We start from the raw sequence: 112035 nt of genomic DNA on the forward strand, positions 1-112035 counted from the left end.
GTCGGCAGCGGTCTTCGACGCGGCCGTCTTTGGTGCCGCAGCCTTTGCAGAGGCCTTCGTTGCCGAGGCCTTTTCGGTAACGGCGGCTTCCACGGGCTTCTTTACGGCCACCTTGCGCGGTGCTCGCGGCTTGGCACTTGCTGCTGCCGATTCGACAGGAGCTGCCGCCGTTGTCACGGCCGGTGCGGCGCTGACAGAAGGCGCGGCGGCCGTCGCCGTCGCCGTTGAAGCCACGACCGGAGCTGCCGAGACAGGTGCGCTCGCGGCTGACGGCTTGGCGGCGGCAGGTTCGACACTTGCTGGAACTTCAGGCTCGATCGATGCCGGTTCGGCACCTTCCACGGCCTGCTGCGCCTCACTGTCGACCGGCGTAAGGTCCGTGGCGTTGCCGGTCAGGCCGGCAGGCGCCTGGGTCGCCTTCTGCAGATCGGCCTTGAGATCCTCGCCCATCTGCCGGAGCGGGTTCATCGCATCGCGCAGGGCATTGGTAGGATTAAGCCGCTGGGCTTCGGAGATCGTCTTGCGGACGTCGTCCATCTCGCTTTCCCGCAGCGCTTCATCGAACTGCGCCCGGAAATCACCAGCCATCTTGCGAAAATTCGCCGTCATCTTGCCAAACGCGCGCAGCATCGGCGGCAGGTCCTTCGGACCAACCACGACGATGAGCACGACCGCAATGACGAGCAGCTCGGTCCAACCAATATCCAACATGCAATGAGGCTCCTGAAACCCCTACCCGTCCGTTAGGAACGGGTGGTTTCCTTGACCTCGTCAGTCTTGTGGTCGACGGTCTTGCCGGTCGCGGCCGTCGTATCGGTCGGCGCAGCTTCGTCGTCGGTCATGCCCTTCTTGAAGCTCTTGATGCCCTTGGCTACGTCGCCCATCAATTCCGGAATCTTGCCGCGCCCGAACAAGACGAGCACGATGACCAGAACGATCAGCCAATGCCACACACTAAAAGAACCCATCAGTCCAACTCCAATTCGAATTCGGCTCCGATGTAAGCCCTTTGTGCCGCTTTTTCAAACACCAAAATAGCATGATGCATCGGTAATCACGCGGACTTTAAGTATTCGGTTGTTTTTCAATTTCCGTACAACAACTTGGCGGTTGCGATCCGAGCGCTAATCCTCGTCGCCGCCGCTGGGTGCGAGAAGGCCGAGCTCCTCCAGATCGAGCTGGGTAATCGGATCTTCCTCGTCGGCAAGCTCGTCGCCCAGGCCGGGGATTGGAATATGGAAACCGGGCGGAATTCGGCCGCTGAGCAGGCCGGCCCCCTTCAATTCTTCGAGACCCGGCAGGTCACGCAGTTCCTCAATACCGAAATGATCGAGGAAGTCGGGCGTCGTGCCGAGCGTGACCGGGCGCCCCGGCGAGCGGCGACGCCCGCGGAACCGGACCCAACCCGCTTCCATCAGCACATCGAGCGTCCCTCTCGACGTCTGCACGCCACGGATATCCTCGATCTCGGCGCGGGTGACCGGCTGGTGGTAAGCTATGATCGCAAGCACCTCGAGCGCGGCACGAGAGAGCTTCTTGACCTCGTTGTCGTCGTTGCGGATGACGAAGGAGAGATCGGCAGCGGTGCGAAAAGCCCAACGGTCTGCGGTGCGCACCAGATTGACGCCGCGACTGGCATAGACCTCAGCGAGCCTCGCCATCAATGCGGGTATATCCGTGCCCTTGGGCAACCGGTCGGCCAGAAAGCTTTCAGGCACCGGTTCCGCGGAGGCGAAGACCAGCGCCTCCGCGATCCGCTCCGCCTCCAGATCGGAAAACGGTTCCGGTTGACCTTCCCGCGCCTCAATCATGTCGGTCGCCTCGGCCGTGTCGGCATGCGGCTCCCTCTCGTCGGCTGCGGAATTCATTCGGTGTCTCCGGCGGATTGAAATGTCGGCGCCTTGCGCTCCCGGTCACCCTTGCGCAGGTAGATCGGCCGGAATGCGCCGTCCTGGCGGATTTCGAGTTTTCCTTCCCGCACCAGTTCCAGCGAGGCGGCAAAGGCACTTGCCGTCGCCGTCACCCTGTCTTCCGGCGGCAGATAGGGAAGCAGATAGGATTGCAGCGAGGTCCAGTCGACGGTCTCACCCAGCATGCGGGTCAAAAGCTCGCGGGCATCGACGAGCGACCAGACCTTGCGCCTTTCGATCGTCACCTGGGTGATCGCTGTGCGCTGCCGCAGATTGGCATAGGCGGACAGGAGATCGTAGAGGCTGGCATCATAGGCCGACTGCACCCGGTGCGGGATATGTTCCGGCGCACCGCGGGCAAAGACATCACGGCCCAGCCGGTTGCGGTTGACGAGCCGGCTGGCGACATCGCGCATGGCTTCAAGGCGGCGGAGACGAAAGGCAAGCGTTGCCGCCATTTCCTCACCGCTCGGCCCGTCGTCGACCTTCACCTGCTGCGGGATGAGCAAGCGGGATTTCAGGTAGGCGAGCCATGCCGCCATGACCAGATAATCAGCCGCGAGTTCTATGCGGACACGCCGGGCGCTATCGACGAAAATCAGATATTGCTCGGCCAGCGCCAGGACGGAGATGCGCGACAGATCGACCTTCTGGCTGCGCGCCAGGTGCAGGAGAAGATCGAGCGGACCTTCGAAACCGGCGACATCGATCACCAGCGACGGGTCATCGGCAGAACGCTCGGTCACGTCCTGCCAGAGCTTGTCCATCGGAATGGCGCCCTGCCCCGAATTACCCGCCAACCCCGTCGCCCTTCTCGCTCGCGGCCCGCCTTTTACGCGACCGCCATCATGTCATGGAATTCCGCACGCAGTTCCGCCTCGTCGGCACCGTCCGGTGCCGTGAAACCGCGCTCAACGGCCTCGGCACGCTCCAGCGGCTTGCCGGCAAGCGGCACGACTTCGCTGACCACGGCCTTCATTTCGTCCATCACGCCGTTGCAATGCAAGACTATATCGCACCCGCCCCCCATGATTCGTGCCGCACGCTCACCGATCGTGCCTTTCAACGCGTTCATGGAGGTATCGTCCGAGACAAGCAGCCCGTCGAAGCCGATATGGCCGCGGATGATCCTGTCGATCACGACGGGCGAGATCGTGGCCGGGTCCTTGTCGTCAACGGCGGTGAAGACGATGTGGGCACTCATCGCCATCAGCTCGTCCTTCATCGCGACGAAGGGCAGGAAGTCGTGGGTTTCCAGTTCGGCAAGCGATGCGGTGACGACCGGCAATTCATGGTGGCTGTCGGCCATGCCGCGGCCATGACCCGGCATGTGCTTCATGATCGGCAGCATGCCGCCTGCCTTGAGCCCCTCGGCGGCAGCCTTGCCCATGTCCGCCACCGTCTTGGGCAGGAAACCATAGGCGCGGTCACCGATGACGTTGCTTGCCCCTTCAACCGGCACGTCGAGAACCGGAAGCGCATCGACGGTAATGCCAAGCTTCATCAGGTCGAACGCGTGCAGGCGCGACATCAGCCAGGCGGCGCGCAGGCCCTTCTCCTCGTCCTGGCGGTAAAGCTCGCCGAGGGCTGCGGCCGACGGATAACGCTCGATCATCGGCGGGCGGATGCGCTGGACGCGGCCACCTTCCTGGTCGATCAGCACCGGAGCATCCGGCCGTCCGACGCTGTCGCGCATCTGCGCGACGAGGTCCCTGATCTGCGGCAGCTCGATGCAGTTACGGGCGAACAGGATGAAGCCCCAGGGGCGTTCGTCGCGATAGAGGGAAATCTCGTCCGGGGTAAGCGAAGCGCCGCTGGCGCCGAGGATCATGGCCTTCGATGCACTCATGTCAATTTTTCCGATGGTTGGGCATTGCAATGTCGATCAACGAAAAACGGGGCGCCTCGCGCCCCGTCTCTCCTGTTGGTTCAAAGCGCCTCAGCGTGCCACGAGGCAGCTGCCGCCAGCGGAGCGGTAGCGTTCGCAGAGCGCCACGGCTTCGGCCCGGTTGGCACCGGCCGGGATGCGGACGCGGTAGAACGTGCCCTTGCCGGCAATTTCAGCCGCCTTGATGTCGACGCCACGACCACCGATGACGTTTCCATAGCGGCTCGACAGGTTCTGATAAGAACGCTGCGCGTCCGCTTCGGAGGGAAGCGAGGCGATCTGGATCACGTAGCCGCCGGCTGCGGCAGCCGCCGGGGTAGCTGCTGCGGGAGCGGAAGCCACCTGCGTATTCTGAGCAGCGGGTGCTGCGGCCGGGCGGACATTGCCCTGATCGCTGACCGAGGCGACGACGTTGACCGGCTGTTGCGACGGACGCGAGGTCGGCACGGGTGCACGGGTGGCCGTGGCCGGAGCCGGATTTGCGAGCTGTTCGATCGCGGCCGGCGCCTGCGCCGCTTCCGGCAAGGTCGAGGCCGATGCCACATCGGCCGGAGCCGAGACCGGCACGATGCCGGCGGACTGCTGGGCGGAAGCCTGAGCAGTCGGGAACGGTGCTGCCGACTGCGGCGCCGTGGCGGCGGCTGCATCGGCGCGGGCCGGTGCGGCGGCGACCTTGTCGGCTGTCGCGGCGGCGGCCGGTACTTCGATCTCCTGCTCGACGAGCGTACCGTCGGCGCGGACGATCATCGTCTTGACCCGGCGCGGCATGACCATGACCTGCTGCGGATCGCCGGACTGTGCGTCCGCCTGACCATCCTGCGGCAGAAGACGTGCGTCCGATGTATCGGCGGCATCCGTCAGCTGCATGTCGTTCTCGCCCTCGAGCGGCATCGTCTCGGGCATCAGCGTCCGCTGGACGACGTCTACGGGTTCTTCGCTGCTGGAGATCAGCTGCTGTTGGCGCGGCGCTTCGGCAGCACCGCCGGCAACGCGATCATAAACAGCCTTGTCCTGGTTCGGAACCGTCTTGCCGCCTGGGTTGGCGGGGGCGACCTTGACCGGATCGCTATCGGCCGCGATGACGACCGGCTCGCCATTGGCGCCGGCACCAGGTCCCGTAGCGCTCAACCAAGCATAGGCACCGCCGCCAACGATGGCGACGAGGCCGACTGCGGCAAGCGACGCGATCCAGCGCTTGGGCGAGGCACGCCCTTCGTCCTCGATCTGCTGGTAGTCCTGCTCTCCGGCATAGGTTTCATTGGCCGCAAGCGGTGTTGCGAGGCTGCGACGGAAATCCTCTTCGAGCGCACGCTCGAAGTCGTCGAGATCGGCGTAGACGTTCTGGCCTGCGGGCTGACCGGCAGGCGCCTGAGCGATCGCCGCCGGTGCAGCGGCGGCAACGGCGATCTGCGGCGCAGTAGCTGCCCGCGATTGTGGCGCGGCAGGTTCTGGCGCTTCGAGCAGCGACGCAAGTTCGGCATCGATATCGAGGTCGAAATCGCTGCGATAGAGCGGCGCCTCTTCCTTTTCCTCGACGGTCAGAACCGGCACGTCGAGTTCGGCGATCGCTTCCGGCTGCTCGTCCGATTCGGCGATCAGCGCCGGATCGAAGGGAACGTCATCATCAAGATCGGCGACAACCGGTTGGGGCTGCGGCTGCACGGCAGAAGCATAGGCCGGCGCGGCCGACATGCCCGCGGCAACCGGTGCTGCGGCATAGGCGGCCGCGATTGGCGTGGCGGCGACGGAGACCGCGGGCTGCGGCACCGGTGCGACAACAGGTGTCGGCGCGAAAGACTGGTTAGAGACAAACGACTGAACAGGGGCAGCCGACGGCTGGCTGGCGACCGAGACCGGCGTCACACCCTTGCGGTTTTCCTCGCCGACCATATCGGCCAGATCGAGTTCGAGGTCGTCGAGCGCCAGTTCGAATTCGACATCGGCGAAAGGATCAGCGACGTCTTCCACGAGCGGAGCGGCAGGCTTTGCCACGACGGGAGCCACGGCCGGCGCTGCAACGGCTGCATCGACCTTGGGTTTCGACGAGTAACGGTCGACGTCATAGAGAAGTTCGTCGAGTTCGGAGAACTGCGCCTTTGCCTGAACCGGCTCGGCGGTCGGCAAGGACTTGACGGCGATCGGCTCTGCCGGACCGGCCATCGGGATACCCATGGTCGGCATGGAAAGACCGGAGGCGATCGGGGCGGACGCAGCGACCGATACTGAGGGCGCGGTCCAACCTTCGAACGAAAGGGCTTCGGTCTTTGCGGGCGCGACGGCTACAGGTTCGACCTTCGGCTCGACACGCGGCTGCGAGACGACACCCGCACCCGACTGGAAGTTGGCGAGCGGCATGCGGAAGCTTGGCGTGAAGGCCGCGGCCTTGCGCTTGAACTCCTGCACCGGAAGCGGTTCGGCGGGCACGGCGACAGAGGTCTCAAGCTCGCTTGCAAGATCCAGAGGTTCCGCTGCCAGTTGCGGCTCCTCGTAGGCAACCGGGGCGATCGGCTCGGCCTCAACCTGCGGCAGATCCGCCGGGAACTCAATATGCGTATCCGCCGCGTCAGCGACGCCTTCCGGCGATACGGGCACAAAGCCCTGATCGACGACGGTATCGATATACTGCTGTTCGGACGCGGCGTACTGGTCACTCCAGGCCTCATCGCCATCGACGAATGCCTGCTGCGACTGCCCATCGAGAGCACCGAGATCGGCCTCGAACTGCGCCGCATCGAAAAGCGGCTCCTCAGCGACAGGCGCGGCAACGGACGGCTCCACCGGCGTTTCGTGGACCGGCAGCGCGAAGTCAGGCTCCTGCGGGACCGGGGCGGACTGGAAGACACGTGGCTCGTGCAACGGCGCAGCGAATGCCTCGGCCGGACCGAGGTCGTCGGCGGGATCGAGGCGAGGCGCATCGTAGCGCTCGAACTCCCTGAGGAGCTCGTCTTCGAGGTTGAACACAGGCTCGCGACGCTCCGCCACAACGGACGGAGAGACGAGAGGTTCGGGCTTAGCGATTACTCGCTCTTCATAGCCGACGATACGGGCCAGCTCTGCCAACGGGTCTCCGTCGGCGAAGAAATCCGGACCATCATTCCGACTACGCGCAAGGTTGTTATCCGCCATTACCTAGTCCACTCACCTACATTACTACGCTTGTGCCAGAGCAATGTGGGTAAATGAGGGCGTTTAGCGCATCTCATCCGGTGCGGCAGTGCCCGTAATCGCGAGGCCAGACCTCAGTACGGAAGCGACTGCACGCACAAGCCCAAGCCTGGCGATGCTCAATTCTCGGTTTTTATCGTTAACAAACCGTAATTCAGGTTGTTCTTTACCTTTATTCCAGTGCGCATGGAAGAAGCTGGCCAGATCGTAAAGGTAAAATGCGATGCGGTGCGGCTCCTGCGAAAGCGCTGCACTCTCGACGATCCGTGGGAATTCCGCCAGCTTGGCAACGAGCTGCAACTCGTTCGGATCGGTGATTTCGCCGACAGTAGCGGCAAGATCAAGCGAATCGATATCGAGATCCGGGAAAGCATCCCTGCCCTGCCGGAAGACAGACATGCAGCGGGCATGCGCGTACTGCACGTAGAAGACCGGATTGTCCTTCGACTGTTCGGTGACCTTGGCGAAGTCGAAGTCGAGCGGTTCGGAATTCTTACGGTAAAGCATCATGAAGCGGACGGAATCACGGCCGACCTCATCCACGACCTCTCGCAAGGTCACGAAGTCGCCAGAGCGCTTCGACATCTTCACCGGCTCACCCTCACGGTAAAGCTTGACCAGCTGGCAGAGCAGCACGGTCAGCTTCGCCTTGCCGTCGGACACGGCGCGGGCGACGGCCTCGAGCCGCTTGACATAGCCGCCATGGTCGGCGCCGAGAACATAGATCATCTCGTCGAAGCCGCGGTCGTACTTTTCCTTGAAGTAGGCGACGTCGGCGGCGAAATAGGTATAGGCGCCATCCGACTTGATCAGCGGACGGTCGATGTCGTCCCCCACTTCGGTCGAGCGGAACAGCGTTTGGTCGCGGTCTTCCCAGTCTTCCGGCAGCTGGCCCTTCGGCGGCGGCAGCTTGCCCTTGTAGACATGGCCCTTGAACGTCAGGTCGTTGATCGCCGCACGGATAGGCTGCGCGCCGTTCTCGTGCAGGGTGCGCTCGGAGAAGAAGACGTCGTGGTGGACGTTGAGCGCCTGCAGGTCCTCGCGGATCATCACCATCATGGCGGCAACGGCGCGATCCTTGACGATCGGCATCCATTCCTCTTCCGGCATGTTGTGCAGGCGCGGGCCGAATTCATCGGCCAGCTCCTTGCCGACCGGCACGAGGTAATCGCCCGGATAGAGACCGGCCGGGATCTCGCCGATCGACTCACCCAGCGCCTCGCGGTAACGCAGGAAGACGGAGCGCGCCAGAACGTCGATCTGGCCGCCGGCGTCGTTGATGTAATATTCCTTCGTCACGTCATAGCCGGCAAAGGCCATGAGGTTGGCGAGCGCATCGCCGACGACGGCGCCACGGCAATGGCCGACATGCATCGGGCCGGTCGGGTTGGCCGAGACATATTCGACATTGGTCCTGTGACCCGCGCCGACCGTCGAGCGGCCGTAATCGGTGCCGGCGACGATCATCGAGGCCAGCAGGCGCTGCCAGTAACCGGTGGAAAGACGGATGTTGATGAAGCCTGGACCTGCGACGGAAACCTCGCTGACATCCGGATCATTCTTTAGCGCGGCGCAGATCAGGTCGGCGAGCGCACGCGGATTGGTACCGAGCGGCTTTGCCAGCACCATTGCGGCATTAGTAGCGACGTCGCCATGGCTCTGGTCGCGCGGCGGCTCTACCGTCAGTCGGCCGAAATCGACTTCGCTGCGCTTTTCCTTCACGATCTCAATCGTTTCCAGCGCGTTCTTAATTCTCGTGTCGAAATCAGCAAACAGATTCATGTCACTTACCCGAGCCTTGTCAGCGCGGGCCCTTGGAAAGCCGTTGGTCTTGAAGTGAGGGGCCTAGCGCAAATCGGGAGTCTGGTCAAACAGCTCCCCATGCACGCGCACGGCATAGGTATCGGTCATGCCGGCCAGATAATCGGCGACGTGGCGTGCACGCGCGGCTTCCTCAAGGCCGGACATGTGGTCGACCCAGTAATGACTGCGCATCAGCGCCGGGTCGTTCATATAGGCTTCGAACAGGTCTGTGACGATCTTCGCCGCGCCCTCGCGGATGCGCATGATGTGCGGGTGGCGGTAGATGCGCGAGAACAGCAGTTTCTTGATGCATCGGTCCGTCTCGGCCATGTGGGGCGAGAAAGTCGCGATCACGCGACCGGCGGCCCGCACGTCGGCGGCGCTCTGCGGCAGTACTGCGGCGAGGTTCGCCTGCGCCACGCCGATCACGTCCTCGACCATATGGGTAATCTGCCGACGGGTGACCTCGTAGGCGAAGCGGCTTGGATCGAGGTTCGGGTAGCGATCCCTCACCTCCTTCATCAGACCACCGAGGAACGGCACCTCCTCCAGCATCTCGAAGGTCAGGAGGCCGGACCGCAAACCGTCGTCGATATCGTGGGTGTTATAGGCGATGTCATCGGAAATCGCCGCGACCTGGGCCTCGAGGCTGGCAAAGCTCGCCAGTTCCAGATCGTGCAGCTCGCAGTAATCGCGGATCGGCTGCGGCACCGGGCCTTGTGTCCCCTCACCCTTCAGCGTCATCAGCGGGCCATTGTGCTTGACCAGACCTTCGAGACTTTCCCATGTGAGATTGATGCCGTCGAATTCCGCATAGCGGCGTTCCAACTTGGTGACGACGCGCAGAGACTGGGCGTTGTGGTCGAAACCTCCATAGGGCTTCATCACCTCGTCCAGCGCATCCTCGCCCGTGTGGCCAAACGGCGTGTGGCCGAAATCGTGGACCAGCGCCACGCCTTCCGCCAGATCCTCGTCGAGTTTCAAGGCACGGGCCAGCGCACGGGCGATCTGCGCCACCTCGATCGTGTGGGTCAGCCGGGTCCTATAGTGATCGCCATCAGGACTGATGAAGACCTGCGTCTTGTGCTTCAGGCGACGAAATGCGGTCGTATGAACGATGCGGTCGCGGTCGCGCTGGAATTCCGAGCGCGTCAGGCTGGAGCCTTCGGGGAACATCCGGCCGCGCGACGACCATGGGTCGGACGCGTAAATGGCGCGCTCGCCGCTGCCGAAACCGAGCGTCCTGGTATCGATTGTCATGCCTTCACCTGCATTTCACACCCTGCGGGACCATTGACGTGCCGTTCACGTCTTCATACCTATAGTAAGACCGTGCGCAAAGCCGGTGACAATCATCTGAGAGTTAATCGGGCCAGTCACCCGAAAACTCACCGGGCCTTGAACCCGGCAGGAGACCCTAGAAATGACCGAGAACGTAACCCTCTCCAATGCCGCGGCAAAGCGGATCTCCGAAATCGTCGCCGCCGATACCGGCAAGCAGGCGCTGCGCGTGACCGTCGAGGGCGGCGGCTGTTCCGGCTTTTCCTACAAGTTCGACCTGGCCGAATCGGCCGATGCCGACGATGTGGTAATCGAGAACGGCAGCGCCAAGGTGCTGATCGACAGCATGTCGCTGATCTACATGGCCGGCTCCGAGATCGATTTCGTCGACAACCTGCTCGGCCAGTCGTTCCAGATCAAGAACCCCAATGCGGTCGCCAGCTGCGGTTGCGGCACCAGCTTCTCCATCTGAAAACGCCATCTTTCCCTTTCCTCGCACGCGCTATCGTCTAAAAGAGACCGATAGACTGCGAGGGTGAAGGCATGAAGATCGCGACCTGGAACATCAACGGCGTCAAGGCACGCATCGACAACCTGCGCCAGTGGCTGAGTGACGCCTCGCCGGACATCGTCTGCCTGCAGGAAATCAAGTCGGTCGACGAGGGCTTTCCGCGGCTGGAAATCGAGACGCTCGGCTATCACGTCGAAACCCACGGCCAGAAGGGCTTTAACGGTGTCGCGATCCTGTCGAAGTTGAGGCCCGACGAAGTGATGCGCGGCCTGCCGGGCGGCGAGAACCCGGATGGCACGGTGGACGAGCAGTCGCGCTATATCGAATGCGTGTTCTCGGTCCCCGGCGGCGTCATCCGCGTCGCCTCGATCTACCTGCCGAACGGCAACCCGTCGGACGATCCGGTCAAATATCCTTACAAGCTCGCCTGGATGGAGCGCCTGCGCCGGCACGCGGAAAACTGCCTGGCACTGGAGGAACCGCTCATTCTGGCCGGCGACTACAATGTCATTCCCGAGCCGCATGATTGCTACGACCCGGCCGCCTGGGCGACCGATGCGCTGTTTTTGCCGCAGACGCGCGAAGCGTTTCGCCGGTTGGAAAATCTCGGCCTCATCGATGCCGTTCGCGCCACGACGGACGCGACAAAGCTCTATTCCTTCTGGGACTATCAGGCCGGCGCCTGGCAGAAGAACAACGGTATCCGCATCGATCACCTGCTGCTGTCACCGGAAGCGGCAGATCGCCTCAAGGCGACGTCGATCGAAAAGCAGGTGCGCGCGTGGGAAAAGCCGTCCGACCACGTACCGGTGATCGGCATCTTCGACTTCGCTGCATAATTTCAACGAGAGTTGCGGCCCGCTTACGAGCGGGCCTTTCCACGATCAGTCGTCTGTCGCAACCATCTGATGCGACATGGCGACGGCGTCGCGGCGATCGCGCTCGGCGGCCATCGAGAAGGCCTGTTCCTGCAACTGCTCCATCCAGCCGCAATCCTTGGCGGCGCAGCGGTCGAGCGCCGCCGTCAGGAATGCGAGTCCCCGGACCGACTGGCCTTCCTGGAACAGGATATTGCCGAATACGGCCATGGCGCCCGGATGGCCGCTCTTGCGGGCCTGGTTCAGCCACTTCTTGGCCTGTTGGGTGCTGACACCACCGCCCTCGCCCGACAGCATCATGCGGGCAAGCTGGTACTGCGCCTCGGCGACACCGAAGGTGGAGGCGACCTGGAAATAGATCTGGCGGGCCTGATAGGGATCGGCCTTGACCGGGCTTCCGGTGATGCCGTGGCTGTAATAGCTCGCCAGCGACAGGAGCGCGTTGACGAAGAAGCCGGTATCGTCCGAACCCGGTTCGACACCCTGGGCGGCAATCTCGTTATAGATCTTGAAGGCGGCGTAATCGTCCTTGGTCACACCGTCGCCATAGGCGTACATGTTGGCAAGCGCCCAGCGCGAGCCGGTATGACCCTTCTCGGCGGCATAACGGTAAGCCTCGACCGCATCTTCCTTCTGGCCGTTCTTGTAGGCCTTGAAGCCGAACTTGAAGAGATCGAAGGGGCCGGATTCCTTCGTCACCCCGGCCTGAATGTCAAAGGCCAAGGCATTTGCGGCACAACACGCCGCCAGCGATATTCCAAGAAGCAGTACTCTCATGGACCCGGTGCCAGACTTCCGCATGGTTCAGTTTCTTTCGAGCCGCGACGGGGTTTTCCCCGACACGTAGATTATTGGCCTTGCGGACAGAACATCCGGACCAGACGGACCGAACATTCCACCTCCCTGCAGGCGAGAGAAACTGTAGATGCCATTTTCGGCAAGACTAGGACCCCGCAACAAAGCTTTGCCAACCTTTGCAAATGGATCCGAAATCCACATGCCGGCAACGCCAAAGCCCCGTCTCTCTTCGAAAAACCCGCCCATGTTACTCCAACTTGCACGGCGAGCCCCCGCAGGCCGCGCTCTTTACTTCACTACCGCTGCGCTTCGTTTGTGGCGGGAAATGGACAAAAGTCCCAGCCTTGAAGCGCGGCGCGATCGTCCCAAAAAAGTGTTGCCAAATCGTCACGGTATTTTAGCTGAGGAACATGCAGCTGTGACAAACAAAAGCCCGGCTGAGGCCGGGCTTTTGTCTTTTCCTATCAATGAATCAGAAGCGGACCTTCAACGAGGTGGATAGCGCTGCCACGAGATCGTCATCGAATTCGTAGCTTGCCTCATCGCCGGAGGCCTGACCTTCGATGATAGTACCGCTCGACGAACCACCGGTGAGAATGCCTAGAACACCACCGAAACGGATTTCGACGCTTTCCGTCGGCGCATAAGCCACACCGGCACCGAATAGCCATGTATCCGTCTGGGTACCGAAATCCTGCGACGTGCCGCGATCCCAGGTCACGCTGACCGCACCGCTCCACTGATCGTTGAACTTGTGTCCGATACCGCCGGTCACCGTCCAACCATCACGATAGCCGAGATCGAGCGAGGTAACCTCCTGCCCGCCGGCATAGAACGGGATGCGCTGCAGCTGGCTCCAGTCGGTCCACTTGACGGAACCGAAGGCCAGCCAGCCAGGCGCAATGCCGGACTGCAGCTTGAGTTCAAGGGCATCGGGCATTGCCGTCTCGCCTGTCACGGGAATGACTGTGCCCGCACCGGGAACAAGGCCCAGTCCACCGGTGCCGAGTGCCGCCGGAACGCCCGTCAGATCGACAGTACCGCTGACGTCGTCCAGCTTGACCTGGCTGTAATACATCAGGCTCGCCCGGAAGGCATACTCGGTGATTTCATAGGCGACACCTGCGCGCCAGCCCCAACCGTCGCCCTCCAGATCGAGACGTCCAACACCGGAGCCGGACAGACCAGAAAGCGCGAGCGCCTCAGGTGCCACGATCAGGCGCTCCTTGAAACCATCCATGTCGAGATAATTAGTGCCACCAATGACACGAAACTGACCGGGACCGACGTCGAACTTGTAGGAGCAGGTGAACGCATAGTTGTCGCTGTTGACCTTGGTCTCGATATTGTCGTTGGCACCCGCCCAGTTGGAACCCGGCTTGGTATGCGCGCCATAAGGCTGCGAATAGTCGAACATACAGTCAAGAGCATCGCCAAGGCCGGCCTTGATGCCGATTCGCGGAGACCAGTAGCTCTCACTGTCATCGGCCGTATTTTTGTAGCCCAGCGTAGTGCCGAGATTGGGGTTGGTTGGCGAAGAAATCGAATCCTCGACATTCTTCAGCTTGCGCTGCGGCATTACATACGTAGCCGTCGCTTCGGTCGTAAAGCGCCCTGTATCGAACAGAAGATCGATATTGTAACCACCGCGCTCAAGCCCTCCCGCCAGCGCCGGCGATTGCAGTGCGCCGACGGCCGCCACCGCCAGAACTCCGCGTGAAATGATCCGTCTTACCATGTCTTCTCCCACTCCCGGCAAGTTACCGGAGCCACATTAGAGGGCTGAACCTAAACAACAACTTTCGGCTGTCGGGACGACTGCAGTGCACAATCGTTCAAAATTTACGTAAGCCCCCAAAGGAAGGGATTGGAATCGGCCGACACGAGATGAAAATACCTTCAGACTTGGCAAATCGCAGCCAGGGCTAGAATTATATCTTGTGGTAACACGCCGTTGTGTCATCCGCGCAACAGCACCCTTTTCTCGCCTTTTTGCACCTGCGCAAAGCAATGACGCATTCCGGCGCACGTAAAAATGCCGCATCCGGAAGCCGGATGCGGCATGAAACGAACCATCGGGACGAGTCGAGGATCAGCCGGCTTCGGCAATCCGTGTCAACGCGACTTTAAGGTTGGCAAGCTGGACTTCCAGCTCCGCGTAACGCTCGCGATCGGCAGCAACGACGTCCGGGTCGGCATTGGCGATGAACTTCTCGTTGGAAAGCTTCTTGTTCAAGCGTTCCATTTCCTGTTCGGTCTTTGCCACCGCCTTTTCGATGCGGGCCTTTTCGGCGGCCAGATCGATCAGGTTGCCGAGCGGCAGGCAGACTGTCGCCTCGCCGACGACGATCTGGGCGGCCCCCTTCGGCGCGACACCGGCCGGCTCGATGCTTTCGGCACGGGCCAGACGCTTGATCGCCGCTTCATGACGGCCGAGACGCGCAGTCGTGACCTCATTGGCGCCAACGACAATCAGCGGCGCGGTCGCGGACGGCGGAACGTTCATTTCAGAGCGCGCCGAACGCAGGCCGGAAACGATGTCGATCAACCAGTTGATCTCGTCGGCCGCGCTGTCATCGGCAAAGTCGGCCACCGGCCATTCGCCATGCACGAGCAGACCATCGCGCTCCGCCGTATGCGCCCACAGTTCTTCCGTCATGAACGGCATGAACGGGTGCAACAGCGCGTAGGCCTTTTCCATGACATAGGCCATGCAGGCCTGAGCTTCCGCCTTGGCTGCCTCGTCCTCTCCCATGAAGACAGGCTTGAGCAGTTCGACATACCAGTCGCAGACCTGGTTCCAGACGAAGCGATAGAGACCGCCAGCCGCCTCGTTGAAGCGGTAGGTCTCGATCGCCGTCGTCACCTCGTCGATCGTCTTCGACAGTTCGGTGAGGATCCAGCGGTTGACGGTCAGCTTCGCGTCTTCCGGCTTGAAGCCGGCATTGCGGGCAACGCCGTTCATCTCGCCGAAGCGGGTGGCGTTCCACAGCTTGGTGCCGAAATTGCGATAGCCGGCGATGCGGGCCGGATCGAGCTTCACGTCCCTGCCCTGCGCCGCCATGACGGCCAGCGTGAAGCGCAGCGCGTCGGCGCCGTATTCGTCGATCAGCTCCAGCGGGTCGATGACGTTGCCCTTGGACTTCGACATCTTCTGGCCGTTCTTGTCGCGAACCAGCGCATGGACATAGACGGTGTTGAACGGCTCGACCGGATTGCCTTCCTCGTCCTTCATGAAGTGCATGCCCATCATCATCATGCGGGCGACCCAGAAGAAGATGATGTCGAAACCGGTGACGAGAACATTGGTCGGATAATAGCGAGCAACCTCCGGCGTCTTGTCCGGCCAACCGAGCGTCGAGAACGGCCAGAGCGCAGACGAGAACCAGGTGTCGAGAACGTCTTCGTCGCGGGTCAGGATGTCGCCGGGCGCAAAGTTTTCAAGCTTCTCCTGAACCCAGGCCTTCCACGGACCTTCATGGGCCAGATAGTGCTGAATGGCCGCATCGAGCGCCTCTTCCTCGGTCTTTTCGACGAAGCACTGGCCATCCGGCCCGTACCAGGCCGGGATCTGATGGCCCCACCAGAGCTGACGCGAAATGCACCAGGGCTCGATGTTTTCCATCCAGTCGAAATAGGTCTTGTCCCAGTTCTTCGGAACGAAGTTAGTGCGCCCCTCGCGAACAGACGCGATCGCGGGCTCCGCCAGCGTCTTTGCGTCGGCAAACCACTGGTCGGTCAGCATCGGCTCGATGACGACGCCGGAGCGGTCACCGAACGGCTGCATGATCTTCTTCTTCTCGACATAGGGAATGTCGTTACCTTCGGCATCCCTGATCGTGACGGCAAGCCCCTCGGCATTGATCGTCTCGATGATCTTGGCACGGGCCACCATGCGGTCCAGGCCACGATATTCTTCCGGTACGAGGTTGATCTCGTCGACTTCGGCCTCGCTCGGCAGTTCGCCGGTCCGGGTGATTTCGGCAGCCCTTGCCGCGCATTCGGCATAGGTCTCGCCGTCGGCGCGCATGGCCGCAACCGTATCCATCAGGCGATAGAGCGGGATCCGATTGCGCTTGGCGACCTGATAGTCGTTGAAATCATGCGCGCCGGTGATCTTGACCGCGCCGGAGCCGAAATCCTTTTCCGGATATTCGTCGGTGATGATCGGGATCAGGCGGCGATGTTCCTTCGGGCCGACCGGGATTTCGCACAGCTTGCCGACGATCGGCGCATACCGCTCGTCGGTCGGGTGAACGGCGACCGCGCCATCGCCCAGCATTGTCTCAGGGCGCGTCGTCGCGATCGAGATATAGTCACGCTCTTCCGACAGGATGACGTTACCGTCGGCATCCTTCTCGACATAGGTATAGGTTTCGCCGCCGGCCAGCGGGTACTTGAAGTGCCACATATGGCCGTCGACTTCCTTGCTCTCAACTTCGAGATCGGAAATGGCCGTTTCGAACTTCGGGTCCCAGTTGACCAGTCGCTTGCCGCGGTAGATCAGGCCTTCCTTGTAGAGCGTAACGAAAACTTCGAGGACGGCCTTCGAAAGCCCTTCATCCATGGTGAAGCGCTCACGCGACCAGTCGCAGGAGGCACCGAGGCGCTTCAGCTGGTTGAAGATCAACCCGCCGGATTCGTCCTTCCATTCCCAGACCTTGTCGATGAAGGCCTCGCGGCCCATCTCGCGGCGGCCGGGGAGCTTTTCGGCAGCCAGCTTGCGCTCGACGACCATCTGCGTGGCGATGCCGGCATGGTCCATGCCCGGCTGCCACAGCACGTCCTTGCCGCGCATGCGCTCGAAGCGGACCATGATGTCCTGCAACGTATTATTGAGCGCATGGCCCATGTGCAGCGAACCGGTGACATTCGGCGGCGGGATCACGATGGTGAACGTCTCCGCACCCGGCTTGGCATTGGCACCGGCGCGGAAAGCATCCGCATCGTCCCAGGCCTTTGCGATCTTCGGTTCGACAGCGGCGGAATCGTAGGTCTTCTCGAGCATTTCCTGACCCGTTTTTCTTATGAATGAGATGGTCGGTTGTTAAAGAGATGGGGCGTGATGAGTCAATAAAAAAGCCGCCCCGTCGCCGGAGCGGCCATATTCGATGACGCAAGCGGCGCTCTCAGCGATCCATTAACGACGCGGGCCGCGGGCCACGCGTTCGATTTCCTCGCGCACGAGACGCTCCACCAGCGTCGGCAGATTGTCGTCCAGCCATTCCTGCAGCATCGGCCGCAGCATGTCCTGCGCAATATCCTCCACCGAGCGGCGATCGAGACCATCGAAAACATCGGCAAGCTCACCGAAGGATTTTGCCACCTGCGCACCGGCGGCATCCGAAATCAGTCCGGCGAAGGCGTCGAGCGAGGACGGCTGCTCCACCTTGACCGCAGATTGCGGGGCCGGAAACTGTTCGGCGGCAACCGGCTGGGCGACCAACGGCTGAGTTTCGATGGCATCGGCCTTCTCGACGTCTGCCTTGGGGCTTTCGTCCCTCACCATACTGGCAATATCTACGACGGGTGCGGAACGCGGGCTTTCTTCGGAACCGGCAAAAGACGGACGCAGTTCCGGCATCGGCAAGGAGGCGAGCGGTGCGCTGAATGTAGGCTCCCTGAAGGAAGGTTCCTTGTACGAAGGTATTGCCGCAACCTCCTCCGACTGGCGGAAGTCAACAGAAGACGGCTCGTCAACCCGTGCGACCGGACGCTGCATCGCGATATCCTGATGTCGCGCGGATGCGGCGCGGACACGCGCAGCAACATCGGCGAGCGACAGGGAGCGCTCGGCAGGCACCGCCGTCGGGTCAGGCTCCTGCCTGCTGGAGACCGGCTCCGGCGCGAAGCGGCGCTCCGGCTGCGGCGGCAGGCCTATATCATTGGCAACAAGCTCGGGCGTAAAGCCAACCGCCTCGACGTCGTCCTGATCATCGGCATAGGCCTCGGAGGCGCCATGCAATCCCGCCGCATCGGATGCCGGATCGTTGCTTTCGATGATCCGGCGGATAGAGGCCAGGATCTCCTCCATGGAGGGTTCGCGCGCTACATTTGGCTGAGCCATTTCGTCCTCGTATTCGGCGAGTGCCAGAGACCCCACCACCGGGAGTCGAACTAGCCCTAGTGTAAGGGCTCAGGCGACAGACACAATGAGTGGAAGTCGCCCGACTTTGACCATACACAGATTTTGATTCGATCTGAGTCCCGCGTGCCACAGGGGAGAGCCCACAAGACAAGGTGTCTCGAAGGCTTTCAGGCAGCCCCCATAGAAAAAGGGCGCAGACTGCGCCCTCCCCTGAACCTCAAATCAAAAATCGGCTGCGCTGATTACGATCAGAACACGAATTCCTTGGCCTTGCGGAACCCCGGAAGCGGCTTGACCGACAGGTTGAAGCGTGAGCTTTCGGACATCACGCCGCGCTCTTTCAGCAGCAGCTTTGCCTGGGCGGCATTGCCATAGCCGACAACAGCCACGAGACGGCCACCCTCGGCCATCTGATCGAGGAGCGCTGCGGGAATTTCCTCGACCGCGCCGTTGACGAAAATCAGATCGTAAGGCGCACCAGCGGGATTGCCCTTTTCGAGATCCCCGTGGACGAGATTGAGATTGGGACAGTCGATGGCGCCAAGCGTTTCCCTTGACTTGGAGACCAGCGCGTCGTCGCTTTCAACGGCCACAACGGATGCGGCGAGCTGCGACAGGAGCGCAGACACGTAACCGGTGCCTGCACCGACTTCCAGAACCTTGTCCTGCCCGGTAATCGCCGCCATCTGCAGCAGCTTGGCAAGCGGCGAGGCTTCCATCAGGAAGCGGCCTGGCGCGAGCTCGATATCGGTATCGATATAGGCGAGCACCTTGGACTTTTCCGGCACGAAAGCTTCGCGGGCGACCGTAAGGAAGGCGCGCAGCACGGAATGGGATGTCACGTCAGTGGTCCGGATCTGGTTGTCCACCATCTTCGTCCGTGCGGCTTCGAAATCTATCATGTCCTCGCCTCAAATCCTGCATGCTCGACTTTTCACCTGCTCGTAATACTGGTGAGTGTCGGCGGTTTCAAGACGCCGGACGCAGCCGAACCGCCGTTATGAAAAAATAAAGGCGCCCGAAGCTTTCGCCGGACGCCCATGTTCAGTTCACATTCCACCGCGGCCTTGCGCCGCTCTTGCGGCCAGGCGACGGTTCGCCGGCAACCGCTTGGCTCTTTCAGGAGTGCGCCCGCGGCGCCTCATTCATCTTCTTGGCGAGCAGATAATCCTGACCATAGGAGGATCGCATGCTGGCGCCGGTATCCGCTTCGGCCTGGCGCATGGCCAAAGCTGCGAATACGCCGTCCGGATAAGTGCCTGTTCCCTCGACATCCATGACCGACGGGCGGAAAGCATTGACGAACTTGTTGAACACGAAACCGATCCTCCATTGAACATTGCGAGCCTGAAAGCGAGCGAAGCGCCTTTCGGTTCCACGATCGCCTCAATAAGTTAAAAATTAACCATGATACGTGGCGCCATATGGACGGAGATGTGAAATTTTACCGGCAGTTTCGCCCGATCCTGCCGCCTGCCGACACGCGTCTTCACAACTGTCATGAATGGAACGAAAAAATACGCGACTTACCGATCAAGGCGCTTGCGCCACTCTTCGATTCGTTCTAAACGCCCCGTCACACGCCGCAGATTACTGCACTGGATGGCCTCGTGGCGGAGTGGTGACGCAGAGGACTGCAAATCCTCGTACCCCGGTTCAATTCCGGGCGAGGCCTCCAAATTCTTCTCAATCGTGTGACAGGATTGCAGGCGTTTTACGCCGCTTCAACGATCCGGATTAACCACTCCAATACAATGTTTGGCCGAGCGCGCTCAGCATGACCGTCGACATGGCGATCCAGACGTCCGATACGCCGCAAGGCGACCGCTCCTGCAACGGCTGTACGCTGTGCTGCAGGCTGCCGGACATCGACGCGCTCGACAAGCCCGCCGATACCTGGTGCCGCCACTGCGCCGCAGGAATGGGCTGCACTATATATGAAAGCCGCCCCCAGCTTTGCCGCGACTTCCTCTGTCTTTGGATGACCGATAGCCAGATGGATGACATTTGGGCGCCGTTACGCTCGCATCTGATGATCTATCGCCAAGGCCAGCAGATCACCATCCTGGCAGACCCCGACTTCCCAGACCTCTGGCGCCGGCCGCCCTATGCTTCGCGGATAAAGGCGATGGCGGACGATGCGGCGACATCCGGCGGCTATGTCATCGTCTTCTGGCGCGACGAGATCGTCAAGATTTGAGCAGCAGCAAGCCCCTGTCAGCGACGGCGTCCACAATGCTATTCCTCTCGAGCAGTACGGCCGGACGCCACATCTGACGGGCAGCCTATCGCCATGAATCTGTGGCACGAAACCGCATCAGGCGAATACCGATCACGGTGCTCGAAATATTCGTGAACAGGCGGAACCAAGACTTGGACCATCCGTTACCAGCGCCAGAAATGAAGGTGCGGTTCATGAATGACATCGATATCGACGAGCGAAACGAGTGGCTGGAACCGGTCAGGGTCAGGGTCGGCTACGGCTTTGCCGAAATCATCCGTGGCCCCCGCGAGGCGCTCGACTACCTCAACTGGCGCTGGCCGGTTCGCGACGGCATCTATTACGTGAAAGCATTGCGCGAATGCACCGCATCGCTCGCACGCCAGATCCCGATCGAGAAGGTTCGCGAGACCTTCGTTCTCGCCAGCATCGAGGCAAAGATGCTCGGATAGCGCAAAGCGGCAATCCAGGAGAATCCGGAAGGTTAATATTCGAAATTCCTAATTCATCGACAGTGCGATAACATTTTTTCGATAAACCAAGGACATACAAGCCAACATCCAAGTTTTCCCGGTCCGACATTAACCCGTCATTGACACTTTCCCTTAGGTCTTTCGTTAAGACGGTACCTTATTGATACAGGGGTGCGGCGATGTTGCCGCCCGCCCCATCAGAAGGATCGCCATGACGGCGATGGTCCGAATGAAGCCGAATGTTTCCGACGCGCTCGCCGCGTTCGCGACGATCGTGTCGCTTTGCAGCATCCTCTACGTCCTTAATCTGATCATGGCCTTCTTCTGACTCGGCCAGGCGCAGCCAAATCAAGGCACATGTCCGCCGCGCCGGATGACCGCTGCATACACCCCATAAAGCTGGCATCGATATCCGCGTGGCAGGGAGGCGTATGGCACAGCCCGGCGACCGGATGCGCGGAACATTGAGGCTGCCCGCCCCGACGAGCGGTCGATGGCAGGCTTATGCCGGTACAGGCACCATGTCGCAGCGACAGGGTCAGCCCTGACTGCTATTTTCTTTTTGCCGCGTAAATGATAACGTGAACGTGAACCTTGGTGTGGGAGAGACGCCGGGGAACGTTCATGCGGTAGGAGGAGACCGACATGCAGTATCTGGAATTCATCACGTCCATAAATCCGTTCATCCTCGCGATTCTCGTCGCGGTGATCGCTTGCGGCGTTTACGACCACTGGATCGAAACACACCATAAGTAGTCCTCGTAGCCAGGCAACGCCAGGCAGATGTGCGCCCGCCGCAGACCTGCTCAGCTGCGGGTATCGATGAATGCATTCGCGAGAACCATAGTGTTCAGTCGTCCGTTATCGTCTGCGTCTTGATGTTCGACGATGCAGGATGCGATGCCTTTGCTTGGCCTGCCGATGCTGGTATCCGTTGCCCCTTCATATGCGGCAACGGAGTTATACTTTGCACGAGAACGCCTCCTTCCAGGACACGAGCACTTCACTCAGCGAAACACTGCGGGGCCTCATCAGGGGCATACAGGGACCGACGGTCACGTTGCGCGAACTGATGGAACGGATCGGCGAACAGGGGCTGCTTCTGGTTTGCGCGGTCGCCTCCCTTCCCTTTCTCATTCCGGTTTCCATCCCCGGTGTCAGCACCGTGTTCGGCGCGGCGATTATCCTCATCAGCATCGCCATCACGCTCAACCGCATGCCGTGGCTGCCGAAAAAGATCCTCGATCGAAAGCTCGACACGCAAAAGCTTCTTCCCGCGCTGGAGAAGGGCGCGAACCTCGTCTCCAAGCTAGATCGCTACCTCAAGCCGCGCCTGCAGGCCTTCACCACCGGTGCAACCGTCAACCGCCTCAACGGCCTGGCGATAACGCTTGCCGGCGTGCTGCTGATGTTCCCGCTGGGGCTGATCCCCTTCTCCAATACCCTGCCCGGCATCGCCATTCTGCTTCTTTCAGCCGGCATGCTGCAGCGGGACGGCGCGATCGTGCTTGCCGGCCACCTCTTCAACGTCATCACGATCATCTATTTCGCAGCACTTGCCTATGCCGCGTTCAGCGCCGGCCAAGGGCTGGCGACATTCTTCAGCTGACACCCTGTCCGTTCGCAGCACGCGATCCGACACACTTTCGCATGACCCATTTTCGCGGCCGGCACGTTCGCCCGACATCCCGGCCGCGATGGGACCAGCGACGAAGCTCTCCTGCACAGCCAGCGCACGGCGCCCTGCCCAGCGGCGGAGAATTCTCCACATACCGCCCCCAAGACGCCCCCAAGCCGCCCTAAACACAGGCCAGCCAGACCCGCCATTCCTTGAAAAGAGTGGCGGCTCCCTTTTTATTGCACGTTCAATCTAAGCTGCACGCCCTTCGGAATTCTCGGCTGGCTCAAAACCGATATCTGAACGCGCTCATAGACTTCGCGACGCTCCCGCTCCTGACGTTCGCGCAAAGCGCGGGACGCAGCGACCAATTCCAGGGCCCTCTTTGCGACTTCTTCGGCACTATTCATCTGCACCTCCATCATGTTCACTATATGTTCTATTTATTTCCAGAAATGTCAAGCAGGATCGAATCGGCGCAAATAATAACGGGAAAGATTCGCCGGGAGGCTTTGCGAGCCGGCTTCCGCCAATCGGACCTAGCGCGGATGGAGCCCGCTCCTTGTCCACAGGACCTGACATGAAGATGATTTGAAGTTAAGGCTAAAACGCGAAACGCCTGCTCCTGATTGAACAGGAACAGGCGTTTTCTGAATTTGGCTCCCCGGGCCGGATTCGAACCGGCGACCTGTCGATTAACAGTCGAATGCTCTACCGCTGAGCTACCAGGGAAAAACCGCGTCGCCGCGGCGGTGAGCGGGGTAATACAAACGCTTTCCCGATTTGCCAAGCGCTTTTTCAAAAAAAATCCATTTTGCTTGTTTATTCCACAGGCAGTGCCCATCTTCCTTGGGTGGAAACGCTTGGAAAACAAGGATTTTTGACCTGATGGTCGTAACAGGACAGACGCGAAATTTTGGTATCGATCCCCGAACCGGCCGGCTCCGACTTGGTTCCTGGCACATTCCCATGCCCCGTTCGCGGATCGGACGCATCTGTCTCGGCTCAGCATTGATGGTTGGCGGCGCACTCGGCTTCCTTCCCATTCTCGGCTTCTGGATGTTGCCGCTCGGCTTCATCGTGCTGTCGAACGACATCCCCTTCATCAGGCGTCGACGCCGGCGCATTGCGGTCTGGTGGGCAAAGCGCAAAGGCAGTCGCGGTGGGGCCGCTCGCTCGCCGTCCAGGGCGGACCATGGCAGCGACAAAAAATCCGTGGCGCCCGCGGAACCTCGGGTGTAGGCTGTCAGTTGTGGAAGGCTGATCACTGGGAGGATGGTTCATGCCGCATACAGAATGGCAAAAGCCGGTTCAGGTCGTATTCGCAAATCTCGGCACCGAGGCGATCACCAGCCCCTATGAGGCGCTGGTGATACTGACGGACCGTTGGCCGGATCTTCGCGGACCGCATTTCGTCAAGGCAAGAAGTACATGCCGGGCAGCGCTCGACGGGCGTCGCACACCGGAGGAGGCTCGCAGGCAGTTCGAGCAGGCCGTCAGCGAAGCACAGATGCATGTGAATTGATATATCTGGCGCCGACCGCATCGGTTGGCGCCACTTAAGCCGCCCCGCATCCATCCAAGCCATGCCGCCGCGTTCACAAGCCGGCGAAGAGGATAGATTGTCCTGACGCTCCTGCGGGTTCTGCGACAGGCATGGTGGCTGCCATGCCGCAAAAACGCTATATCCCGAGAATGTCGGCGACGATCCTTACCGTCGAACCGCTGAGCGAAATCGGTGCGAGCAGTACTGAGAAGCAGAGGCACGGGCTCGCCTTGTCGGCGACAGGCCGATGAATGATCGTCTCGTCGGCCACAGATACGGAGCCTTCAGCAAACGCACCCCTATGGTCGTGGAAGGCGCCTTTGAGAACGAGCGTCAGCTCCACCCCGCCGTGACGATGGTGGGGCAGCGCCCTGCCGGGGCGGGCCCAGAGCAGGCTCGCCTCCATGCCGGACGTCTTCTCGATAACGTGCTGCTTCAGGCCCGGAAGTTTGGTTTTCCACGGCACATCCGCAAGGCGACGGCCGGCATAGCCGCGGAGAAAATTCGGCAGGACGGAATCATCATCGATGTCGCCATCGTCAGAGCCATGGGAACCGTTGCCGCCCTGCGCATCGTGGCGCGCGCCGGCATAAAATGTCGGGGCCGGCGCAGCATGCTTTTCAACAGGTCCCTTTTCACCAAGCGGCGCATCGGGATGCGACCGCATGATGGCGTTCAACCGATCCCTGGCAGAAGACAGCTCGATCGGCCTGGCGGCTTCCAGCGCCATGCCGGCGAGTTCATCCAGCTGCCCCGCCAGCCTTCCGGCCTGCGGCTGCATCTCAAGGTGAGAGCCCACGAGGACATGGGCCGGCTCCGGTAGGCAGCCAGCCGTGTAGTGAGCGATCAGGAGGTCGAGCCGTTCTAGGTTGAGCAACATATCTGGCGCGAAATTTATGGCCTGCGGCGTCTAACGTAAAGATGGTAGATTTAAGGGGTTACTCGCTGTATTGCGCACAATGTCCGGACGGCCTCAGGATGGCACTCGCATAAAGGCATTTTTCATTCGAAATCCCGCGGGTCATCGCGCTGCGAAGCAGGTTTTTTCCCATCTCATGAAATCGGGAATGGTTTTTCTTGCGGCTTCACGCTTGTCCATCCAAGACACGCAGCTTAAATCTGCCAAAAAAAGGCGCTGATCTCATGACCTCCTATCCCAACGTCATCGACATTATCGGTAACACCCCGCTGATCCGCCTGAAGAAGGCTTCGGAGCTGACGGGCTGCGAAATCCTCGGCAAGGCGGAGTTCCTCAATCCCGGCCAGTCGGTGAAGGATCGCGCGGCACTGTTCATCATCCGCGATGCGGAGCGGCGCGGCCTGTTGAAGCCGGGCGGCGTGATCGTCGAGGGCACGGCCGGCAATACCGGCATCGGCCTGACGCTGGTCGCCAAGGCGCTCGGTTACCGCACCGTCATCGTCATCCCGGAAACCCAGAGCCAGGAAAAGAAGGACGCCCTGAAACTTCTCGGCGCCGAGCTGGTCGAGGTTCCCGCAGTCCCCTACAAGAACCCCAACAATTACGTCAAAGTCTCCGGCAGGCTCGCCGAGCAGCTGGCGAAGACCGAGCCCGCAGGCGCCATCTGGGCGAACCAGTTCGACAATGTCGCCAACCGCCAGTCGCATATAGAGACGACCGCCCCGGAAATCTTCGAGCAGACCGGCGGCAAGGTCGACGGCTTCATCTGCTCGGTCGGCTCCGGCGGCACGCTGGTCGGCACCGCAATGGGCCTCAAGGCGAAGAAGCCGGACGTGAAGATCGGCATTGCCGATCCCGAAGGCGCAGCACTTTACGAGTATTACAGCCATGGCGAGCTGAAATCGGAAGGCAATTCGATCACCGAGGGCATCGGCCAAGGCCGCATCACCGCCAATCTCGAAGGTTTTACGCCCGATTTCTCCTACCGCATACCGGATGCAGAGGCACTGCCTTACATCTTCGATCTCGTCGAGACAGAGGGGCTTTGCCTCGGCGGCTCGTCGGGGGTCAACATTGCCGGCGCGATCCGGCTCGCCAGGGATCTCGGTCCGGGCCACACGATCGTCACGGTCCTCTGCGACTATGGCAACCGTTACCAGTCGAAACTGTTCAATCCGGATTTCCTCAAGTCAAAAAACCTGCCGTTGCCGCCGTGGCTGACGCAGAAGCGGCATATTCCCGTGCCGTTCGAAACCGTCTGATCAAGCCAGCGAGACAGATATGGCATCCGAACTGCTCTACCGCGACGACTTCACACTGACGACGACGCAAGCGGTCGTCACGGTCGTGCATGAAGATGGCGGAATCGAATTCGACCGCACCTGCTTCTATGCAACGTCCGGCGGCCAGCCGGGCGATACCGGCTTTCTCGACAGGGCGGATGGAAGTCGTATCCTTCTCGGCCAGACGAAGCACGGGGCGACGAAGGATATCGTCATCCATGTGCCGCTCGAGGGTCAGCCGCAGCCGCTGGTCGGTGAGGCGGTGACGCTTGCGATCGACTGGCCGCGCCGCTTCAACCTGATGCGCATGCACACGGCCTGCCACCTTCTGTCCGTCGTCTGCCAGTACCCGATCACCGGTGCTGCCGTCGGCGAAGAGGAATCGCGCGTCGATTTCGACATGACCGACGCCATCGACAAGCAGGATGTGACAGCAAGGCTGATGGCACTCGTAAATGCCGATCACCCCGTATACCTGCAATGGATCACCGACGAAGAGCTGGCGGCCAATCCGGGTATCGTCAAATCCAAGAATGTCCGCCCGCCGGTCGGCCTCGGGCGTGTCAGCCTTGTGTGCATCGGTGAAGACTCGGCGATCGACAGCCAGCCCTGCGGCGGAACGCATGTGGCCCGCACGAGCGAGGTCGGCGCGATCCACATTTCCAAGATCGAGAAGAAGGGCAAGGAAAACCGTCGTTTCCGCATCCGGTTCGGCGAACCCGCGACAGAGGCCTGAGCGATCAGGGCCGCAGACAAGACGTTTGGGAGAGAAAAAATGAGCGACAAGAGCCGTTTCACAGTGTCGTCCGACTGGCTGGCGAACGAACTCGGCGCGCCCGACCTCAAGGTCGTCGATGCGTCCTTCTATCTGCCGGCGCAGAACCGCGATGCGAATGCAGAATATCTTGCCGGCCATATTCCCGGTGCGGTGCGCTTCGATCACGACAAGATCGCCGATCACTCGACCGGTCTTCCGCACACGGTCCCGTCCGCGCAGATGTTTGCCGAAGCCGTCGGCAAGATGGGCATCAGGGAGACCGACCGGGTCGTCGTCTATGACGGCCCCGGTATCTTTTCGGCGCCGCGCGGCTGGTGGCTGTTCCGTATCATGGGAGCAAAAAACGTCTTCGTTCTCGATGGCGGCCTCGACGGCTGGAAGGCCGAAGGGCGGCCGCTCGAAACGGACGTCCCTGCCCCGCAACCGGTGACATTCGAGCCGAAGATCCGCGTCGACAAGATCATCGACCTGCAGACCATGCTCGGAATCATCAGCGACGGCTCGGCGCAGATCGCCGATGCGCGATCCGCCGGGCGCTTTGCCGGCACCGAACCTGAACCTCGTGCCGGCATGCGCTCCGGCCACATGCCCGGCGCCCACAGCCTTCCTTCCGGCAGTTTCTCGGTCAACGGCAAGCTGCGCAGCCTGCCGGAACTTCGCAAGGTGATCGAGGATGCGGGCATCGATTTCGACCAGCCGGTCGTCACCAGCTGCGGCTCCGGCATCACCGCTGCGATCATCACGCTGGCGCTCGAATCGCTCGGCCACGACGACAATGCGCTGTATGACGGATCGTGGAGCGAATGGGGTTCGCGTCCCGACACCCCTATCGTCACCGGTCCTGCTACCGGTGTCGCAAGCTAAGGTTTCCCATGCCCAAAATGAAGAAGCCTGCCCCGATAAAGGTCCATATCACGCAGCTGGCCATGACGGCGGCGCCGCGCAGCAGCCTGCCGGTGCCCGTCAACGTGCAGACGGCGATCATGCGCGCGCCGGAAATTCCGCTCAGCTTCTATCGCTATCTCTACCGGCAGATCGGCAAGCGCTGGCAATGGTACGAGCGGCTGCGGATGACCGATGCGGAACTGACGGCGACGATCCATGCGCCAGCCGTGTCGATCAGCGTGCTTTATGTCGACGGCGCTCCGGCCGGTTTCTTCGAACTTGCCAGACAGGCAGACGATGTTGTCGAACTGTCCTATTTCGGCCTGTTCGAGCGCGCCATGGGGCTGGGCATCGGCAAATGGTTTTTGCTGCAGGCCCTCTATGCGGCATGGCAGGACAACCCATCCAGAGTGACCGTCACCACCAACAATCTCGACCACCCGCGCGCGATCCAGCTCTACCAGATGATGGGCTTTTCGCCGGTCAGCACCAGCGAAGGTCTGATCGAGCCGCTGTCGGATGCGGACATCCTCACGGTGCTGGAGAGCTGACACAGGCATCGTAAACGCAATCCATCCCGCAGCCACCCATAACGGATGAGGAAGCTGGGGATTGCGGCCTTTGCGGTTGCCGACGACATGCGACTGTCATATTGCGGGCAGATGAACAGGCCAGCATGGCGCCCTTGCGCCACCATTCTTCTCAGCTTTTCCGTCATTCTTCTTGCGGCCTCTTATCCGCTGTCACTTGCCCTGCCATCCTCGTGGGGCCATGAGAACCAGCCGGTCGAAAACGCCCAGGTCGTGTTGATAGGCCTGGGTCTTGCTGCGTCGATCCTGTTCTTCGTCCAGGAAAAAGAGCCCGTGCGCTGGTTCGGACTTGCGGCTGCGCCCATTCTGCTCGTCCTGATCGGGCGTGAACTCAGTTGGGGCGCAGTGTTCTTCGATCCGACCAGCATGGGCGACCACGGGCCGCTGTTTGCCTCGCGGTTCCTCTGGTACAAGCCGGCTGTCGCACCTGTCGTGGCAGCCCTGATCGTCACGACGATCGTGATCATCATCATGAAACGGCTTGCACTGCTCGGCCTTGCATTGCTGAAGCAGCGCCGGATACCCTTCATGTCGCTGCTTTTGACGGCTGTCGGAATGCTCATCTCAACCGCTGCGGAAGGCCATATGCCGCTAATGCCGCTGGGCGACTGGATGGATGGCAATGCCGCACAGTTGCTGGAGGAACTCGCCGAGCTTTGCGCCTATCTGGCGATGATCGCCGGCCTGTTTTTCATCTTCGACGACCTGTGCGCGCAGGAAACGGGTGGCGAAGCCTCACGCTAGGCCGCATCCAGGGGCTCCCATTCCAAGGAGCCCGCCATGTCGTCGATCCGTTTCACCGCCATGCCCAGCGTCGAAGCCGCCCATCTGTGGAACGGCGGCACCGACGCCTATCAACGCCTGCCCGAAACCGCCTTATCAGACGGTCCCGGCCATCCCTGCCGCCATTGCCTGAAGAATATCGATGCCGGCGAGCGATATCTGATCCTTGCCTATCGCCCTTTCCCGGCGCTGCAACCCTATGCGGAAACCGGACCGATCTTCCTGCATGCGGCCCCTTGCGAGCGCTATATATGCGACGCACCTCTGCCGCCGATCCTCGAAAGCCCCGACTATATCGTTCGCGGCTATGGCGAGGGCGACCGGATCGTCTATGGCAGCGGTGCAGTGACGCCGACCGCAGACATACCGGCAAGGGCCGCCGAGCTGCTGTCGCGTTCAGACATCGCCTATCTGCATGTCCGCTCGGCGCGCAACAACTGCTACCAGTGCCGAATCGATGCCGTCGTCTGAAAAACCGCTGGACATTCCCCTCAAAAAGAAAGGCACGCCGCCCGGAGTGGACGGCGTGCCTTTTCTCGTAACGGGTCCGAAGCCTCAGTTGCGCATCGGATTATCAGTATCGTCCTTGCGGTCGAGATCTTCCGCCACCTGCAGCAGCAGCCGGACGATCCCACCCGCCTTCTTCTCATCCGCGGCAATTTTGGCAGCGATGACTTCGCGCAGGTTCAATAGGGCGGAGTCTATGCTGCGCGGCAGGTCCGGCCCGCGTTCGCCACTGCGATGCTCGGCACGTTCCTGGCGCTGCTTGATCCGCTCGGCGAGGTCCGACAGGCGATCGAGGATCGTCGCGGCAAAGCTGCGGTTTTCATCGAGATGGGCGCGCCCCTCGTCGGTGATCGAATAGCGCTTCTTGTTGCCATCGGCCTCCGAGGCCACGTAACCGGCTTCCTCGAGATAGGTCAGCGTCGGATAGATGACGCCCGGGCTCGGCGCATAGAATCCGTGGGTCATGTCCTCGATATGCTTGATGATCTCGTAGCCATGGCGAGGCTCCTTCTCGATCAGGGCCAGAACCAGAAGCCGCAGATCTCCCTGCATCAGAAAACGGCCGATACGGCCATCGCCGTCATCGCCGAAACCGCGACCACCGCCGCGTCCGTCCCGGCCGGGACCGCCGAAACCACGACCGAAGGGGCCTCCGCGCGTAGCGAGGAATTCCTCGAAGCCGCGCCGATTGCGGTGCTCGCCACATCCATGGCGGCCGCCGAATTTGTGTCCAAACATGATATATCTCCTAAGACTGTCTTTCGATATATCTAAAGATAGTCTTATCGGCGAAAACCACAATATCTTCGACATATCTAAATCATATCGAATTGATTTTGCGCGCAAAAAAATGCCGAATGCGCGAGCACCCGGCATTTCCATGAGCATCCGCGGCTTGAGGCGGATCACGCGACGTTCAGCAGGCTTTCGGCAGCGAATGCGTCATAGCCAAGCGCTTCGGCCACCGGCCGGTTGGTGACGCGTCCCTTATGGACGTTCAGGCCGTTGCGCAGATGCCGGTCCTCGGCAATCGCGCGTAAGCCATGATCCGCGAGCGCAAGCCCGTGCTGCAGCGTTGCGTTGTTGAGCGCATGGGCGGATGTCACCGGCACCGCGCCCGGCATGTTGGCGACGCAATAATGGACGATGCCGTCGACCTCGTAGGTCGGGTCGGAATGGGTTGTGGCATGGGAGGTCTCGAAGCACCCGCCCTGATCGATCGCGACATCGACCATGACGGCACCCTTTTTCATGCCCGACAGCATCTCCCGGCTGACGAGTTTCGGAGCCGCCGCACCGGGGATCAGCACCGCACCGATGACGAGATCGGCCGAAAACACCTCGTCCTCCAGCGCGTCGATCGTCGAATAGCGAGTATGGACGCGGCCACCGAACAGGTCGTCGAGCTGGCGCAGGCGCGGCAGCGAGCGGTCGAGGATAGAGACGTCGGCTCCGAGGCCGGCCGCCATGCGCGCCGCGTGCAGGCCGACAACACCGCCGCCGATGACCGTCACCTTTGCGGGCAACACGCCCGGTACGCCGCCGAGCAGGATGCCGCGCCCGCCATTGGCCTTTTGCAGCGCGGTTGCACCTGCCTGGATCGCCAGCCGGCCGGCGACTTCCGACATCGGCGCCAGAAGCGGCAGGCCACCGCGCTCGTCTGTCACCGTCTCATAGGCGACAGCCGTCACACCCGAGGCCAGCAGGCCCTTGGTCTGTTCCGGGTCTGGAGCCAGATGCAGGTAGGTATAGAGGATCTGGCCTTCGCGCAGCTGCACCCATTCGCCCGGCTGCGGCTCCTTGACCTTCACCACCATGTCGGATCTTTCAAAGATTTCCTTCGCCGTACCGACGATTTTTGCGCCGGCGGCCTGATATGCAGCGTCATCGGCGCCGATCCCGGCGCCAGCCTTCGTCTCGATCAGCACCTCATGGCCATGCGCCACATATTCGCGCACGGCGCCGGGGGTGAGGCCGACACGGTATTCATGGTTCTTGATTTCCTTCGGGCATCCGACACGCATCGGGCATTCCTCTCAGTTTCGGTCTTTAACCGTTGTTGTTCCCGAGAAAATCACACCAGAAACGCGACGGAATGTCCTTGCGAAGACGAATTGCGGGAGCACCGTTTTTCGCAGACAATTGCGTCAAAAGGTAAAATACGGGAGGAAACACGAATGCGCGGGTTCGACGCTATCGATCATGCGATCATGCGCACGCTGCAGGCGAATGGCCGGATCTCCAACGCGGAGCTTGCTGAACGGGTGGGCCTGTCACCGTCAGCCTGTTCACGGCGGCTCGACATACTGGAAAAGAACGGCACGATCAGCGGCTATTACGCCCGTCTCTCCAATGCCGCGCTCGACTTCAAGATGATGGCAATCGTGCATATCTCGCTGTCGGGTCAGTTCGCCAGGACGCTTGCCGAATTCGAGGCGGCGGTCAAACTCTGCCCCAACGTGCTGGTCTGCTACCTGATGTCGGGCGAATACGACTATATCCTGCGCGTCGCGGCAAAGGATCTGGAAGACTACGAGCGCATTCACCGCGACTGGCTGTCCGCCCTGCCGCATGTGGTGAAGATCAATTCCAGCTTCTCGCTGCGCGAGGTCATCGACCGGCCGAATGTCGGCCTATGAGACGCCGATCAGGATCGCGCCGATCGCCACCGTGATGCAGGCGATAATGCGCTTGCGCGTCAGCCTCTCGCCGAGGAACCGCCAGCCGATCAGGGCAGCGAAGACGACGCTCGTCTCGCGCAGCGCCGAGACCGGTCCCGCCGGTGCCATGGAATAGGCGACCAGCACCGTGCCATAGGAGCAGAGCGACACCAGCCCGCCACCGATCGCCTTGCGGGTTTCGGGCGAACCCAGATCGACGCGAAGCGGGCCACGCATGATCCAGTAGGCGGCGGTCAGAAGAATGCCCGGAAGAATGAAGACCCAGGCGATATAGGAGACGCGCGCACCGGCAACCCGGATGCCGATCGCATCGACGGTAGAGTAGCCGGCAATCGCCACACCCGTCGCCAGCGCAAACAGCATGGACGAGCCTGAGGCCTTGCCACGCCCGAGCGCCAGCACGACGATGCCGACCACGATCGACAGGACACCCAGCATGGCGAGCGGCGACAGGACCTCGCCGATCAGCAGAAAACTCGCTGCCGTGACGAGAAGCGGCGCACTGCCGCGAATGATCGGATAGACCTGCCCCAGTTCGCCATGCCTGTAAGCCGCAACCAGCAGCAGTCCATAGGCGACCTGAAACGCCGACGAGCCGAGGATGTAGGGCCAGGCATCGGCCACCGGTAGCGGAAAGATCAGTGCCACCGGCAGGGCGGCGACGGTGATGGCGAGGTTCATCACCGTCATCATCCAGAAGCGATCCGCGCCGGAGCGCAGAAAGGCATTCCAGCTGGCATGAAGGATGGCGGCAAACAGGGCCAGCAGCACAACGGACGTGCTCATCGCGCCCCTGCCCCGACCGCACCGTCATGCAACCCCGATCGCTTCCGTTCACTTACCGTCACGCTGGAATCACTCCCGTTCCACACGCTTCCATTCGCGCCCAAGCGCTGAGGAAGTAAAGCGGAGGCGAAGTGATTTGCTACAATTTTACGACGATAGCTAAACGCGTTTCAATTCCTGTCAGATATGACTTGTCGCAAGACAGGAGAATTCCGATGCCGGCAAACAATCTGAATATGAAGGTCCGCTCGTCCCCGAGGCGCAAGACGCGCATTGCCGGCACGATGCGCTATTACGGACAGGCGATCAGCGGCCGCGTCGTCGATCTGTCGCCCAACGGTCTGGCGCTCGATCTGGCCGCGCCGTTTTCAGGCGCTGCCGGCAGCCCGGTGAAGGTCGAAAGCGAAGAACTCGGCGCTCTCGAAGGCACCGTCAAATGGTGCCATGACGGACGGATCGGCATCCAGTTCCGCCCCAACACCAACGCCGCCGCCCAGGTCGCCGCCTATTTCCGCTTCTTCCATCAGGACATCAAGCCGGTGCTGAAGCGGTAGTTCGGGGTTACATGCCGGGCGTAACCTTGACGTCGAAGTCATAGGGTTGGATCGATTTATTGCCGAACGTGCGCCAGAGGTCATTGGTAATGTTGCGTTCACGATCCACCTGAAGGTTAAGTTCACCGCCTACCTGTCCGGCCTTGAATTGATCGAGCGGTATAACGGCAGAGTTTGTTCCCGGCGCCCACAAAATAATCTCGTCAGCATCCGGTGGAACTGTCACTGTTTTTGAGCCTTCGCCGGTCGCTAGCGGAGCAGTGGACAGCAAGCTGCCGTCTGAACGAAAGATTTTCAGTTCGCAGGCAAGGCACCCAGAAGCGCCTCCCGGCGCAACATTCAGCTGATAGCCGCCCGGCATGGTTGGCGGCGCTTGGGCGTAAGCGGAATTTATCCCGAGCTGCCATCTGGCGCTAAGTCTTACGACCGTATTATTCGCGCCGTCAGCGCTGCTACCTGCCGCCGCAGTAATCAAGCCGGGGGCGGACACTCCGATCACCAAAGCTTTCCAGTGATCGGTTTCCTTGTGCGCGAGCGCAACTATAGCACCAAGCAGGAAAAAGCAGATGGAACCGAACAGAAACATCAGAAATGCCGTCTGAACATCCGGCCCGTAGAACCCGCCGTATCCTTTGCCAACTATAAAGTCTTTCGCCTTGTCGACCAGGATGGGGCAGAGTCCACCAAAGCCTCCGAATAACAAAGTCGCAATCCGCCACATGGCCTCCCCCTATGATTGTCACGCCCAACGAAATCCATCACCGATTGCATTTCCAAGCAATACATTTTATAGTTGCGCCCGCGTGTACCCCCTTGATTTTGGTGATGCATGCCCAGGAGAATGGGCCTAGTGTCGCGGCGAATGATGAAAGAGGGAGATGTCATGTCGCTGTTTCACCCGTCCTCGACGATCTCGCGCCGCAGCGTGCTCGGCGGTATCGCCGCCTCCTCGGCGCTCGTTGCGCTGCATCCGTTCGCGGCGCGCGCTCAGGCCAATCAGGCGCATCTGAGGATCATGGAAACCACCGACATACATGTCCATGTCTTCCCATACGACTATTACGCCGACAGGCCGAACGATACGCTCGGCCTTGCCCGCACCGCCTCGCTGATCGACGCGATCCGCGCCGAGGCCGGCAATTCGCTGCTCGTCGACAACGGCGATTTCCTACAGGGCAATCCGCTCGGCGACTATATCGCCTATGAGCGCGGCATGAAGGATGGCGACAGCCATCCCGTCGTCACCGCCATGAACGTGCTCGGCTATGATGTCGGAACACTCGGAAACCACGAGTTCAACTACGGCCTCGACTTCATGTTCAAGGCGCTATCCGGTGCATCGCATCCTTACGTTTGTGCGAATCTTACCAAGGGTGTGCTGGCATCCGATGCTAAACAGGATGAGCTTTTCTTCAAGCCCTACGTGATCCTCGAGCGGCAGATCCGCGACGGCTCCGGAGCGACGTCTCCGATCAAGGTCGGCGTTATCGGCTTCGTGCCGCCGCAGATCATGGTCTGGGATGCCAAGAACCTCGAAGGCCGGGCACAGACGCGCGACATCGTCGATGCGGCCAAGGCCTGGGTGCCTCAGATGAAGGAGGAAGGCGCGGATATCGTCATCGCTCTTTCCCATTCCGGCATCGACGGCGCGGGACAGAGCGAGCGGATGGAGAACGCCTCGCTCTACCTCGCCGGCGTCGAGGGCATAGACGCAGTGTTTACCGGTCACCAGCATCTCGTCTTCCCCGGCCCGAGAGATTTCGACGGCATTGCCGGCGTCGATGCCAGGAATGGCACGCTGATGGGCAAGCCCGCCGTGATGGGCGGTTTCTGGGGTTCGCATATGGGGCTGATCGACCTTCTTCTCGAAAAAGAGGGCAACAGCTGGAAGATCATCTCCTCGACCTCCGAGGCGAGGCCCATCTATCACCGCGACGACAACCGCCGTATCGTCGCCGACGTTGCCGACACGCCGGAGGTTCTGGCCTCGGTGAAGGCCGAGCACGAGGCAACCCTCGCCTATGTGCGCCGCCCTGTCGGCAAGACCTCGGCGCCGCTCTACTCCTATTTTGCGCTGATCGCCGACGATCCGTCGGTGCAGATCGTCTCCAATGCCCAGACCTGGTACGTCAAGGACATGCTGAAGGACGGTGCATACAAGGATTATCCGGTGCTTTCGGCTGCCGCCCCGTTCAAGACCGGCGGTCGCGGCGGCGCCGAATATTATACCGACGTGCCGACCGGCGACATCGCCATCAGGAATGTCGCCGACCTCTACCTTTACCCGAACACCGTGCAGGCGGTGCTGGTGACCGGCGCACAGGTAAAGAACTGGCTGGAAATGTCGGCGGGCATGTTCAACAAGGTGGATCCGGGCGCCAAGGATGCGCCGCTTCTGGCCGACGGCTTCCCATCCTACAATTTCGACGTCATCGATGGCGTGACCTACCGTATCGACCTGTCGCAGCCCGCCCGTTTCGACAGGGACGGAACGCTGATCAATGAAAACTCCAACCGTATAACCGACTTGAGCTTCGACGGAAAACCGATTGATCCGGAACAAAAATTCGTCGTCGCAACAAACAACTATCGTGCCGGCGGCGGCGGCAAGTTTCCGGAGATCGCCGGCGACAAGGTGATCTTCGTCGCGCCCGATACGAACCGCGACGTCATCGTCCGCTACATCCTCGAACAGGGCGAGATCAATCCGTCCGCCGACGACAACTGGTCGTTCAAGCCGCAGCCCGGCACGACGGCCGTGTTCGAAACGGGGCCGAAAGGCCGCACGTTCGCCGGGGAGATCAAGGGCGCAAAAATCGAGGATGCCGGCGACGGCGAAAACGGGTTTGCAAAGTTCCGGCTGGTGCTCTAGCGACGGGAGCCCACCCCGACCAAAGGCTTGTCAGGGCTTGCCCCGCGGACCCGCTGCAACGACCTGTGGCAGGTCGTCAGGGTAGGAAGAACAATATAGCGAGGTGGGCCAGCCGGAGGCGCCCTATCCACCCTGTCGACTGCCGCCGAAACGAGCCTTGCCCAACAACCGAAATGTGATCCCGATGCCCTCATACCCCTTTCAGCAGGTCGACGTCTTCTCCGCCCAGCCGATGCGCGGCAATCCGCTCGCCGTCGTCATCGGCGCCGATGGCCTGTCGGATGCGCAGATGCAGTCCTTCGCCAACTGGACCAATCTCAGCGAGACGACCTTCCTGCTCGCCCCAACCGATCCGGCCGCGCATTACCGCGTGCGCATCTTCACGCCGACGCAGGAATTGCCGTTTGCCGGCCACCCGACGCTCGGCAGCGCGCATGTGTGGCTGAGCCAGGCCGATGACGCTCCGCAGGGCGAGATCGTGCAGGAATGCGGCGCAGGCCTCGTGCGCATCCGCCGCGACGGAAGCCGCCTCGCCTTCGCCGCACCGCCGCTGAAGCGCTCAGGCCCGGTCGATCCGGCACTCGTCGAACAGATCGCGCGCGGCATCGGCCTGCCAACCTCGATGATCAAGGCGTCGAACTGGTGCGAAAACGGCCCGGACTGGATCGGCGTGCTTCTGCCCACACGGGCGGATGTGCTGGCGGTGAAGCCGGACTATTCCATTCTCGCCGGCACGCGGGTCGGCCTCGTCGGCCCGTTCGAGCCGGTGCAGGATGGAACGGCCGCTCAGTTAGAGGTGCGCGCCTTCACCCGCAACGGCTACGAGGATCCGGTGACGGGAAGTCTGAATGCCGGCCTTGCCCAGTGGCTGATCGGTTCCGGTGTCGCTCCGGATCATTATGTTGCCGCACAGGGCACCGCGCTCGGCCGCGCCGGCAGGGTTCATGTCGACAAGATCGGCGACGACATCTGGGTCGGCGGCGAAGTCGCGACATGCATTTCCGGCACGCTGACGCTTTGAGTTAGCCAGCTCGCCTATTCGGCCGCCTGCGGAAATTCATCCGCCGCGCCGCCTTTCAATACAGCCATCAGATCGACCTTGTTCGGGCATGTGGAGAGCTTGGCGGCAAAGCTGTCGATCAGCCATTGCCCGGCCGGCCCGGGCGGATTGGCGGCTTTGCGCAGTGAGTAAAGCGGATACTCGCCCTGCTCGTAGGCGTCGAGTTCCAGCGCCACGAGATCGCCCTTGGCGATATCCTCGCGCACCAGCGAAACCGGCAATCCGCCCCAGCCGAGACCACCCTTGATCAGCTGGTATTTCGTCGCGATATCGCTCACCCGCCAGATCTTGTAGGAAAGGACGTTGAAGTTGCGGCCGGCGGTAATGCCCGATGCGTCTGTGACGACAAGCTGTGTTTCGTCGCGCACATCCGACAGGTTCAACGGCCGGCCGAGTTTGACCAGAGGATGGTCGGCGGCGGCGACCGGCACCATGAAGGCATGGCCGATCTTCTCGCTCACCAGACTGTCGTCCTGCTTCAAAAGCGCGCCGCCAATGCCGATGCTCGCCCGATCGCTCAGCACCATCTCCATCACCATGCCGAGTTCGCCGACATTGAGGTTCAGCGCCACGCTCGGAAAGATCTCGCGGAACTTGCGAAGCTCGCTCACCATCGCGTCGGCCGGCACCATGACGCTGATCGCCAGTGAAAGCTCGGCCTCGAGCCCCTGGCGAATACTCTTTGCTCGTGAGCGCATCACCTGCAGGTCGGCGACGATGCGGCGTGCGTCCGCCAGCATCGCCCTGCCCGCATCCGTCAGCTTCGGCTGGCGCGCACCGCTGCGCTCGAACAGCGAGACTTCCAGCTGCCCTTCCAGATTGGAGATCGTGTAGCTGACCACTGATTGAGCCCGGTTCAGGGCGCGGGCGGCAGCGGAAAAGCTACCCGTCTCGGCTGCGGCAATAAAGACTTGCAGCTGATCAAGTGTCGGATTTGCATCCATGAGACCTATCCAGATTTTCGATAAGAACCTTCGATATTATCCCCGTTTTATCGATGATGGTCCACTCCTATTTGTGACGTGAAACGAGTCCTCCAGTCTCGCCCGGCATCCGCTAACGTGCTCAACAGCTAACACAATCAGGGAATTGGCATCATGTCCTCGATCCTCCTCGTCACCTCCAGCCCGCGCGGCGCAGATTCGCTTTCGACCAAGATCGCTAGCGAATTCGTCGATAAGCTGAAGGTACAGAACGCGAATGCAACCGTGGCACACCGTGATCTCGGCGCGAACCCGATCGCGCATCTCGACACGGTCACAACCTCGGCCATCAAGAAGCAGCCGGCAGACCGCACGGCTGACGAGGCCGCAGCCGTCGTCACCTCGGACGCACTGACCGCCGAGCTTCTGGCCGCCGATACCGTGGTCCTCGCTACCGGCCTGATCAACTTCAACATCTACTCGACGCTGAAGAGCTGGATCGACAACGTCGCCCGCGCCGGCCTGACCTTCCGCTACACCGCAGAAGGCCCGGAGGGGCTCGCCAAGAACAAGAAGGTCTATGTCGTGCTGTCGGCCGCCGGCGTCTATTCCGATGGCCCGGCCAAGGGCATGGACCACGCCGTACCGTATCTGAAGACCGTTCTCGCCTTCATGGGCATGACCGATGTCGAAGTCATCTATGTCGAAGGCACTGCCTTCGGTCCGGAAGCGCTGGAAAAGGCGATCGCCTCCGCCCAGGAACGCACCCAGCAGCTGGCACTGGCTGCCTGATCCAGACGATCAGGCCGATCACACCAGATCGGCCTCGAACTTTCCAGAACGGCCGTGAACCGCATCACGGCCGTTATTTTTTGCGCTGTAGAGCCGTTCGTCGGCGCGGCCTAGAAGCAGGTCGAGGCTGCGGCCATCCTCCGGCGCTGTCGCGACCCCAACCGATACGGTGAGCTTGGAGCCGTCCGGGCGCGCCACGCAGGCGGTAACGTCGCGGCGCAGGCGATCGGCGATCTGCAGGGCCGACTGATGGTCGGCATCGGCCAGCAGCAGGACGAATTCCTCGCCGCCGAAGCGCGACAGGTGATCGCCGGAACGGGCGCTCCTGGCCAGACAGGCTGCCAGCTCCTTCAAAACGACATCACCGTGCTGGTGACCGAAGCGGTCGTTGATGGCCTTGAAATGATCTGCATCGACGATGATCATGCTGATCGGCTTGCCGCGAACGATGTGCTCGCGCAGCAGTTCCGGTCCGTCCGTCTCGTAGCGGCCGCGATCGAGAACACCTGTCAGTCCGTCCACTCCGGCCTTCGCCAGCAGTGCCTGATAGCGCTCGCGGAAGGTCAGGTCGTGGAAGATGTCCTTGATCTGGCGGGACGAGGCAGACCAGCGCTCGTTCTGGTCGATCCGCAGATAGATGGCGAAAAGGGCGCTATAGATGATCAGAGAGAACAGCTTGGCATACCAGCCGCCGAAGAAGACCGCGATCGGCACGTCTAGCAAAACGTGCAGCACGGTGAAGAAACCGACCTGATCGAAAGTGAGGATGATCGCGCCACTGATGGCAAAGCGGGCGACGACATTCTCGGTTATCTTGCCGAGCCGCTCGTAGAGAAGGATGATGGCGATGGCATCGATATAGAGAATGGTCGTGCCCCAGACCATCAGCCAGCCCATCTCGTCGAGAAAGCCCATGTCGGCGGCGCGACCGCCGGGCAGCGTCACTGCCGAATGCGCCTGCAGGATCTGGGCCAGGCCAACGGTCAGGAGATTGCCGAGCAGCAGGCCGTAGATCGGCTGACGCACGGTCGCGGCATCCTCCTTGATGTAGAGCATCAGGATCATCATCAGCTTGCCGGCGAAGAAGACCGAAGAACCGGGGGAAACGGTGCCGAACGGCAGCTGGACGTAAAAGACCGCCGCCAGATAGGTCTCCATGAAGTGCATGACGCCGAGCGCGGCGAGAAAGACACCGAGGCCGAGCGGTCGACGGAAATGCAGGAAGGCGGTCATGACGGCGAAGTAGACAATCGCCTCGATCACGAACATGCCCAGATTAAGCCATTGCATGGGAAGTCCCTGTCCCAACACGAGAACGCCGATCATGACGGCTTCCCGTTAAGTTTCCTTCAAACCAGCTCACCGCTTATGCCGATAGACGCTGCGGCGCGCGCGCACGGACGTAGGATCCGATGCCGCCGGAGTGCCGATATCGGCAGCGCGCCTGTCGAGAAGCTTTTCCACGAGCACCGGATCGACCTTCGCCGCCACGCCTGCGACCGGCACCGGACGCCCGAGCAGATAGCCCTGAAGCTCGTGGCAACCCGCATCGCAGAGGAACCGCGCCTCCTCGATCGTCTCGACGCCTTCGGCCACCACTTTCATGCCGAGCCCGGTACCCAGCGCAATGATCGTCCTGACGATCATGCGGGCCGTATCGGTGGCGCCGATGTTGCTGACGAAACTGCGGTCGATCTTGATCGCATCGAAGGGATAGCGGCTCAGATAGCTCAACGACGAATAGCCGGTGCCGAAATCGTCGAGCGCGATCGATACGCCCATCGCCTTCAGTTCGTTGAGAACCTGCAAGGCACGCCGGTCGTCGTCGATCAGCACGCTTTCGGTGATTTCAAGCTCCAGCCGCCCGGGATCGGCACCGCTGCGGCGAATGAGATCGGCCAAGTTCGCGACGAAATCCCGCTGGCGGAACTGCAACGGGCTGACATTGACGCTGATATGGCCATCGACCGTATCGAGCAGTTTCAGAGCCTCGGCAAGAACCCATTCGCCGAGCGGGACGATCTTGCCCGACGCCTCGGCTACCGGAATGAAATCGGCGGGACTGACCATGCCGCGCTCGGGATGGTTCCAGCGCAGGAGTGCTTCATATCCGCCGATGACGACATCGGCAGCCGTGACGCGCGGCTGCAGATAGATTTCGAACTGCCCCTGCTGCAGCGCCGGCTCCAGATCGCTTTCCAGCGCCCGGCGCTTTTCCAGCAAGGCATTCATGCCCTTGCGGAACACCCGGCAGGCATTGCGGCCGGAATTCTTGGCATGGAATAGCGCCATGTCGGCGCAGCCGATCAGGGCATCGACTTCGGATGCATGCCGGCCATGAAGGGCGGCGCCGATACTGACCGTGACATTGACCTCTTCGCCCGGACGAATGGCAATCGGCGCGGCCATGGCCGACAGGATGCGACCACCGAATTCCTCAAGTTCCTCCGGCGTCGTCACCCGGCAGACGATGGCGGCGAATTCGTCGCCTCCGAGCCTCGCGACCATGTCACCCGGCCCGGCCACCGCCTGCAGTCTTGCTGCGATTTCACGGATGACGCTGTCTCCGGCCACATGGCCGTGGATATCGTTGATGTCCTTGAAACGATCGAGATCGATGATGAGCACGCCGCAGCTTGCGGATTCGTCACTCCTGGAAGCAATCTCGCCGAGGCTTTCGGTGAAGAGGACGCGGTTCGGCAGGCTGGTCAGCGGATCGTGCAGGGCGAGATGGCGGATGCGCTTTTCCGCCTCGCGCCGCTCGCGCAGGTCGACGAAGCAGCCGACACGCGCCTTCTCGCCGCGAAAGACGATATCGCGTCCGCGGCCCGCCACCGGCACCAGTTCGCCATCGGGCAATGCGATCGAGATCTCGTGCCGCGCATCGTCATTCAGCTTGACCATTTCGGAAATGGCGATCGTGTTGCCGTCGCGCAGGAAGTCGTAGATGGAGCGACCGACCAGATCTTCGAGCGGACGGCCGACAAGCTTCACCAGTTCGTCATTGCCATCCACGACGATGCCGTTGCGATGGATCATGATGGCCTCGAACGTGGCCTTGGCCAGCGCCGCGACACGCTCCCCCTCGTCGTAGGGACGCGCCCATTGCAGCCCGCCATCCTCATCGTCGAGCGCTTCGTCATACCCTGTATCGCGAAGGATCATGAGGTGGTCGAGCAACCGGAAGAAAAGATAGGCGCCACCGAATGCCCAGTAGAAATTGATGCCGACAGCAACCGCCTGCACCCGCAACTGATCCAGCCAGTCGCCGGCCGGCAGTATTCCGATCGACGAGACCAGCGGCAGGGCGAGTGCCCCGATGGACCCGGCAAGCGCATAGGCCCCGACCATGCCGGTCGGGTCGTCGAGCCTCAGCACGCGCCTCGCAAAAGCGTTGCCGATGGTCGAAACCCCGCCGCCGACAAGGCCGACAAGCATCGCATCGGATGCCGAAAACAGATGGACGCCGGACGTCACCGCCGCCAGACCGCCCAGCATGCCGGCAAAAAAGGCCTGCGGCAGACGGCTGCGGTCGAACTGCAGCTTGAAGAGATAGCCGGAACAGCCACCTGCCCCGGCGGCGAGCAGCGACATCATGACGACCGGCAGGGCGTCGACGCCGGCAAGCAGTGCCGCCCCGCCGTTCAGTCCGCTCCAGCCGACGACCAACGGAATGACACCGGCAGCCGAGACCAGTGACGGACGGGCCGCCAGCATGCCGGCGTCGGCAGCACGCCGGCCGCCCTTGCCGCGACCGATCACCATCAGCCCCGCAAGACCGATCCAGCCGGACGTCGCATAGATGGAAACCCCGCCACCCAGATCGACAAAGCCGAGGTTGGCGAGAAAGGCCGTCGCATTGGGAAAGACCGCACTGCCCTTTGCCCAATGCAGGAACAGCGCGTAGCCGACACCGGCCACACCCAGGCAGGTTATGACGAAAGCCTTCGCGGTCAGCCTGTGAGCCACGGCTGCCGCGACGATCGTCACGGCGAGGCCGCAATAGACGATCTGAAACAACGCGAAGGCCGTATGCGCGGGGGCGAGGTCGTCAATCAGGATATAGGCGGGGCCGGTGCCGAAGGGCAGACCGGCAGACCGGCCAAATGCCAGCGTCATGCCGAAAATGGCGAAGGTGACGACACCGAGGGTGAAGGCCAGAAGCCCCTTCTGCACCGTCTGGGCGGCATTCCTGCGGCGCATATAGCCGGAGGAGAGCAGAAGATAGCCGGCCTGCATGAGAACAACACAGCCGGCGGCGGCCAGAACCCATAGCGTATCGGCGTTGGCCAGCGACAGCTGCCCATCCAGCGGAGCAACCGCCGCATATGCAAATTCCGGCCCTAACCCTGCAAAGATCGAAAGCCACGAAAAAAATATGAAATAAAGCCTGCGAAATCGCATGACAGAACGCTGGAGTTGATAAACGTCCAGTCTGTCTAAGTCTCAGGTTTTAATATTAAGTGAGTAATATGACTATTACATCTCGCGAGGCAGGCTTACGCTGAACGGGATTTCTCGCCATCGGAAAACAGCGATGCACCATTCTGCTCGATGATCTGCTCGGCCTTGCGAATGGTGAAGGTCACGGCATCGTCCATAGACGAGAACATGTCGGCTCGAATGACATTGCGCACCAGCGTCTCACCGTCCACCACCTTCTCGATCCGGCCGGCAAGACGGTACTGACCGCCCTCTGCCATCGGGGCTGCAAAGATCAGGCAGTCGTTATAGGCAACGGGTTCAGCGCCCGGCGCGACCTTGGCCGGCTTGTCCTTGCCCGAGAAGGCGGAAAGAAGAGAAGAGAAAAACGATGCCATGGCCCTGCCTATCTTGATGTCCCCGGCGCAGGTTTCTGCCGCCGGGGCTTGAATGGGTCATCCTCTATCAGATGATGAGGTTCGCCAGAATATCGTTTTCAGTAATATCCTCGTATCCAAGGCCGGCATTTTCGAAGCGCTGGTAAAGGTCCGCGAAATTCTCCGGCGCCGTCGTTTCGATGCCTATCAGGATCGAGCCGAAATTGCGGGCAGACTTCTTCAGGTATTCGAAGCGGGCAATATCGTCGTCCGGGCCAAGCAGGTTGAGGAAGTCGCGCAATGCGCCCGGACGCTGCGGCAGACGCAGGATGAAGTATTTCTTCAGGCCCGCGTAGCGCATCGCCCGTTCCTTGACGTCGGGCAGTCGCTCGAAATCGAAATTGCCGCCGGAGACGACGCAGACGATGGTCTTGCCGGCAATCCGTTCCGGCGGCAGAAGCGACAGCGCGGTGATCGACAGGCCGCCGGCCGGTTCCAGCACGACGCCCTCGACATTCAGCATGTCGGTCATCGTCACGCAGATCGCGTTTTCCGGCACCAGCATCACCTGATCGGCGGAGAACTGCTTCAGCGCATCGAAATTCATCGTGCCGATCCGTGCCACCGCGGCACCGTCGACGAAATTGTCGACCTTCGGCAGCGTCACCGGTTCGCCGGCTTCGAGGCTCGTCTTCAGGCTCGGCGCGCCGGTCGGCTCGGTGAAGATGAAACCGTTCTTGCCGACAGCGTCCATCAGATAACCGGTCACGCCCGAGGCGAGACCACCGCCGCCGACAGGCAGGATGACGAGATCGAGCGTGACGCCCTCAGGCAACTGGGTCTCGATTTCGGCGGCAACCGTTGCCTGGCCCTCGATGATGTCGAGCGCGTCGAAAGGCGGCACCATCATCGCACCCGTCTCCTCGACATAGGCGCGGGCGGCGGCATAGCACTGGTCGAAGATATCGCCGATCAGCTTGATGGTGATGAATTCGCCGCCGAACGTGCGGGTCTTGTCGATCTTCTGCTGCGGCGTGGTGACCGGCATGAAGACGACGCCCGGCACTTCGAAATGACGGCAGACGAAGGCGAAGCCCTGGGCGTGATTGCCGGCGGAAGCGCAAACGAAGGTCTTATCGCCGGCACCATTGGCAATCGCCTTGCGCATGAAGTTGAAGGCGCCCCTGATCTTGTAGGAACGAACCGGCGAGAGATCCTCGCGCTTCAGCCAGATATCCGCACCGAAGCGGCGGCTCAAATGCTCGTTCAGCTGCAGCGGCGTCTCCGGAAAGATCGTCCGCATTGCGGCTCTGGCGTCTTCAACACCCGTCTTGTTCACGTCTCATTCCACCCTATAGATCTTGGTTTTCTCCGCTATGCCACAGCGAGGCCGCGGGCACCAAGGCCGATTTGCACGCTATCGGTTCGGTGCGCTCGCGGGGGATCGTCAGTTCTGGAAGACGCCGCCGATGAAACGGGTCGCCTCCGGCAGGCCGGAGCGCCAATAGGCCCAGTCGTGTCCGCCTTCACGCGCCATGAAGCGATGCGGGATTTCAAGCTTCTGCAGCTTCAATGTCAACTCCGCATTGCCGACGAAGAAATCGTCGGACGAGCCGCAGTCGATATAGATCGCGGTCTCCTTGATCGCCGAAGGCGACGTCTTGTCGACGAGGTCGAGCACGCTGTTCTTGTAATAGGGTTCATTCAGACGGTCGCGCCCCGTCAGACCAGGCCCCCACGCCTTGCCATAACGGCGATCATAACCGGCCTGATCCATCTCGACGATCTGCTGGTCGGTGCGGAAGGCGGCGCTCAATGCTGCGGCACCGGCGAACATGTCGGGATATTTCAACGAATAGGCAATCGCCGCATAGCCTCCCATGGACAGCCCGATGACGCCGCGCGATTTCTTGCCGGGAATGACCGGCAGGCTCTTTTCGACATGCGGAATGAATTCCTTGACGAACATATCCTGCCACAGATAGCCGCCATCGGCGTCGTTCATATAATAGGTGTTGAACTTGTCGGTCTCGTCGCGACGGCCTTCCGGCGTCACTGCGATGAAGGGCGGCACGTCGCCGCTTTCGATCAGCGCGTCGAAAACCTTGTCGGCATTGCCATGGCGATACCAGTCCTGGTTCTTGCCGCCCCCGCCGCCATGCATCAGATAGACGACCGGATAGCGCCGCTCGTCACTGCCGAAGCCGGGCGGCAGGTACAGTGTGTATTCGACATTCTTCCTGAGGATCTCGCTGGACATGAACTGCCCTTCCCGCACCGTCCCATCCGCATGTGCCGCAGCCGCCCCGCCAAGGACAGCAAGAAAGACCAGCATTCTCATCAACATGGAACGTCCTCCGATTTCCCATGCGGAGATAGGAGCGAGAGGCACAAGGTCAATTACGGGAAACACGTTTGCCATGGTTGGTGCGGACGACGGGGGTCGAACCCGTAAGACCGAGGTCGGCAGATTTTAAGTCTGCTGCGTCTACCAATTTCGCCACGTCCGCATCGGATGTCCTGTTTCGTGAAGTTCGGCCCCGCCGTCAAGCGAGGAAATCGCCCTTCGCGTCTGATCGGTCCTCAATGCTCCATCCCTGACACGGAAAAGGCGCGGCAGATGCTGCCACGCCTCGCATTTCTCAAGATTTTGAAAGATCAGGCCGAAAGCTTGGCCGCGATCTTGGCGACATGGGCGCCCTGGAACCTTGCGGCTTCCAGCTCGATTTCGGACGGCTGGCGGGAGCCGTCGCCGTCGGCGATGGTCGAGGCGCCGTAGGGCGAGCCGCCCTTGACGGCCTCGACGCCCATTTGCCCCTGGAAGGCGTAAGGCAGGCCGACGACGGCCATGCCGTGGTGGAGAAGCGTCGGGATGAAGCCGAGGATGGTCGATTCCTGGCCGCCATGCTGGGTGGCCGACGAGGTGAAGACCGAACCGACCTTGCCGACCAGCTTGCCGTTGAACCACAGGCCGCCGGTCTGATCCCAGAAATTGCGCATCTGCGAGGCCACCGTGCCGAAACGGGTGCCGGCGCCGACGATGATCGCATCATACTGGTCGAGTTCGTCCGGCGTTGCGATCGGAGCTTCCTGATCGAGCTTGAAATGCGAGGACTTGGCGACCTCTTCCGGCACCAGCTCGGGAACGCGCTTGACCGTCACCTCGGCGCCGGTCGACTTGGCGCCCTCGGCCACCGCATAAGCCATCTTCTCGATATGGCCATAGGCGGAATAATAGAGAACCAGAACTTTCGTCATTTTCTTCGTTTCCTTTACCGGTGTGGAAGCCAATGCGGCACCCGTATCAGGTGCGCCGCCAAGCAGCTTTTTCAAGAACTCAAGGATCATCGTCATGCCTTTTAAAAAGCGTGTGACGAATAGCTAGCGGAGCCGGCGCGATGTCGCCAGACGGCAGGTTTGCGACGCAGTGTCCACCAATCGCGAACGATGAATTGATCTTGTTCAATTTCATCGGCGGGACAACGCGCCCTCTGCCTTGCAATCCGCGGCGGGCGGAATAACGTCCGTCTTCACCAGAAAGCGAGCCCGCCATGCAAGACCAGTCCGCCTCTCCCATCATCGTTACCGCCGCCATGCTCGCCATCGGCGACGAGCTTTTGTCGGGCCGGACGAAAGACAAGAATATCGGCCACCTCGCCGACATGCTGACGCTTTCGGCGATCGATCTGAAGGAGGTGCGGATCGTCGCCGACGAGGAAGATGCGATCGTCGAGGCGCTCAATGCGCTGCGCGGCCGCTACGACTACGTCTTTACCTCCGGCGGCATCGGCCCCACCCATGACGACATCACCGCCGATGCCGTGTCGAAAGCCTTCGGCGTGCCCTGCATCTACGACGAGCCGGCGATGACGCTTTTGGCCGACATGTACAGGCGGCGCGAGATGGAATTCACCCCTGCCCGCCAGCGGATGGCCCGCATGCCGCAGGGCGCAACGCATATTGCCAATCCGGTCTCCACCGCACCGGGGTTTGCCATCGGCAATGTCCATGTCATGGCCGGCGTGCCGCAGGTGTTCCAGGCGATGGTCGACAATGTCTTGCCGACGCTGCGCACGGGCGCGAAAATGCTGTCACGCGGCATAGAATGCCCGTTCGGCGAAGGCGATATCGGCCTCGTTCTCGCCGATATCCAGAAGGCGCATCCCGACACCAGCATCGGCTCCTATCCGCGTTTCGACGGGAAGAAATTCTCCACCGAAATCGTCGTGCGCGCCCGCGAGCAGGCGCCGCTCGACGCAGCCGCCGAGGCCGTCTCGGGCATGATCGCCACTCTTTCCGCCGCCGCCATGAAGGCCAATCCGACAGCCGACGCCTGAGACCCGGCCCACCGCCCGTTGACGCCGCCGCGGACGGCACCAAATTATTGGAACAAGGCCTGAAACAGGCCGGTCAATAAGGAGATGCCGATGTCCTACAAAACTGTTCTTGCCGTTCTCGACACCCAGCGCAATGCGGCGCAGATCAGCGATTTTGCCACCGCGATCGCCGAACAGTTTTCCGCTCATCTGGTCGGCATCCATACCGAGACGCTCGCCGCCGTGCCGCTGATCGCGCCGATGGAAATCCCGGACCCGACCGCAATCGAGATCCTGCAGGAAAGCGCGCGGAAGGAGACGGCGGCGATCGCCGACATTTTCAGGCAGCACACGGCGCGCGAGGGCCTGTCGGCGGAATGGCGCAGTTTCCTGTTCGCCTCCGGCTATGCCTCGTCGTCGGTCTTGGAAACGGCGCGCACGGCCGATCTGATCATCGCAAGCCAGACCGATCCGTCGCAGATCGATCATCGCGCCGATCTCGAAACCTTCCTGTTCGAAAGCGGCCGGCCGATGCTGCTCATTCCCTACACGATGAAACAGCCGAAACCGATCGAGCGCGTGCTCGTCGCCTGGAACGGCTCGCGCGAGGCGACCCGCGCCACATTCGACGCCCTGCCCTTTCTCAAGCGGGCGGCGTCGGTGGAAATCCTCGTCGTCGACCCACCCGAACGCGGCGACCGTGCGCCGGAACTGGCAGGAACAGAACTTGCCGCAACGCTTGCCCGTCACGGCGTCACCGTGACGGTGACGACGCAGGACAGCGGGGGCGCTTCGGCGGCAGCGGCCATCGAGAACCGGCTGTCTGACCAGAGCATCGACCTGCTGGTAATGGGTGGCTACGGCCATTCGCGCTGGTGGGAAATGTTCTTCGGCGGCGTCACCCGCAGCCTGCTCGATTCGATGACGGCGCTGACGCTCCTGTCGCGCTGATCCTTCAGCGCTTGCCGAATGTCTCGCGCACGGCATCGGCCTGCGTGATTTCGCGGATTACCCGCGCTGGATTGCCGGCGGCGACCACGTTGGCGGGAATATCCTTCGTCACCACGGCGCCGCCGCCGATAACCGCGCCGGCGCCGATCGTCACACCCGGCATGATCGACGCGCCGCCGCCGATCCAGACATTGTCGCCGATGGTGATCGGCAGCGCATATTCCAGCCCCGCATTGCGACGCTTGGCATCGAGCGGATGGCCGGCGGTGTAGATGCCGACATTCGGCGCAATGAAGACATTGTTGCCGATCGTCACCTTGGCGCCGTCGAGAATGACGAGGTTGACGTTGGCATAGAAATCGTCGCCGATCTCGATGTTGAAACCGTAGTCGCAATGCAGCGCGCCATCGAAGACGAAACGCTCGCCGATATGGCCGATCAGGTTGCGGATGATGCGGTTGCGCTCGTCGCCGTCATCGGGACCAAGGCCGTTCAGCCGGTGCAGCAAGCGTTTGGCCGCCTTTCGCTGCTCCAGCACCTTGGCATCGTAATTCGCGTCATAGAGCATGCCGCGGGCGGCCTTTTCGAGTTCGTCCATCATATCACCTCAGCTATCGAATGGATCACCCGACTGGCAGAGGATTGCGGCCAGATCTGGCCGCCATGGAAAAAGCCCGCCATTGCTGATTCCGATCAGGGGGTTGAAACGATTGCCTCATCCACTTTCACCGTCCCTCACACGGCGCGCCACAGCACAGAAATTCCGGACGACAGGCGATGTCGTGCCGCGCCGATAAGCGAGCGCGATCGCCACATGCTCGGATGCGCCGGCCAGTTCGCGGAAGACCGTGCCCTGCAGATTGACCTTGGCGATCGAACGGGGAACCAGCGACACGCCAAGGTCGGCCGCCACCAGCGACAGGATCGAGGCGATATGGGGTGCTGCGGGACCGTTCCTCGGCGTGAACCCCGCCTTGGCGCAGGCCCTGACGATCGCGTCGTGCAGGCTGATGCCGACACTGCGCGGGGTGAAGATGAAGGGATCGTCGCGCAGCTGCGCCAGCTCTATCGCCCCACCCCGCCGTGCCAGCGGATGCGAGGCCGGCAGCGCCGCCAGAAGCGGCTCCTCTGCCAGCATCTCCTCGCTCAGTCCTTCCGGGTCCGTTTCAGAAGGGCGCAGGATGGCGACATCGAGGCGATCGGCCATCAGCCCCTCGGTCAGTGCCACGGAGTTTTCTTCCGTCACCTTGATCTCGACCTCGGGAAAGGCCTGGCCGAAGCTGCGGATGCAGGTCGGTACGATCGGGTTGAGCGCCGCCGTCCCGGTAAAGCCGATACGCACAACACCGCTTTCGCCCGCCGCCGCCCGTCGCGCCAGCCGCACCGCCTCGCCGATCTGCTGCGGAATGGTGGCGACGGCCGACAGAAACGCCTCGCCGGCCGGCGTCAGCTCGACGCCGTGCGACAGACGGCGGAAAAGCTGCGTTCCAATGTCGCGCTCCAGAACCTTGATCTGCTGACTCAATGGCGGCTGGGCGATGCCCAGCTGCTCGGCAGCCCTTGTAAAGCTGCCCTCCTCGGCGATCGCCAGAAAATAGCGGACGTGCCTCAGCTCCATGATATTAGATCCATATATGGAAGATCATTGATCCATATATTATCACTGAAATGACGACGCGGCTATATGAACGGCGAAAGGAAATTCCATGTCGCCCTCCCAGCCGTTGCAGTCGCCTCGCCCCTCCTTCGAAGATACAACCATTTCCAATCAGCCGGATGCCGCGCAGTCCGTATCTGCGCCGGCGGAAGCACCGCGCTGGATCGTCGGCGGCAGCGACGAATTTCGACGTGCCAGTATCGCCCTTTTCCTTGCCGGCTTTGCCAGTTTTTCGCTGATCTATTGCGTCCAGCCGCTGCTGCCGGAATTTCCCGCCGAGTTCGGCGTCAATGCCGCAACCGCATCGTTGGCACTGTCGCTGACCACAGGGGCGCTCGCCTTCGCCATCCTCTTGTCAGGCGCCTTTGCCCAGATCGTCAGCCGCAAGAGCCTGATGTTCACCTCGATGATCCTGGCCGCCCTCTTCAACATGATTGCGGCTGCCGCCGGCGGCTGGGGCTTTCTGCTGGCCGCCCGTGCCGCCGAAGGCTTCGTTTTGGGCGGCGTGCCGGCGGTCGCCATGGCCTACCTTGCCGAAGAGATCGAACCCAAAAGCCTTGGCAGGGCGATGGGGCTCTATGTCGGCGGTACCGCTTTCGGGGCGATGATCGGCCGTGTCGGCATGGGCCTCGTCTCGGCCTTCACCTCCTGGCATGTCGCCATGTATGCGCTCGGCACGGCCTGCGTCATCGCGGCGATCGGCTTCTTCCTGCTTTTGCCGCCGTCGCGCAATTTCCAGCCGAAATCCATGCCGCTCGGCCGCCATCTTCAGCTCTGGCGCCAGCATCTGAAGAACCCGGTGCTGCTGCGGCTCTATTTCATCGGCTTCATGCTGACGAGCGTGTTCACCACCGTCTTCAACTATTCCGCCTTCCGGCTGTCTGCCCCGCCCTATGATCTCGGCCGCACCGCCGTCAGCATGATTTTTCTGACCTTCGCGCTCGGCATCGTCGCCTCCTCCTATGGCGGTGCGCTGGTCGACAGGCTCGGGCGTCGCCGCACGCTGTTTGTCGCCTTCTCGATCATTCTGGCCGGCGTGCTGTTGACCCTGCCTGCCAGCATCGTCTCCATGGCCGTCGGTATCTCGCTGATCACGATCGGCTTCTTCATCGGCCACGCGGGCGCCAGCAGCGGCGTCGGCGCCAGTTCCGGTTCGGCCAAGAGCCACGCATCGGCCCTCTACCTGCTGTTCTATTATATTGGCGCCAGCTTTACCGGCTGGATCGGCGGATGGTTCTGGCTCAATGGCGGCTGGATAGCCGTTGCCACCCTCACCGGCCTCTGCGCCACCGCCGGCATTCTCGTCAGCCTGTCCTTCGACAGGCCGCTGACGACCGCCGCCAACCGCAACGGCGTCCTCTGATACAACGATAAGGCGAACGGTGCGATCCGCTTGCCTTCCGCCCCTGCTTGCCGCTATTAGCGAGAGCCAACGAAACTCTCCATTCTGGCGGCAAGATCCATGTCTCTTCCTGAAAAAGCCTTCCCCGTTTCCTGGGACCAGTTCCACCGCGATACCCGTGCACTGTCCTGGCGCCTGTCGGGCCTCAACCAGGAATTCAAGGCGATCGTCTGCATCACCCGCGGCGGCCTTGTTCCGGCAGCGATCATCTCGCGCGAACTCAACATCCGCCTCATCGACACGGTCTGCATCGCCACCCGCCACGACTATGTCGATCAGGGCGACACGGTGCTGCTCAAGGGGATCGCCCCGGAACTGATGGAAAACGGCGGCGAAGGCATTCTCGTCGTCGACGATCTCACCGATACCGGCAAGACGGCACTCGAAGTGCGCCAGATGCTGCCCAAGGCGCATTTCGCCTGCGTCTACGCAAAACCGTCCGGCGTGCCGACCATCGACACTTTCGTCACCGAAGTCTCGCAGGACACCTGGATCTATTTTCCCTGGGACATGGGCTTCACCTACCAGGAGCCGATCGCCAAGGGCCATCGCGGCTAAGCCGCAGCACCGCCCGGCCATTTCGCTGTCAAGTGCAGACCCGTCATCCACAGGATGGCGGGTTTTTCTATATTTGGCGGGCGCTGTTACCCATATGTATCAATATGGTATCCGCATCCGCTAAAATGCCCTGTAACGGAGGCGTTTGCGGCCCCCGCTTTGCCCAGATCGCGCCACAATCGAAATTCGCAAGCCTTGCACAAGTTTCAGCATTGACCGCCAAGCGATTGAGAATCCACGCTGTTTTTTATTCCCCGTTATCCACAGCCCTGACCCACAATATCTTGTGGTTTAAAAACTACTGCAAACTACGGCTTGACCGAATCGCACCCGATCAGCCATGAATAAACCATGTTGCGGCGGCGACTGGACCGGGAGTAACGAGGCCGGTTCTTTTTACGAGTTTTACGGAAACATTAAAGCGCAGGGCGTGTTTTGATACACCGCCGGGCGACGGGTTTTCGCGTGCTTGCAAAATGTTGCCGAAACCGCATTCACGATTGGTGGCAAGACTGGTGGAAAGACTGCATTAACCCTATATTTAGTGTTGGCAGCCATCATCAGCCACAATATACAGATACACATCCAAGATGAATCACCTGGATGGAATTTCAGCAGGCTGCCCATGATGGCGAGCGGCCGCATCGGACACGTGCGCCTTTTGAGGCGCGAAGGATGAGGGACCAAAGGCAATGCGCATCGAACGTCGTTTCACCAAGCCTGAGACAGGCGCTTACGGAACCATCGAGTTCCGCAAGGCGACCAGCGAGATCCGCAACCCCGACGGTTCCATCGTGTTCCGCCTCGCCGATATCGACGTGCCGTCGCAGTTCTCTCAGGTCGCGACCGACGTTCTGGCGCAGAAGTATTTCCGCAAGGCCGGCGTTCCGAAGATCCTGAAGCGCGTCGAGGAAAACGACGTTCCGTCCTTCCTGTGGCGCTCGGTCGCCGACGAGAAGGCAATGAAGGATATTCCGGAAGGCGAGCGCTACGGTTCTGAAACCGATGCGCGCCAGGTCTTCACCCGCCTTGCCGGCACCTGGACCTACTGGGGCTGGAAGGGCGGCTATTTCACGTCGGAAGACGACGCGGCCGCCTTCATGGACGAGCTGGCCCACATGCTCGCCACCCAGCGCGTTGCCCCGAATTCCCCCCAGTGGTTCAACACGGGCCTGCATTGGGCCTATGGCATCGACGGTCCCGGACAGGGCCATTTCTACGTCGACCCCTTCACCGGCAAGCTGACCAAGTCCAAGTCGTCCTATGAGCATCCGCAGCCGCATGCCTGCTTCATCCAGTCCGTCGGCGACGATCTGGTCAACGAAGGCGGCATCATGGACCTGTGGGTTCGCGAAGCGCGCCTGTTCAAATACGGCTCCGGCACCGGCTCCAACTTCTCCCACCTGCGCGGTGAAGGCGAGCGCCTGTCCGGCGGCGGCCGTTCTTCCGGCCTGATGTCCTTCCTCAAGATCGGCGACCGTGCAGCGGGTGCCATCAAGTCGGGCGGCACGACCCGCCGCGCGGCCAAGATGGTCGTCGTCGATATCGATCACCCGGATATCGAGGAATACATCAACTGGAAGGTCAAGGAAGAGCAGAAGGTTGCTGCCCTCGTCACCGGTTCGAAGATCGTCGCCAAGCACCTGAAGGCGATCATGAAAGCCTGCGTCAACTGCGAGGCTGACGGCGACGATTGCTACGATCCGCTGAAGAACCCGGCCCTGAAGCGCGAAATCAAGGCTGCCAAGAAGGACCTGGTTCCCGAAAACTACGTCAAGCGCGTCATCCAGTTCGCCCAGCAGGGCTACAAGGACCTGCAGTTCAAGACCTATGACACGGACTGGGATTCGGAAGCCTACCTCACGGTTTCGGGCCAGAACTCCAACAACTCCGTCTCGCTGAAGGACGACTTCCTCAAGGCCGTCGAGAACGATGGCGAGTGGAACCTGACCGCCCGCAAGGACGGCAAGGTTATGAAGACCCTTAAGGCCAAGGATCTGTGGGAACAGATTTCCTATGCCGCGTGGGCATCCGCCGATCCGGGCATCCACTTCAACACGACGATGAACGACTGGCACACTTCGCCGGCCGGTGGCCCGATCCGCGGCTCCAACCCGTGCTCGGAATACATGTTCCTCGACGACACGGCCTGCAACCTCGCTTCGCTCAACCTTCTCCAGTTCAAGGACAAGGCAACGAAGAACATCGCGATCGCAGATTACGAACACGCCGTTCGCCTGTGGACCGTCGTTCTCGAAGTGTCGGTGATGATGGCGCAGTTCCCGTCGAAGGAAATTGCCGAACTCTCCTACCAGTACCGCACGCTCGGCCTCGGCTATGCAAACATCGGCGGCTTCCTGATGTCCTCGGGCATTCCGTACGACTCGAAGGAAGGCCGTGCGATCGCCGGTTCGCTGACCGCGATCATGACCGGTATTTCCTATGCCACGTCTGCCGAGATGGCCGGCGAGCTCGGTCCGTTCCCGAATTTCGCGCCGAACCGCGAAAGCATGCTGCGCGTCATCCGCAACCATCGCCGTGCAGCCTACGGTGAGACCAGCGGCTACGAACAGCTCTCCGTTGACCCGGTTCCGCTCTATCATTCGGAAAATCCGGACCAGACGCTTTCCGCCCATGCGAAGGCCGCCTGGGACAAGGCGCTGGAACTCGGCGAGAAGCACGGCTACCGCAACGCCCAGACGACCGTTATCGCGCCGACCGGCACGATCGGCCTCGTGATGGATTGCGACACGACCGGCATCGAGCCCGATTTCGCGCTGGTGAAGTTCAAGAAGCTTGCCGGTGGCGGCTACTTCAAGATCATCAACGGCGCCGTTCCTGAAGCGCTGCGGACGCTCGGCTATACCGAAAGCCAGATCGCCGAGATCGAGGCCTATGCCATCGGCCACGGCAATCTCAACCAGGCTCCGGGCGTCAACCCCGGTTCGCTGAAGGCCAAGGGCTTTTCCGACGAGAAGATCGCTGCCATCAACGGCGCCACCAAGGCCGCCTTCGACATCAAGTTCGTCTTCAACCAGTGGACGCTCGGCACCGACTTCCTCAAAGAGACCCTCAAGGTCACCGACGAGCAGCTCGCCGACATGAGCTTCAACCTGCTCGAGCATATCGGCTTCTCGAAGAAGGACATCGAAGCCGCCAATATCCATGTCTGCGGTGCGATGACGCTGGAAGGCGCGCCCTTCCTCAAGGACGAGCATCTCGCCGTCTTCGATTGCGCCAATCCCTGCGGCAAGATCGGCAAGCGCTACCTCTCGGTCGAAAGCCATATCCGCATGATGGCGGCTGCCCAGCCGTTCATCTCGGGCGCGATCTCCAAGACGATCAACATGCCGAACGAGGCGACCGTCGAGGATTGCGGCGCAGCCTACATGCTGTCCTGGAAGCTGGCTCTCAAGGCCAACGCCCTCTATCGCGACGGTTCCAAGCTGAGCCAGCCGCTCAATGCCTCGCTCATCGACGAGGACGATGCGGACGACGCGATCGAGGAGCTGGTACAGGCTCCGACCGCCGCCCAGGCCGTGCAGATCACCGAGAAGATCGTCGAACGCATCATCGAGCGCGTTACCCGCGAACGCGAAAAGCTGCCGAACCGTCGTCAGGGCTATACCCAGAAGGCGAATGTCGGCGGACACAAGGTCTATCTGCGCACCGGCGAATTCGGCGATGGCCGCATCGGCGAAATCTTCATCGACATGCACAAGGAAGGCGCCGCCTTCCGTGCGATGATGAACAATTTCGCCATCGCCATCTCGCTGGGTCTCCAGTACGGCGTGCCGCTGGAAGAATATGTGGAGGCCTTCACCTTCACCAAGTTCGAGCCGGCCGGCATCGTGACGGGCAATGACGCGATCAAGAACGCCACGTCGATCCTCGACTACGTGTTCCGCGAACTCGCCGTCTCCTATCTCGGCCGTCATGACCTTGCGCATGTCGATACGTCGGACTTCTCCAACACGGCACTCGGCAAGGGCATCCAGGAAGGCAAGACCAACCTGGTGTCGACCGGCTGGACACGCGGCTACAAGCCGACGCTCGTGTCGAGCACCGGCACGGATCGTACCGCATCCGGCGAGCCGAAGGGTGCAGCGACAGCAGCCCCTGCCCGCGCCTCGGCCAATGTCACGTCGATCGGCGGAACCTCGTTTGCCGGCTCCGCCGCCCGCAAGCTGGAACCGACAGTTGCCATTTCGACATCGGAAGTCGTCTCCTTCAAGCGTGACTACGAAGAACGCGCCAAGGAACTGGCCGAAGAGATCGCCGAGGAAGTGGTCGCCGACGAAAGCCAGCAGGCCGCCACCGCCCTCTTCTCCGACAAGGCCGCAGCCGACGCCGCTGCCGCCAAGACGGAAGCCAAGAAGGTGGAGGCAGACCGCCGCATGAAGTCGATCATGCAGGGCTACACAGGCAACATGTGCACCGAGTGCCAGAACTTCACGATGGTGCGTAACGGCACCTGCGAGAAGTGCGACACATGCGGCGCGACAAGCGGCTGCAGCTGACACCCAGGATCGCCACAGCGACGCCCCCCACGGAAGAATGAGAACGTGGGGGGCGCCATCGCAAGAAATTGCGCAAGCTGACGAAAAGAGCATCAGCGCAACTGCGGCGACCGCTCCGTCATCGGTGTAAATTATTATTTTCCAGGCAGTTACTTGCCTGGAAAATGCCAAAACGAACAAACCATAAACAAACTTCGAAGTCTGGCCCGAGACGTAATTCGCCGGTCAGCGCCGCTCCCTGCCGGACCTTTAGCAGCCGTCTTTCTCCAGTTACGGAGCCTCGACCCGGCGAAGGCGTGACGTATACTGGAAACGATCGGCCGGGTGCGTGCTGAGGGTCACTTCCACCATGTCGTTGCCCGAGAAGAAGTAACGCCGCCGGATCTCCAGAGCCGGCATGCCGGCCGCCGCATCGAGCCGTTCCGCCGTGGCAGCCCCGATCTCGGCTGCACTCAGCGTCTGCTCGATCTCGACCACCCGGCGGCCCGAGACTTCCTCGATGATCTGCGAGTAGGCACCGGGATATCCCTCCACCCGTTCGCGCAAGGGCTCCGCATATCGCGCGTCGATGTAGACTTCGGTGAGACAGATCGGCGGCTTCGACTGGTCGGTCGGGTCGCGCCTGACATGGGTGACCCGAAGCCAGCTGCTTCCCGCCCGCACACCCAGTTTCGCAGCCAGCGTCTTGTCGACGACGACGTCCGAAATATCGAGAATCGTCCGGCGCGTCTGCGCCGCATACTGAACCAGAGCGTCGATCGTCTCCAGCGTCTGGGCATATCCACCATGGCTTCCCACCGGACGAATGGAGTCCACCCGCGTGCCTGACGAAGGGCGTCGGCTGATCATTCCAAGTTGCTGCAATTCGGACAATGCGGCTCGCACCGTCGAACGGCTGACACCCAGTTCCTCGGCCAGTACGGGCTCGCTCGGAAGGCTTGATCCGAGGGGGTAATCGCCCGCGGCGATCCGCGCCGTCAGTGTCTGGGCAACCTCCTCGTAACGCTTCGCCATGAATGCTCCTGCAATGAATGTTGACATTGTTCGTACAAAGTGATTTGTTCGAACAAAAGGGAGGAATGCTTATATGTCTAGCACTGTATTCGATTCAATGCTGTTCCGGGATATGTTCGGAACGGAAGCCATGCGCAATGTTTTTTCCGACACCGCGCTCGTCGGCCGCTATCTCGAGGTCGAAGCGGCTCTCGCCCGCGCGCAGGCCAATCTCGGAACCATTCCCAAGGACGCCGGAGCGAGGATCGACGCGGCATCGCGCGACATCGAGATCGACTACGATCGCCTGCGCCGTGAAACTGAAATCGTCGGCTACCCGATCCTTCCGCTCGTCCATCAACTGTCGGAAGCGGCGGGCGAGGCAGGCGGCTACGTGCACTGGGGCGCGACCACCCAGGACATCATGGACACGGCGAACATCCTGCAGATCCGTGCTGCGCTTGATCTGGTCGACGCCGATATCGAAGCCCTGCGCGGCATTCTCGCGGCCCTTGCCAAAAAGTACCGCGACACGCCGATGGCCGGTCGCACGCATCTCCAGCAGGCCCTGCCCGTGACCTTCGGCTACAAGGTCGCCGTCTGGCTGGCGCCTCTCGACCGGCATGCCGAGCGCCTCCAGCAGCTTCGCGGCCGGGTGCTCTTCGGCGAATTCGCCGGCGCGGCCGGAACCCTCGCATCGATCGGTCAAGGCGGCCTCGAAATGCAGGCGGAGTTCTGCAAGGAACTCGACCTTGCCCAGCCGCCCGCCACCTGGCATGTCGCCCGCGACGGGATCGCCGAGGTCGTGACCTTCCTCGGACTGGTCACCGGCTCGCTGGCGAAGATCGCGACCGACGTCATGCTGATGATGTCGACGGAATTCGGCGAAGTGTCGGAGCCTTTCATTCCGGGCCGCGGCGCATCCTCGACCATGCCGCAGAAGCGCAATCCCATCTCGAGCGAACTGATCCTGGCGGCGGCCAAATCCGTCCGCCAGCAGGTGGCGACGATGCTCGACGGAATGATCCACGACTTCGAACGTGCCACGGGACCCTGGCACCTGGAATGGATCGCCGTGCCAGAGAGCTTCATCCTGACGGCATCCGCCCTGTCGAATGCCCGCTACATGCTGGACGGCCTGGTCGTGCACGAGGCCCGCATGCGCGAAAATCTCGACCTGACCAAGGGCCTGATCGTCGCCGAGGCGGTGATGATGGCTGCGGCGCCCAAGCTCGGTCGCCAGCACGCCCATGACGTCGTCTATGACGCTTGCCGCAAGGCGATCGAGGGCGGCGGCATGCTTGCCGATCTGCTCAAGCAGAACCAGGAAGTGGTCGATGCACTGGGCGGGCCGCAGGCCATCGACCGTGCATGCGATCCCGCCAACTATCTCGGCCTGAGCGGCGAGATGGTCGACCGCGCCCTCGCAGGGCGCTGATCGCCCGGAGCGGCGGCTTTTGCTGTTCGCTGAACGCATCAACCACTAATATACATATTGCGCATGCCGGGAGGGTATTGCGCGGGAGGAGACCTATGAGTGACGTTTCGCATTCGCATGCCCAAACGGCATCGCCGAAACCGAAGAAGGCAATATGGCGCGGCCTCGGGTTCCAGGTCATCGTCGGCATGGTGCTCGGCATCATCGTCGGCCTGATCTGGCCCGAATTCGGCGCATCGCTGAAACTTCTCGGCGACATTTTTCTGCGCCTGATCAAGACTGCGGTCGCACCGCTCGTCTTCCTCACTGTGGTGGCGGGCATTGCCGCGGCCGGCGACTTCAAGCGCGTCGGCAAGGTCGGGCTGATCGCCACCGTGTATTTCGAGATCATCTCGACCATCGCCATCGTCTTCGGCCTGGCGGCGGCCTACATGTTCAATGTCGGTGTCGGCATGGGACAGACGACCGCTTCCGCGGGCGCCGCGAAGGGCGCCGCCGATGCGGCGCAGAAGGCGGCAGAATCGCATACGACGTTCAGCCAGTTCTTCCTCAACGTCTTCCCCGACAATTTCATGGGTGCCTTCGCGAGGGGCGAACTTCTGCAGGTGCTGGTGATCGCAATCATCTTTGGCGCAGCACTTCTGTCGCTCAAGCCGGCCAAACGCCAACCGATCGAAAACGGCCTGGCGACGATCTCGACCGCATTCTTCGAGTTCATCCACCTGATCATGAAGCTCGCACCGATCGGCACATTCGGAGCCGTCGCCTATGCGGTCGGCGCCAACGGCACCGACGTGCTGATCGCACTCGCCTGGCTGGTCGTCAGCTTCTATCTCACGATCCTGGCCTTCATCGCCATCGTGCTCGGTACCGTCTGCGCCATATTCAAGATCAACCTGATTGGCCTGCTGCGCTACATCAAGGACGAGATCATCGTCGTGCTGGGCACGGCCTCCTCAGAAAGCGTCCTGCCCAAGCTGCTCGAAAAGCTTCCCGGCTACGGCGCGTCGAAGCAGACCGTCGGCCTGGTCATGCCGACCGGTTATGCCTTCAACCTCGATGGCACATCCATCTACATGGGCATGGGCGTCGTCTTCCTCAGCCACGCCTACGGCATCAGCATGAGCTGGACCCAGCTCGGCACCCTGATGGCGATCATGCTGCTGACCTCGAAGGGTGCAGCGACCGTGTCGGGCGGCACGTTCGTCGTCTTCGCCGCCACCGTGACCGCATCGGGCTTCATCCCGGTCGAAGGCCTGGCCCTGCTGTTCGGCGTCTACCGCTTCATGTCGATGGCGGTCGCCTCCTGCAACGTCGTCGGCAATTGCGTCGCGACGATCGTCACCGCCAAGCTTTGCAATGAGTTCGACGGCGACATGGCGGCGCTGGCCAATCGCGATCCGAAGGCGGCCGAGGCGCGGATCACCACGGAATACGAGATGGCGAGCGCCCAGCCCGCCTGATCCCCAACCCCAGGACAGAGAACCCCACGACCTCTGCTGCGAGGTCGTGGGGTCTTTTTATCCGATCGATTTCGCATCCACCGCGAAAGCCGACCGCATGAACGGCCGCCCCTCTGCCGCTTGCCGCTGAGATGCCCCCTGCCCCTTCACGAGCAGGCGCAACCGTCATGCAGAACACGGGCGGCATGCGTCCCTTGGCACCTATTCGGCGCGATCCTCCTGCCAGATCCCCTTGTGCTCCTGGAACCACTGCCAGCAGGCGCGGTTGGCGGAGTGGCGGCCGTAGCCTTCGAGTTCGAAATCGAGAAGCGCGTCCTGGCCGGCGATGCGGCGTTCGTGGGAAATCGGGCTGTTGGCATTCATCCAGATGCCGACGCCGTTGGTCACCAGGCAACCCGACAACCAGATATCGTCGACAGTCCAGAGAATGTCCGGGATATCGTAGGCGAAGTCGGGGATGAAATCCGGACGCAGCATGGCGCCGGCATAGCCCTTGAATATATCGACATGGCCGGACGCGACGAATTTCGGCGGACGGTGAAGGCCGAGCGTGGCTGCTCGGGTGAGCCGATAGCGCCAGTCCTTCGTCCGGCGCACAGCAAGTGGGCGACGCGGGCAATGATGCCCTCCGACATGGCAACCGTCCTCGGCGATGACGCAATCGGGCTGCCGAGCGCGGGCAGCAGCGAAACGCGTGGTCCAATTGCGATCATAGATGCGGTCGTCGTCGCACAGAAGAAGCTCGACCTGCCTGCCGGCAAAATCCCGCACCGCCGGAAGCAGCTTTGTCGCCGGCCCCAGATCCTCCTCGACCCGCACAACCGTCACACCCGCAGGCACGTCCGGCAGCGTGCCATCCCAGTCGGGAAAACGGCGATAGGCCACCGGAATATGCAGCCTGATCTCGCTCGCCGGCAGGTTCTGCCGCAAGAGAGACTGGAGTGTCGGACCAAGATGCTTGAAGCGGGAGGGGATGGAAGACAGCGTTATGACGATGGGAAGCAAGCGGCACCAGGCAGTTGAAAGAGATGTCGCGGGCAAGCCGCATGCATTTCCGGAGGAATGACGGGGTGGTTCATAGGCGGGAAAAACGATCCGAATGAGGCGTCATCACGGCAGACCTCACGAATTTGTGTTCTATCCGCAATGCCGCGTAGCTAGCCATCCGCAGTGGCCGCGTCAACAGATGAACATAGTCGAAAAGACGCAAAAACCCTGTGTGAACAGTATTTTGGCCCGTATCATACGCCAACGGATCATCGATCAATCAGCGCCGCCGTATTTCCGCGCAACAAAAATCCGGCCCGCACGCAGACCGCGCAGGCCGGACAAGGTGTCGTTAGTAAAACAGTCCGGGACTATGCCTCAGACCACCTTCGCCAGTGCATCAACAGCAAGGATCGCGTCCGCCACTTCTTGCGCGGTAAAATCGCTCCGCAGGTTCTTCAGCGTGTCCTGGTCGCTGTTGGCGAGTTCGCCGACCTTGATCAGCTCCTCGCGCGTCACCCCTTCTAGATGCAGCTCGGCCAGCGTTACCGGCATCCTGATCGACCGGTAGAAGTCGATATAGCCGGCGATCTCGTCGTCCGGGCGCTGTTCGAGAATCATGTGGGCGAGCGTGCCATAAGCCACCTTCTCGCCATGGGTCAGGTGGTGGATATCGCCGGCAAGCGCGGTGAACCCGTTGTGGATCGCATGTGCCGCCGCCAGGCCGCCGTTCTCGAATCCGAGGCCGGAGAGAAGCGTCGCCGCCTCGACCACCGCTTCCACCGCCGGCGTCACCAGTTTCTGTTCCACCGCCTGATAGGCGCTGACGCCATAGGTCAGCAGCGTCTTTTCGCAGGCCTCGGCAATCGCCATGCCGGCGATTGTGGCAGATCCGCCGACCATCGTCTTGGAATTGGAGCGCTGCACCGCAAGCGCCTCGACATAGGTCGCCAGGCCATCGGCAATGCCGGAGGCGAAGAGACGCACCGGCGCCTGAGCGCAAACCCAGGTATCGACCAGAACCAGATCAGGGTTCTTGGCATAGAAGCGATACTGCTCGAACACGCCGTCATCGGTATAGATGACCGACAGCGCGCTACAGGGTGCATCGGTAGACGCAATCGTCGGCACGATGATCACCGGCTGCTTGAGCTCGTCGGCCACGGCCTTGACCGTATCCAGCGTCTTGCCGCCGCCGATGCCGACAACGAGCGTTGATCCGGCCTTCCTCGCCACCTCGACGAGCCGGGCGATCTCGTTGCCGGAAGCCTCGCCGCCAAAGCGCTCGCGGAAAGACTTCACCTTGCCGGCAACCGCCGTCTCGACTTTTTCTCCTATCAAGCCCCAGACGATGTCGTCGGCCACAAGCAGCGCATGGTCACCCATCGGCGCCAGGTAATCGCCCAGTTCGGCAATCACGCCGCTGCCCTGAACATAGCGGCCGGGGGAGGCAAAAATTCGCTTCGTCATCTTTGTCACTTCCAATTCATCAATGGATATAACTACCTAACGGATATCGGCCACTTCATCGCGAAGGCAAGTCTCACGGCAAGGACAAAACCGATGCCCAAGACACGCGTGATCGCAACCACAAGCGGGCCACCGCCCTAAACGATAGGATTTCTGCAACCGTTCTATGACGTGGATCAAATTCGAGGCGCCCGGCGCTGCGCCATCGCAATGGCCTCAACTCACGAAACCGTGTCATCCCGACACATGCAACCTTTCGTCAACCTCCTATTAGCAATTCATTGACCATAATGGGTGCTTGAACCGGGCAGATCGGCATTGATCGCCCGCATGTGTTTCCTGGGTCTGAGTGAGTTGTCCGTGTCCGAGTATCAGTCGAGTGGGTCTTTGCCGGGTGCATCTGGCACCGTTGCGGGCTTTGTCGCGGATGCGGCTTGCGCGCTTAGAAACATCGCCGCCAGATCGGCGAAAGCCTCGCGCACGCTGGCACTTGTCGCCGCAGCGCTGGTAGGATCGGCAGCTGTCGCGCAGGCGGAAACGCGCTCGCTGAAACTGCTCTTCACCCATACGGGCGAGCGGGCCGAAATCACCTTCAAGCGCAACGGCCGCTTCGACCAGAAGGGCCTGGCCCAGGCCAACCGCATACTGCGCGATTTCCGCCGCAATGAATCGACGCGCATGGACCCGCGACTGCTCGATCTCGTCTGGGAAGTCTACCAGCGCAGCGGCGCGACCGGCTATATCCATGTCGTCTCGGCCTATCGCTCGCCGGCCACCAACAGCATGCTGCGCGGTCGCTCGCGCAGCACTGGCGTCGCCAAGAAGAGCCAGCACATGCTCGGCAAGGCAATGGACTTCTTCATTCCCGGCGTGAAGATCTCGACGCTGCGCCAGATCGCCATGCAGGCGCAGGTCGGCGGCGTCGGATTCTATCCGACGTCCGGCTCTCCCTTCGTGCATCTGGATGTCGGCAGCGTGCGCGCCTGGCCGCGCATGTCGCGGCGCGAACTCGCCCGGGTCTTTCCCGACGGTCGCACCATGCACCTTCCGGCCGATGGCAAGCCGCTTCCCGGCTATGCGCAGGCGGTTGCCGATTACAAGCGCCGCGTCGGCTCCCAGTCGATCCAGCTCGCCAGCACCCTTGCCGATGACGACGATGACGATACGCCACGTTCGGCCAAGCGCGCCGGCAGCGGCATCCTGACCGCGATGCTGCCGACACCGAAAAGCCGCGCCATCGCAGCACTCGACGAGCAGACCAGCCCGCGTGCGGCCGCCGCCGCAGCGGCCGCAGAGGCCACGCCAAGCACCCGGCCGACCGGCCCATTTACCGATCTTGCAAGCCTGAGCGCTCCCATTCCGGCACTTCGCCCGGTCACCGCTCCCGCGGTCGACCCCATCCAGACCGCAGCCCTTACGCCTGCGCCGCTGCTTGCGCCGGTACCATCGCCGGCCCCGATCCCATCCCCTGCAGCACCGTCGCTTGCCGCAGCCTCCGCATTGCCGCGGCCCGCTCCCGGCCGCATCCTGAAAGCCCCCTCCGGCTCGATCGGCCTGCTGCGCATCACCCCGGACTATTCCGACGAGGAAGACGAGTTCGACAGCGAGGACACTCTCCTCTCCTGGGCGCTCTCCGCCCCCGGCACGAATGGCGGCATGACCGCACCGCTGCCCGTGCTGCGCGCGCTCTCGCCGGCCGAAAGCGGCATAGACGCCGCTCCACTGCCGGTCGCCGTCTCGCAGGAATTCGATTCCGACCGCTTCCAGTCGGGCGGCTGACGCCTCGAGCGTCTTTTCCAGGCTGAGCGGAGGCGGCCCCTGCCCCCACCTCGCCCACAAGGTGCGGTAACGCCGTCGGTGCGCGCCAGCCACCTTCCCCCGCCCGTGGGGAAAATCCGGCAGCGGCCGGATAAGGGGCAATTGCCTCCAAATCACACCCAATCTTTCGAAAATCTGCACGCCTCTTCAACGAAATCAATGCGTTGCGCGCAGTCTCATCCCCGTCATTCCAACCTGTGCCTATAATCGCCCCGTTCCGTCGCGGATACACCGGAAGGCGTTCCGGCGAGGCGGGGCCGGCGCTGGTGGTGGGGAGAGGACGTAAATCCCTGCCATCGGGGTCCGCGGAAAATGGTCTCCCTCCGGCGACACGGGGGAAGCGGGAACGGCGATGGTCATGTCGCCCGCTTCTGATGCCCGAACAGCGCGTCGGATGTGCCTGTGCGGCACACAGGGTGGCTTTGGGATGTGGTTTCGCCGGGCGTCATGCCCATCCGTGAAAGCGGAACACCCGGCGGCGGCGAAGTTTTGGTGCCGGCGGCCAGGTCGTGCCGTCGGCGCCGGCTCACGCCAGACGAACACCACGCCCAAGGCCAAGGCAGAGAGACCGGATCGCGGATAAAAACTGCCGAACGGGGTGCTGAGAGGTGCCACATAAAACCAACTTACGAGGCAGCTTTCAGCGCCCCGTCCGTTCGTTGAAAACTCTCGAGATCGCCAAGGGGGCAACATGTCCAGTCGACAGGCTGCCCGGATGCGCTGAGCGCAACGCAAAACGGCGGGGCACCGAAGGCACCCCGCCGCTTGAAGCATCGATCCGTGAGCGGATCAGAACCTGTAGTTCACGCCAGCCTTGATCGTGTGGTCGCCGATCGAGGATTCCGTGGTGCCGTCACCGGCGCGGAAGTTACGAACGTCGCTGGTGCGGGTGTAGTTGTATTCGACGCGACCCGACAGGTTGTCGGTGATCTTCTGCTCGACGCCAGCGCCGACCAGCCAGCCCGGCTTCCAGCCGTCCGGACCTTCGGTTGCGCCGTTGTCGCGCAGGCTGGTCATCGCTACACCGGCGGTGCCGTAAACGAGCGTGTTGCCGAGCGGTGCGCCGACCTTTGCCTTGGCGGCAACGCGGTAACGCTCCTTCAGCTGGCCGCGCGAAACGTCGACCTTGGCGTCGCCGAGATGCGACAGTTCGGCTTCGCCGCCAACGACGACGCCGTTCATTTCAGTGTTGTAGCCGGCGTGGATGCCGCCGGTGAATTCGCTGTCACCCGAGAACGGGTTGATGCTGTCGGACGCGGTGCCGGCATGCAGACCGACATAGGCGCCGCTCCAGTCCGAAGACGGGCCGATTGCCGGCTCGTTGTAGGACGGCGCTTCGTAGGCGTTGGTCAGATCTGCGGCAAAAACAGAGGTGGAAAGGGCGGTACCGGCAACAAAGGCGGCAAGCGCCACAGCAAAGGGCTTCATGGTCATGACAAGACTACTCCATACACAGCCTGCATCGGGGCGGATGAGCAGGCGACACATCCGGCTTCTAAACCGCGGCATCATGATGCGACCTGCCCTAACCCCACGGCCGCACCGGTGATCCCGCACCGATACCCTTTCTATTTTCACGAATTTATAAACACTCCATTAACCGAGCGAATTTCCGCGGCTGATTCATTTCGCACCGCATCACAAGACCGCGACCAGCCCGCCCTTCACGGGAAAACAACGGCGGAATTGACGGATGCGATGCGGCTCCGTACTGGACGAGAGCGGTTCAAGGCCCCACCTTGCCGCGATATTTCAGGGGATCGGACAGCACGATGACCAACGAAACGCCGCAACACGACCGCTTCGTCCTGCTCGACGGCCTGAGGGGCATCGCCGCGATCTTCATCATCCAGCGGCATGCCGAGGACCTTCTGGGAAAAGCGCTCGCTTCCAGCTATCTCGGCGTCGATCTGTTCTTCGGCCTCTCCGGCTTCGTGCTCGCGCATGCCTATGGCACGGCGCTGGCGCAACGGCGCATCTCGACGCGGCAGTTCATGACCGCGCGCTTCCTGCGACTTTACCCGCTCTATGCCATCGCCCTTGCCCTCGGCACCGGCTATTACATCCATATGTATTTTGCAGGCCTGCCGGTGATGGCCGACGAATATGTCGTGCCGAGCGAATTGCTCATCGCACTCGGCACCGGCCTGCTGTTCCTGCCCTCGCCGGTGACGATCTCCTTCAACGCGGCGCTGTTTCTCGTCCATCCGGCATGGTCGCTGTTCAACGAACTGGTCGTGAACCTCGCCTATGCCTGGCGCGGCGCGCGCGCCGGCGTGCGGCAGATTGCGATCGTGCTGGCGGTCAGCGCCGTTGTCCTGGTCATTGCGGCGCTGCATTTCGAGCGGCTGCATGCTGGCTTCCGCTGGCACGAAATGTATGCCGGCATGGCGCGCGTCTTCTTTTCCTTCTTCGCCGGGGTGCTGATCTATCGATACCGGCCAAGGGTCGCGAAGGTCCGGCCGCTGATGGCGCTCGCCTGCCTTGCCGTGCTCATCCTCGTGCTCGCCTTCCCGACGCCGAGAGACATGCGGTGGATCTTCGACCTCGTCGTCGTCTTCCTTGTCTGGCCGACGCTGCTCTATGTCTCCAGCGCCATCGTGCCGGGGCCGAAGACCTCCGCCGTCGCCACCTTCCTCGGCACGGCATCCTATGCGGTCTACGTTCTGCACACGCCGTTGCTCGACTGGGCGCATGTCATTCTTCCGGGCATCACCCAGCCGGATATCGCGCCCTATGCCGGCGCAATCCTGGTGGCGCTCGTCGTGCTTCTGTCCTGGTATCTGACCGTGCGGTTCGACCAGCCGCTTCAGGCAAGATTGAAAAGACGCAGGCAGGCGAAGCGGGCGGCGCGCGCTGCCTGAATTTTTTCTGAAAAAAACGGGAACCTTTTCTGCCTCTGCGAAATTGAAAGGATTCGACCGGAAGAAAGAGAGGAGAACAGCATCCATGCCGAACGAAGCACGCCAAGCCGTCACGCCGCCAGAAGACCACGTTCTCACCGTGCAGGAGGCGCTAGAGCCGCTCTTTCTGGCGCTGGAGGAAGAGGCTGAGGTCAAGATGATTGCCGCCGCCACGAAAGCCGGCTGGCCGTTGAAGGAGGCGATCGCCGCCATCGACGAGTTGCGACGCAACGAACTCCTGCCGCTCTACCGGCCGCATTGAGCCTTTAAACGGATCAAAGACAAAAACCGCTTCGCATCACCGTCGCCGCTCCCCTAGACTGTCGGATCATGACATCCGATTTGCATTGAGGAGCGGAGATGGCGATCAGGACGGTTTGTATCTATGGCGCGGGCGCACTCGGCGGGGCATTCGCCGCCAAGATCGCCCATATGCTTGGCGACGATGTCGAGGTTTCGGTCGTCGCCCGCGGCGCCCAGCTCGCCGCCATCCGCGAGAGCGGCCTTCGGGTCGTCTATGACGGCGACGCCTTCCCCGCAATCGAAGCCCGCGTCACCGCCACCGACGATCCCGCCACACTGCCGCCTCAGGATCTGGTGATCACCGGCATGAAAGGCCACCAGCTCGCCGCTGCCGCGGACGGGATAGCGGCGCTGATGAAGGACGACACGCGGGTGGTGATGATCCTCAACGGCATTCCGTGGTGGTATTTCCATCAGGACAAGGACAGCGCCTTTGCCGAGCGCCAGCTGCCGGAACTCGATCCGGACGGCAGCCTGTGGAACAAGGTCGGCGCCGGCCGCGTGATCGGCTGCGTCGCCTATCAGGGAGCTGAAGTCATCGAGCCCGGCCGTATTAAGCTCAATAGTAAGGGGCACTTCCACCTCGGCGAACCGAATGGCGACATGTCGACCGATCTGCGCGACATCGCAGACCTGCTGAAGCGCGCCGATCTCGACACCCGTCCGACGGCGCGTATCCGCGATGAGATCTGGGCAAAGCTCAGGGGCAATGCGGCCTTCAACCCGATCAGCGCGCTGACCCGCGCCCTGATGGTCGACCTCATGGCAAACCCTGCCCTTGCCGACATGGTGCGCAGGATCATGAACGAGGTGCAGGCCGTCGGAACGGCGCTCGGCTGCCGCTTCCAGCGCTCCGCCGACGAGCAGTTCGCAAGCGCCAGCGGCTTCGGCCCGGTCAAGACGTCGATGCTGCAGGATATGCTTGCCGGGCGCCCGTTCGAAATCGTGCCGCTCACCGGCATGGTCGTCTCACTCGGACGGCTCGCCGATGTGCCGACGCCGGTCTGTGAAACCGTGCTGACGCTCGCCGGCCAGCTGGACATCGAGAACCGGCGCTGAGACGGACGGAAGCGGGCAAAGAAAAACCTCGCCAGGGGACAGGGCGAGGTTTGAATTGGAGGTCTGTTTTATCGTTGTCGCGCAGCGCAGGGGACGAACACCGCACTCGTTGTTGCCGTCGACGTTGCAGACCTTGGGGCTGACCGGGGTACCGCTTCGTCGCTCGGATATACAACCCGCAAGCCGCCGCTTGGTTCCACCAATCCTTAACTGGCGGCGCTTATGATCACCGCAACAGATTAATTCCCACGGACCCGACATGAGCGCTCCAAGCTTCCGCTTCACCCATTACGACCTCAAGGGCCAACGCGCCGGTGCGGCGATCGAGGTCACCTTGAATGCGGTCAACAATGTCCGACTGATGAATGCGGTCAACTACCAGCGCTTTACCGAGCGGCTCGATTTCAAATATGTCGGCGGCGTCGCGCGCAAGTCGCCGGTGCGGCTGGTGGTGCCTGAAAACGGCCACTGGCACATCATCGTCGACATGGAAGGCCATCACGGCCTGGCGGAATCCTCGGTCAAGATGATCCCGGCTCCGGCACAGCAGAAACAGGCGTCCTGATCCCGTTTCCAATCCCGACAGGCGTCAGGCGTTGCGGTCCTTGCGCAGCTTCGACCACCAGTCGAGACGCTTTCTGATTTCCCGCTCGAAACCGCGTTCCGCAGGTTCGTAGAACGTATGGCGGCCCATCTTCTCGGGGAAATAATCCTGGCCCGAAAAGGCGTCCGGCTCGTCGTGATCGTAGCGATACCCGTCGTTATAGCCTTCCTGCTTCATCAGCTTGGTCGGCGCGTTGAGGATATGTTTTGGCGGCATGAGCGAGCCATATTGCCGGGCTGCCTGCGAAGCGGAAGCGAGAGCGATCTCGATCGCGTTGGATTTCGGCGCGGTGGCGATGTAGACGCAGGCCTGGGCGAACGCGAGTTCACCTTCCGGTGACCCCAGATAATCATAGGCATCCTTGGCGGCATTGGCGATGACCAGCGCCTGCGGATCGGCCAACCCGACATCCTCTATCGCCATGCGCACCAGCCGGCGGCCGATATAGAGCGGGTCCTCACCGGCATCGAACATGCGCGCGAGATAATAGAGCGCCGCATCCGGGTCCGATCCGCGCACGGATTTATGAAGGGCCGAGATGAGATTGTAGTGACCATCCTGCCCCTTGTCATAGACCGGCGCCCGGCGCTGGACGATCGCTCTCAAGGCAGACGGATCGAAGACCTCGCCCTGCCTTGCCGCACGCCAGACCTCCTCCGCAAGCGTCAGCACCGCACGACCGTCGCCATCGGCCATGCGGACAAGGGTCGCCCGCGCATCCTCATCGAGCGGCAGCGGCTTCTCCTCGACCTCTTCGGCGCGTTTCAGGAGTTCGCCCAGACTTGCCTCGTCATGCGAGCGGAAGGTCAGCACGCGGGCGCGGGACAAAAGAGCGGCGTTGAGTTCGAAACTCGGGTTTTCGGTCGTAGCGCCGACGAGAATGACGGTGCCATCCTCCATGACGGGCAGGAAACTGTCCTGCTGGGCGCGGTTGAAGCGGTGGATCTCGTCGACGAAAAGCAGCGTCTGGCGGCCGTCCATGCGGCGCATACGGGCCGTTTCGAAAACCTTCTTGAGGTCGGCGACGCCGGAAAAGATCGCCGAGATCTGCTCGAAGGCTAGCCCCGTCTCACCGGACAGAAGCCGCGCGATCGTCGTCTTGCCGGTCCCCGGCGGCCCCCAGAAGATCATCGAGCCGAGCGTGCCGGATGCGATCATCCGGCGCAAGGCCCCGTCCTCGCCCGTCAGATGCGGCTGGCCGGTAACCTCCGACAGAGATTTCGGCCGCAGCCGGTCGGCCAGCGGTCTCCGGCCGGCGACATCCTCAGGGATACGGGAACCGAACAGGTCGTTGCTCATCGGAAGAATTGCCGGATACGCTGGCCCTTGCGCTCGATCTCGACGCGCCAGAGGCTCGGATCTTCATCGACCATGGCCTCCAGCGACTGCGTCGTGCCGACCGGCGCTCCATTGATGGACACGATGATGTCGTTGGCCTGGAAGCCGAGACGCGCCGAGGGCGAACCGCGCGACACATCGGTGACGATGACGCCGGTCTTTTCGGCCGGTACGCGCAGTTCCGTCGCAAGCCGGGGGGAGAGATTGGCGATGCGCAGGCCGGCAAAGGGATTACGGCCCTCGATCAGCCGTTCGTCGCGCGGCGTGGTTTCCGGCGCGCTGTTGAGCGCCAATGTCACCTGCCGTTGACCATCGGTATCCTGCACCGTCAGGTCGGCCTGCTTGCCGAGGCCGGCGACGGTCAGGCGATAGCCAAGCGCGTCGGGATGTTCGACCGGGATGCCGTTGACGGCGGTGATGACCTCGCCGGGCTTTAGCCCCGCTTCGTCGGCCGGGCCGCCTTCGACGGTGCGGACCACCAGCGCGCCGCGGGCGGCTTTCAGGCCGATCGCTTCGGCGACATCGGAGGTGACGGCATCGAAGGTTGCACCGACGAAGGGGCGCTCAAAGGTCGACTTGCCTTCTTCGGCCGCGGCGAGAAACGCCTTTACCAGATTGGCGGGGATGGCGAAGCCGACACCGTTGGAGCCGCCGCCGCGCGAGAAGATCGCGGTGTTGATGCCGATCAGCTCGCCGTTCATGTTCATCAGCGCGCCGCCGGAATTGCCGGGGTTGATCGAGGCGTCGGTCTGGATGAAGAAGCCGAAATCGCCGTTCGACACCTGGTTACGGGCTAGCGCCGAGACGATGCCGCTCGTCACCGTCTGGCCGACGCCGAACGGGTTGCCGATGGCGAGAACCAGATCGCCGACTTCGGTGCGGTCGGAATCGCCGACGGGAAGTGCTGGAAAGGTTTCGCCGCTCTTGATGCGCAGCACCGCGAGATCCATGCTCTCATCCTTCAACACCAGCTCGCAGGGGAATTCCCGGCCATCTGCCAGCGCGATCTTGATATCGTCAGCGCCGTTGATGACGTGGTTGTTGGTGACGACCAGACCATTCGCCGAAAGAATGACGCCGGAACCGAGCGACGACTGCCGTTCCGAGCGGTTGGGCATGCGCTGGCCGAAGAACTGGTCGAAAAAGGGATCGCCGGTATAAAGCCCGCGCCGCTCGACAAGGCGCTCGGCATAGACATTGACGACGGCACCGGCCGTCTGCTTGACCAGCGGCGCGAAGGACAGCTGCATTTCCTGACGGCTCTGCGGCACCGTTCGGGCATCCTGCGCAAGGGCTGCCACCGGCGCGGGACATGCCAGCGACAGGGCAAGGAATGAAACCGACAGGTTCCTGAGCAGGGTTTGCCGTTTAAGCAGGGGCATGTGATTCCTCATGTGCGAATTCCGAAGCGAGTTTTAGCGCCGCAGGCGCGAAAAGAAAGATGGTCCGGACCAGACGACGGGACCAGAAAAAGGCTCTACCCGTTCGTTCATGGTAGGATGAAGTGCATATGGGAATATCAAGATGCTGAACAAGGCGAAAGCAAGGGCGACACGGTGGGCGAAGGCATTGAAGCGCGATGTGGTTGCGCTGTGGCTTGCCGCGCGTGATCCGCGCGTGCCGGTGGCGGCCAAGCTGGTCGCGGGGACGGTGGCCGCCTATGCGCTTTCGCCGATCGACCTGATCCCGGATTTCATTCCCGTGCTCGGCTATCTCGACGATCTGCTGCTGGTGCCGCTCGGCATTCTGCTGGCCATCCGGCTGGTGCCGGAAGCGCTGATGGCGGAATTTAGAACTCGGGCGGAGCAGCGCTCGGGACGCCCGGTCAGCCGCGCGGGGCTGGCCGCCATCCTTGCCATCTGGCTCGTCTGCATCATCTTCCTCGGCTGGAGCCTGAAGGATTACTTCTGAGCTTCGCGACGGCATCAGGAGTTAACGCCATGACATCGAGATTTTTCACCACGCCAACCGCCTCGGCACCGACTGCTGTGGCCGTCATGCCCGTCATGGCCCTCATGCTCGTCACGGCTTTCATGGCGACACCGGCAAAGTCCGCCAGCTTCGACTGCGAGCGGAGCGACCTTGCCGCAGACGAAAAGGTAATCTGCGAGACACGCGCACTCAACGATGCCGATGTGAAGATGGTGACGACCTTCGACATCCTGACCAGCCTGCTGGCCATGGGCAACCGCGACACGTTGCGCGACGAACAGAGCGAATGGCTGAAGAAGCGCCAGGCCTGTGCGGCCGATGTGGCATGCCTGACCGGGGCTTACGACGAGCGTATGAAGGCATTGGGGCAAGCGTTCGAGGGCTTGAGCCGGCCATTGTGAGGGGAGAATGCGACCTCAGCAGTGGCTGCGCTCCACACCGCAAACCGGTGGCACGACATATGACGAGATGTCTCTCCCACCCTCGCCATAGGAGACTGGCTTAAACAAGCCGCAGCGCTGTCCATGATCTGGCGCAAGCAAGGCCCCACCTGTTCTGCGGCTTTCCGCCGCATGGCCAACTTGCCCCATGCGAGCGGCCGGACGATCGATTAGGCTCGCGCCGTTACCGACCGTAGACGAGTCCCCGAAGGAGATGCGGGAGCAAGGGTGTCTTTGAGCGGCCGGTGACCGGGTCCGGCCCGTGACCGGAAATATATCTCCCCTCAGTCATTTTCTCCCGGCAGTCCAGCCATGATCATTCGTGAACGCCCTACCCTGTGGCAACTCTTCTTCATTCTCCGCGGCTCCGTTCTCATCCGCATCTTTCCGCAGATCCTCGTCGTCATGGGGATTTCCTCCTTCATCGTGCTCGGCCATCGTGAAATCCCGCAACTGGTGCCGGCTGTGGCCGGTGCGCCGTTTGCGTTGATCGGCATCGCACTGTCTATCTTCCTCTCCTTCCGCAACAGCGCCTGCTACGAGCGCTGGTGGGAGGCGCGCAAATTGTGGGGCGAATTGCTGGCCGTGAGCCGCCACATGGCGCGCCAGACCGAACTGTTCGAAGCGCGCAGCGACAGCGCGAAGGCGGCACGTCGGCGCATCCTGATGCTGACGGCGGCGATGGCCGACGAGACGGTGAAACTGTTGCGCGGCGGAGACTGTCCGAACGACAGTACAAGGCGGCTTCTCGCGCCGGAGATCGCGACGGCCGTGAAGGCTTCACGCCATCCGCCGAACGAGATCATCAACCGGATCGGCCGCGAGCTTGTCGGCCTGATAAACGACAAACTGCTCAGCGATATCGAATTCACCCTTCTCGACCGGACGCTGACGCGGCTTTCCGATGCGCTGGCGGCTTGCGAGCGGCTGCGCAACACGCCGGTGCCGTTCGGCTATACGCTGCTCATCCACCGCACGGCGCATCTCTTCTGCTTCATGGTGCCGTTCGGCTTTGCCGACGTTCTGGGACTGGCGACACCGCTTGCCGCCGGCCTCGTCGCCTATACGTTCTTCGGGCTGGATGCGCTCGGCGACGAACTGGAGGAGCCGTTCGGAACCATGCCGAACGACCTGCCGATCGCCGCCATCGCCACCGTCATCGAAATCGAGACGCGCGAGATGCTGGGCGATACCGACCTGCCGGAGATGCCCAAGCCGGTGGATTATGTGCTGATGTGAGGTCTGAACCTACCGTCCCCGCGCCTATCGCGGCACCGATGGCGCGGCAATAGAAACGGTGCTAGGCTTCGTGTGGATCATTCAAGGGGTTTAACCCATGTCTTCGAGAACGATGCTGACCATCGAGATCAGCGAGAGTACCCGAATTGGCCTTGATCGTCTGGCGAAGAGATCGGAAGAGGATAAGTCACGGATCGCGGCCGACGCCGTCACCCGCTATGTGGAACGCGAGATCGACACCGTCCGCGGCATAGAGGCCGGCCTTGCCGATCTGAACCACGGGCGGGTCGTAGCCCATGACGAGGCAATGGACGAGATTGCCGCGCTGATCGAGGCTGCACGGGCCAGAAAGGCGTGAGAGCCAAGCTTCAATGGTCGAGAGACGCATTGGAGGACTTCAAAACGCTGGTCGCCTATATCGCGGAACGAAATCCGGACGCGGCCCAGACGGTGTCACGCCGCGTGGATGATTGCGCGCAGAAGCTCACAATCCACTCATCAGGCCGACCGGGTCGAGTAGATGGGACATTCGAGAAGCCCGTTCAGGGACTTCCCTATATCATTGCCTATGCGATCTCATCGGATGGAGAGGGTACGACAACAACCGTGCTCCGGCTGATCCACATGTCCCGTGACTGGAAGAGTGGGCGCTGGCCGGAGTAGCGAAGCTCCGGCCAATCCCTGCCCCGCCTATTCCGGCAGAATGCGGACCGCGCCCTTGTCGGCCGATGCGGCGAAGGCCGCGTAGGCTTTCAGCGCCGTCGTGACATTGCGCTTGCGGGGTGCCGCCGGCTTCCAGCCGAGGGCTTCCTGCTCGTGGCGGCGGGCGGCGAGTTCGGCGTCGGTCACCTTGAGATTGATCGTGCGGTTGGGAATGTCGATCTCGATCAGGTCGCCTTCCTGGACGAGGCCGATGGCGCCGCCCTGGGCTGCTTCCGGCGAGGCATGGCCGATCGACAGGCCAGACGTGCCGCCGGAAAAGCGGCCGTCGGTGATAAGCGCGCAAGCCTTGCCGAGGCCCTTCGACTTCAAATAGCTGGTCGGATAGAGCATTTCCTGCATGCCCGGACCGCCCTTCGGACCTTCATAGCGGATGACGACGACATCGCCGGCCTTGACCTCGTTGGAGAGGATCGCCTTGACCGAGGCATCCTGGCTTTCGAAGACGCGGGCGGGGCCTGAAAATTTCAGGATCGATTCATCGACGCCTGCGGTCTTCACGATGCAGCCGTCGAGCGCGATGTTGCCGTAGAGAACGGCCAGACCGCCATCCTTGGAGAACGGCTTCTCGACGGAGCGGATGACGCCCTTTTCACTGTCGGTATCCAGATCATCCCAGCGCGAGGACTGGGAGAAGGCAACCTGGGTCGGCACGCCGCCGGGGGCTGCCTTGAAGAAGGTGCGGACGGTCTCGGAATTGGTGCGGGTGATATCCCAGCGGTCGATGGCGTCCCCCAGGGTCGGCTCGTGGACCGTGACGCAATCGCGATGGATCAGGCCGCCGCGTTCGAGTTCGCCCAGAATGCGCATGATGCCGCCGGCACGGTGGACGTCTTCCATGTGGACATCCTGCTTGGCGGGCGCGACCTTCGACAGGCAAGGCACCTTGCGCGACAGGCGATCGATATCCTCCATGCCGAAATCGATACCGCCTTCATAGGCTGCGGCGAGGATGTGGAGAACCGTGTTGGTGGAGCCGCCCATGGCGATGTCGAGCGACATGGCGTTTTCGAACGCCTGCTTGGTGGCGATGTTGCGCGGCAGGACGGTTTCGTCTTCCTGCTCGTAATAGCGGCGGGCCAGATCGACGATCAGGTGACCGGCCTCGACGAAGAGGCGCCTGCGGTCCGAATGGGTGGCGAGCGTCGAACCGTTGCCGGGCAGCGACAGGCCGAGCGCTTCGGTCAGGCAGTTCATCGAGTTGGCGGTGAACATGCCGGAGCAAGAGCCGCAGGTGGGACAGGCCGAGCGCTCGATCGTCGCGACTTCCTCGTCCGTATAGCTTTCGTCGGCGGCAGCGACCATGGCATCGACCAGATCGAGGGCGACGGTCTTGCCGTGGACGGTGGCCTTGCCGGCTTCCATCGGGCCGCCGGAAACGAAGACGGCCGGGATGTTGAGGCGCATGGCGGCGTTGAGCATGCCGGGCGTGATCTTGTCGCAGTTCGAAATGCAGACCATGGCGTCGGCGCAGTGGGCGTTGACCATGTACTCGACCGAGTCGGCGATGATCTCACGCGAGGGCAGCGAATAGAGCATGCCGTCATGACCCATGGCGATGCCGTCATCGACGGCGATCGTGTTGAATTCCTTGGCGACGCCGCCGGCCGCTTCGATTTCGCGGGCAACCAGCTGGCCGAGATCCTTCAGGTGCACGTGGCCGGGCACGAACTGGGTGAAAGAGTTGACCACCGCGATGATCGGCTTGCCGAAATCGCCGTCTTTCATGCCGGTAGCGCGCCAGAGGCCGCGCGCGCCCGCCATGTTGCGGCCGTGGGTGGAGGTTCTCGAACGATAGACAGGCATGGGGTATTCCTCGCTCACACATTTTTGCCCGGCATTCTATCCGTTTCGGGAGAGACGCGCAAAAGGGCCATTTTGGATGACGTGATTAGCGCAAGAGAAAACGGCTGTCACTGCCGGTTGGCGCAAAAACAGTACGGTACGGTACGGTTCGCATTTGGCAGCATGCCGGTGGCCGCTGACATACGAGTATGCTTCTAGCGCTCGGTGCCTCCGCGCCCTGCCCGCAGCTCATCCGCCCGCACGTCGAAATGCGCCAGGATGATATCGAGATTTCTGCGGTGGGATTTGAAGAAGAGGTCGAAGAGATCGCCGGCGACGGGCACGCTGCCGACAACGCCATCGATGGCGAGGTTGCCGATCATCTGGGCGAGCTTCTGTGACGGCACGCCCATGCGGCGTGCCTCGTTGACGATATAAAGGCCGACGAGCACGCCACCGGCATCGCCGACGACTGGGATCATGCCGAAGACCGAATCAGCGCCGAAGCGGATGCCCGTGCCGGGAATGCGAATGGCGGTATCCATCAGGCGCGCGAGGCCGGACAGCCGGCGCAGGCGCCGAAGCTTCTCGACGTGATCGAGATCACCCTTGATGAAACGCCCGCTTGCGGCATCCCAGGTCTTCGTCGCCATTCATCTTCCTCCATCGGCTGCGGCGGCAATCTGAACTATAAATGAGGATTGCGGCCTCGCGTTCCAAGAGGATGGCGGTGAGCCCGTGTTTTATCTGTCACGCAAACGTGGTTTTGGGAAAATTTGCCGGGCTGTGAAACCGCCGCAATCGGGATTACGTATAGGGAATAACAGAAGAGTTATCGCACCCTGGGAGATAACGCCATGGCAGCCTATCGTCCGCCGCATATCGCAGCTTCCGAAATCACGCCGAAAGGCATCTATCTGTCACGCCGGCATTTCATCGGCGGCGCGGCTGCGGCCGGCCTGGGATTGAGTGCCGGTGGCGACGCCCTTGCGGCGGCGCTGCAGACGGTGCCGGGGCCCTTTACGCTCGACGAAAAGCTGACACCGAAAGAAGCGATCACCAGCTACAACAATTTTTATGAATTCGGCGTGGGCAAGGAAGACCCGTCGCAAAATTCCGGGGCCTTCAAGCCGACGCCGTGGTCGGTGAAAGTGGAAGGGCTGGTCGGCAAGCCGAAGGAATTCGGGCTGGACGAGATCATGAAGATGAAGCTTGAGGAGCGCACCTACCGGATGCGCTGCGTCGAGGGCTGGTCGATGGTCATCCCCTGGGTCGGCTTTCCGCTGTCGGCCATTCTCGATCAGGTCGATCCGCTCGGCAGTGCCAAATATGTGGCGTTCGAAACGGTCGTCAGGCCTGAGGAAATGCCGGGGCAAGGCGGGCTGTTCCAGGCCCTTCCCTGGCCCTATGTCGAGGGACTGCGGATGGACGAGGCGCGGCACCCGCTGACGATCCTCGCCGTCGGGCTTTACGGCGAGACCTTGCCGAACCAGAACGGCGCGCCGATCCGGCTCGTCGTGCCCTGGAAATACGGGTTCAAGGGCATCAAGTCGATCGTCAGGATCAGGCTCGTGGAAGAACAGCCCGAGACGACCTGGAAGAATTCCAATGCGCGCGAATACGGCTTCTATTCCAACGTCAACCCGGCGGTCGATCATCCGCGCTGGAGCCAGGCGACGGAGCAGCGGATCGGTGAAGGCGGGTTCTTCGGCAACAAGCGTGTCGATACGCTGCCGTTCAACGGATATGCGGATGAAGTGGCGAGCCTGTATGCCGGGATGGATCTGAAGAAGAATTACTGAATATGGCCGCGCTCTCCAGCATCATCCCTGCCCTGCCCCGCAAATACCACGCGGCGAGCATCTGGGCGCTCTATGCAGTCGGTCTCTGTCCGGCGGCCTGGTATTTCTATCAGGCGGCGACCGGCGGACTGGGCTTCAATCCGGTCAAGACATTCGAACATCTTCTCGGCATCTGGGCGCTGCGGCTGATCATCGCGACACTTCTGATCACGCCCCTGCGCGATCTTGTCGGCATCAACTGGGTGCGCTACCGGCGGGCGCTGGGCCTGCTCGCCTTCTATTACGTGGCGATGCATTTTTCCGTCTACCTGCTGCTCGACCTGCAACTGAATTTTTCAGCGGTCGGCGGTGATATCGCAAGGCGGCCCTATATCACCATCGGTTTTGCCGCACTTCTCTCCCTCATTCCGCTAGCGGTGACCTCAAACAACTGGTCGATCCGCAAGATGGGCCAAGGGTGGATCAGGCTGCACAAGCTGGTCTATCTGATCGCGATTGCAGGCGCGCTGCATTATGTGCTCGCGGTCAAATCGGTTACGGCGGGGCCGTTCATCCATGTGGCGCTGATCGCACTTCTGCTCGTCTACCGACTGTTCCGCCGCCCGATATTGAACTGGAAGCGCGCGCGACGCCAGAACGTGGCCGCCGCCCGCTGACGTGACTGGAGGTCGAGGCCGGCAAGTGCATCCAAGCGCCGCGCTACAGTCTTTCGCCGGGCAGAAGGCTTGCCTGCCTGATCCAGCTTGCCAGGATCCGCTCATTCCAACCGTCGTTTTCATGAATGTGGAAATAGCGCGTCTGCGCCATTTTCGAGCTTTGCGGCGGAAGCGGATCGAGCGAGGCGCCGCGGAAGAAGGTGAGCTTGATGTAGCGGTTGAAACAGTGGATGCCGAGGAACCATCCCTGCCCTTCGATGCCGTAAAGCGGTGAATTCCACTTCACCGCCTTGTCAACGGCCGGAACGGTTCGTTCGATCAGAGCATCGAGCTTTCGGCCGATCTCGCTTTTCCAGCCGGGCATGGCAGCGATATAGGCCTGTACCGGCGCGTTGCCGTAGCCCTTGGGGATTTGCGGATTGCCGCCGGACAGAAGCCTGGGGCCGGAGCCGTCCTTCGAGGTCATCTCGCTCATACGTCCTCCCTTGCACCCTGCCCAAGTGGATCATAATCGCGTCTGCGGGCTCGTCCACCCCTCACCAAGGAACGAGCGGGACACGACAAGGCCGGATCACCACGACCCGGCCTTTCGTTGATAGTGCCTCGCCACCCGTCAGAACTGCTTCCTGAACAGAAGCCGGTCAAGCGACAGATAGCCGCCGCCAAAAGCGGCGAACAGGAAGGCACCCCCTGTCCAGAACAGCGAATCCTGAAATGCCTTTTCCTGAACCTGATGCAGGAAGGCCGTGCCGCCATCCGCCAGACGGGTCACGCCGTTGGCGGTGAAGACCTCGCTGCCGGCCTTCAGCGCATCTATGCCCTGCTGGGTCAGGAAGGACGCGCCGTAAGGATGGGAGACATGGAACCAGAGCGTGATGGCCAGCATCACGCCGCTGGCAAGTGCCGCCGGACGGGTGAAAAGCCCAAGCGCCAGGAGCAGGCCGCCGACCACCTGCAGGACCGCCAGGGCCGGCGACCAGAGCCAGCCCGGATAGAAACCGAGACTTTCGACAAAGCCGACCTGCGCCAGCGGCGCCATCAGCTTCGGCCAGCCCTCGACCATCAGCATGCCGCCGATGGCAATGCGGAAAACTCCCCAGGCCATGGGCTGGGCGAACTTCTCGTAAAAGCCGCCGAGTTGCGGGATGAGCAAACGATCCCGCTCGTTTTCAAATATCGGAGAATATGCCATATCGCCCTCTTAAATCGATTGAATGATTTAATCCGACGCTACACCCGACATGGTTTCGATCATTGATCACGATCAAGCGGTGCCCGCGAAGGGGGCGGCACGTTACGGCATAGAAAAAGGCCGGGCGTTTCCACCCGGCCTCTTCGAAAGTCAACGATCAAAGATCTAAATCAAGCGGCTTCAGCAGCTTCTGCTTCTGCAGCAACGCGGGCCTTGTCGGCCTTGCCCTTGGCGTCGACGTCGCGTTCAACGAACTCGATGACGGCCATAGGAGCGTTGTCGCCCTGGCGGTAGCCGGCCTTCATGATACGCAGGTAGCCGCCGTTGCGGGTGGCATAACGCGTAGCAATGACGTCGAACAGCTTGCGGACGGCGTCCTGGTCCTGAACCTGCGAAACTGCCTGACGGCGAGCGTGCAGATCGCCGCGCTTGCCGAGAGTGACGAGCTTTTCGACGATCGGGCGAATTTCCTTCGCCTTCGGCAGGGTGGTGACGATCTGCTCATGGGTGATGAGCGATGCAGCCATGTTGGTGAACATAGCCTTGCGGTGGCTTGCGGTGCGATTAAGCTTGCGGCCGGATTTTCCGTGGCGCATGTCTGGTCTCCTTCACTTGCAGGCATCCGCCTGCAGTCTGATTAATTAGTACTGGTCTTCGTAACGCTTAGCGAGATCTTCGATGTTTTCCGGCGGCCAGGCAGGAACTTCCATACCAAGATGGAGGCCCATGGATGCCAGAACTTCCTTGATCTCGTTCAGCGACTTGCGACCAAAGTTAGGAGTACGGAGCATTTCCGCCTCGGTCTTCTGGATGAGGTCGCCGATATAAACGATGTTGTCGTTCTTCAGGCAGTTGGCCGAACGGACGGAAAGTTCCAGTTCGTCAACCTTCTTGAGGAGTGCCGGGTTGAACGCAAGTTCAGTGACGGACTCTTCTTCCTGTTCCTTCTGCGGCTCGTCGAAGTTGACGAAGACCGACAGCTGGTCCTGAAGAATGCGGGCGGCGAAGGCTACGGCGTCTTCACCCGTGACCGAGCCATCGGTTTCGATGGTCATGGTCAGCTTGTCGTAGTCGAGAACCTGGCCTTCGCGGGTGTTTTCCACCTTGTAGGACACTTTCTTGACCGGCGAGTAGAGGCTGTCGACCGGAATGAGACCGATCGGGGCATCCTCTGCACGGTTACGCTCGGCCGGGACATAGCCCTTGCCGTTGTTGACCGTGAATTCCATGCGGATCTCAGCGCCGTCATCGAGCGTGCAGATCACGTGGTCGGGGTTGAGGATCTCGATATCGCCAACCGTCTGGATGTCTCCGGCGGTGACAGAGCCGGGACCCTGCTTGCGCACGACCATGCGCTTCGGATCATCGCCGTCCATCTTGATGGCGATTTCCTTGATGTTGAGCACGATGTCCGTCACATCTTCCCGGACGCCCGGGATGGAGGAGAACTCGTGCAGGACGCCGTCGATCTGGACAGCCGTTACGGCTGCACCGCGGAGCGACGACAGAAGCACGCGACGCAGCGCGTTGCCGAGCGTCAGGCCGAAGCCGCGCTCAAGAGGTTCGGCAACAAGCGTTACCTTGGTACGACCGGACGAGGTGAAATCCACCTTGTTCGGCTTAATCAGTTCCTGCCAGTTCTTCTGGATCATGACCTACTAACCTTCCGTTCGTTGCCACCATCCAATCGTGGCAACCGAGCACGAGGAACACCGGAAATATTACCCTTCCGGCGATACGGTGAAAGCCGCCTCGCAACTTTCAAGAGGCGAAGCGGCTATTCCCCGAGTTCAGATGGTGCGCGCCTGAAAAGCGAGCCCCAATACGTCCATTAGACGCGGCGCTTCTTGCGCGGACGGCAGCCGTTGTGCGGGATCGGCGTAACGTCACGGATCGAAGTGATCATGAAGCCGGCAGCCTGGAGGGCGCGAAGTGCAGATTCACGACCCGAACCCGGACCGCAAACTTCGACTTCGAGCGACTTCATGCCGTGCTCCTGAGCCTTCTTGGCGCAGTCTTCAGCGGCGATCTGGGCGGCAAACGGGGTCGACTTACGCGAACCCTTGAAGCCCTTTGCACCGGCAGACGACCAGGCAATAGCATTGCCCTGCGCGTCGGTGATGGTGATCATGGTGTTGTTGAAGGTAGAATTTACGTGGGCTACGCCCGACGTGATATTCTTGCGTTCGCGCCGGCGAACGCGGGTGGCTTCCTTGGCCATTTTATCCCTTTCGTTGATCTCTGCACCGCCGTAGTTCCAGCGGCTCCACCTGAATAGGCGTTAGCCAGTAGCCAATAGGCAATGGCAATCACTACTGCCAACTGCCTAAGACCGACTGCCTAGAAATTACTTCTTCTTACCAGCGATAGCCTTCGCCGGACCCTTGCGGGTGCGGGCGTTGGTGTGCGTGCGCTGACCGCGGACCGGAAGGCCACGACGGTGACGCAGGCCACGGTAGCAACCGAGGTCCATGAGGCGCTTGATGTTCATCGCGGTCTCGCGACGAAGATCGCCCTCGACGCGGTAATCGCGGTCGATGGTTTCGCGGATCTGAAGAACTTCAGAATCCGTCAGCTGATGGACGCGCTTCTCAGCCGGAAGACCGACCTTGTCCATGATTTCCTGCGCAAATTTCGGGCCGATCCCGTGAATGTAGGTCAGCGCGATAACAACGCGCTTCGCAGTCGGGATGTTGACGCCAGCGATACGTGCCACGTCTATTCTCCTTGCGTTCCGGTTGCCATCCGGCAAGCGGTACTTCTTCCATGATAGCGGCCCGATCAAGGCCACCAGTTCAACAACACCAAACGAGACAAATCAAAACGACCGGCCCCGGATACCCTTGCGGGACATCCGCGCCAATCGCTTAAATCTGTCGCGAGTTGGCGCGGTGTTTAACGGAATCAGTGGCCGAATGCAACTGTCGGCCCCAAGATTCTTTAACACTCAGATGACGGCTCTCAGAGAGCCGACAGGATCTTTTCGATTTCGGCGGTGACGACGTTCACGTCCGCCATGCCATCGATCGTCTTCAACTGGCCGGTCTGCTCGTAGTGAGCCGACAGAGGCGCAGTCTTTTCGCGATACTCGACCAGACGCTTCTTGAAAGCTTCCGGCATGTCGTCGGCGCGAACCTTGCCGCCGGCGGCGATGGTTTCGGCGACGCGGTTTTCGATTCGGCCCATCAGAGCACCCTCGTCCACCTTCAGTTCGATGACCGCATCAAGCGGGCATCCCTTGTCCTGCAGCATCTTCTCAAGCGCGACCGCCTGAGGCACCGTGCGCGGATAACCGTCGAGAATGAAGCCCTTGGCGCAATCGTCGGCATCGATACGTTCGGCAACGATGGCATTGACGATATCGTCGGAAACCAGCTGGCCGGCATCCATGACGGCTTTCGCCTTCAGGCCGATTTCGGTTTCCGCTTCCTTGGCGGCACGCAGCATGTCACCGGTGGAGAGCTGCGGAATACCGTATCTTTCGGTCAGCAGCTTTGCCTGCGTTCCCTTGCCGGCGCCGGGTGGCCCCAAGAATATAAGTCTCATCGTCCCCTCTTTCCTCCGCGCAGTTTCGACTTCTTGATCAGGCCCTCATACTGCTGCGCAATGAGGTGTCCCTGGATCTGTGCAACCGTATCGAGGGTTACACTGACGACAATCAAAAGCGAAGTACCACCAAGGGCTAATGGTACGCCCGTACGGGCGATCAGAAACTCTGGAAGAATGCAGACGAAGACGAGATAAATAGCGCCGACAACCGTGATGCGGGTAAGCACGTAGTCAATATATTCGGCGGTTCTTTCGCCCGGACGAATGCCCAGGATGAACCCACCGTGTTTCTTCAGATTATCGGCCGTCTCCTTCGGGTTGAAGACGATGGCCGTGTAGAAGAAGGCGAAAAAGGCGATCAGCAGACCGTAGAGCAGCATGAACAGCGGCTGGCCGTGGCCGAGCGACGCGATGATCGCTGTCACCCAGGGGGCCATGTTGGCGCTGTCCGTGAAGCCTGCGGCCGTCGCCGGCAGAAGCAGAAGCGACGAGGCGAAGATCGCCGGGATAACACCAGCGGTGTTAAGCTTGAGCGGCAGGTGCGACGTATCGCCCTGGAACATGCGGTTGCCGACCTGGCGCTTCGGATACTGGATCAGAAGGCGGCGCTGGGCGCGCTCGACGAAGACAATCAGCGCGATGACGCCGATGGCAACGAGGATGACCAGAAGAATCAGGCCCGTCGACAGGGCGCCGGTGCGGCCCAGTTCGAGCGTGCCGGCAAGCGCCGACGGCAGACCTGCGGCAATGCCGGCGAAGATGATCAGCGAGATGCCGTTGCCGATGCCGCGCGAGGTGATCTGCTCACCGAGCCACATCAGGAACATCGTGCCGCCGAGCAGCGTGATGACCGTCGACAGGCGGAAGAACAGGCCAGGATCGTTGACGATCCCCTGCCCGCTTTCGAGGCCGGCTGCGATGCCGTAGGCCTGAAGCGTGCCGAGAATGACCGTGCCGTAGCGGGTGTACTGGTTGATGATCTTGCGACCCGCCTCGCCTTCCTTTTTCAGGGCTTCGAGCGAGGGCACGACGGAGGTCATCAGCTGCACGATGATCGACGCGGAAATATAGGGCATGATGCCCAGCGCGAAGATCGCCATGCGCTCGACGGCGCCACCGGCAAACATGTTGAAGAGACCGAGGATACCGCCAGCCTGGCCGCGGAAGGCCTGCGCATAGGCTTCAGGGTTCAGGCCCGGAAGCGGGATATGCGTACCCAGGCGGTAGACGAGGAGAGCAGCGAGGGTAAACCAAAGCCGCTTCTTGAGATCCTCTGCCTTCGCGAAGGTCGAAAAATTGAGATTGGAGGCAAGTTGTTCCGCTGCAGAAGCCATGCGTTTCTCCGCCCGATCAGCTTTACCGAGGGCGCAATAAGCCTCTTGCGGAAAGCGATCGTAAAATTCTGTTTCGAAAAACCGGGCGCGGAGATTGCGGGAACAATCGGGTGCCTCACCCTGTCTTCATGTGATCAGCGCCCAATGGGGCCGCCAAATCGTGAGGCTCACATATGGACATAAAATCGCCCGGTGTGAAGCTCACCCCGGGCGATTTCAAACGTTTTACTCGGCGGCAGCTTCAGCTGCTTCGAGGAGCTTGATGGACGCACCAGCCTTTTCGATCTTCTCGACGGCAGCCTTGGAGGCACCGGCGACTTCGATCGAAACCTTGGTGGTCAGTTCGCCGTCGGACAGAACGCGAACGCCGTCCTTGAGGCGACGGATGACGCCGGCAGCCTTGAGGGCAGCAGCATCGATCGTTGCCTTCGGGTCGAGCTTCTTGGCATCGATCGCGGTCTGGATACGGCCGAGCGAAACGGTGACGTATTCAGATGCGAAGATGTTGTTGAAGCCGCGCTTCGGCAGGCGACGGTAGATGGGCATCTGACCGCCTTCGAAGCCGTTGATGGCAACGCCGGAACGGGCCTTCTGACCCTTGACGCCACGACCACCGGTCTTGCCCTTGCCGGAACCGATACCGCGACCTACGCGGATACGGTCCTTGGAAGCGCCTTCGTTGTCCTTGATCTCATTCAGTTTCATGGTCAAATCCTCGGTCTCACTTCTCGTCGACGACGCGAACGAGATGCTGGACGGCCCGGATCATGCCGCGAACGGAAGGAGTGTCTTCCAGCGTGCTTTTCCGGTGCATCTTGTTGAGGCCCAGACCAACCAGCGTTGCACGCTGAACGGCCGGACGGCGAATAGGCGATCCGATCTGTTCGACCGTAACCGTCTTTGCTTCAGTCTTCTTCGTAGCCTTAGCCATGTGTCAGACTCCTCTTATTCTTCCGACGCATTGCCGGAAGCGGCGCGGCGCGACTGCAGGGTAGCATACTTGATGCCACGCTGAGCTGCTACGTCCTTCGGATGCACCTGGTGCTTAAGGGCATCGAACGTCGCACGGATCATGTTGTACGGGTTCGACGAACCGGTCGACTTTGCAACGACGTCGTGCATGCCGAGGGTTTCGAAAACGGCACGCATCGGGCCACCGGCGATGATACCGGTACCAGCCTTGGCGGAGCGCAGCAGAACCTTGCCGGCGCCGTGACGGCCGTGGACGTCATGATGCAGCGTACGGCCGTCGCGCAGCGGTACGAAGATCAGGTCGCGCTTGGCAGATTCGGTTGCCTTGCGGATTGCTTCCGGAACTTCACGAGCCTTGCCGTGGCCGAAGCCGACGCGGCCCTTCTGGTCGCCGACGACGACGAGAGCAGCAAAACCGAAACGACGGCCGCCCTTGACGACCTTGGCGACGCGGTTGATCGCGACCAGCTTGTCGACGAATTCGCTATCGCGTTCTTCGCGGTTCTGGCGATCGTTGCCCGAACCTCTTCTTTCCTGTGCCATTGTCCTTTTCCTTTTTCTTTTGCGGGTGGAACGGCAGGTTGCAGATAATCCGGTCTTCCACGAAGGCAGGCCGGAGGGTGCGGAGAAACCGCATTTCGCCCGGCCTCCCCTATCGAAAGGAAGACCGGGCGAAAATTTTTTAGAAGCTCAGACCGCCTTCGCGGGCAGCTTCAGCAAGTGCCTTGATGCGGCCGTGGTAGATGAAGGCGCCGCGATCGAACACGACTTCCTTCACGCCAGCCTTGGAGGCGCGCTCTGCGACGAGCTTGCCAACGGCAGCAGCAGCTGCAACGTCGGCGCCGGTCTTCAGCGACTTGCGCAGATCGACGTCGAGCGTGGAGGCGGCTGCAAGCGTGCGGCCGGCCACGTCGTCGATGACCTGTACGTAGATGTTCTTGGACGAGCGGTGAACCGACAGACGCGGACGGCCGTTTGCGACCTTCTTGATCTGGCGGCGAACACGGCTCGCACGCTTGGTGAGTGCTTCTTTTCTGGTAGCCATGATCGCTCGTCCTTACTTCTTCTTGCCTTCCTTGCGGACGATCCGTTCCTCAGCGTACTTGACGCCTTTGCCCTTGTAGGGCTCGGGACCACGGTATTCGCGGATTTCCGCGGCAACCTGACCGACCTGCTGCTTATTAATGCCGGAGACGATGATTTCCGTCGGCTTCGGCACGGCAATGGTGATGCCCTCAGGGGCTTCGTAGACTACGTCGTGCGAGAAACCGAGCTGCAGCTGCAGGTTCTTGCCCTGCAGGGCTGCGCGGTAACCGACGCCGTTGATTTCGAGCTTGCGCTCGTAACCGTCCTTAACACCCTTGAAGATGTTCTCGATCATCGTGCGGGACATGCCCCACTTCGAACGAGCATCCTTGGTCTGGCTGACCGGGGTGACCGATACTGCGTTGTCGTTGAACTCAACCTTCACTTCGTCGTTGGCAACGAAGAAAAGTTCGCCCTTCGGACCCTTAGCGGTGATCTTCTGGCCTTCGACCGAAGCCGTAACGCCTGCAGGAACCGGAACGGGCTTCTTACCGATACGAGACATTTTGTTGTCCTGTCTGTCCGTTATGGAGATCCTTGCCCAGTCTTAGAAGACCGAGCAAAGAACCTCGCCGCCTACGTTCTGTTCGCGAGCCTGGTGATCGGCCATCACGCCCTTCGGGGTCGAAAGGATGGTGATGCCGAGGCCGTTCGCGACCTGCGGAATGGACTTGACCGAGACGTAAACTCGGCGGCCCGGCTTCGAAACGCGGCCGATCTCACGGATCACGGATGCGCCTTCGTAGTACTTCAGTTCAATTTCGATCTCGGCCTTGCCGTTACCGAAGTCGGTTTCCGTGTAGCCGCGGATGTAGCCTTCAGCCTGCAGAACGTCGAGAACGCGAGCGCGAAGCCTGGAAGCAGGCGTCGTGACGGTCGACTTGCGGCGGGAAGCGCCATTGCGGATGCGGGTGAGCATATCGCCCAAGGGATCAGTCATGGTCATCGAACGATCTCCTTACCAGCTCGACTTAACAATACCCGGCACCTTGCCGAGGTTGCCGAGCTCACGAAGCGCGATACGCGACATCTTGAGCTTGCGATAGAAAGCGCGCGGACGACCGGTGACTTCGCAACGGTTGCGGATACGCGTCTTCGAGCCATCGCGCGGCAGGGAAGCGAGCTTGATAGTTGCCTTGAACCGTTCTTCGATCGGAAGTTCCTGGTTCATGATGGTTGCCTTCAATGCAGCGCGCTTGGCGGCATGGTCGGCAACTGTCTTGCGGCGGCGCTTGTTCTTTTCAACTGCGCTGGTCTTCGCCATATCGTAGTTCCTTTTTAACGCTCGTCGTTACGGTTACGCACGGAACGGGAAGTTGAACTCTTTCAAAAGAGCCCGAGCTTCGTCGTCGTTCGTAGCCGTCGTGCAAACGATGATGTCCATGCCCCACATCTGATCAACCTTGTCGTAGTTGATTTCCGGGAACACAATGTGCTCCTTCAAGCCCATGGCGAAGTTGCCACGACCATCGAAGGACTTCGGGTTCAGGCCGCGGAAGTCGCGAACGCGCGGCAGCGCGATGTTGACCAGGCGATCCATGAACTCGTACATGCGGGCGCCGCGCAGGGTAACCTTCGCGCCGATCGGCATATGTTCGCGGACCTTGAAGCCAGCGATCGAGTTGCGGGCCTTGGTGATGACCGGCTTCTGACCGGCAATCGCAGCCAGGTCGGCAGCAGCAACGGTGGGCTTCTTGGAGTCGGCAGTCGCCTCGCCCACACCCATGTTGATGACGATCTTGTCCATCTTGGGGATCATCATCTCGTTGGCGAAGGAGAACTGCTCCTGCAGCGCGGCACGGATACGGTTGGTGTATTCCGTCTTGAGACGCGGCTCGTAATTAGCTTCAGCCATCGATCACATCTCCCGTACGCTTGGCTACACGCACCTTCTTACCGTCGATGACAGAGAAGCCAACGCGAGTCGGCTTACCGTCTTTCGCGGCAACCGCGATGTTCGACAGATGGATGGATGCTTCCTTGTTGATGATGCCAGCTTCCTGCGTCTGAGACTGACGCTGATGGCGCTTCACCATGTTGATGCCACGGACGACCGCACGGTCTTCCTTCGGCAGAACCTGGAGAACTTCACCGGTACGGCCCTTGTCCTTGCCGGCGAGTACGACGACGTTGTCGCCCTTTTTGATCTTCTGCATGGATCCCGCTCCTTACAGTACTTCTGGAGCCAGCGAGATGATCTTCATGTGGTTCTTGGCGCGAAGTTCGCGCGGAACCGGTCCGAAGATACGAGTGCCGATGGGCTCTTTCTTGTTGTCGATGAGGACCGCTGCGTTGTTATCGAAGCGGATGACGCTGCCGTCGGCGCGGCGGATGTCTTTAGCGGTACGCACAACAACCGCCTTCATCACGTCGCCCTTCTTCACGCGGCCGCGCGGAATAGCTTCCTTGATCGAAACGACGATAATGTCGCCGACCGAAGCGTACTTGCGCTTGGAGCCGCCCAGCACCTTGATGCACATGACACGACGTGCGCCGGAATTATCCGCCACGTCGAGGTTTGTTTGCATCTGAATCATGTCAGGTCGCCTTTTTCTAATGACCGACAACCAGACGCAGATTTGCCCGGTATCGGCTATGAACAGATTTTCAGTGTGCGCGGGATGGGTCTGCCAAGGTGGTTTCCCTGAAAGGGACCTTCCGTGCGCTCAAAGCAAAAGAACGCCCGTTTCCGAGCGTTCGACGCCAGTGGCGTGCTTCATACAGGATTCTCCGCCAGACGCAATAGGCATGCCCATACTCTGGCGGAAATTCCTGATCAGTTTAAGCCTGGGCAGAAATAACCGTCCAGCGCTTGTCCTTGGAGATCGGTGCGCATTCCTCGATGGAAACGACATCACCTACCTTGTACTGATTGGTCTCGTCGTGCGCCTTGTACTTCTTCGAACGGCGAACCGTCTTCTGGAGCAGCGGGTGAGCGAAACGGCGCTCGACGCGGACAACAACGGTCTTTTCGTTCTTGTCGGAAACGACAACGCCCTGCAGAATGCGTTTTGGCATATTATTCTTCCTTAGGCCTTGGCTTCTGCCGCCTTCTGGCGGGCAATGGTTTTCACGCGGGCGATGTCCTTGCGGACTTCGGTGATGCGCGAGGACTTCTCGAGCTGGCCGGTGGCCTTCTGGAAGCGCAGGTTGAACTGCTCTTTCTTCAGGTCAGCAAGCTTGTCCTTGAGCTGATCGGCCGTCAGGCCGCGTACTTCTTCGGCTTTCATCGTGCCTTCTCCTTACTCTGCGATGCGCTGAACAAAGCGCGTCGTGACCGAGAGCTTGGCAGAACCGAGGCGCAGAGCCTCGCGCGCGATTTCTTCCGAAACGCCGTCGATCTCGAACATGATACGACCAGGCTTGACCTTGCAAGCCCAGTATTCAACAGAACCCTTACCCTTACCCATACGAACTTCGGTGGGCTTGGCAGTTACCGGGACGTCAGGGAAGACGCGGATCCATACACGGCCCGCGCGCTTCATATAACGGGTGATCGCGCGGCGAGCCGCTTCGATCTCACGAGCGTTCACGCGGTTCGGTTCCTGAGCCTTCAGGCCGAATTCGCCGAATGCCAGATCAAAGCCGCCCTTTGCGACGCCCTTGATGCGGCCCTTGAACTGCTTGCGATACTTGGTACGCTTTGGCTGCAACATTTTATTACTTCTCCGAGCTTATCTTTCGCCAGCGATAATCAAGCGTTTTCGCGTTCGCGGCGACGATCGCCACGGTCGCCACGTTCACGGCTTGCCGGACCCTGTGCATCGCCTTCCATGGCGCGACGTTCGGAAGCCATCGGATCGTGCTCAAGGATTTCGCCCTTGAAGATCCAGACCTTGATGCCGCAGATGCCGAATGCGGTTTCGGCTTCAGCCGTACCGTAGTCGATGTCTGCACGCAGCGTGTGAAGCGGAACGCGGCCTTCGCGGTACCATTCGGTACGAGCGATTTCCGCGCCGCCAAGACGGCCGGCGCAAGTGATCTTGATGCCTTCGGCGCCAAGACGCATTGCCGACTGAACAGCACGCTTCATCGCACGGCGGAAAGCCACGCGGCGTTCGAGCTGCTGAGCGATCGACTGAGCAACCAGCGTCGCGTCAACTTCCGGCTTGCGCACTTCAACGATGTTGAGGTGCGTTTCCGAGTTGGTCATCGAAGCGATCTTCTTGCGAAGCTTCTCGATGTCTGCACCCTTCTTGCCGATGATCAGACCCGGACGAGCCGAGTGGATCGTGACGCGGCACTTCTTGTGCGGACGCTCGATGACGACCTTGGCGATACCGGCCTGCTTCAGCTCCTGCATGAGGTAAGCGCGGATCTTGAGGTCTTCGTGGAGCAGCTGGCCGTATTCGGCGTTGTCGGCGAACCAACGGCTGTCCCAGGTACGGTTAATGCCGAGGCGGAAACCGATAGGATTGATTTTCTGACCCATTATGCGGCCTCCCCTTTTTCCTCGACTTCGCGAACGACGATCGTCAGATGCGCGAACGGCTTTTCAATGCGCGATGCGCGGCCGCGACCACGAGCGTGGAAACGCTTCATGGTGATCGACTTGCCGACGTAAGCTTCCGCTACGATCAGAGAGTCGACGTCGAGGTCATGGTTGTTTTCAGCGTTGGCGATAGCAGACTCGAGGGTCTTCTTCACCGTGCCGGAGATGCGCTTGCGCGAGAACTCGAGTTCTGCGAGAGCGCGCTCTACCTTCTTGCCGCGGATCATGGCGGCAACCAGGTTCAGCTTCTGCGGGCTGACGCGAAGCGTACGGGCGATCGCCTGTGCTTCGTTGTCCTTCAGCCGGCGTTCGGTCTTTGCCTTGGCCATGATTACTTCCTCTTCGCCTTCTTGTCCGCGCCGTGACCATAGTAGGTACGGGTGGGAGCGAATTCACCGAACTTGTGACCGACCATGTCTTCGTTGACATTGACCGGGATGTGCTTCGAGCCATTGTAGACGCCGAAGGTGAGACCGACGAACTGCGGCAAGATCGTGGAGCGACGGCTCCACATCTTGATCACTTCGTTGCGGCCGCCTTCACGTACCTTCTCAGCCTTTGCGAGAAGATAGCCGTCAACAAACGGACCTTTCCATACTGAACGAGCCATTGAACGACTTCCTCTCTTACTTCTTCACGTGGCGCGAACGCATGATGAACTTGTCCGTGGACTTGTTCGAACGCGTACGCTTGCCCTTGGTGGGCTTGCCCCACGGCGACACCGGATGGCGACCACCGGAGGTGCGGCCTTCACCACCACCGTGCGGGTGGTCGACCGGGTTCATGACGACACCGCGGTTGTGCGGGGTCTTGCCACGCCAGCGGGTGCGACCAGCCTTGCCGTCGTTGATGTTGCCGTGATCCGGGTTGGAAACGGCGCCAACGGTGGCGAGGCAAGAACCCGGAACGAGGCGCTGCTCGCCAGAGTTCAGACGAAGGATAGCCATGCCGGCATCGCGGCCGACGAGCTGTACGTAGGTGCCAGCCGAACGAGCGATCTGGCCACCCTTGCCCGGCTTCATCTCGACGTTATGAACGATCGAGCCAACCGGGATGTACTGCAGGGGCATGGTGTTGCCCGGCTTTACGTCGACAGCCTTGTCGGAAGCGATGACCTTGTCGCCGGCAGCGAGACGCTGCGGAGCGAGGATGTAGGCCTGTTCGCCATCGGCATAGCTGATGAGCGCGATGAACGCGGTACGGTTCGGGTCGTATTCCAGACGCTCGACCGTGCCTTCAACGTCGAACTTGCGACGCTTGAAGTCGATCAGGCGGTAGGTACGCTTGTGACCGCCGCCGATGAAGCGGGCGGTGATGCGACCGAGGTTGTTACGGCCGCCGCTCTTGGAGAGACCTTCCGTCAGCGCCTTGACCGGCTTGCCCTTCCAGAGGCCCGAGCGGTCGACGATGACCAGCTGACGCTGGCTCGGGGTCGTCGGATTGTAGCTTTTCAATGCCATTGTTTCTTACCTCAAAGACCGGTGGAGACGTCGATCGTCTGACCTTCGGCCAGGGTGACGACAGCCTTCTTGACGTCTTTCTGCTTACCGATGAAGCCGCGGAAGCGCTTCGTCTTGCCCAAACGGACCAGCGTATTGACGGCAGTGACCTTCACACCGAAGAGAGCTTCTACGGCAGCCTTGATTTCCGGCTTCGAAGCAGTCTTGGCAACGTTGAAGACGACCTGGTTATGCTCAGACAACAGGGTCGACTTTTCGGTGATCGAGGGAGATACGATCACATCATAGTGGCGAATATCGGTCACTTGAAACGCTCCTCGAGGGCTTCAACCGCAGCCTTGGAAAGCACGAGCTTGCCGCGACGCAGGATGTCGTAAACATTGATGCCCTGAACCGGCAGAACATCGATGTTCGGGATGTTCTGGGCTGCGAGCTTGAAGTTGCTGTCGAGCTCAGCACCGCCGATAACCAGGGCGTTGGTGAGACCGAGCGATGCGAACGTGCCGATCAGAGCCTTGGTCTTTGCTTCGGTCGCAACCAGATCGTCGATGACGATCAGATCTTCAGACTTCAGCTTGGCAGACAGGGCGTGACGCAGGGCCAGAGCGCGAACCTTCTTGGGAAGGTCGAACGCGTGGCTGCGCGATACCGGACCGTGAGCCTTACCACCACCGCGGAACTGCGGAGCGCGAGCCGAATGGTGACGAGCGCGGCCCGTACCCTTCTGCTTGAACATCTTGGCGCCGGTGCGCGAAACTTCTGCGCGGGTCAGCGACTGATGCGTGCCCTGCTGCTTCTTAGCGAGCTGGTAACGGACCATACGAGCGAGGATGTCCTCGCGGGGATCGAGGCCGAAAATCGCGTCGGACAGGGAGACCTTGCCGGCGTCTTTTCCCTCGAGGGTCTTGACGTTGAATTCCATGATAATGGCTCCCTTACTTCGCAGCCGACTTGACGGCGTCGCGAACCACGATCCAGGCGCCCTTGGAGCCGGGGACGGCACCCTTGACGAGAATCAGGCCGCGGTCTTCGTCGGTGGAAACGACTTCGAGGTTCTGGGTGGTAACGCGGGTCGAACCCATGTGACCAGCCATACGCTTGCCCTTCCAGACCTTGCCCGGATCCTGGTTGTTACCAGTCGAACCGTGCGAACGGTGCGACACGGAAACACCGTGGGTAGCGCGAAGACCACCGAAGTTGTGGCGCTTCATGGCGCCGGCAAAGCCCTTACCGATCGTGGTACCGGTCACGTCGACGAGCTGGCCCGCCGTGAAGTGATCAGCCTTCAGCTCAGCGCCGACTTCAATCAGGTTGTCTTCAGAAACGCGAAACTCTACGAGCTTCGACTTCGGCTCGACATTGGCGATGGCAAAGTTGCCACGCATAGCCTTGGAGGTGTTCTTCACCTTGGCAGTGCCTGCACCCAGCTGAAGAGCGACGTAGCCGTTCTTCTCTTCGGTACGGTGAGCAACAACCTGGCAGTTGTCGAGACGCAATACGGTTACCGGGATATGCTCGCCGGCGTCGTTGTAGACGCGGGTCATCCCAATCTTTTGTGCAATTACACCCGAACGCATCGGTTCAATCCTTCTCACTCAGTCTGATGTCCTGGCAAAAAGCCCGGATCTCAGAGCTTGATCTCAACATCGACACCAGCGGCGAGGTCGAGCTTCATCAGCGCGTCCACCGTCTGGGGTGTCGGGTCAACGATATCGAGAAGGCGCTTATGCGTGCGCATCTCGAACTGCTCGCGGCTTTTCTTGTCGACGTGGGGGGACCGGTTAACCGTAAACTTCTCGATGCGGGTCGGAAGCGGAACGGGGCCCCGGACACTTGCTCCGGTGCGCTTCGCCGTCGACACGATCTCGCGCGTAGAAGCGTCGAGAATACGGTGATCGAATGCCTTAAGGCGAATGCGGATATTTTGGCCGTTCATTCGACGTTATCCTTGTTTTCTGTTCTCCCGAAACCAAACGTAATGGCACGGGTTGTTCGTTTACCTAAGGCGGATCACCGGTTTCAAAGATCGAAGAGGACACCGCAACTGCAGGCATCCCATTCCAGTCTTCAGGCCCGAAGGCCCACCTTAAATTTCTGTTCAATTTCCTGAATCGCATAAGCGAAGCAGGCGCAAATCGCGCTTGCGCGCCATTTGCTATGTTTTTGTGTCATAAGCAAGTCGCAATACGCCACTTGCTTAAAAAAAATTGAAGCGGGCGGCATCCGAAGATACCGCCCTGCCCTTATCGATTACTCGATGATCGAGGCTACGATGCCGGCGCCGACGGTACGGCCGCCTTCGCGGATAGCGAAGCGCAGCTTTTCTTCCATCGCGATCGGAACGATCAACTCAACCTGAACCGTGACGTTGTCGCCCGGCATAACCATTTCCGTGCCTTCCGGCAGCGAAACGATACCCGTCACGTCCGTCGTGCGGAAGTAGAACTGCGGACGGTAGTTGGTGAAGAACGGCGTATGACGGCCGCCTTCTTCCTTCGTCAGGATGTAGGCTTCAGCCATGAACTTCTTGTGCGGCTTGACCGAACCCGGCTTGCACAGGATCTGGCCACGCTCGACGCCGTTACGGTCAACGCCGCGAACGAGAGCGCCGATGTTGTCGCCAGCCTGGCCCTGGTCGAGCAGCTTGCGGAACATTTCAACGCCGGTAACCGTCGTCTTCGAAGTGTCCTTGATGCCGACGATTTCGACTTCTTCGCCAACCTTGACGACGCCGCGCTCGACGCGACCGGTCACAACCGTACCACGGCCGGAGATCGAGAACACGTCTTCGATCGGCATCAGGAACGGCTGGTCGATCGGACGCTCAGGCGTCGGGATGTAGGCGTCGACCTGGGCCATCAGTTCGCGAACGGCATCTTCGCCGATCGTCTTGTCCGAATCGTTGAGGGCGGCCAGAGCCGAACCCTTGACGACCGGAACGTCATCGCCCGGGAAGTCGTAGGACGACAGAAGTTCGCGAACTTCCATTTCGACCAGTTCGAGAAGTTCAGAGTCGTCGACCTGGTCGACCTTGTTGAGGAACACGACCAGAGCCGGAACGCCAACCTGACGGGCAAGCAGGATGTGCTCGCGGGTCTGCGGCATCGGGCCGTCGGCAGCCGAGCAAACCAGGATCGCGCCGTCCATCTGCGCAGCACCGGTGATCATGTTCTTGACGTAGTCGGCGTGGCCGGGGCAGTCAACGTGAGCGTAGTGGCGGTTCGCGGTCTCGTATTCGACGTGAGCCGTCGAGATGGTGATGCCACGCGCCTTTTCTTCCGGAGCAGCGTCGATCTGGTCGTACGCCTTGAACTCGCCGAAGAACTTCGTGATCGCTGCCGTCAACGACGTCTTGCCGTGGTCAACGTGACCAATCGTGCCGATGTTGACGTGCGGCTTGTTACGCTCAAACTTGCTCTTTGCCATTGCAGGCTCTCCATTTTATGTGGGCCGTTTCACGCCCTAATTCTTGTGTAATCGCCCCGGTGTTGAGACCGGGGCGTAGTCTGGTGTCGTATTCCGATTACTTCTGACCGGAATACTTAGCCTGGATTTCGGTCGCGACGTTCGACGGAACCGGTGCGTAGTGATCGAAGGTCATCGAGTACTGCGCGCGGCCCTGCGACATGGAGCGCAGGTTGTCGACGTACTTGAACATGTTCGCCAGCGGAACGTGTGCGTTGATGACGATCGCGATGCCGCGCTGTTCCTGGCCCTGGATCTGGCCACGACGCGAGTTCAGGTCGCCGATAACGTCACCGACATAGTCTTCCGGCGTTACGACTTCGACCTTCATCATCGGCTCGAGAAGCTGTGCACCAGCCTTCTTGGCTGCTTCGCGGAAGCAGGCACGCGATGCGATTTCGAAGGCGAGAACCGACGAGTCGACGTCGTGGAATGCGCCGTCGATGAGGGTCGCCTTGACGCCCAGCATCGGGAAGCCAGCCAGCGGACCGGAAGACAGAACGCTTTCGATACCCTTCTGAACGCCCGGTACGTATTCCTTCGGAACAGCACCGCCGACGATCTTGGATTCGAACAGGAAGTCTTCGCCATCCGGGTTCGGTTCGAAGATGATCTTGACGCGCGCGAACTGGCCGGTACCACCGGACTGCTTCTTGTGCGTGTAGTCTTCTTCGTGCTGACGCGTGATGGTTTCGCGGTAGGCAACCTGCGGAGCACCGACGTTGGCTTCAACCTTGAACTCGCGACGCATACGGTCAACGAGAATGTCGAGGTGAAGTTCGCCCATGCCGGCGATGATCGTCTGGCCGGATTCCTGGTCGGTCTTGACGCGGAACGACGGGTCTTCAGCAGCGAGGCGATTGAGCGCGAGGCCCATCTTTTCCTGGTCGCCCTTGGACTTCGGCTCGATCGCGATCTGGATGACCGGCTCGGGGAATTCCATGCGCTCGAGGATAACCGGCTTCAGCGGATCGCAGAGCGTATCGCCAGTGGTGGTTTCCTTGAGGCCTGCCAGAGCAACGATGTCGCCTGCGAAGGCTTCTTCGATGTCTTCACGCGAGTTCGAGTGCATCTGCAGCATGCGGCCGACGCGCTCGCGCTTGTCCTTGACCGTGTTCATGACCGACGAACCCTTTTCGAGCTTGCCGGAGTAGATACGGGTGAAGGTCAGCGAACCGACGAAGGGGTCGTTCATGATCTTGAACGCCAGCATCGAAAGCGGCTCGTTGTCGTCAGCGTGACGCTCGATTTCGGCTTCGGTCTTGAAGTCGATACCCTTGATGGCAGGGATGTCCATCGGCGACGGCAGGTAATCGACAACGGCGTCGAGAAGCGGCTGAACGCCCTTGTTCTTGAAGGCAGTGCCGCAGAACATCGGGTGGAACTTGACGTCGATCGTGCCGCGGCGAACCAGTTCACGGATCTTGTCGTTGTCCGGCATTTCACCGTTCAGGTAGGCTTCCATTGCCTCTTCGTCGATTTCGACGACCTGTTCGATCATCTTCTCGCGATATTCGGCAGCCTTTTCCTTCAGGTCGTCCGGGATCTCGACAACGTCCCATGCAGCGCCGAGCGATTCGTCGCGCCATACGAGAGCATTCATCTCAACCAGGTCGACAACGCCCTTGAATTCGGTTTCTGCACCGATCGGCAGCTGCATGACGACAGCGATCGCGCCCAGACGGGTCTTGATCATTTCGACCGAGCGGTAGAAGTCCGCACCGGTCTTGTCCATCTTGTTGCAGAAGATCATGCGCGGAACGTTGTACTTCTCGGCCTGACGCCAGACGGTTTCCGTCTGCGGCTCTACGCCTGCGTTGGCATCGAGAAGAGCAACCGCACCGTCGAGAACGCGCAGCGAGCGTTCGACTTCAATGGTGAAGTCGACGTGGCCGGGGGTGTCGATGATGTTGAAGCGGCGCTTCTTGCCATCGCGACCGGTCCAGAACGTGGTGGTGGCAGCAGAGGTGATCGTGATGCCACGCTCCTGCTCCTGCTCCATCCAGTCCATGGTGGCGGCGCCGTCATGGACTTCGCCGATCTTGTGCGACTTGCCGGTGTAGTAAAGAATACGCTCGGTGGTCGTGGTCTTACCGGCGTCGATATGCGCCATGATACCGAAGTTGCGGTAGTCTTCGATTTTATATTCGCGAGCCATAATGACTGCCTTTCGAAATTCGATCGGTTAAGATTACCAGCGGTAGTGCGAGAATGCGCGGTTCGCGTCTGCCATCTTGTGCGTGTCTTCACGCTTCTTGACGGCCGAGCCACGGTTGTTTGCGGCATCCATGAGTTCGCCGGAAAGACGATCGATCATGGTGGTTTCGTTGCGCTTGCGGGCAGCAGCGATCAACCAACGGATCGCGAGGGCCTGGCGACGTTCCGGACGCACGTCAACCGGAACCTGATAGGTCGCACCACCGACGCGGCGCGAGCGAACTTCAACATGCGGCGCGACATTGTCGAGCGCCGAATGGAAGATTGCCAGCGGCTCGGACTTGGCCTTGCCCTGCACGACGTCGAACGCGCCGTAAACAATGCTTTCAGCTACGGACTTCTTGCCGTGGAGCATGATGGCATTCATGAACTTGGTGACGATCAGATCGCCGAACTTCGGGTCCGGGTTGATCTCACGCTTCTCTGCACTATGGCGTCTGGACATACTACTCGTCTCTCAAACGTTATGGGCGCTTTATCACGCGGAGAACCTCGCGCAGCGCCAAATTGATAGCTCTCAGTATCCGAAGATTACTTCGGACGCTTTGCACCGTACTTCGAACGGCGCTGCTTACGGTTCTTGACACCCTGGGTATCGAGAACGCCGCGGATGATGTGGTAACGAACGCCCGGCAAGTCCTTTACGCGGCCGCCACGGATCATGACGACAGAGTGTTCCTGCAGGTTGTGGCCTTCACCCGGAATGTAGCCGATGACTTCGAAGCCATTGGTCAGACGGATCTTGGCAACCTTACGCAGAGCCGAGTTCGGCTTCTTCGGGGTCGTGGTGTAGACGCGGGTGCAAACGCCGCGCTTCTGCGGGTTTTCCTGCAGAGCAGGAACCTTATTGCGCTTTACGTTTGCCTGACGCGGCTTACGGATCAGCTGGTTTACGGTAGGCATATACCCATCCCTTGCAAAATCTTCTTCAAAGGCCCCTCAAGGGACCTCGCGATGCCGTTTCCGGCTACGATACGCACATTCCCCATGCACAAACGTGGCCCGATCCCAATACGGATGGACCACGGAAGACAGAGGACGCATTCTTCATGCGTCGTGCGTACAGCATTATTGTAGTCTACGTGCGTTTTTGGATGCCTGTTTGAGACGAACTCCAGAGCTTAGGACACTCTGGACGCACTAGCCTCACATGGCTTCCGATGCGGGGGCGTTTACTGTCTTAACGGTTCTGCGTCAAGGCCCGCCCCGGAAATAATGGCCGCAAGCCCGGTTTCGCGGGCTTTCGACGAGATGCTTCAGACGGCCGACAACGCTTTGGTAACGATTGCCGCGCTGGCCGGGAATTGTGTTTGGGAATCGCCGCTGCGCAGTCTATGGGAAGATGGAACCTTACGGCCAGCGGCGTCTTGGCCTCAAGACAACCGCTATTCAGGAGACTATCATGATTTCACCCGCCGACAACGACAATAGCGACGACCCGATGGTTTTCATCATCATCGGCAAGGGATACGAGAGCAAGGGCGGCGAAGGTGTGGAACTGCACATCATGCTGCGCGCCGCAGATGACGATTCTGCCGTACGCGAGGCGCTCAACGCGCTTTCAGAAGAAGGCTTCTTCGAAGCCGATCTCGACCAGATCGGCGTGATGCAGGAAGAGCCGCCGGAGGAACCGCATGCTTCCGCCTATCAGGGCGCGCTCGAAGGTGAAGTGGCGATCATCCGCTTCGACTGACCGATCGGAAATCCGCGCCGCGACATCCGGCGCGGGCCTTCCCTTGACGGCCGCCTCCCCTGCTGACCGGCTTCCATCGCGCAGGTGCTATCTTGCCGCGGGGATGATCTGGCTAACCGGGCGCGGCGTCGCGGCGGTCTCTGGCGGAAGGACAGGATAGCTGATGTCCGGCATTCTGCCGGTCAGGCTTTCCAGGAAGGCCACGATCAGCTCGACCTCCCCTTCCTCCAGTGTCTCGCCGAGTTGCGCCGTACCCATGATGGCGACAGCCTGTTTCAAATCCCAGACCTTGCCGGAGTGGAAGTAGGGCGCGGTGAGCGCGATGTTGCGCAAGGGCGCGGCGCGGAAGACATAGCTGTCATCCGCCGTGTTGGTGACGGCAAACCGGCCCTTGTCGTTTTCGGGCAGCACGTCGGCGCCGGGCTTCTCGATCAGGCCGAAGGGATAATAGCCCTCGCCGCCGACATTGACGCCGGCGTGGCAGGAGGCACAGCCCTTGTCTATGAACAATTGCAGCCCCTGCCCCGCCTGCGCGGTCAACGCCGCATCGTCGCCATTGAGAAATGCATCGAACGGTGCGGGGGTGATCAAAGTCGCCTCGAAGGCCTCGATCGCCCTGGCGAAATTGTCGAAGGTCACGGGATCGGCCTCATCCGGAAAAGCCGCCTCGAACCATTCGACATATTGCGGCATGGATTTGAGCGTCGCGACGACCTGCCCCGGCGTGTTGGCCATTTCGACGCCAGCCTGAACCGGTCCCTTGGCCTGCGCCTTCAGGTCCTCGGCGCGGCCATCCCAGAACTGGGCAATATTGAAAACGGCGTTGAGCGCCGTCGGCGCGTTGCGCGGCCCCTTCTGCCATCCGTGACCGATCGAGGTCTCCAGGTTGTCGTCGCCGCCGGTTGCCAGATTGTGGCAGGAATTGCAGGAAAACACGCCGGATGCAGACATGCGCGGATCAAAGAACAGCGCCTTGCCGAGCGCGATCTTTTCGGCGGTGATCCTGTTGTCCTTCACCGCCGGGACTGTCGAGGGCAATGGTTTGAACAGGTCCTGCGCCTGCTGCCTGAGATCGGCAGGATGGCTCGCCGCCGAAACCGTGTCGGCGGCATGGCCCGCGGTCGTCAGCAGAAGACAGGCAGCCATTGTTGTCAGGATGCGTTTCATTCGAGCCTCCATTCATCATCGAACGGCGCCCAGTTTAGAACTACTCCAATTCATCGCATTGCGCAGGATCAAGCCCAGAGTTGTGCAGGCATAAACAAAAGACGCCCGGATTGCTCCGGGCGTCTTTAAATCTCCGATCGGAAAGCGGCCGAGGCCGCTTGCCTGCCTTATTCGGCAGGCGTGTTTTCCGGGTTCATGTCCTGAAGCATCGGCGTGGCGGACCCCGAACCGGTGCCCTTCTTGCGCTCGTCCAGGATCAGATCGTCGCGCGTCGTGGCGATGCGGCGGATCTGCGTCATGGTGCCACCGGTACCGGCCGGGATGAGGCGGCCGACGATGACGTTTTCCTTCAGACCCTGCAGAGTATCCGTCTTGCCCGCGATTGCAGCTTCCGTGAGAACCTTGGTGGTTTCCTGGAAGGATGCAGCCGAGATGAAGGACGGCGTCTGCAGCGATGCCTTGGTGATGCCGAGAAGAACCGGCTCGCCATAGGCAGGCTTCTTGCCCACTTCGATCAGCTGATCGTTCATGTCTTCCAGCTCGATCCGGTCGACATTGTCACCGACGATGTACTGGCTGTCGCCGGCATCGGTGATCTCGACCTTCTGAAGCATCTGACGAACGATGACCTCGATGTGCTTGTCGTTGATGACAACGCCCTGCAGACGGTAGACTTCCTGGATTTCGTTCACGAGGTAGGAAGCGAGTGCTTCCACGCCCTTGATCGCCAGGATATCGTGCGGCGCCGGGTTACCGTCGAGGATGTAATCACCCTTTTCGATATAGTCGCCTTCCTGAAGGTGGAAGGGCTTGCCCTTCGGGATCAGGTACTCGACCGGTTCGACACCGTCTTCCGCCGGCTCGATCATGATGCGACGCTTGTTCTTGTAGTCGCGGCCGAGGCGGATGGTACCGTCGATCTCAGCGATGACGGCGTGATCCTTCGGACGACGCGCTTCGAACAGTTCGGCAACACGCGGCAGACCACCGGTGATGTCCTTGGTCTTGGCGCTTTCCATCGGAATACGCGCCAGAACGTCACCCTGCGAGACCTTGCTGCCCGGTTCTACGGACAGAATGGCATCGACGTTGAGGTGGAAGCGAGCTTCGCCACCACGTGCCAGCTTCATGATGTTGCCGGACGCGTCCTTGATGACGATCGCAGGCTTCAGGTCGACACCGCGCGGCGTGGAACGCCAATCGATGACCTGACGCTTGGTGATGCCGGTGGCTTCGTCGGTCGATTCCGTCACCGAGATCGCATCGACCACGTCCTCGAACTGAACCGTACCGGCGACTTCCGTCATCATCGGACGTGTGTAGGGGTCCCACTCTGCAAGGCGCTGACCGCGACGAACCTTGTCGCCGTCATCGACATTGAGCTTCGAACCGTAGGCCACACGCTGCGAAGAACGCTCGACACCACGCTCATCGAGAATGGTGATCGACATGTTGCGGCCCATCGCGACAAGCACGTTGTCGGAGTTGCGCAGCATGTTGCGGTTCTTGATGGCGATCGTACCTTCGTACGAGGCTTCCAGGAACGACGAGTCGACCACGTTTGCGGTACCGCCCAAGTGGAAGGTACGCATGGTGAGCTGGGTACCCGGCTCACCGATCGACTGCGCCGCGATGACGCCGACTGCTTCGCCCATGTTGACCGGCGTACCGCGAGCAAGGTCACGGCCGTAGCAGATCGAGCAGACGCCCGTCTGGACTTCGCAGGTCAGTGCGGAGCGAATGCGGATCGACTGGATGCCAGCCTTCTCGATTTCGATGACATCCGGCTCAAGGATCATCTTGCCGGCATCGACGATGCGCTCACCCGTGACCGGATGATCGATGTCGTCAAGAGCCGTACGACCCAGGACGCGGGTACCGATCGAAGCAACGACCTGACCGGCATCGACGATGGCGGTCATGGTGAGGCCGCTTTCGGTGCCGCAATCCACGAGGTTGACGATGCAATCCTGCGCCACGTCGACGAGACGACGGGTCAGGTATCCGGAGTTCGCCGTCTTCAAGGCGGTGTCTGCGAGACCCTTACGGGCACCGTGGGTCGAGTTGAAGTACTCGTTAACGGTCAGACCTTCCTTGAAGTTCGAGATGATCGGGGTCTCGATGATCTCGCCCGACGGCTTGGCCATGAGGCCGCGCATGCCGCCCAGCTGACGCATCTGGTTCGGAGAACCACGAGCACCCGAGTGCGACATCATGTAGATGGCGTTCATCGGCTTCTGGCGGTTGGTTTCCGGATCGAACTCGACGGCCTTAATGCGGGCCATCATGTCTTCGGCGACCTTCTCGGTTGCCTTGCCCCAGGCGTCAACGACCTTGTTGTACTTCTCGCCCTGAGTGATCAGGCCGTCGTTGTACTGCTGCTCGTATTCCTTGACCAGCGCTTCGGTGTCGCCAACGATCTTCTCCTTGGTGTCCGGGATGATCATGTCGTCCTTGCCGAACGAAATGCCAGCCTTGCACGCATGGGTGAAGCCGAGCTGCATGATACGGTCGCAGAAGATGACCGTGTCCTTCTGACCGCAATGACGGTAGACCGTATCGATCATCTTGGAGATGTTCTTCTTGGTCATTTCCTGGTTGCAGGTGTCGAACGGCACCTTGAAGTTCTTCGGCAGAAGTTCGCCGATGATCATGCGGCCAGGGGTCGTGTCATGGATCTTGGAAACCGGCTTGCCGTCTTCGTCGACCGTCTTGAAACGGCCCTTGATCTTGGCATGCAGGGTGACGACCTTGTTTTCCAGAGCATGGTGCAGTTCGCCCATGTCCGAGAAGACCATGCCTTCGCCCGGCTCGTTCTGGTTCATGATCGACAGGTAGTACAGGCCGAGAACCATGTCCTGCGACGGAACGATGATCGGTGCACCGTTGGCCGGGTGCAGGATGTTGTTCGTCGACATCATCAGGACGCGGGCTTCGAGCTGAGCTTCAAGCGACAGCGGCACGTGAACGGCCATCTGGTCACCGTCGAAGTCGGCGTTGAAGGCCGTGCAGACGAGCGGGTGCAGCTGGATGGCCTTGCCTTCGACCAGGATCGGTTCGAAGGCCTGGATGCCCAGGCGGTGCAGCGTCGGTGCGCGGTTCAGCAGAACCGGATGCTCGCGGATGACCTCGTCGAGGATATCCCAGACTTCCGGCTTTTCCTTTTCGACCAGCTTCTTGGCCTGCTTGACGGTGGACGAGAAGCCCTTGGCGTCGAGGCGGGCGTAGATGAACGGCTTGAACAGTTCGAGCGCCATCTTCTTCGGCAGGCCGCACTGGTGCAGCTTCAGTTCCGGACCGGTCACGATGACCGAACGACCGGAATAGTCGACGCGCTTGCCGAGAAGGTTCTGGCGGAAGCGGCCCTGCTTGCCCTTGAGCATGTCGGACAGCGACTTCAGCGGACGCTTGTTGGCGCCGGTGATGACGCGGCCACGGCGGCCGTTGTCGAACAGCGCGTCCACAGATTCCTGCAGCATGCGCTTTTCGTTACGGATGATGATGCCCGGAGCGCGCAGTTCGATCAGGCGCTTCAGACGGTTGTTACGGTTGATGACGCGACGATAGAGATCGTTCAGGTCAGACGTCGCGAAGCGGCCGCCATCGAGCGGAACCAGCGGGCGCAGGTCCGGCGGGATGACAGGAACGACCTTCATGATCATCCATTCCGGGCGGTTGCCGGATTCGATGAAGTTCTCGACGATCTTCAGGCGCTTCATGAACTTCTTCTGCTTCAGTTCAGAAGTCGTTTCAGCAAGCTCGGCACGCAGGTCGCCGGCGATCTTTTCGAGGTTCATCGATGCCAGCATCTCGTAGATGGCTTCGGCGCCGATCATGGCCGTGAACTGATCTTCACCGTATTCGTCGATGGCGATCATGTACTCTTCTTCGGAGAGAAGCTGGTTCTCCTTGAGAGCAGTCAGGCCCGGCTCGGTGACGATGTAGTTCTCGAAATAGAGAACGCGCTCGACATCCTTCAGCGTCATGTCGAGCAGGGTCGAGATGCGCGACGGAAGCGACTTGAGGAACCAGATATGGGCAACGGGAGCGGCGAGCTCGATATGGCCCATGCGCTCGCGGCGAACGCGCGACAGCGTGACTTCGACGCCGCACTTTTCGCAGATGATGCCCTTGTACTTCATGCGCTTGTACTTGCCGCACAGGCATTCGTAATCCTTGATCGGGCCAAAGATACGGGCGCAGAAGAGACCGTCGCGCTCAGGCTTGAACGTACGGTAGTTGATGGTTTCCGGCTTCTTGATCTCGCCGTAGGACCACGACAGGATTTTTTCCGGCGATGCGATCGAGATACGGATCGAATCGAAGTGCTGTGCCGGCACCTGCGGGTTGAAAAGGTTCATGACCTCTTGGTTCATGCCTGTCTCCTTGATGGGGCTCAAAAGCCCTCAAACGGGTCACGGTTTCGACGAATCGCGGGCTGTCGAAACCGGCCCAAAATGACAATAGACGCCAATTACGGCGAAACTCCCCTAGCCGCGCCGGTTGCCCGACGCTTGAGGGAATGGTGTGCGCGATCTCTCACGCACACCGTTGTCAATTCATTACTCGGCAGCGTCTGGAAGCTGGCCTTCCGCCGTTTCGAGCTTGGAATTCTCCAGCTCGACCGACAGACCAAGCGAGCGCATTTCCTTGACGAGAACGTTGAAGCTCTCCGGAATGCCCGCTTCGAACGTGTCGTCGCCACGTACGATCGCCTCGTAGACCTTGGTACGGCCTGCCACGTCGTCCGACTTCACGGTCAGCATTTCCTGCAGGGTGTAGGCGGCGCCGTAGGCTTCCAGAGCCCAGACTTCCATTTCCCCGAAGCGCTGGCCACCGAACTGCGCCTTACCACCGAGCGGCTGCTGGGTGACGAGCGAGTACGGACCGATCGAACGCGCGTGGATCTTGTCGTCCACAAGGTGGTTCAGCTTGATCATGTACATGTAGCCGACAGTGACCTTGCGGTCGAAGGGCTCACCCGTACGGCCATCGTACAGAACCGACTGACCGCTCTCGTGCAGGCCTGCCTTCTTCAGCATTTCCGCAACGTCCGGCTCATGCGCACCGTCGAAGACCGGCGTTGCGATGGAGACGCCCTTGCGGGACTGCTCGGCCAGCTTGACCAGTGCGTCGTCGTCGAAGGACGAGACTTCGTCCTTGGCTTCCGAGGCGTACACGTCCGTCAGAACCGTCTTCAGGTCGCTGATGTCCATGGTCTTGCGATACTCGTCGAGCATGTCGCCGATCTTCTTACCCATGCCGGCGCAAGCCCAGGCAAGGTGGGTTTCGAGGATCTGGCCGACGTTCATGCGCGAAGGCACGCCCAGCGGGTTCAAGCAGATGTCGACATGGGTACCGTCTTCGAGGAACGGCATGTCTTCGACAGGCACGATACGCGAGACGACGCCCTTGTTACCGTGACGGCCGGCCATCTTGTCGCCCGGCTGGATCTTGCGCTTCACAGCGACGAAGACCTTGACCATCTTCATGACGCCCGGAGGCATTTCGTCGCCGCGCTGGACCTTTTCGACCTTGTCCATAAAGCGATGCTCGAGCAGCGACTTCGACTCGTCGTACTGACCACGCAGGGCTTCGATCTCGCCCTGGACCTTTTCGTCCTCGACGGCAAACATCCACCATTGCGAACGCGGGTACTCGGAGACGACGGCGTTGGAGAGCTCGACGCCCTTCTTGAAGCCCTTCGGACCGGCAACCGACATCTGGCCACGCAGCATGTCGACCAGACGACCGTAGACGTTACGGTCGAGGATCGCCTGTTCGTCGTCGCGGTCCTTGGCGAGGCGTTCGATTTCCTCGCGTTCGATCGCCATCGCACGTTCGTCCTTTTCGACGCCGTGACGGTTGAAGACGCGAACTTCGACGATCGTGCCGAACGTGCCCGGAGGCATGCGCATGGACGTGTCGCGGACGTCGGAGGCCTTCTCACCGAAGATGGCGCGCAGAAGCTTTTCTTCCGGCGTCATCGGGCTTTCGCCCTTCGGCGTGATCTTGCCGACGAGGATGTCGCCAGGAGCCACTTCCGCACCGATGTAGACGATGCCGGCTTCGTCGAGGTTCTTCAGCGCTTCTTCCGAAACGTTCGGAATGTCGCGGGTGATTTCTTCCGGACCAAGCTTGGTGTCACGGGCAGCCACTTCGAATTCCTCGATGTGGATGGACGTGAAGACGTCGTCGGACACGATACGCTCGGACATGAGGATCGAGTCTTCGTAGTTGTAACCGTTCCAAGGCATGAACGCGACGAGCGCGTTGCGGCCGAGTGCCAGGTCACCGAGGTCGGTCGACGGACCGTCAGCGATGATGTCGCCCTTGTTCAGAATATCGCCAACGGCGACCAGCGGACGCTGGTTGACGCAGGTGTTCTGGTTGGAGCGCTGGAACTTCTGCAGACGGTAGATATCAACACCGGACTTGCCGGCATCGAGGTCTTCCGTTGCACGGATAACGATACGGGTCGCGTCAACCTGGTCGACCACGCCACCACGACGGGCAGCGATGGCAGCACCACTATCACGGGCAACGACCGGTTCCATGCCGGTACCGACGAACGGCGCTTCGGCGCGAACGAGCGGAACGGCCTGACGCTGCATGTTCGAGCCCATGAGAGCGCGGTTGGCGTCGTCGTTTTCGAGGAACGGGATCAGAGCCGCTGCGACGGAGACGAGCTGCTTGGGCGAAACGTCCATCAGGTTGATGGTGTCGCGCGGGGACAGCATGACTTCGCCCGAATGACGGCAAACGACGAATTCCTCGACGAATTCACCGGTGGACGTCAGTTCGGAATTGGCCTGTGCGACGTAGTATTTTGCCTCTTCCATAGCGGAGAGGTAGATAACGTCGGTCGTGACCTTGCCATCAACGATCTTGCGGTACGGGCTTTCGATGAAGCCGTACTTGTTGACGCGGGCAAAGGTTGCGAGCGAGTTGATCAGACCGATGTTCGGGCCTTCCGGCGTCTCGATCGGGCAAATACGGCCGTAGTGGGTCGGGTGAACGTCGCGGACTTCGAAGCCTGCGCGCTCGCGGGTCAGACCACCCGGTCCAAGAGCCGAAAGACGGCGCTTGTGGGTGATTTCCGAAAGCGGGTTCACCTGGTCCATGAACTGCGACAGCTGCGACGAACCAAAGAATTCGCGAACGGCGGCGGCAGCCGGCTTGGCGTTGATCAGATCCTGCGGCATGACGGTGTCGATCTCGATCGACGACATGCGTTCCTTGATCGCGCGCTCCATGCGGAGCAGACCGAGGCGGTACTGGTTTTCCATCAGCTCGCCGACAGAACGAACACGGCGGTTGCCGAGGTTGTCGATGTCGTCGATCTCGCCCTTGCCGTCGCGCAGTTCGACCAGCATCTTGACCACGGCCAGGATGTCGTCCTTGCGCAGAACGCGGACGGTATCCTCGACCTGCAGGTCGAGACGCATGTTCATCTTGACGCGACCGACGGCCGACAGGTCGTAGCGCTCGGCGTCGAAGAACAGCGAGTTGAACATGGCTTCCGCGGAATCCATGGTCGGCGGCTCACCCGGACGCATGACGCGGTAGATGTCGAACAGGGCGTCCTGACGGTTCTCGTTCTTGTCCGCATTCAGCGTGTTGCGGATGTAGGCGCCGACATTGATGTGGTCGATGCCGAGAACCGGGATCTCGTCGAAGCCGTTATCGAGGATGATCGGCAGGGTCTTCTCGTCGATCTCGTCGCCGGCTTCGAGATAGATCTCGCCCGTCTCGTAGTTGACGATGTCTTCGGCCAGATAGTTGCCGTAGAGGTCTTCGTCGGTTGCCTTGAGAGCCTTGAGGCCCTTCTCGGTCAGCTGGCGGAGCAGACGCGGGGTCAGCTTCTTGCCGGCTTCGACGACGACTTCGCCCGAATCCGCGTCGACCATGTCGGACAGCGCCTTGGCGCCCTTGAGCGTCTCGGCGTTGAACGGAATGCGCCAGCCATTGCCGTCGCGTTCATAGTTCGACTTCGAATAGAAGGTCGACAGAATTTCTTCGCCGTCCATGCCAAGCGCCATCAGCAGCGACGAGACCGGGATCTTGCGGCGACGGTCGATACGGGCAAAGACGATGTCCTTGGCGTCGAATTCGATATCGAGCCAGGAACCACGGTAAGGGATGACGCGTGCAGCAAACAGAAGCTTGCCGGACGAGTGGCTCTTGCCCTTGTCGTGATCGAAGAACACGCCCGGCGAACGGTGCATCTGAGACACGATCACGCGCTCGGTGCCGTTGACGATGAACGTGCCGTTGTCGGTCATGAGCGGCATGTCGCCCATGTAGACGGACTGTTCCTTGATGTCCTTGATGGACTTCGCGCCCGTATCCTCGTCGATATCGAACACGATGAGACGCAGCGTCACCTTGAGCGGCGCTGCGTAGGTCAGGTCGCGCTGACGGCATTCCTCGACGTCGAACTTCGGCGGGTCGAATTCGTAGGACACGAACTCGAGCATCGAAGCGCCGGAGAAATCGGTGATCGGGAAGACAGACTTGAAGACCGAATTGAGGCCTTCGTCCGGACGGCCGCCCTTGGGCTCCTCGACCATCAGGAACTGGTCATAGGATGCCTTCTGAACCTCGATCAGGTTCGGCATCTCCGTGACTTCAGGAATTTTACCAAAAAACTTGCGTACGC

Annotated in this window: 110 protein-coding genes and 3 tRNA genes (2 of these 113 running past the window's edge); 39 read left to right on the top strand and 74 right to left on the bottom strand. The window is 61.0% G+C overall.

All coding sequences use genetic code 11. The annotated features are described in order from the left end of the window. The 8 genes from tatB to AC0JZ4_RS15920 form a co-directional block, all read right to left on the bottom strand. A protein-coding gene (tatB, locus tag AC0JZ4_RS15885; protein WP_471887312.1) for a Sec-independent protein translocase protein TatB crosses the window boundary here: on the bottom strand, positions 1 to 711 show its 5' portion. It extends 120 nt beyond the left edge of the window; 711 of the gene's 831 nt are visible here — the first part of the coding sequence; its start codon is at positions 709 to 711; its stop codon lies beyond the left edge, outside the window. A gap of 32 nt (positions 712 to 743) precedes the next feature. After that, positions 744 to 968, bottom strand: a complete 225-nt coding sequence (locus AC0JZ4_RS15890) for a twin-arginine translocase TatA/TatE family subunit (RefSeq protein ID WP_471887313.1) — start codon at positions 966 to 968, stop codon at positions 744 to 746. A gap of 156 nt (positions 969 to 1124) precedes the next feature. Further along, entirely contained in the window at positions 1125 to 1811 is a 687-nt protein-coding gene (scpB, locus tag AC0JZ4_RS15895) for an SMC-Scp complex subunit ScpB (RefSeq protein ID WP_471887912.1), read from the bottom strand. A 53-nt stretch (positions 1812 to 1864) separates the two neighbouring features. Then, positions 1865 to 2677: a segregation and condensation protein A gene (locus tag AC0JZ4_RS15900; protein WP_471887913.1), complete on the bottom strand. Its 813-nt coding sequence runs from the start codon at positions 2675 to 2677 to the stop codon at positions 1865 to 1867. A gap of 65 nt (positions 2678 to 2742) precedes the next feature. Then, positions 2743 to 3759 (bottom strand): beta-N-acetylhexosaminidase, encoded by a 1017-nt coding sequence (gene nagZ, locus AC0JZ4_RS15905; protein WP_471887314.1) that lies wholly within the window; start codon positions 3757 to 3759, stop codon positions 2743 to 2745. Positions 3760 to 3849: 90 nt separating this feature from the next. Next, positions 3850 to 6924, bottom strand: coding sequence for an SPOR domain-containing protein (locus tag AC0JZ4_RS15910; RefSeq protein ID WP_471887315.1), 3075 nt, complete (start codon positions 6922 to 6924; stop codon positions 3850 to 3852). Positions 6925 to 6987: 63 nt separating this feature from the next. Next, the gene (gene argS / locus AC0JZ4_RS15915) at positions 6988 to 8745 is read right to left on the bottom strand and encodes an arginine--tRNA ligase (protein ID WP_471887316.1); all 1758 of its coding nucleotides are present in this window, start codon (positions 8743 to 8745) and stop codon (positions 6988 to 6990) included. A 63-nt stretch (positions 8746 to 8808) separates the two neighbouring features. Next, a complete protein-coding gene (locus AC0JZ4_RS15920) occupies positions 8809 to 10026 on the bottom strand; it encodes a deoxyguanosinetriphosphate triphosphohydrolase (protein WP_471887317.1) in 1218 nt (405 codons plus the stop codon). Positions 10027 to 10189: 163 nt separating this feature from the next. Between AC0JZ4_RS15920 and erpA the strand changes: the two genes are divergently transcribed. Beyond that, positions 10190 to 10519 (top strand): iron-sulfur cluster insertion protein ErpA, encoded by a 330-nt coding sequence (erpA, locus tag AC0JZ4_RS15925; RefSeq protein ID WP_471887318.1) that lies wholly within the window; start codon positions 10190 to 10192, stop codon positions 10517 to 10519. Between the two features lie 71 nt (positions 10520 to 10590). Further along, on the top strand, positions 10591 to 11397 hold the full coding sequence (gene xth, locus AC0JZ4_RS15930) for an exodeoxyribonuclease III (protein ID WP_471887319.1): 807 nt from the start codon (positions 10591 to 10593) through the stop codon (positions 11395 to 11397). A 45-nt stretch (positions 11398 to 11442) separates the two neighbouring features. Here the strand turns inward: xth and exoR are convergent, their stop codons facing one another. From exoR to AC0JZ4_RS15960, 6 genes are all read right to left on the bottom strand, one after another. Then, positions 11443 to 12213, bottom strand: coding sequence for an exopolysaccharide production regulator ExoR (gene exoR, locus AC0JZ4_RS15935; protein ID WP_471887320.1), 771 nt, complete (start codon positions 12211 to 12213; stop codon positions 11443 to 11445). Between the two features lie 493 nt (positions 12214 to 12706). After that, positions 12707 to 13972 (bottom strand): outer membrane protein transport protein, encoded by a 1266-nt coding sequence (locus tag AC0JZ4_RS15940; protein ID WP_471887321.1) that lies wholly within the window; start codon positions 13970 to 13972, stop codon positions 12707 to 12709. Positions 13973 to 14326: 354 nt separating this feature from the next. Then, positions 14327 to 17242, bottom strand: coding sequence for a valine--tRNA ligase (locus AC0JZ4_RS15945; RefSeq protein ID WP_471887322.1), 2916 nt, complete (start codon positions 17240 to 17242; stop codon positions 14327 to 14329). 132 nt (positions 17243 to 17374) lie between these two features. Then, positions 17375 to 18301 carry a PopZ family protein gene (locus AC0JZ4_RS15950; RefSeq protein ID WP_471887323.1) on the bottom strand — a complete coding sequence of 309 codons (927 nt, stop codon included), beginning with the start codon at positions 18299 to 18301 and terminating at the stop codon, positions 17375 to 17377. A 269-nt stretch (positions 18302 to 18570) separates the two neighbouring features. Next, complete coding sequence (locus tag AC0JZ4_RS15955; RefSeq protein WP_471887324.1) at positions 18571 to 19224, bottom strand: protein-L-isoaspartate O-methyltransferase family protein; 654 nt, start codon at positions 19222 to 19224, stop codon at positions 18571 to 18573. A 217-nt stretch (positions 19225 to 19441) separates the two neighbouring features. Then, complete coding sequence (locus AC0JZ4_RS15960; protein ID WP_471887325.1) at positions 19442 to 19639, bottom strand: hypothetical protein; 198 nt, start codon at positions 19637 to 19639, stop codon at positions 19442 to 19444. Between the two features lie 287 nt (positions 19640 to 19926). Between AC0JZ4_RS15960 and AC0JZ4_RS15965 the strand changes: the two genes are divergently transcribed. The 4 genes from AC0JZ4_RS15965 to AC0JZ4_RS15980 all read left to right on the top strand — a co-directional run bounded on the left by AC0JZ4_RS15965 (position 19927) and on the right by AC0JZ4_RS15980 (position 22625). Next, positions 19927 to 20000: transfer RNA gene (locus tag AC0JZ4_RS15965), tRNA-Cys, on the top strand. A 99-nt stretch (positions 20001 to 20099) separates the two neighbouring features. Beyond that, positions 20100 to 20522: a YkgJ family cysteine cluster protein gene (locus AC0JZ4_RS15970; RefSeq protein WP_471887326.1), complete on the top strand. Its 423-nt coding sequence runs from the start codon at positions 20100 to 20102 to the stop codon at positions 20520 to 20522. A gap of 215 nt (positions 20523 to 20737) precedes the next feature. Beyond that, complete coding sequence (locus tag AC0JZ4_RS15975) at positions 20738 to 20995, top strand: DUF982 domain-containing protein (protein ID WP_471887327.1); 258 nt, start codon at positions 20738 to 20740, stop codon at positions 20993 to 20995. Positions 20996 to 21983: 988 nt separating this feature from the next. Then, positions 21984 to 22625 (top strand): exopolysaccharide biosynthesis protein, encoded by a 642-nt coding sequence (locus tag AC0JZ4_RS15980; RefSeq protein WP_471887328.1) that lies wholly within the window; start codon positions 21984 to 21986, stop codon positions 22623 to 22625. A 666-nt stretch (positions 22626 to 23291) separates the two neighbouring features. On the opposite strand, the gene AC0JZ4_RS15985 is transcribed toward AC0JZ4_RS15980, so the two are convergent. Beyond that, a tRNA-Asn gene (locus AC0JZ4_RS15985) sits at positions 23292 to 23366 on the bottom strand. Between the two features lie 156 nt (positions 23367 to 23522). On the opposite strand from AC0JZ4_RS15985, the gene AC0JZ4_RS15990 reads away from it, so the two are divergent. Continuing rightward, the gene (locus AC0JZ4_RS15990; protein WP_471887329.1) at positions 23523 to 23876 is read left to right on the top strand and encodes a hypothetical protein; all 354 of its coding nucleotides are present in this window, start codon (positions 23523 to 23525) and stop codon (positions 23874 to 23876) included. 40 nt (positions 23877 to 23916) lie between these two features. Then, complete coding sequence (locus tag AC0JZ4_RS15995; RefSeq protein WP_471887330.1) at positions 23917 to 24159, top strand: DUF982 domain-containing protein; 243 nt, start codon at positions 23917 to 23919, stop codon at positions 24157 to 24159. A 157-nt stretch (positions 24160 to 24316) separates the two neighbouring features. On the opposite strand, the gene AC0JZ4_RS16000 is transcribed toward AC0JZ4_RS15995, so the two are convergent. Next, a complete protein-coding gene (locus AC0JZ4_RS16000; protein WP_471887331.1) occupies positions 24317 to 25060 on the bottom strand; it encodes a cupin domain-containing protein in 744 nt (247 codons plus the stop codon). A 263-nt stretch (positions 25061 to 25323) separates the two neighbouring features. Between AC0JZ4_RS16000 and AC0JZ4_RS16005 the strand changes: the two genes are divergently transcribed. From AC0JZ4_RS16005 to AC0JZ4_RS16030, 6 genes are all read left to right on the top strand, one after another. After that, positions 25324 to 26361, top strand: coding sequence for a cysteine synthase A (locus AC0JZ4_RS16005; RefSeq protein ID WP_471887332.1), 1038 nt, complete (start codon positions 25324 to 25326; stop codon positions 26359 to 26361). Between the two features lie 19 nt (positions 26362 to 26380). Next, positions 26381 to 27118: an alanyl-tRNA editing protein gene (locus AC0JZ4_RS16010; RefSeq protein ID WP_471887333.1), complete on the top strand. Its 738-nt coding sequence runs from the start codon at positions 26381 to 26383 to the stop codon at positions 27116 to 27118. A gap of 39 nt (positions 27119 to 27157) precedes the next feature. Further along, complete coding sequence (sseA, locus tag AC0JZ4_RS16015; protein WP_471887334.1) at positions 27158 to 28024, top strand: 3-mercaptopyruvate sulfurtransferase; 867 nt, start codon at positions 27158 to 27160, stop codon at positions 28022 to 28024. 8 nt (positions 28025 to 28032) lie between these two features. After that, positions 28033 to 28596: a GNAT family N-acetyltransferase gene (locus tag AC0JZ4_RS16020; protein ID WP_471887335.1), complete on the top strand. Its 564-nt coding sequence runs from the start codon at positions 28033 to 28035 to the stop codon at positions 28594 to 28596. Positions 28597 to 28707: 111 nt separating this feature from the next. Next, complete coding sequence (locus tag AC0JZ4_RS16025) at positions 28708 to 29379, top strand: hypothetical protein (protein WP_471887336.1); 672 nt, start codon at positions 28708 to 28710, stop codon at positions 29377 to 29379. 36 nt (positions 29380 to 29415) lie between these two features. Continuing rightward, positions 29416 to 29889: a DUF1203 domain-containing protein gene (locus tag AC0JZ4_RS16030; protein WP_471887337.1), complete on the top strand. Its 474-nt coding sequence runs from the start codon at positions 29416 to 29418 to the stop codon at positions 29887 to 29889. A gap of 84 nt (positions 29890 to 29973) precedes the next feature. Here the strand turns inward: AC0JZ4_RS16030 and AC0JZ4_RS16035 are convergent, their stop codons facing one another. Further along, positions 29974 to 30663: a PadR family transcriptional regulator gene (locus tag AC0JZ4_RS16035; protein ID WP_471887338.1), complete on the bottom strand. Its 690-nt coding sequence runs from the start codon at positions 30661 to 30663 to the stop codon at positions 29974 to 29976. 167 nt (positions 30664 to 30830) lie between these two features. Beyond that, positions 30831 to 31949, bottom strand: a complete 1119-nt coding sequence (ald, locus tag AC0JZ4_RS16040; protein ID WP_471887339.1) for an alanine dehydrogenase — start codon at positions 31947 to 31949, stop codon at positions 30831 to 30833. Positions 31950 to 32102: 153 nt separating this feature from the next. Between ald and AC0JZ4_RS16045 the strand changes: the two genes are divergently transcribed. Beyond that, on the top strand, positions 32103 to 32564 hold the full coding sequence (locus tag AC0JZ4_RS16045; protein WP_471887340.1) for an Lrp/AsnC family transcriptional regulator: 462 nt from the start codon (positions 32103 to 32105) through the stop codon (positions 32562 to 32564). Here the strand turns inward: AC0JZ4_RS16045 and AC0JZ4_RS16050 are convergent. After that, complete coding sequence (locus AC0JZ4_RS16050; RefSeq protein ID WP_471887341.1) at positions 32559 to 33392, bottom strand: EamA family transporter; 834 nt, start codon at positions 33390 to 33392, stop codon at positions 32559 to 32561. The genes AC0JZ4_RS16045 and AC0JZ4_RS16050 overlap by 6 nt on opposite strands. Positions 33393 to 33607: 215 nt before the next feature. On the opposite strand from AC0JZ4_RS16050, the gene AC0JZ4_RS16055 reads away from it, so the two are divergent. Beyond that, positions 33608 to 33946, top strand: coding sequence for a PilZ domain-containing protein (locus AC0JZ4_RS16055; protein ID WP_471887342.1), 339 nt, complete (start codon positions 33608 to 33610; stop codon positions 33944 to 33946). 7 nt (positions 33947 to 33953) lie between these two features. Here the strand turns inward: AC0JZ4_RS16055 and AC0JZ4_RS16060 are convergent, their stop codons facing one another. After that, positions 33954 to 34667, bottom strand: a complete 714-nt coding sequence (locus AC0JZ4_RS16060) for a hypothetical protein (protein WP_471887343.1) — start codon at positions 34665 to 34667, stop codon at positions 33954 to 33956. Between the two features lie 162 nt (positions 34668 to 34829). Between AC0JZ4_RS16060 and AC0JZ4_RS16065 the strand changes: the two genes are divergently transcribed. Then, a complete protein-coding gene (locus AC0JZ4_RS16065; RefSeq protein ID WP_471887344.1) occupies positions 34830 to 36818 on the top strand; it encodes a bifunctional 2',3'-cyclic-nucleotide 2'-phosphodiesterase/3'-nucleotidase in 1989 nt (662 codons plus the stop codon). Positions 36819 to 37002: 184 nt separating this feature from the next. Beyond that, on the top strand, positions 37003 to 37839 hold the full coding sequence (locus AC0JZ4_RS16070) for a PhzF family phenazine biosynthesis protein (RefSeq protein WP_471887345.1): 837 nt from the start codon (positions 37003 to 37005) through the stop codon (positions 37837 to 37839). A gap of 14 nt (positions 37840 to 37853) precedes the next feature. On the opposite strand, the gene AC0JZ4_RS16075 is transcribed toward AC0JZ4_RS16070, so the two are convergent. Then, on the bottom strand, positions 37854 to 38822 hold the full coding sequence (locus AC0JZ4_RS16075) for a LysR family transcriptional regulator (protein ID WP_471887346.1): 969 nt from the start codon (positions 38820 to 38822) through the stop codon (positions 37854 to 37856). A 153-nt stretch (positions 38823 to 38975) separates the two neighbouring features. Between AC0JZ4_RS16075 and AC0JZ4_RS16080 the strand changes: the two genes are divergently transcribed. After that, entirely contained in the window at positions 38976 to 39593 is a 618-nt protein-coding gene (locus AC0JZ4_RS16080) for an FMN-dependent NADH-azoreductase (protein WP_471887347.1), read from the top strand. An 18-nt stretch (positions 39594 to 39611) separates the two neighbouring features. Here the strand turns inward: AC0JZ4_RS16080 and AC0JZ4_RS16085 are convergent, their stop codons facing one another. From AC0JZ4_RS16085 to wrbA, 7 genes are all read right to left on the bottom strand, one after another. Beyond that, a complete protein-coding gene (locus AC0JZ4_RS16085) occupies positions 39612 to 40883 on the bottom strand; it encodes a GGDEF domain-containing protein (RefSeq protein ID WP_471887914.1) in 1272 nt (423 codons plus the stop codon). Positions 40884 to 40952: 69 nt separating this feature from the next. Beyond that, positions 40953 to 43997 carry an EAL domain-containing protein gene (locus AC0JZ4_RS16090; protein WP_471887348.1) on the bottom strand — a complete coding sequence of 1015 codons (3045 nt, stop codon included), beginning with the start codon at positions 43995 to 43997 and terminating at the stop codon, positions 40953 to 40955. Positions 43998 to 44092: 95 nt separating this feature from the next. Next, positions 44093 to 44413: an HlyU family transcriptional regulator gene (locus tag AC0JZ4_RS16095; RefSeq protein ID WP_471887349.1), complete on the bottom strand. Its 321-nt coding sequence runs from the start codon at positions 44411 to 44413 to the stop codon at positions 44093 to 44095. 67 nt (positions 44414 to 44480) lie between these two features. Further along, positions 44481 to 45731 (bottom strand): threonine ammonia-lyase, encoded by a 1251-nt coding sequence (gene ilvA / locus AC0JZ4_RS16100; RefSeq protein ID WP_471887350.1) that lies wholly within the window; start codon positions 45729 to 45731, stop codon positions 44481 to 44483. A gap of 108 nt (positions 45732 to 45839) precedes the next feature. Further along, positions 45840 to 46739, bottom strand: coding sequence for an alpha/beta hydrolase (locus tag AC0JZ4_RS16105; RefSeq protein WP_471887351.1), 900 nt, complete (start codon positions 46737 to 46739; stop codon positions 45840 to 45842). A 78-nt stretch (positions 46740 to 46817) separates the two neighbouring features. Then, a tRNA-Leu gene (locus tag AC0JZ4_RS16110) sits at positions 46818 to 46902 on the bottom strand. 148 nt (positions 46903 to 47050) lie between these two features. Next, positions 47051 to 47650, bottom strand: a complete 600-nt coding sequence (gene wrbA, locus AC0JZ4_RS16115; protein WP_471887352.1) for an NAD(P)H:quinone oxidoreductase type IV — start codon at positions 47648 to 47650, stop codon at positions 47051 to 47053. Positions 47651 to 47943: 293 nt separating this feature from the next. On the opposite strand from wrbA, the gene AC0JZ4_RS16120 reads away from it, so the two are divergent. Both AC0JZ4_RS16120 and AC0JZ4_RS16125 read left to right on the top strand, forming a co-directional pair. Further along, positions 47944 to 48729: a competence/damage-inducible protein A gene (locus AC0JZ4_RS16120; RefSeq protein ID WP_471887353.1), complete on the top strand. Its 786-nt coding sequence runs from the start codon at positions 47944 to 47946 to the stop codon at positions 48727 to 48729. 90 nt (positions 48730 to 48819) lie between these two features. Beyond that, positions 48820 to 49659: a universal stress protein gene (locus AC0JZ4_RS16125; protein ID WP_471887354.1), complete on the top strand. Its 840-nt coding sequence runs from the start codon at positions 48820 to 48822 to the stop codon at positions 49657 to 49659. Positions 49660 to 49663: 4 nt separating this feature from the next. Here AC0JZ4_RS16125 and AC0JZ4_RS16130 read toward each other — a convergent pair whose 3' ends face one another. Together AC0JZ4_RS16130 and AC0JZ4_RS16135 are read right to left on the bottom strand one after the other, a co-directional pair. Beyond that, on the bottom strand, positions 49664 to 50257 hold the full coding sequence (locus AC0JZ4_RS16130; RefSeq protein WP_471887355.1) for a sugar O-acetyltransferase: 594 nt from the start codon (positions 50255 to 50257) through the stop codon (positions 49664 to 49666). 117 nt (positions 50258 to 50374) lie between these two features. Continuing rightward, a complete protein-coding gene (locus AC0JZ4_RS16135; RefSeq protein WP_471887356.1) occupies positions 50375 to 51277 on the bottom strand; it encodes a LysR family transcriptional regulator in 903 nt (300 codons plus the stop codon). Between the two features lie 88 nt (positions 51278 to 51365). Here AC0JZ4_RS16135 and AC0JZ4_RS16140 point away from each other — a divergent pair, with 88 nt between their 5' ends. The 3 genes from AC0JZ4_RS16140 to AC0JZ4_RS16150 all read left to right on the top strand — a co-directional run bounded on the left by AC0JZ4_RS16140 (position 51366) and on the right by AC0JZ4_RS16150 (position 57796). Next, positions 51366 to 52679 (top strand): MFS transporter, encoded by a 1314-nt coding sequence (locus AC0JZ4_RS16140; RefSeq protein WP_471887357.1) that lies wholly within the window; start codon positions 51366 to 51368, stop codon positions 52677 to 52679. 99 nt (positions 52680 to 52778) lie between these two features. Continuing rightward, complete coding sequence (gpt, locus tag AC0JZ4_RS16145) at positions 52779 to 53276, top strand: xanthine phosphoribosyltransferase (protein ID WP_471887358.1); 498 nt, start codon at positions 52779 to 52781, stop codon at positions 53274 to 53276. A 692-nt stretch (positions 53277 to 53968) separates the two neighbouring features. After that, complete coding sequence (locus tag AC0JZ4_RS16150) at positions 53969 to 57796, top strand: vitamin B12-dependent ribonucleotide reductase (RefSeq protein WP_471887359.1); 3828 nt, start codon at positions 53969 to 53971, stop codon at positions 57794 to 57796. Between the two features lie 270 nt (positions 57797 to 58066). Here AC0JZ4_RS16150 and AC0JZ4_RS16155 read toward each other — a convergent pair whose 3' ends face one another. Continuing rightward, positions 58067 to 58810 carry a GntR family transcriptional regulator gene (locus AC0JZ4_RS16155; RefSeq protein ID WP_471887360.1) on the bottom strand — a complete coding sequence of 248 codons (744 nt, stop codon included), beginning with the start codon at positions 58808 to 58810 and terminating at the stop codon, positions 58067 to 58069. Positions 58811 to 58883: 73 nt separating this feature from the next. Between AC0JZ4_RS16155 and pcaB the strand changes: the two genes are divergently transcribed. Together pcaB and AC0JZ4_RS16165 are read left to right on the top strand one after the other, a co-directional pair. Next, positions 58884 to 60227, top strand: coding sequence for a 3-carboxy-cis,cis-muconate cycloisomerase (gene pcaB, locus AC0JZ4_RS16160; RefSeq protein ID WP_471887361.1), 1344 nt, complete (start codon positions 58884 to 58886; stop codon positions 60225 to 60227). A 95-nt stretch (positions 60228 to 60322) separates the two neighbouring features. Further along, positions 60323 to 61690: a cation:dicarboxylate symporter family transporter gene (locus tag AC0JZ4_RS16165; protein WP_471887362.1), complete on the top strand. Its 1368-nt coding sequence runs from the start codon at positions 60323 to 60325 to the stop codon at positions 61688 to 61690. 201 nt (positions 61691 to 61891) lie between these two features. Here AC0JZ4_RS16165 and AC0JZ4_RS16170 read toward each other — a convergent pair whose 3' ends face one another. Beyond that, positions 61892 to 62695 carry a glycosyltransferase family 2 protein gene (locus tag AC0JZ4_RS16170; protein ID WP_471887363.1) on the bottom strand — a complete coding sequence of 268 codons (804 nt, stop codon included), beginning with the start codon at positions 62693 to 62695 and terminating at the stop codon, positions 61892 to 61894. 360 nt (positions 62696 to 63055) lie between these two features. Next, positions 63056 to 64147 carry a glycerol dehydrogenase gene (locus AC0JZ4_RS16175; RefSeq protein ID WP_471887364.1) on the bottom strand — a complete coding sequence of 364 codons (1092 nt, stop codon included), beginning with the start codon at positions 64145 to 64147 and terminating at the stop codon, positions 63056 to 63058. 330 nt (positions 64148 to 64477) lie between these two features. Here AC0JZ4_RS16175 and AC0JZ4_RS16180 point away from each other — a divergent pair, with 330 nt between their 5' ends. Next, positions 64478 to 65926 carry a peptidoglycan L,D-endopeptidase MepK gene (locus AC0JZ4_RS16180; protein ID WP_471887365.1) on the top strand — a complete coding sequence of 483 codons (1449 nt, stop codon included), beginning with the start codon at positions 64478 to 64480 and terminating at the stop codon, positions 65924 to 65926. A gap of 828 nt (positions 65927 to 66754) precedes the next feature. Here the strand turns inward: AC0JZ4_RS16180 and AC0JZ4_RS16185 are convergent. Next, positions 66755 to 67399, bottom strand: a complete 645-nt coding sequence (locus AC0JZ4_RS16185; RefSeq protein WP_471887366.1) for an outer membrane protein — start codon at positions 67397 to 67399, stop codon at positions 66755 to 66757. Positions 67400 to 67737: 338 nt separating this feature from the next. Here AC0JZ4_RS16185 and AC0JZ4_RS16190 point away from each other — a divergent pair, with 338 nt between their 5' ends. The 4 genes from AC0JZ4_RS16190 to AC0JZ4_RS16205 all read left to right on the top strand — a co-directional run bounded on the left by AC0JZ4_RS16190 (position 67738) and on the right by AC0JZ4_RS16205 (position 70795). Continuing rightward, positions 67738 to 68829, top strand: coding sequence for an acyltransferase family protein (locus AC0JZ4_RS16190; protein ID WP_471887367.1), 1092 nt, complete (start codon positions 67738 to 67740; stop codon positions 68827 to 68829). 85 nt (positions 68830 to 68914) lie between these two features. Further along, positions 68915 to 69130: a hypothetical protein gene (locus tag AC0JZ4_RS16195; protein WP_471887368.1), complete on the top strand. Its 216-nt coding sequence runs from the start codon at positions 68915 to 68917 to the stop codon at positions 69128 to 69130. Between the two features lie 98 nt (positions 69131 to 69228). Beyond that, a complete protein-coding gene (locus AC0JZ4_RS16200) occupies positions 69229 to 70230 on the top strand; it encodes a ketopantoate reductase family protein (protein ID WP_471887369.1) in 1002 nt (333 codons plus the stop codon). A gap of 259 nt (positions 70231 to 70489) precedes the next feature. Next, positions 70490 to 70795, top strand: coding sequence for a DUF1883 domain-containing protein (locus AC0JZ4_RS16205; protein WP_471887370.1), 306 nt, complete (start codon positions 70490 to 70492; stop codon positions 70793 to 70795). Positions 70796 to 70819: 24 nt separating this feature from the next. On the opposite strand, the gene AC0JZ4_RS16210 is transcribed toward AC0JZ4_RS16205, so the two are convergent. Both AC0JZ4_RS16210 and AC0JZ4_RS16215 read right to left on the bottom strand, forming a co-directional pair. Beyond that, positions 70820 to 72133 carry a replication-associated recombination protein A gene (locus tag AC0JZ4_RS16210; protein WP_471887371.1) on the bottom strand — a complete coding sequence of 438 codons (1314 nt, stop codon included), beginning with the start codon at positions 72131 to 72133 and terminating at the stop codon, positions 70820 to 70822. Continuing rightward, on the bottom strand, positions 72130 to 73554 hold the full coding sequence (locus AC0JZ4_RS16215) for a DegQ family serine endoprotease (protein ID WP_471887372.1): 1425 nt from the start codon (positions 73552 to 73554) through the stop codon (positions 72130 to 72132). Before AC0JZ4_RS16215 ends, AC0JZ4_RS16210 begins: the two co-directional genes overlap by 4 nt. 136 nt (positions 73555 to 73690) lie before the next feature. Here AC0JZ4_RS16215 and AC0JZ4_RS16220 point away from each other — a divergent pair, with 136 nt between their 5' ends. The 5 genes from AC0JZ4_RS16220 (at position 73691) to AC0JZ4_RS16240 (ending at position 76446) form a co-directional block, all read left to right on the top strand. Beyond that, complete coding sequence (locus AC0JZ4_RS16220) at positions 73691 to 74083, top strand: YkvA family protein (protein ID WP_471887915.1); 393 nt, start codon at positions 73691 to 73693, stop codon at positions 74081 to 74083. An 86-nt stretch (positions 74084 to 74169) separates the two neighbouring features. Continuing rightward, on the top strand, positions 74170 to 74505 hold the full coding sequence (locus tag AC0JZ4_RS16225; protein WP_471887916.1) for a lysozyme inhibitor LprI family protein: 336 nt from the start codon (positions 74170 to 74172) through the stop codon (positions 74503 to 74505). A 351-nt stretch (positions 74506 to 74856) separates the two neighbouring features. Further along, the gene (locus AC0JZ4_RS16230; RefSeq protein ID WP_471887373.1) at positions 74857 to 75783 is read left to right on the top strand and encodes a bestrophin family protein; all 927 of its coding nucleotides are present in this window, start codon (positions 74857 to 74859) and stop codon (positions 75781 to 75783) included. A gap of 97 nt (positions 75784 to 75880) precedes the next feature. Next, positions 75881 to 76141 (top strand): CopG family ribbon-helix-helix protein, encoded by a 261-nt coding sequence (locus tag AC0JZ4_RS16235; RefSeq protein ID WP_471887374.1) that lies wholly within the window; start codon positions 75881 to 75883, stop codon positions 76139 to 76141. After that, positions 76138 to 76446, top strand: a complete 309-nt coding sequence (locus AC0JZ4_RS16240) for a type II toxin-antitoxin system RelE/ParE family toxin (protein WP_471887375.1) — start codon at positions 76138 to 76140, stop codon at positions 76444 to 76446. The genes AC0JZ4_RS16235 and AC0JZ4_RS16240 overlap by 4 nt, the downstream gene beginning before the upstream one ends. Positions 76447 to 76473: 27 nt before the next feature. On the opposite strand, the gene ilvD is transcribed toward AC0JZ4_RS16240, so the two are convergent. After that, the gene (ilvD, locus tag AC0JZ4_RS16245) at positions 76474 to 78309 is read right to left on the bottom strand and encodes a dihydroxy-acid dehydratase (RefSeq protein WP_471887376.1); all 1836 of its coding nucleotides are present in this window, start codon (positions 78307 to 78309) and stop codon (positions 76474 to 76476) included. A 194-nt stretch (positions 78310 to 78503) separates the two neighbouring features. Beyond that, the gene (locus tag AC0JZ4_RS16250; protein ID WP_471887377.1) at positions 78504 to 78941 is read right to left on the bottom strand and encodes a DUF4112 domain-containing protein; all 438 of its coding nucleotides are present in this window, start codon (positions 78939 to 78941) and stop codon (positions 78504 to 78506) included. A gap of 204 nt (positions 78942 to 79145) precedes the next feature. Here AC0JZ4_RS16250 and msrP point away from each other — a divergent pair, with 204 nt between their 5' ends. Beyond that, positions 79146 to 80090 carry a protein-methionine-sulfoxide reductase catalytic subunit MsrP gene (gene msrP, locus AC0JZ4_RS16255; RefSeq protein WP_471887378.1) on the top strand — a complete coding sequence of 315 codons (945 nt, stop codon included), beginning with the start codon at positions 79146 to 79148 and terminating at the stop codon, positions 80088 to 80090. A 2-nt stretch (positions 80091 to 80092) separates the two neighbouring features. Next, the gene (gene msrQ / locus AC0JZ4_RS16260) at positions 80093 to 80746 is read left to right on the top strand and encodes a protein-methionine-sulfoxide reductase heme-binding subunit MsrQ (RefSeq protein ID WP_471887379.1); all 654 of its coding nucleotides are present in this window, start codon (positions 80093 to 80095) and stop codon (positions 80744 to 80746) included. Between the two features lie 43 nt (positions 80747 to 80789). Here msrQ and AC0JZ4_RS16265 read toward each other — a convergent pair whose 3' ends face one another. The 33 genes from AC0JZ4_RS16265 to rpsL all read right to left on the bottom strand — a co-directional run bounded on the left by AC0JZ4_RS16265 (position 80790) and on the right by rpsL (position 101416). Then, positions 80790 to 81221: a DUF1801 domain-containing protein gene (locus AC0JZ4_RS16265; protein WP_471887380.1), complete on the bottom strand. Its 432-nt coding sequence runs from the start codon at positions 81219 to 81221 to the stop codon at positions 80790 to 80792. Positions 81222 to 81359: 138 nt separating this feature from the next. Then, positions 81360 to 81938, bottom strand: coding sequence for a DoxX family protein (locus tag AC0JZ4_RS16270; protein WP_471887381.1), 579 nt, complete (start codon positions 81936 to 81938; stop codon positions 81360 to 81362). 170 nt (positions 81939 to 82108) lie between these two features. After that, entirely contained in the window at positions 82109 to 82534 is a 426-nt protein-coding gene (gene rplQ, locus AC0JZ4_RS16275; protein ID WP_471887382.1) for a 50S ribosomal protein L17, read from the bottom strand. A gap of 45 nt (positions 82535 to 82579) precedes the next feature. Next, positions 82580 to 83590: a DNA-directed RNA polymerase subunit alpha gene (locus AC0JZ4_RS16280; protein ID WP_471887383.1), complete on the bottom strand. Its 1011-nt coding sequence runs from the start codon at positions 83588 to 83590 to the stop codon at positions 82580 to 82582. A 179-nt stretch (positions 83591 to 83769) separates the two neighbouring features. Next, a complete protein-coding gene (gene rpsK / locus AC0JZ4_RS16285) occupies positions 83770 to 84159 on the bottom strand; it encodes a 30S ribosomal protein S11 (RefSeq protein ID WP_007766864.1) in 390 nt (129 codons plus the stop codon). 126 nt (positions 84160 to 84285) lie between these two features. Further along, on the bottom strand, positions 84286 to 84654 hold the full coding sequence (rpsM, locus tag AC0JZ4_RS16290) for a 30S ribosomal protein S13 (RefSeq protein WP_471887384.1): 369 nt from the start codon (positions 84652 to 84654) through the stop codon (positions 84286 to 84288). A 245-nt stretch (positions 84655 to 84899) separates the two neighbouring features. Beyond that, positions 84900 to 85484 (bottom strand): adenylate kinase, encoded by a 585-nt coding sequence (locus AC0JZ4_RS16295; RefSeq protein ID WP_471887385.1) that lies wholly within the window; start codon positions 85482 to 85484, stop codon positions 84900 to 84902. Then, positions 85481 to 86821 (bottom strand): preprotein translocase subunit SecY, encoded by a 1341-nt coding sequence (gene secY, locus AC0JZ4_RS16300; protein ID WP_471887386.1) that lies wholly within the window; start codon positions 86819 to 86821, stop codon positions 85481 to 85483. The genes AC0JZ4_RS16295 and secY overlap by 4 nt, the downstream gene beginning before the upstream one ends. Positions 86822 to 87046: 225 nt before the next feature. Beyond that, on the bottom strand, positions 87047 to 87526 hold the full coding sequence (rplO, locus tag AC0JZ4_RS16305) for a 50S ribosomal protein L15 (RefSeq protein ID WP_471887387.1): 480 nt from the start codon (positions 87524 to 87526) through the stop codon (positions 87047 to 87049). Between the two features lie 16 nt (positions 87527 to 87542). Next, on the bottom strand, positions 87543 to 87752 hold the full coding sequence (gene rpmD / locus AC0JZ4_RS16310; RefSeq protein WP_471887388.1) for a 50S ribosomal protein L30: 210 nt from the start codon (positions 87750 to 87752) through the stop codon (positions 87543 to 87545). Positions 87753 to 87766: 14 nt separating this feature from the next. Beyond that, complete coding sequence (rpsE, locus tag AC0JZ4_RS16315) at positions 87767 to 88336, bottom strand: 30S ribosomal protein S5 (RefSeq protein ID WP_471887389.1); 570 nt, start codon at positions 88334 to 88336, stop codon at positions 87767 to 87769. Positions 88337 to 88475: 139 nt separating this feature from the next. Next, on the bottom strand, positions 88476 to 88838 hold the full coding sequence (gene rplR, locus AC0JZ4_RS16320) for a 50S ribosomal protein L18 (RefSeq protein WP_093000497.1): 363 nt from the start codon (positions 88836 to 88838) through the stop codon (positions 88476 to 88478). A 12-nt stretch (positions 88839 to 88850) separates the two neighbouring features. Then, positions 88851 to 89384 carry a 50S ribosomal protein L6 gene (gene rplF, locus AC0JZ4_RS16325; RefSeq protein ID WP_471887390.1) on the bottom strand — a complete coding sequence of 178 codons (534 nt, stop codon included), beginning with the start codon at positions 89382 to 89384 and terminating at the stop codon, positions 88851 to 88853. Between the two features lie 42 nt (positions 89385 to 89426). Beyond that, entirely contained in the window at positions 89427 to 89825 is a 399-nt protein-coding gene (rpsH, locus tag AC0JZ4_RS16330) for a 30S ribosomal protein S8 (protein ID WP_471887391.1), read from the bottom strand. Positions 89826 to 89837: 12 nt separating this feature from the next. Continuing rightward, complete coding sequence (gene rpsN / locus AC0JZ4_RS16335; RefSeq protein WP_112454897.1) at positions 89838 to 90143, bottom strand: 30S ribosomal protein S14; 306 nt, start codon at positions 90141 to 90143, stop codon at positions 89838 to 89840. A gap of 33 nt (positions 90144 to 90176) precedes the next feature. Beyond that, complete coding sequence (gene rplE, locus AC0JZ4_RS16340; RefSeq protein ID WP_471887392.1) at positions 90177 to 90734, bottom strand: 50S ribosomal protein L5; 558 nt, start codon at positions 90732 to 90734, stop codon at positions 90177 to 90179. Beyond that, complete coding sequence (gene rplX / locus AC0JZ4_RS16345) at positions 90727 to 91035, bottom strand: 50S ribosomal protein L24 (protein WP_471887393.1); 309 nt, start codon at positions 91033 to 91035, stop codon at positions 90727 to 90729. Before rplX ends, rplE begins: the two co-directional genes overlap by 8 nt. A gap of 12 nt (positions 91036 to 91047) precedes the next feature. Further along, the gene (gene rplN, locus AC0JZ4_RS16350; protein WP_003495199.1) at positions 91048 to 91416 is read right to left on the bottom strand and encodes a 50S ribosomal protein L14; all 369 of its coding nucleotides are present in this window, start codon (positions 91414 to 91416) and stop codon (positions 91048 to 91050) included. Between the two features lie 244 nt (positions 91417 to 91660). Then, the gene (gene rpsQ, locus AC0JZ4_RS16355) at positions 91661 to 91897 is read right to left on the bottom strand and encodes a 30S ribosomal protein S17 (RefSeq protein WP_093000491.1); all 237 of its coding nucleotides are present in this window, start codon (positions 91895 to 91897) and stop codon (positions 91661 to 91663) included. Between the two features lie 11 nt (positions 91898 to 91908). Continuing rightward, on the bottom strand, positions 91909 to 92109 hold the full coding sequence (gene rpmC, locus AC0JZ4_RS16360) for a 50S ribosomal protein L29 (RefSeq protein WP_119939782.1): 201 nt from the start codon (positions 92107 to 92109) through the stop codon (positions 91909 to 91911). 12 nt (positions 92110 to 92121) lie between these two features. After that, on the bottom strand, positions 92122 to 92535 hold the full coding sequence (rplP, locus tag AC0JZ4_RS16365) for a 50S ribosomal protein L16 (RefSeq protein ID WP_093000489.1): 414 nt from the start codon (positions 92533 to 92535) through the stop codon (positions 92122 to 92124). 38 nt (positions 92536 to 92573) lie between these two features. Beyond that, on the bottom strand, positions 92574 to 93311 hold the full coding sequence (gene rpsC / locus AC0JZ4_RS16370; protein ID WP_471887394.1) for a 30S ribosomal protein S3: 738 nt from the start codon (positions 93309 to 93311) through the stop codon (positions 92574 to 92576). After that, on the bottom strand, positions 93311 to 93700 hold the full coding sequence (rplV, locus tag AC0JZ4_RS16375) for a 50S ribosomal protein L22 (protein ID WP_112454902.1): 390 nt from the start codon (positions 93698 to 93700) through the stop codon (positions 93311 to 93313). Before rplV ends, rpsC begins: the two co-directional genes overlap by 1 nt. 2 nt (positions 93701 to 93702) lie before the next feature. Continuing rightward, positions 93703 to 93981 carry a 30S ribosomal protein S19 gene (rpsS, locus tag AC0JZ4_RS16380; protein ID WP_112454903.1) on the bottom strand — a complete coding sequence of 93 codons (279 nt, stop codon included), beginning with the start codon at positions 93979 to 93981 and terminating at the stop codon, positions 93703 to 93705. Between the two features lie 16 nt (positions 93982 to 93997). Continuing rightward, positions 93998 to 94831, bottom strand: a complete 834-nt coding sequence (gene rplB, locus AC0JZ4_RS16385; protein WP_471887395.1) for a 50S ribosomal protein L2 — start codon at positions 94829 to 94831, stop codon at positions 93998 to 94000. 11 nt (positions 94832 to 94842) lie between these two features. Next, positions 94843 to 95136, bottom strand: coding sequence for a 50S ribosomal protein L23 (locus AC0JZ4_RS16390; protein WP_112511005.1), 294 nt, complete (start codon positions 95134 to 95136; stop codon positions 94843 to 94845). Then, positions 95133 to 95753: a 50S ribosomal protein L4 gene (gene rplD / locus AC0JZ4_RS16395; protein WP_471887396.1), complete on the bottom strand. Its 621-nt coding sequence runs from the start codon at positions 95751 to 95753 to the stop codon at positions 95133 to 95135. Before rplD ends, AC0JZ4_RS16390 begins: the two co-directional genes overlap by 4 nt. A gap of 13 nt (positions 95754 to 95766) precedes the next feature. Next, positions 95767 to 96408, bottom strand: a complete 642-nt coding sequence (gene rplC / locus AC0JZ4_RS16400) for a 50S ribosomal protein L3 (RefSeq protein WP_471887397.1) — start codon at positions 96406 to 96408, stop codon at positions 95767 to 95769. Positions 96409 to 96458: 50 nt separating this feature from the next. Continuing rightward, positions 96459 to 96767 carry a 30S ribosomal protein S10 gene (gene rpsJ, locus AC0JZ4_RS16405; protein ID WP_003507767.1) on the bottom strand — a complete coding sequence of 103 codons (309 nt, stop codon included), beginning with the start codon at positions 96765 to 96767 and terminating at the stop codon, positions 96459 to 96461. A 314-nt stretch (positions 96768 to 97081) separates the two neighbouring features. Next, positions 97082 to 98257, bottom strand: a complete 1176-nt coding sequence (gene tuf / locus AC0JZ4_RS16410; protein WP_471887398.1) for an elongation factor Tu — start codon at positions 98255 to 98257, stop codon at positions 97082 to 97084. A 97-nt stretch (positions 98258 to 98354) separates the two neighbouring features. After that, positions 98355 to 100454 (bottom strand): elongation factor G, encoded by a 2100-nt coding sequence (gene fusA, locus AC0JZ4_RS16415; protein WP_471887399.1) that lies wholly within the window; start codon positions 100452 to 100454, stop codon positions 98355 to 98357. A gap of 33 nt (positions 100455 to 100487) precedes the next feature. After that, a complete protein-coding gene (gene rpsG / locus AC0JZ4_RS16420) occupies positions 100488 to 100958 on the bottom strand; it encodes a 30S ribosomal protein S7 (RefSeq protein WP_471887400.1) in 471 nt (156 codons plus the stop codon). A gap of 86 nt (positions 100959 to 101044) precedes the next feature. Next, positions 101045 to 101416, bottom strand: a complete 372-nt coding sequence (rpsL, locus tag AC0JZ4_RS16425; protein ID WP_003547537.1) for a 30S ribosomal protein S12 — start codon at positions 101414 to 101416, stop codon at positions 101045 to 101047. A gap of 499 nt (positions 101417 to 101915) precedes the next feature. On the opposite strand from rpsL, the gene AC0JZ4_RS16430 reads away from it, so the two are divergent. Continuing rightward, positions 101916 to 102206: a transcriptional regulator gene (locus AC0JZ4_RS16430; protein ID WP_471887401.1), complete on the top strand. Its 291-nt coding sequence runs from the start codon at positions 101916 to 101918 to the stop codon at positions 102204 to 102206. A gap of 87 nt (positions 102207 to 102293) precedes the next feature. On the opposite strand, the gene AC0JZ4_RS16435 is transcribed toward AC0JZ4_RS16430, so the two are convergent. From AC0JZ4_RS16435 to rpoB, 3 genes are all read right to left on the bottom strand, one after another. Beyond that, positions 102294 to 103373, bottom strand: a complete 1080-nt coding sequence (locus tag AC0JZ4_RS16435; RefSeq protein WP_471887402.1) for a cytochrome-c peroxidase — start codon at positions 103371 to 103373, stop codon at positions 102294 to 102296. 167 nt (positions 103374 to 103540) lie between these two features. Continuing rightward, positions 103541 to 107749 carry a DNA-directed RNA polymerase subunit beta' gene (rpoC, locus tag AC0JZ4_RS16440; protein ID WP_471887403.1) on the bottom strand — a complete coding sequence of 1403 codons (4209 nt, stop codon included), beginning with the start codon at positions 107747 to 107749 and terminating at the stop codon, positions 103541 to 103543. Between the two features lie 186 nt (positions 107750 to 107935). Then, a protein-coding gene (gene rpoB / locus AC0JZ4_RS16445; protein WP_471887404.1) for a DNA-directed RNA polymerase subunit beta crosses the window boundary here: on the bottom strand, positions 107936 to 112035 show its 3' portion. It continues 37 nt past the right edge of the window; 4100 of the gene's 4137 nt are visible here — the last part of the coding sequence; its start codon lies off the right edge, out of view; the stop codon is at positions 107936 to 107938.

The organism is [Rhizobium] kunmingense, assembly GCF_977018605.1.

What these genes read in the sequence shown, in the direction of transcription:
- AC0JZ4_RS15890 (WP_471887313.1), bottom strand. Translation starts at nt 968, where the DNA reads ATGGGTTCTTTTAGTGTGTGGCATTGGCTGATCGTTCTGGTCATCGTG.
- scpB (WP_471887912.1), bottom strand. Translation starts at nt 1,811, where the DNA reads ATGATTGAGGCGCGGGAAGGTCAACCGGAACCGTTTTCCGATCTGGAG.
- AC0JZ4_RS15900 (WP_471887913.1), bottom strand. Translation starts at nt 2,677, where the DNA reads ATGGACAAGCTCTGGCAGGACGTGACCGAGCGTTCTGCCGATGACCCG.
- nagZ (WP_471887314.1), bottom strand. Translation starts at nt 3,759, where the DNA reads ATGAGTGCATCGAAGGCCATGATCCTCGGCGCCAGCGGCGCTTCGCTT.
- AC0JZ4_RS15910 (WP_471887315.1), bottom strand. Translation starts at nt 6,924, where the DNA reads ATGGCGGATAACAACCTTGCGCGTAGTCGGAATGATGGTCCGGATTTC.
- argS (WP_471887316.1), bottom strand. Translation starts at nt 8,745, where the DNA reads ATGAATCTGTTTGCTGATTTCGACACGAGAATTAAGAACGCGCTGGAA.
- AC0JZ4_RS15920 (WP_471887317.1), bottom strand. Translation starts at nt 10,026, where the DNA reads ATGACAATCGATACCAGGACGCTCGGTTTCGGCAGCGGCGAGCGCGCC.
- erpA (WP_471887318.1), top strand. Translation starts at nt 10,190, where the DNA reads ATGACCGAGAACGTAACCCTCTCCAATGCCGCGGCAAAGCGGATCTCC.
- xth (WP_471887319.1), top strand. Translation starts at nt 10,591, where the DNA reads ATGAAGATCGCGACCTGGAACATCAACGGCGTCAAGGCACGCATCGAC.
- exoR (WP_471887320.1), bottom strand. Translation starts at nt 12,213, where the DNA reads ATGAGAGTACTGCTTCTTGGAATATCGCTGGCGGCGTGTTGTGCCGCA.
- AC0JZ4_RS15940 (WP_471887321.1), bottom strand. Translation starts at nt 13,972, where the DNA reads ATGGTAAGACGGATCATTTCACGCGGAGTTCTGGCGGTGGCGGCCGTC.
- AC0JZ4_RS15945 (WP_471887322.1), bottom strand. Translation starts at nt 17,242, where the DNA reads ATGCTCGAGAAGACCTACGATTCCGCCGCTGTCGAACCGAAGATCGCA.
- AC0JZ4_RS15950 (WP_471887323.1), bottom strand. Translation starts at nt 18,301, where the DNA reads ATGGCTCAGCCAAATGTAGCGCGCGAACCCTCCATGGAGGAGATCCTG.
- AC0JZ4_RS15955 (WP_471887324.1), bottom strand. Translation starts at nt 19,224, where the DNA reads ATGATAGATTTCGAAGCCGCACGGACGAAGATGGTGGACAACCAGATC.
- AC0JZ4_RS15970 (WP_471887326.1), top strand. Translation starts at nt 20,100, where the DNA reads ATGACCGTCGACATGGCGATCCAGACGTCCGATACGCCGCAAGGCGAC.
- AC0JZ4_RS15975 (WP_471887327.1), top strand. Translation starts at nt 20,738, where the DNA reads ATGAATGACATCGATATCGACGAGCGAAACGAGTGGCTGGAACCGGTC.
- AC0JZ4_RS15990 (WP_471887329.1), top strand. Translation starts at nt 23,523, where the DNA reads ATGGTCGTAACAGGACAGACGCGAAATTTTGGTATCGATCCCCGAACC.
- AC0JZ4_RS15995 (WP_471887330.1), top strand. Translation starts at nt 23,917, where the DNA reads ATGCCGCATACAGAATGGCAAAAGCCGGTTCAGGTCGTATTCGCAAAT.
- AC0JZ4_RS16000 (WP_471887331.1), bottom strand. Translation starts at nt 25,060, where the DNA reads ATGTTGCTCAACCTAGAACGGCTCGACCTCCTGATCGCTCACTACACG.
- AC0JZ4_RS16005 (WP_471887332.1), top strand. Translation starts at nt 25,324, where the DNA reads ATGACCTCCTATCCCAACGTCATCGACATTATCGGTAACACCCCGCTG.
- AC0JZ4_RS16010 (WP_471887333.1), top strand. Translation starts at nt 26,381, where the DNA reads ATGGCATCCGAACTGCTCTACCGCGACGACTTCACACTGACGACGACG.
- sseA (WP_471887334.1), top strand. Translation starts at nt 27,158, where the DNA reads ATGAGCGACAAGAGCCGTTTCACAGTGTCGTCCGACTGGCTGGCGAAC.
- AC0JZ4_RS16020 (WP_471887335.1), top strand. Translation starts at nt 28,033, where the DNA reads ATGCCCAAAATGAAGAAGCCTGCCCCGATAAAGGTCCATATCACGCAG.
- AC0JZ4_RS16025 (WP_471887336.1), top strand. Translation starts at nt 28,708, where the DNA reads ATGAACAGGCCAGCATGGCGCCCTTGCGCCACCATTCTTCTCAGCTTT.
- AC0JZ4_RS16030 (WP_471887337.1), top strand. Translation starts at nt 29,416, where the DNA reads ATGTCGTCGATCCGTTTCACCGCCATGCCCAGCGTCGAAGCCGCCCAT.
- AC0JZ4_RS16035 (WP_471887338.1), bottom strand. Translation starts at nt 30,663, where the DNA reads ATGTTTGGACACAAATTCGGCGGCCGCCATGGATGTGGCGAGCACCGC.
- ald (WP_471887339.1), bottom strand. Translation starts at nt 31,949, where the DNA reads ATGCGTGTCGGATGCCCGAAGGAAATCAAGAACCATGAATACCGTGTC.
- AC0JZ4_RS16045 (WP_471887340.1), top strand. Translation starts at nt 32,103, where the DNA reads ATGCGCGGGTTCGACGCTATCGATCATGCGATCATGCGCACGCTGCAG.
- AC0JZ4_RS16050 (WP_471887341.1), bottom strand. Translation starts at nt 33,392, where the DNA reads ATGAGCACGTCCGTTGTGCTGCTGGCCCTGTTTGCCGCCATCCTTCAT.
- AC0JZ4_RS16055 (WP_471887342.1), top strand. Translation starts at nt 33,608, where the DNA reads ATGCCGGCAAACAATCTGAATATGAAGGTCCGCTCGTCCCCGAGGCGC.
- AC0JZ4_RS16060 (WP_471887343.1), bottom strand. Translation starts at nt 34,667, where the DNA reads ATGTGGCGGATTGCGACTTTGTTATTCGGAGGCTTTGGTGGACTCTGC.
- AC0JZ4_RS16065 (WP_471887344.1), top strand. Translation starts at nt 34,830, where the DNA reads ATGTCGCTGTTTCACCCGTCCTCGACGATCTCGCGCCGCAGCGTGCTC.
- AC0JZ4_RS16070 (WP_471887345.1), top strand. Translation starts at nt 37,003, where the DNA reads ATGCCCTCATACCCCTTTCAGCAGGTCGACGTCTTCTCCGCCCAGCCG.
- AC0JZ4_RS16075 (WP_471887346.1), bottom strand. Translation starts at nt 38,822, where the DNA reads ATGGATGCAAATCCGACACTTGATCAGCTGCAAGTCTTTATTGCCGCA.
- AC0JZ4_RS16080 (WP_471887347.1), top strand. Translation starts at nt 38,976, where the DNA reads ATGTCCTCGATCCTCCTCGTCACCTCCAGCCCGCGCGGCGCAGATTCG.
- AC0JZ4_RS16085 (WP_471887914.1), bottom strand. Translation starts at nt 40,883, where the DNA reads ATGCAATGGCTTAATCTGGGCATGTTCGTGATCGAGGCGATTGTCTAC.
- AC0JZ4_RS16090 (WP_471887348.1), bottom strand. Translation starts at nt 43,997, where the DNA reads ATGCGATTTCGCAGGCTTTATTTCATATTTTTTTCGTGGCTTTCGATC.
- AC0JZ4_RS16095 (WP_471887349.1), bottom strand. Translation starts at nt 44,413, where the DNA reads ATGGCATCGTTTTTCTCTTCTCTTCTTTCCGCCTTCTCGGGCAAGGAC.
- AC0JZ4_RS16105 (WP_471887351.1), bottom strand. Translation starts at nt 46,739, where the DNA reads ATGTTGATGAGAATGCTGGTCTTTCTTGCTGTCCTTGGCGGGGCGGCT.
- wrbA (WP_471887352.1), bottom strand. Translation starts at nt 47,650, where the DNA reads ATGACGAAAGTTCTGGTTCTCTATTATTCCGCCTATGGCCATATCGAG.
- AC0JZ4_RS16120 (WP_471887353.1), top strand. Translation starts at nt 47,944, where the DNA reads ATGCAAGACCAGTCCGCCTCTCCCATCATCGTTACCGCCGCCATGCTC.
- AC0JZ4_RS16125 (WP_471887354.1), top strand. Translation starts at nt 48,820, where the DNA reads ATGTCCTACAAAACTGTTCTTGCCGTTCTCGACACCCAGCGCAATGCG.
- AC0JZ4_RS16130 (WP_471887355.1), bottom strand. Translation starts at nt 50,257, where the DNA reads ATGGACGAACTCGAAAAGGCCGCCCGCGGCATGCTCTATGACGCGAAT.
- AC0JZ4_RS16135 (WP_471887356.1), bottom strand. Translation starts at nt 51,277, where the DNA reads ATGGAGCTGAGGCACGTCCGCTATTTTCTGGCGATCGCCGAGGAGGGC.
- AC0JZ4_RS16140 (WP_471887357.1), top strand. Translation starts at nt 51,366, where the DNA reads ATGTCGCCCTCCCAGCCGTTGCAGTCGCCTCGCCCCTCCTTCGAAGAT.
- gpt (WP_471887358.1), top strand. Translation starts at nt 52,779, where the DNA reads ATGTCTCTTCCTGAAAAAGCCTTCCCCGTTTCCTGGGACCAGTTCCAC.
- AC0JZ4_RS16150 (WP_471887359.1), top strand. Translation starts at nt 53,969, where the DNA reads ATGCGCATCGAACGTCGTTTCACCAAGCCTGAGACAGGCGCTTACGGA.
- AC0JZ4_RS16155 (WP_471887360.1), bottom strand. Translation starts at nt 58,810, where the DNA reads ATGGCGAAGCGTTACGAGGAGGTTGCCCAGACACTGACGGCGCGGATC.
- pcaB (WP_471887361.1), top strand. Translation starts at nt 58,884, where the DNA reads ATGTCTAGCACTGTATTCGATTCAATGCTGTTCCGGGATATGTTCGGA.
- AC0JZ4_RS16165 (WP_471887362.1), top strand. Translation starts at nt 60,323, where the DNA reads ATGAGTGACGTTTCGCATTCGCATGCCCAAACGGCATCGCCGAAACCG.
- AC0JZ4_RS16175 (WP_471887364.1), bottom strand. Translation starts at nt 64,147, where the DNA reads ATGACGAAGCGAATTTTTGCCTCCCCCGGCCGCTATGTTCAGGGCAGC.
- AC0JZ4_RS16180 (WP_471887365.1), top strand. Translation starts at nt 64,478, where the DNA reads ATGTGTTTCCTGGGTCTGAGTGAGTTGTCCGTGTCCGAGTATCAGTCG.
- AC0JZ4_RS16185 (WP_471887366.1), bottom strand. Translation starts at nt 67,399, where the DNA reads ATGACCATGAAGCCCTTTGCTGTGGCGCTTGCCGCCTTTGTTGCCGGT.
- AC0JZ4_RS16190 (WP_471887367.1), top strand. Translation starts at nt 67,738, where the DNA reads ATGACCAACGAAACGCCGCAACACGACCGCTTCGTCCTGCTCGACGGC.
- AC0JZ4_RS16195 (WP_471887368.1), top strand. Translation starts at nt 68,915, where the DNA reads ATGCCGAACGAAGCACGCCAAGCCGTCACGCCGCCAGAAGACCACGTT.
- AC0JZ4_RS16200 (WP_471887369.1), top strand. Translation starts at nt 69,229, where the DNA reads ATGGCGATCAGGACGGTTTGTATCTATGGCGCGGGCGCACTCGGCGGG.
- AC0JZ4_RS16205 (WP_471887370.1), top strand. Translation starts at nt 70,490, where the DNA reads ATGAGCGCTCCAAGCTTCCGCTTCACCCATTACGACCTCAAGGGCCAA.
- AC0JZ4_RS16210 (WP_471887371.1), bottom strand. Translation starts at nt 72,133, where the DNA reads ATGAGCAACGACCTGTTCGGTTCCCGTATCCCTGAGGATGTCGCCGGC.
- AC0JZ4_RS16215 (WP_471887372.1), bottom strand. Translation starts at nt 73,554, where the DNA reads ATGCCCCTGCTTAAACGGCAAACCCTGCTCAGGAACCTGTCGGTTTCA.
- AC0JZ4_RS16225 (WP_471887916.1), top strand. Translation starts at nt 74,170, where the DNA reads ATGCCCGTCATGGCCCTCATGCTCGTCACGGCTTTCATGGCGACACCG.
- AC0JZ4_RS16230 (WP_471887373.1), top strand. Translation starts at nt 74,857, where the DNA reads ATGATCATTCGTGAACGCCCTACCCTGTGGCAACTCTTCTTCATTCTC.
- AC0JZ4_RS16235 (WP_471887374.1), top strand. Translation starts at nt 75,881, where the DNA reads ATGTCTTCGAGAACGATGCTGACCATCGAGATCAGCGAGAGTACCCGA.
- ilvD (WP_471887376.1), bottom strand. Translation starts at nt 78,309, where the DNA reads ATGCCTGTCTATCGTTCGAGAACCTCCACCCACGGCCGCAACATGGCG.
- AC0JZ4_RS16250 (WP_471887377.1), bottom strand. Translation starts at nt 78,941, where the DNA reads ATGGCGACGAAGACCTGGGATGCCGCAAGCGGGCGTTTCATCAAGGGT.
- msrP (WP_471887378.1), top strand. Translation starts at nt 79,146, where the DNA reads ATGGCAGCCTATCGTCCGCCGCATATCGCAGCTTCCGAAATCACGCCG.
- msrQ (WP_471887379.1), top strand. Translation starts at nt 80,093, where the DNA reads ATGGCCGCGCTCTCCAGCATCATCCCTGCCCTGCCCCGCAAATACCAC.
- AC0JZ4_RS16265 (WP_471887380.1), bottom strand. Translation starts at nt 81,221, where the DNA reads ATGAGCGAGATGACCTCGAAGGACGGCTCCGGCCCCAGGCTTCTGTCC.
- AC0JZ4_RS16270 (WP_471887381.1), bottom strand. Translation starts at nt 81,938, where the DNA reads ATGGCATATTCTCCGATATTTGAAAACGAGCGGGATCGTTTGCTCATC.
- rplQ (WP_471887382.1), bottom strand. Translation starts at nt 82,534, where the DNA reads ATGCGCCACGGAAAATCCGGCCGCAAGCTTAATCGCACCGCAAGCCAC.
- AC0JZ4_RS16280 (WP_471887383.1), bottom strand. Translation starts at nt 83,590, where the DNA reads ATGATCCAGAAGAACTGGCAGGAACTGATTAAGCCGAACAAGGTGGAT.
- rpsK (WP_007766864.1), bottom strand. Translation starts at nt 84,159, where the DNA reads ATGGCCAAGGAAGCCACCCGCGTTCGCCGGCGCGAACGCAAGAATATC.
- AC0JZ4_RS16295 (WP_471887385.1), bottom strand. Translation starts at nt 85,484, where the DNA reads ATGAGACTTATATTCTTGGGGCCACCCGGCGCCGGCAAGGGAACGCAG.
- secY (WP_471887386.1), bottom strand. Translation starts at nt 86,821, where the DNA reads ATGGCTTCTGCAGCGGAACAACTTGCCTCCAATCTCAATTTTTCGACC.
- rplO (WP_471887387.1), bottom strand. Translation starts at nt 87,526, where the DNA reads ATGAAACTGAATGAGATCAAGGACAACGAAGGCGCTTCCAAGGACCGT.
- rpmD (WP_471887388.1), bottom strand. Translation starts at nt 87,752, where the DNA reads ATGGCTAAGGCTACGAAGAAGACTGAAGCAAAGACGGTTACGGTCGAA.
- rpsE (WP_471887389.1), bottom strand. Translation starts at nt 88,336, where the DNA reads ATGGCACAGGAAAGAAGAGGTTCGGGCAACGATCGCCAGAACCGCGAA.
- rplR (WP_093000497.1), bottom strand. Translation starts at nt 88,838, where the DNA reads ATGGCTACCAGAAAAGAAGCACTCACCAAGCGTGCGAGCCGTGTTCGC.
- rplF (WP_471887390.1), bottom strand. Translation starts at nt 89,384, where the DNA reads ATGTCTCGTATCGGTAAGAAGCCCGTTCCGGTTCCTGCAGGCGTTACG.
- rpsH (WP_471887391.1), bottom strand. Translation starts at nt 89,825, where the DNA reads ATGACCATGACTGATCCCTTGGGCGATATGCTCACCCGCATCCGCAAT.
- rpsN (WP_112454897.1), bottom strand. Translation starts at nt 90,143, where the DNA reads ATGGCGAAGACCAGCGCAGTTGAAAAGAACAAGCGCCGCCGCAAGACA.
- rplE (WP_471887392.1), bottom strand. Translation starts at nt 90,734, where the DNA reads ATGGCTGAAGCTAATTACGAGCCGCGTCTCAAGACGGAATACACCAAC.
- rplX (WP_471887393.1), bottom strand. Translation starts at nt 91,035, where the DNA reads ATGCAGAAGATCAAAAAGGGCGACAACGTCGTCGTACTCGCCGGCAAG.
- rplN (WP_003495199.1), bottom strand. Translation starts at nt 91,416, where the DNA reads ATGATTCAGATGCAAACAAACCTCGACGTGGCGGATAATTCCGGCGCA.
- rpsQ (WP_093000491.1), bottom strand. Translation starts at nt 91,897, where the DNA reads ATGCCAAAACGCATTCTGCAGGGCGTTGTCGTTTCCGACAAGAACGAA.
- rpmC (WP_119939782.1), bottom strand. Translation starts at nt 92,109, where the DNA reads ATGAAAGCCGAAGAAGTACGCGGCCTGACGGCCGATCAGCTCAAGGAC.
- rplP (WP_093000489.1), bottom strand. Translation starts at nt 92,535, where the DNA reads ATGTTGCAGCCAAAGCGTACCAAGTATCGCAAGCAGTTCAAGGGCCGC.
- rpsC (WP_471887394.1), bottom strand. Translation starts at nt 93,311, where the DNA reads ATGGGTCAGAAAATCAATCCTATCGGTTTCCGCCTCGGCATTAACCGT.
- rplV (WP_112454902.1), bottom strand. Translation starts at nt 93,700, where the DNA reads ATGGCCAAGGCAAAGACCGAACGCCGGCTGAAGGACAACGAAGCACAG.
- rpsS (WP_112454903.1), bottom strand. Translation starts at nt 93,981, where the DNA reads ATGGCTCGTTCAGTATGGAAAGGTCCGTTTGTTGACGGCTATCTTCTC.
- rplB (WP_471887395.1), bottom strand. Translation starts at nt 94,831, where the DNA reads ATGGCATTGAAAAGCTACAATCCGACGACCCCGAGCCAGCGTCAGCTG.
- rplD (WP_471887396.1), bottom strand. Translation starts at nt 95,753, where the DNA reads ATGGAATTCAACGTCAAGACCCTCGAGGGAAAAGACGCCGGCAAGGTC.
- rplC (WP_471887397.1), bottom strand. Translation starts at nt 96,408, where the DNA reads ATGCGTTCGGGTGTAATTGCACAAAAGATTGGGATGACCCGCGTCTAC.
- rpsJ (WP_003507767.1), bottom strand. Translation starts at nt 96,767, where the DNA reads ATGAACGGCCAAAATATCCGCATTCGCCTTAAGGCATTCGATCACCGT.
- tuf (WP_471887398.1), bottom strand. Translation starts at nt 98,257, where the DNA reads ATGGCAAAGAGCAAGTTTGAGCGTAACAAGCCGCACGTCAACATCGGC.
- fusA (WP_471887399.1), bottom strand. Translation starts at nt 100,454, where the DNA reads ATGGCTCGCGAATATAAAATCGAAGACTACCGCAACTTCGGTATCATG.
- rpsG (WP_471887400.1), bottom strand. Translation starts at nt 100,958, where the DNA reads ATGTCCAGACGCCATAGTGCAGAGAAGCGTGAGATCAACCCGGACCCG.
- rpsL (WP_003547537.1), bottom strand. Translation starts at nt 101,416, where the DNA reads ATGCCTACCGTAAACCAGCTGATCCGTAAGCCGCGTCAGGCAAACGTA.
- AC0JZ4_RS16430 (WP_471887401.1), top strand. Translation starts at nt 101,916, where the DNA reads ATGATTTCACCCGCCGACAACGACAATAGCGACGACCCGATGGTTTTC.
- AC0JZ4_RS16435 (WP_471887402.1), bottom strand. Translation starts at nt 103,373, where the DNA reads ATGAAACGCATCCTGACAACAATGGCTGCCTGTCTTCTGCTGACGACC.
- rpoC (WP_471887403.1), bottom strand. Translation starts at nt 107,749, where the DNA reads ATGAACCAAGAGGTCATGAACCTTTTCAACCCGCAGGTGCCGGCACAG.